This is a genomic window from Micromonospora sp. M61 (genome assembly GCF_018070245.1).
In the GTDB taxonomy this organism is placed as follows: domain Bacteria; phylum Actinomycetota; class Actinomycetes; order Mycobacteriales; family Micromonosporaceae; genus Micromonospora; species Micromonospora zamorensis.
The window spans coordinates 1-113,261 of record NZ_JAGPYA010000006.1 but is presented as its reverse complement, the minus strand read 5'-3'; the positions used below and the strand labels follow the sequence as shown (position 1 = coordinate 113,261).

The 113,261-nt window shown below is 69.9% G+C and carries 115 protein-coding genes, 4 tRNA genes and 1 pseudogene (1 of these 120 running past the window's edge); 95 read left to right on the top strand and 25 right to left on the bottom strand.

Annotated elements, in window-relative coordinates; all coding sequences use genetic code 11:
- Positions 1-1,012, top strand: the 3' portion of a protein-coding gene (locus tag KBX34_RS05690) for a serine/threonine-protein kinase (RefSeq protein WP_210923613.1). 638 nt of this gene lie to the left of the window's left edge; the window shows 1,012 of its 1,650 coding nt (coding positions 639-1,650); the start codon falls outside the window, past its left edge; it ends in the stop codon at positions 1,010-1,012.
- Positions 1,013-1,053: 41 nt separating this feature from the next.
- Here KBX34_RS05690 and KBX34_RS05685 read toward each other — a convergent pair whose 3' ends face one another.
- Both KBX34_RS05685 and KBX34_RS05680 read right to left on the bottom strand, forming a co-directional pair.
- A complete protein-coding gene (locus KBX34_RS05685) occupies positions 1,054-1,722 on the bottom strand; it encodes a TrkA family potassium uptake protein (protein WP_099848778.1) in 669 nt (222 codons plus the stop codon).
- A gap of 17 nt (positions 1,723-1,739) precedes the next feature.
- Complete coding sequence (locus KBX34_RS05680; RefSeq protein WP_210923611.1) at positions 1,740-3,074, bottom strand: TrkH family potassium uptake protein; 1,335 nt, start codon at positions 3,072-3,074, stop codon at positions 1,740-1,742.
- A gap of 141 nt (positions 3,075-3,215) precedes the next feature.
- Between KBX34_RS05680 and KBX34_RS05675 the strand changes: the two genes are divergently transcribed.
- From KBX34_RS05675 to KBX34_RS05645, 7 genes are all read left to right on the top strand, one after another.
- Complete coding sequence (locus tag KBX34_RS05675; RefSeq protein WP_210923610.1) at positions 3,216-4,331, top strand: glycerophosphodiester phosphodiesterase; 1,116 nt, start codon at positions 3,216-3,218, stop codon at positions 4,329-4,331.
- A gap of 524 nt (positions 4,332-4,855) precedes the next feature.
- The gene (locus KBX34_RS05670) at positions 4,856-6,055 is read left to right on the top strand and encodes a substrate-binding domain-containing protein (RefSeq protein ID WP_210923608.1); all 1,200 of its coding nucleotides are present in this window, start codon (positions 4,856-4,858) and stop codon (positions 6,053-6,055) included.
- Positions 6,056-6,058: 3 nt separating this feature from the next.
- Positions 6,059-6,802 (top strand): ABC transporter ATP-binding protein, encoded by a 744-nt coding sequence (locus KBX34_RS05665; protein WP_088950298.1) that lies wholly within the window; start codon positions 6,059-6,061, stop codon positions 6,800-6,802.
- An 11-nt stretch (positions 6,803-6,813) separates the two neighbouring features.
- Positions 6,814-7,539, top strand: coding sequence for an ABC transporter ATP-binding protein (locus KBX34_RS05660; protein WP_199176979.1), 726 nt, complete (start codon positions 6,814-6,816; stop codon positions 7,537-7,539).
- On the top strand, positions 7,539-8,429 hold the full coding sequence (locus KBX34_RS05655; RefSeq protein ID WP_088950297.1) for a branched-chain amino acid ABC transporter permease: 891 nt from the start codon (positions 7,539-7,541) through the stop codon (positions 8,427-8,429). Before KBX34_RS05660 ends, KBX34_RS05655 begins: the two co-directional genes overlap by 1 nt.
- Positions 8,426-9,529 carry a branched-chain amino acid ABC transporter permease gene (locus KBX34_RS05650; RefSeq protein WP_099848772.1) on the top strand — a complete coding sequence of 368 codons (1,104 nt, stop codon included), beginning with the start codon at positions 8,426-8,428 and terminating at the stop codon, positions 9,527-9,529. Before KBX34_RS05655 ends, KBX34_RS05650 begins: the two co-directional genes overlap by 4 nt.
- Positions 9,530-9,644: 115 nt before the next feature.
- Positions 9,645-10,391 carry an SDR family NAD(P)-dependent oxidoreductase gene (locus KBX34_RS05645; protein ID WP_210923606.1) on the top strand — a complete coding sequence of 249 codons (747 nt, stop codon included), beginning with the start codon at positions 9,645-9,647 and terminating at the stop codon, positions 10,389-10,391.
- A 68-nt stretch (positions 10,392-10,459) separates the two neighbouring features.
- On the opposite strand, the gene KBX34_RS05640 is transcribed toward KBX34_RS05645, so the two are convergent.
- Positions 10,460-11,281 carry a hypothetical protein gene (locus KBX34_RS05640; protein WP_210923604.1) on the bottom strand — a complete coding sequence of 274 codons (822 nt, stop codon included), beginning with the start codon at positions 11,279-11,281 and terminating at the stop codon, positions 10,460-10,462.
- Between the two features lie 143 nt (positions 11,282-11,424).
- On the opposite strand from KBX34_RS05640, the gene KBX34_RS05635 reads away from it, so the two are divergent.
- The 3 genes from KBX34_RS05635 (at position 11,425) to KBX34_RS05625 (ending at position 16,693) form a co-directional block, all read left to right on the top strand.
- Entirely contained in the window at positions 11,425-13,236 is a 1,812-nt protein-coding gene (locus KBX34_RS05635; RefSeq protein ID WP_210923602.1) for an AfsR/SARP family transcriptional regulator, read from the top strand.
- A 39-nt stretch (positions 13,237-13,275) separates the two neighbouring features.
- The gene (locus tag KBX34_RS05630; RefSeq protein ID WP_210923600.1) at positions 13,276-15,399 is read left to right on the top strand and encodes a RecQ family ATP-dependent DNA helicase; all 2,124 of its coding nucleotides are present in this window, start codon (positions 13,276-13,278) and stop codon (positions 15,397-15,399) included.
- Positions 15,400-15,766: 367 nt separating this feature from the next.
- The gene (locus KBX34_RS05625; protein ID WP_210923599.1) at positions 15,767-16,693 is read left to right on the top strand and encodes a hypothetical protein; all 927 of its coding nucleotides are present in this window, start codon (positions 15,767-15,769) and stop codon (positions 16,691-16,693) included.
- A 29-nt stretch (positions 16,694-16,722) separates the two neighbouring features.
- Here the strand turns inward: KBX34_RS05625 and KBX34_RS05620 are convergent, their stop codons facing one another.
- A complete protein-coding gene (locus KBX34_RS05620; protein ID WP_088950292.1) occupies positions 16,723-17,139 on the bottom strand; it encodes a helix-turn-helix domain-containing protein in 417 nt (138 codons plus the stop codon).
- Positions 17,140-17,383: 244 nt separating this feature from the next.
- Here KBX34_RS05620 and KBX34_RS05615 point away from each other — a divergent pair, with 244 nt between their 5' ends.
- Positions 17,384-17,842: a hypothetical protein gene (locus KBX34_RS05615; RefSeq protein ID WP_210923597.1), complete on the top strand. Its 459-nt coding sequence runs from the start codon at positions 17,384-17,386 to the stop codon at positions 17,840-17,842.
- Here KBX34_RS05615 and KBX34_RS05610 read toward each other — a convergent pair.
- From KBX34_RS05610 to KBX34_RS05595, 4 genes are all read right to left on the bottom strand, one after another.
- A complete protein-coding gene (locus KBX34_RS05610) occupies positions 17,839-18,999 on the bottom strand; it encodes an SAM-dependent methyltransferase (protein WP_210923596.1) in 1,161 nt (386 codons plus the stop codon). The genes KBX34_RS05615 and KBX34_RS05610 overlap by 4 nt on opposite strands.
- A gap of 86 nt (positions 19,000-19,085) precedes the next feature.
- Positions 19,086-20,798, bottom strand: a complete 1,713-nt coding sequence (locus KBX34_RS05605; protein WP_210923595.1) for a DEAD/DEAH box helicase — start codon at positions 20,796-20,798, stop codon at positions 19,086-19,088.
- A gap of 596 nt (positions 20,799-21,394) precedes the next feature.
- Entirely contained in the window at positions 21,395-21,622 is a 228-nt protein-coding gene (locus KBX34_RS05600) for a DUF3107 domain-containing protein (protein WP_088950288.1), read from the bottom strand.
- 64 nt (positions 21,623-21,686) lie between these two features.
- The gene (locus KBX34_RS05595) at positions 21,687-22,325 is read right to left on the bottom strand and encodes a TetR/AcrR family transcriptional regulator (RefSeq protein ID WP_088950287.1); all 639 of its coding nucleotides are present in this window, start codon (positions 22,323-22,325) and stop codon (positions 21,687-21,689) included.
- A gap of 1,382 nt (positions 22,326-23,707) precedes the next feature.
- Here KBX34_RS05595 and KBX34_RS34370 point away from each other — a divergent pair.
- The 6 genes from KBX34_RS34370 to KBX34_RS05565 all read left to right on the top strand — a co-directional run bounded on the left by KBX34_RS34370 (position 23,708) and on the right by KBX34_RS05565 (position 30,970).
- Positions 23,708-25,882 carry a hypothetical protein gene (locus KBX34_RS34370; protein WP_374223658.1) on the top strand — a complete coding sequence of 725 codons (2,175 nt, stop codon included), beginning with the start codon at positions 23,708-23,710 and terminating at the stop codon, positions 25,880-25,882.
- A 23-nt stretch (positions 25,883-25,905) separates the two neighbouring features.
- Complete coding sequence (locus tag KBX34_RS05585) at positions 25,906-26,880, top strand: alpha/beta fold hydrolase (RefSeq protein ID WP_210923594.1); 975 nt, start codon at positions 25,906-25,908, stop codon at positions 26,878-26,880.
- A gap of 5 nt (positions 26,881-26,885) precedes the next feature.
- Positions 26,886-27,740: a DUF3152 domain-containing protein gene (locus KBX34_RS05580; protein ID WP_210923593.1), complete on the top strand. Its 855-nt coding sequence runs from the start codon at positions 26,886-26,888 to the stop codon at positions 27,738-27,740.
- Between the two features lie 102 nt (positions 27,741-27,842).
- A complete protein-coding gene (locus KBX34_RS05575) occupies positions 27,843-28,664 on the top strand; it encodes a DUF3152 domain-containing protein (protein ID WP_210923592.1) in 822 nt (273 codons plus the stop codon).
- 123 nt (positions 28,665-28,787) lie between these two features.
- Entirely contained in the window at positions 28,788-29,969 is a 1,182-nt protein-coding gene (gene moeZ / locus KBX34_RS05570) for an adenylyltransferase/sulfurtransferase MoeZ (protein WP_088950282.1), read from the top strand.
- 38 nt (positions 29,970-30,007) lie between these two features.
- On the top strand, positions 30,008-30,970 hold the full coding sequence (locus KBX34_RS05565) for a prenyltransferase/squalene oxidase repeat-containing protein (protein WP_374223657.1): 963 nt from the start codon (positions 30,008-30,010) through the stop codon (positions 30,968-30,970).
- 56 nt (positions 30,971-31,026) lie between these two features.
- On the opposite strand, the gene KBX34_RS05560 is transcribed toward KBX34_RS05565, so the two are convergent.
- On the bottom strand, positions 31,027-32,268 hold the full coding sequence (locus KBX34_RS05560) for a glutamate-5-semialdehyde dehydrogenase (protein WP_210790952.1): 1,242 nt from the start codon (positions 32,266-32,268) through the stop codon (positions 31,027-31,029).
- 90 nt (positions 32,269-32,358) lie between these two features.
- Positions 32,359-33,516: a glutamate 5-kinase gene (proB, locus tag KBX34_RS05555; RefSeq protein WP_088950280.1), complete on the bottom strand. Its 1,158-nt coding sequence runs from the start codon at positions 33,514-33,516 to the stop codon at positions 32,359-32,361.
- A 13-nt stretch (positions 33,517-33,529) separates the two neighbouring features.
- On the opposite strand from proB, the gene KBX34_RS05550 reads away from it, so the two are divergent.
- The 3 genes from KBX34_RS05550 to KBX34_RS05540 are packed head-to-tail and all read left to right on the top strand — an operon-like array spanning position 33,530 to position 36,789.
- On the top strand, positions 33,530-33,844 hold the full coding sequence (locus KBX34_RS05550; RefSeq protein WP_088950279.1) for an MGMT family protein: 315 nt from the start codon (positions 33,530-33,532) through the stop codon (positions 33,842-33,844).
- Between the two features lie 32 nt (positions 33,845-33,876).
- On the top strand, positions 33,877-35,289 hold the full coding sequence (locus KBX34_RS05545) for an MFS transporter (RefSeq protein ID WP_210923591.1): 1,413 nt from the start codon (positions 33,877-33,879) through the stop codon (positions 35,287-35,289).
- A 21-nt stretch (positions 35,290-35,310) separates the two neighbouring features.
- Positions 35,311-36,789 carry an aminotransferase class V-fold PLP-dependent enzyme gene (locus KBX34_RS05540; protein WP_210923590.1) on the top strand — a complete coding sequence of 493 codons (1,479 nt, stop codon included), beginning with the start codon at positions 35,311-35,313 and terminating at the stop codon, positions 36,787-36,789.
- A gap of 91 nt (positions 36,790-36,880) precedes the next feature.
- On the opposite strand, the gene KBX34_RS05535 is transcribed toward KBX34_RS05540, so the two are convergent.
- The 5 genes from KBX34_RS05535 to KBX34_RS05515 all read right to left on the bottom strand — a co-directional run bounded on the left by KBX34_RS05535 (position 36,881) and on the right by KBX34_RS05515 (position 41,651).
- Positions 36,881-38,065 (bottom strand): hypothetical protein, encoded by a 1,185-nt coding sequence (locus KBX34_RS05535; protein ID WP_088950276.1) that lies wholly within the window; start codon positions 38,063-38,065, stop codon positions 36,881-36,883.
- Complete coding sequence (locus KBX34_RS05530) at positions 38,058-38,618, bottom strand: RNA polymerase sigma factor (protein ID WP_088950275.1); 561 nt, start codon at positions 38,616-38,618, stop codon at positions 38,058-38,060. The genes KBX34_RS05535 and KBX34_RS05530 overlap by 8 nt, the downstream gene beginning before the upstream one ends.
- A 191-nt stretch (positions 38,619-38,809) precedes the next feature.
- Positions 38,810-39,754 (bottom strand): hypothetical protein, encoded by a 945-nt coding sequence (locus tag KBX34_RS05525; protein WP_210790943.1) that lies wholly within the window; start codon positions 39,752-39,754, stop codon positions 38,810-38,812.
- 138 nt (positions 39,755-39,892) lie between these two features.
- Complete coding sequence (locus KBX34_RS05520) at positions 39,893-41,089, bottom strand: hypothetical protein (protein WP_210790941.1); 1,197 nt, start codon at positions 41,087-41,089, stop codon at positions 39,893-39,895.
- Positions 41,082-41,651, bottom strand: coding sequence for a SigE family RNA polymerase sigma factor (locus tag KBX34_RS05515; RefSeq protein ID WP_210923588.1), 570 nt, complete (start codon positions 41,649-41,651; stop codon positions 41,082-41,084). The genes KBX34_RS05520 and KBX34_RS05515 overlap by 8 nt, the downstream gene beginning before the upstream one ends.
- A 135-nt stretch (positions 41,652-41,786) precedes the next feature.
- Between KBX34_RS05515 and KBX34_RS05510 the strand changes: the two genes are divergently transcribed.
- Together KBX34_RS05510 and KBX34_RS05505 are read left to right on the top strand one after the other, a co-directional pair.
- Positions 41,787-42,368, top strand: coding sequence for an NADH-quinone oxidoreductase subunit B (locus tag KBX34_RS05510; protein WP_210923587.1), 582 nt, complete (start codon positions 41,787-41,789; stop codon positions 42,366-42,368).
- A gap of 35 nt (positions 42,369-42,403) precedes the next feature.
- Entirely contained in the window at positions 42,404-43,720 is a 1,317-nt protein-coding gene (locus tag KBX34_RS05505) for a DUF2252 domain-containing protein (RefSeq protein ID WP_088950270.1), read from the top strand.
- 16 nt (positions 43,721-43,736) lie between these two features.
- Here the strand turns inward: KBX34_RS05505 and KBX34_RS05500 are convergent, their stop codons facing one another.
- Positions 43,737-44,783, bottom strand: coding sequence for a glucose 1-dehydrogenase (locus tag KBX34_RS05500; protein ID WP_210790929.1), 1,047 nt, complete (start codon positions 44,781-44,783; stop codon positions 43,737-43,739).
- A 106-nt stretch (positions 44,784-44,889) separates the two neighbouring features.
- Here KBX34_RS05500 and KBX34_RS05495 point away from each other — a divergent pair.
- Together KBX34_RS05495 and KBX34_RS05490 are read left to right on the top strand one after the other, a co-directional pair.
- Positions 44,890-45,486: pseudogene (locus tag KBX34_RS05495) on the top strand (NADH-quinone oxidoreductase subunit C); the annotation flags it as partial.
- A 242-nt stretch (positions 45,487-45,728) separates the two neighbouring features.
- Positions 45,729-46,691 (top strand): complex I subunit 1 family protein, encoded by a 963-nt coding sequence (locus KBX34_RS05490; protein ID WP_088950268.1) that lies wholly within the window; start codon positions 45,729-45,731, stop codon positions 46,689-46,691.
- 9 nt (positions 46,692-46,700) lie between these two features.
- Here KBX34_RS05490 and KBX34_RS05485 read toward each other — a convergent pair whose 3' ends face one another.
- Positions 46,701-47,720, bottom strand: a complete 1,020-nt coding sequence (locus tag KBX34_RS05485; RefSeq protein WP_210923583.1) for a glutathione S-transferase family protein — start codon at positions 47,718-47,720, stop codon at positions 46,701-46,703.
- Between the two features lie 89 nt (positions 47,721-47,809).
- Between KBX34_RS05485 and KBX34_RS05480 the strand changes: the two genes are divergently transcribed.
- Positions 47,810-48,238, top strand: coding sequence for an ester cyclase (locus tag KBX34_RS05480; RefSeq protein WP_210923582.1), 429 nt, complete (start codon positions 47,810-47,812; stop codon positions 48,236-48,238).
- On the opposite strand, the gene KBX34_RS05475 is transcribed toward KBX34_RS05480, so the two are convergent.
- Positions 48,219-48,794: a Uma2 family endonuclease gene (locus KBX34_RS05475; protein WP_210923580.1), complete on the bottom strand. Its 576-nt coding sequence runs from the start codon at positions 48,792-48,794 to the stop codon at positions 48,219-48,221. The two genes, KBX34_RS05480 and KBX34_RS05475, sit on opposite strands and share 20 nt — an antisense overlap.
- A 95-nt stretch (positions 48,795-48,889) precedes the next feature.
- Here KBX34_RS05475 and KBX34_RS05470 point away from each other — a divergent pair, with 95 nt between their 5' ends.
- From KBX34_RS05470 to KBX34_RS05425, 10 genes are all read left to right on the top strand, one after another.
- Positions 48,890-49,507: an NADH-quinone oxidoreductase subunit I gene (locus KBX34_RS05470; protein ID WP_210923578.1), complete on the top strand. Its 618-nt coding sequence runs from the start codon at positions 48,890-48,892 to the stop codon at positions 49,505-49,507.
- Between the two features lie 25 nt (positions 49,508-49,532).
- The gene (locus KBX34_RS05465) at positions 49,533-50,099 is read left to right on the top strand and encodes an NADH-quinone oxidoreductase subunit J (RefSeq protein ID WP_210923576.1); all 567 of its coding nucleotides are present in this window, start codon (positions 49,533-49,535) and stop codon (positions 50,097-50,099) included.
- Positions 50,096-50,458, top strand: a complete 363-nt coding sequence (gene nuoK / locus KBX34_RS05460) for an NADH-quinone oxidoreductase subunit NuoK (protein WP_099848708.1) — start codon at positions 50,096-50,098, stop codon at positions 50,456-50,458. Before KBX34_RS05465 ends, nuoK begins: the two co-directional genes overlap by 4 nt.
- A complete protein-coding gene (locus KBX34_RS05455) occupies positions 50,455-52,383 on the top strand; it encodes an NADH-quinone oxidoreductase subunit L (protein WP_210923574.1) in 1,929 nt (642 codons plus the stop codon). The genes nuoK and KBX34_RS05455 overlap by 4 nt, the downstream gene beginning before the upstream one ends.
- Positions 52,380-53,888, top strand: coding sequence for a NuoM family protein (locus tag KBX34_RS05450; protein ID WP_210790909.1), 1,509 nt, complete (start codon positions 52,380-52,382; stop codon positions 53,886-53,888). Before KBX34_RS05455 ends, KBX34_RS05450 begins: the two co-directional genes overlap by 4 nt.
- A gap of 55 nt (positions 53,889-53,943) precedes the next feature.
- Positions 53,944-55,446, top strand: a complete 1,503-nt coding sequence (locus KBX34_RS05445; protein ID WP_210923573.1) for an NADH-quinone oxidoreductase subunit N — start codon at positions 53,944-53,946, stop codon at positions 55,444-55,446.
- Between the two features lie 114 nt (positions 55,447-55,560).
- Entirely contained in the window at positions 55,561-56,436 is an 876-nt protein-coding gene (gene htpX, locus KBX34_RS05440; RefSeq protein WP_088950258.1) for a zinc metalloprotease HtpX, read from the top strand.
- A gap of 144 nt (positions 56,437-56,580) precedes the next feature.
- Positions 56,581-57,840, top strand: a complete 1,260-nt coding sequence (locus KBX34_RS05435) for an MFS transporter (protein ID WP_099848700.1) — start codon at positions 56,581-56,583, stop codon at positions 57,838-57,840.
- A 130-nt stretch (positions 57,841-57,970) separates the two neighbouring features.
- Positions 57,971-58,498 carry a dihydrofolate reductase family protein gene (locus KBX34_RS05430; RefSeq protein ID WP_210790906.1) on the top strand — a complete coding sequence of 176 codons (528 nt, stop codon included), beginning with the start codon at positions 57,971-57,973 and terminating at the stop codon, positions 58,496-58,498.
- Between the two features lie 228 nt (positions 58,499-58,726).
- Positions 58,727-58,996: a hypothetical protein gene (locus KBX34_RS05425; protein ID WP_210790904.1), complete on the top strand. Its 270-nt coding sequence runs from the start codon at positions 58,727-58,729 to the stop codon at positions 58,994-58,996.
- Between the two features lie 99 nt (positions 58,997-59,095).
- Here the strand turns inward: KBX34_RS05425 and KBX34_RS05420 are convergent, their stop codons facing one another.
- Entirely contained in the window at positions 59,096-59,734 is a 639-nt protein-coding gene (locus KBX34_RS05420; protein ID WP_210923571.1) for a class I SAM-dependent methyltransferase family protein, read from the bottom strand.
- Positions 59,735-59,788: 54 nt separating this feature from the next.
- On the bottom strand, positions 59,789-60,283 hold the full coding sequence (locus tag KBX34_RS05415) for a YajQ family cyclic di-GMP-binding protein (protein WP_088950253.1): 495 nt from the start codon (positions 60,281-60,283) through the stop codon (positions 59,789-59,791).
- 147 nt (positions 60,284-60,430) lie between these two features.
- Here KBX34_RS05415 and KBX34_RS05410 point away from each other — a divergent pair.
- Positions 60,431-60,514, top strand: a tRNA-Tyr gene (locus tag KBX34_RS05410).
- Positions 60,515-61,178: 664 nt separating this feature from the next.
- Here KBX34_RS05410 and KBX34_RS05405 read toward each other — a convergent pair.
- From KBX34_RS05405 to KBX34_RS05395, 3 genes are all read right to left on the bottom strand, one after another.
- Positions 61,179-62,117: a DNA adenine methylase gene (locus KBX34_RS05405; RefSeq protein WP_210923569.1), complete on the bottom strand. Its 939-nt coding sequence runs from the start codon at positions 62,115-62,117 to the stop codon at positions 61,179-61,181.
- 2 nt (positions 62,118-62,119) lie between these two features.
- Positions 62,120-63,601, bottom strand: a complete 1,482-nt coding sequence (locus KBX34_RS05400) for a hypothetical protein (protein ID WP_210923568.1) — start codon at positions 63,599-63,601, stop codon at positions 62,120-62,122.
- A gap of 219 nt (positions 63,602-63,820) precedes the next feature.
- The gene (locus KBX34_RS05395) at positions 63,821-64,240 is read right to left on the bottom strand and encodes a GntR family transcriptional regulator (protein WP_210923566.1); all 420 of its coding nucleotides are present in this window, start codon (positions 64,238-64,240) and stop codon (positions 63,821-63,823) included.
- Between the two features lie 980 nt (positions 64,241-65,220).
- On the opposite strand from KBX34_RS05395, the gene KBX34_RS05390 reads away from it, so the two are divergent.
- The 3 genes from KBX34_RS05390 to KBX34_RS05380 all read left to right on the top strand — a co-directional run bounded on the left by KBX34_RS05390 (position 65,221) and on the right by KBX34_RS05380 (position 67,201).
- Entirely contained in the window at positions 65,221-65,466 is a 246-nt protein-coding gene (locus tag KBX34_RS05390) for a precorrin-4 C11-methyltransferase (RefSeq protein WP_210923564.1), read from the top strand.
- Positions 65,467-65,615: 149 nt separating this feature from the next.
- Positions 65,616-66,437: a GntR family transcriptional regulator gene (locus KBX34_RS05385; RefSeq protein WP_210923562.1), complete on the top strand. Its 822-nt coding sequence runs from the start codon at positions 65,616-65,618 to the stop codon at positions 66,435-66,437.
- Entirely contained in the window at positions 66,425-67,201 is a 777-nt protein-coding gene (locus KBX34_RS05380; protein WP_307871332.1) for a glycosyltransferase, read from the top strand. Before KBX34_RS05385 ends, KBX34_RS05380 begins: the two co-directional genes overlap by 13 nt.
- Here the strand turns inward: KBX34_RS05380 and KBX34_RS05375 are convergent.
- Complete coding sequence (locus tag KBX34_RS05375) at positions 67,191-67,628, bottom strand: hypothetical protein (protein ID WP_210923560.1); 438 nt, start codon at positions 67,626-67,628, stop codon at positions 67,191-67,193. The two genes, KBX34_RS05380 and KBX34_RS05375, sit on opposite strands and share 11 nt — an antisense overlap.
- A gap of 1,001 nt (positions 67,629-68,629) precedes the next feature.
- On the opposite strand from KBX34_RS05375, the gene KBX34_RS05370 reads away from it, so the two are divergent.
- From KBX34_RS05370 to KBX34_RS05330, 9 genes are all read left to right on the top strand, one after another.
- Positions 68,630-69,025: a transcriptional regulator gene (locus KBX34_RS05370; RefSeq protein WP_091402451.1), complete on the top strand. Its 396-nt coding sequence runs from the start codon at positions 68,630-68,632 to the stop codon at positions 69,023-69,025.
- A 175-nt stretch (positions 69,026-69,200) separates the two neighbouring features.
- Positions 69,201-70,796, top strand: coding sequence for an FtsK/SpoIIIE domain-containing protein (locus KBX34_RS05365; RefSeq protein WP_210923558.1), 1,596 nt, complete (start codon positions 69,201-69,203; stop codon positions 70,794-70,796).
- Positions 70,793-71,059: a hypothetical protein gene (locus tag KBX34_RS05360; protein WP_210923557.1), complete on the top strand. Its 267-nt coding sequence runs from the start codon at positions 70,793-70,795 to the stop codon at positions 71,057-71,059. The genes KBX34_RS05365 and KBX34_RS05360 overlap by 4 nt, the downstream gene beginning before the upstream one ends.
- A 3-nt stretch (positions 71,060-71,062) precedes the next feature.
- Positions 71,063-71,251: a hypothetical protein gene (locus KBX34_RS05355; RefSeq protein ID WP_210923555.1), complete on the top strand. Its 189-nt coding sequence runs from the start codon at positions 71,063-71,065 to the stop codon at positions 71,249-71,251.
- Positions 71,248-71,790: a DUF2637 domain-containing protein gene (locus tag KBX34_RS05350; protein ID WP_210923553.1), complete on the top strand. Its 543-nt coding sequence runs from the start codon at positions 71,248-71,250 to the stop codon at positions 71,788-71,790. Before KBX34_RS05355 ends, KBX34_RS05350 begins: the two co-directional genes overlap by 4 nt.
- A complete protein-coding gene (locus tag KBX34_RS05345) occupies positions 71,787-73,541 on the top strand; it encodes a replication initiator (protein ID WP_210923551.1) in 1,755 nt (584 codons plus the stop codon). The genes KBX34_RS05350 and KBX34_RS05345 overlap by 4 nt, the downstream gene beginning before the upstream one ends.
- On the top strand, positions 73,538-73,723 hold the full coding sequence (locus KBX34_RS05340; protein WP_030329852.1) for an AlpA family transcriptional regulator: 186 nt from the start codon (positions 73,538-73,540) through the stop codon (positions 73,721-73,723). The genes KBX34_RS05345 and KBX34_RS05340 overlap by 4 nt, the downstream gene beginning before the upstream one ends.
- Positions 73,720-75,156: a tyrosine-type recombinase/integrase gene (locus KBX34_RS05335; protein ID WP_210923550.1), complete on the top strand. Its 1,437-nt coding sequence runs from the start codon at positions 73,720-73,722 to the stop codon at positions 75,154-75,156. Before KBX34_RS05340 ends, KBX34_RS05335 begins: the two co-directional genes overlap by 4 nt.
- 148 nt (positions 75,157-75,304) lie before the next feature.
- The gene (locus KBX34_RS05330) at positions 75,305-76,576 is read left to right on the top strand and encodes a pentapeptide repeat-containing protein (protein ID WP_210923549.1); all 1,272 of its coding nucleotides are present in this window, start codon (positions 75,305-75,307) and stop codon (positions 76,574-76,576) included.
- Positions 76,577-77,004: 428 nt separating this feature from the next.
- Here KBX34_RS05330 and KBX34_RS05325 read toward each other — a convergent pair whose 3' ends face one another.
- On the bottom strand, positions 77,005-77,358 hold the full coding sequence (locus tag KBX34_RS05325) for a hypothetical protein (RefSeq protein ID WP_088952028.1): 354 nt from the start codon (positions 77,356-77,358) through the stop codon (positions 77,005-77,007).
- 594 nt (positions 77,359-77,952) lie between these two features.
- Here KBX34_RS05325 and KBX34_RS05320 point away from each other — a divergent pair.
- The 46 genes from KBX34_RS05320 to KBX34_RS05095 all read left to right on the top strand — a co-directional run.
- Positions 77,953-78,093, top strand: a complete 141-nt coding sequence (locus KBX34_RS05320; RefSeq protein WP_157744079.1) for a hypothetical protein — start codon at positions 77,953-77,955, stop codon at positions 78,091-78,093.
- Between the two features lie 50 nt (positions 78,094-78,143).
- Positions 78,144-80,672, top strand: coding sequence for a bifunctional diguanylate cyclase/phosphodiesterase (locus tag KBX34_RS05315; protein ID WP_210790864.1), 2,529 nt, complete (start codon positions 78,144-78,146; stop codon positions 80,670-80,672).
- Positions 80,673-80,765: 93 nt separating this feature from the next.
- Positions 80,766-80,838, top strand: a tRNA-Thr gene (locus KBX34_RS05310).
- 24 nt (positions 80,839-80,862) lie between these two features.
- Positions 80,863-80,935: transfer RNA gene (locus tag KBX34_RS05305), tRNA-Met, on the top strand.
- Between the two features lie 134 nt (positions 80,936-81,069).
- Complete coding sequence (gene rpmG, locus KBX34_RS05300) at positions 81,070-81,237, top strand: 50S ribosomal protein L33 (RefSeq protein WP_007073056.1); 168 nt, start codon at positions 81,070-81,072, stop codon at positions 81,235-81,237.
- A 124-nt stretch (positions 81,238-81,361) separates the two neighbouring features.
- Positions 81,362-81,808, top strand: a complete 447-nt coding sequence (locus KBX34_RS05295; protein WP_210923547.1) for a MaoC family dehydratase N-terminal domain-containing protein — start codon at positions 81,362-81,364, stop codon at positions 81,806-81,808.
- A gap of 1 nt (position 81,809) precedes the next feature.
- A complete protein-coding gene (locus KBX34_RS05290; protein ID WP_088950250.1) occupies positions 81,810-82,202 on the top strand; it encodes a MaoC family dehydratase in 393 nt (130 codons plus the stop codon).
- 129 nt (positions 82,203-82,331) lie between these two features.
- A tRNA-Trp gene (locus KBX34_RS05285) sits at positions 82,332-82,404 on the top strand.
- Between the two features lie 214 nt (positions 82,405-82,618).
- A complete protein-coding gene (secE, locus tag KBX34_RS05280; protein WP_088950249.1) occupies positions 82,619-83,011 on the top strand; it encodes a preprotein translocase subunit SecE in 393 nt (130 codons plus the stop codon).
- A gap of 39 nt (positions 83,012-83,050) precedes the next feature.
- Positions 83,051-83,773: a transcription termination/antitermination protein NusG gene (nusG, locus tag KBX34_RS05275; protein ID WP_088950248.1), complete on the top strand. Its 723-nt coding sequence runs from the start codon at positions 83,051-83,053 to the stop codon at positions 83,771-83,773.
- A 187-nt stretch (positions 83,774-83,960) separates the two neighbouring features.
- Complete coding sequence (gene rplK, locus KBX34_RS05270; RefSeq protein ID WP_088950247.1) at positions 83,961-84,392, top strand: 50S ribosomal protein L11; 432 nt, start codon at positions 83,961-83,963, stop codon at positions 84,390-84,392.
- A 78-nt stretch (positions 84,393-84,470) separates the two neighbouring features.
- Positions 84,471-85,187 (top strand): 50S ribosomal protein L1, encoded by a 717-nt coding sequence (gene rplA / locus KBX34_RS05265; protein ID WP_088950246.1) that lies wholly within the window; start codon positions 84,471-84,473, stop codon positions 85,185-85,187.
- A gap of 79 nt (positions 85,188-85,266) precedes the next feature.
- Positions 85,267-86,133, top strand: coding sequence for an ATP-binding cassette domain-containing protein (locus KBX34_RS05260; protein ID WP_210790862.1), 867 nt, complete (start codon positions 85,267-85,269; stop codon positions 86,131-86,133).
- Positions 86,130-86,819 (top strand): hypothetical protein, encoded by a 690-nt coding sequence (locus KBX34_RS05255; RefSeq protein WP_210790860.1) that lies wholly within the window; start codon positions 86,130-86,132, stop codon positions 86,817-86,819. The genes KBX34_RS05260 and KBX34_RS05255 overlap by 4 nt, the downstream gene beginning before the upstream one ends.
- A 339-nt stretch (positions 86,820-87,158) precedes the next feature.
- On the top strand, positions 87,159-87,704 hold the full coding sequence (rplJ, locus tag KBX34_RS05250; RefSeq protein ID WP_030329872.1) for a 50S ribosomal protein L10: 546 nt from the start codon (positions 87,159-87,161) through the stop codon (positions 87,702-87,704).
- 55 nt (positions 87,705-87,759) lie between these two features.
- Positions 87,760-88,149 carry a 50S ribosomal protein L7/L12 gene (gene rplL, locus KBX34_RS05245; RefSeq protein ID WP_088950244.1) on the top strand — a complete coding sequence of 130 codons (390 nt, stop codon included), beginning with the start codon at positions 87,760-87,762 and terminating at the stop codon, positions 88,147-88,149.
- Between the two features lie 572 nt (positions 88,150-88,721).
- The gene (locus KBX34_RS05240) at positions 88,722-92,153 is read left to right on the top strand and encodes a DNA-directed RNA polymerase subunit beta (protein WP_088950243.1); all 3,432 of its coding nucleotides are present in this window, start codon (positions 88,722-88,724) and stop codon (positions 92,151-92,153) included.
- An 80-nt stretch (positions 92,154-92,233) separates the two neighbouring features.
- Positions 92,234-96,121: a DNA-directed RNA polymerase subunit beta' gene (locus KBX34_RS05235; protein ID WP_088950242.1), complete on the top strand. Its 3,888-nt coding sequence runs from the start codon at positions 92,234-92,236 to the stop codon at positions 96,119-96,121.
- A 94-nt stretch (positions 96,122-96,215) separates the two neighbouring features.
- A complete protein-coding gene (locus KBX34_RS05230; protein ID WP_088950241.1) occupies positions 96,216-96,584 on the top strand; it encodes a hypothetical protein in 369 nt (122 codons plus the stop codon).
- A gap of 577 nt (positions 96,585-97,161) precedes the next feature.
- Entirely contained in the window at positions 97,162-97,542 is a 381-nt protein-coding gene (locus tag KBX34_RS05225; RefSeq protein WP_088952026.1) for a hypothetical protein, read from the top strand.
- A 505-nt stretch (positions 97,543-98,047) separates the two neighbouring features.
- Positions 98,048-98,422, top strand: a complete 375-nt coding sequence (gene rpsL / locus KBX34_RS05220) for a 30S ribosomal protein S12 (protein ID WP_007465318.1) — start codon at positions 98,048-98,050, stop codon at positions 98,420-98,422.
- Position 98,423: 1 nt separating this feature from the next.
- Positions 98,424-98,894: a 30S ribosomal protein S7 gene (gene rpsG / locus KBX34_RS05215; protein WP_007465317.1), complete on the top strand. Its 471-nt coding sequence runs from the start codon at positions 98,424-98,426 to the stop codon at positions 98,892-98,894.
- A 75-nt stretch (positions 98,895-98,969) separates the two neighbouring features.
- Positions 98,970-101,066: an elongation factor G gene (gene fusA, locus KBX34_RS05210; protein ID WP_088950240.1), complete on the top strand. Its 2,097-nt coding sequence runs from the start codon at positions 98,970-98,972 to the stop codon at positions 101,064-101,066.
- 212 nt (positions 101,067-101,278) lie between these two features.
- On the top strand, positions 101,279-102,472 hold the full coding sequence (gene tuf / locus KBX34_RS05205; RefSeq protein WP_088950239.1) for an elongation factor Tu: 1,194 nt from the start codon (positions 101,279-101,281) through the stop codon (positions 102,470-102,472).
- A 350-nt stretch (positions 102,473-102,822) separates the two neighbouring features.
- Positions 102,823-103,131 (top strand): 30S ribosomal protein S10, encoded by a 309-nt coding sequence (gene rpsJ / locus KBX34_RS05200; protein ID WP_007073037.1) that lies wholly within the window; start codon positions 102,823-102,825, stop codon positions 103,129-103,131.
- An 11-nt stretch (positions 103,132-103,142) separates the two neighbouring features.
- The gene (gene rplC / locus KBX34_RS05195; RefSeq protein WP_099848680.1) at positions 103,143-103,808 is read left to right on the top strand and encodes a 50S ribosomal protein L3; all 666 of its coding nucleotides are present in this window, start codon (positions 103,143-103,145) and stop codon (positions 103,806-103,808) included.
- Positions 103,805-104,455: a 50S ribosomal protein L4 gene (gene rplD / locus KBX34_RS05190; RefSeq protein WP_099848678.1), complete on the top strand. Its 651-nt coding sequence runs from the start codon at positions 103,805-103,807 to the stop codon at positions 104,453-104,455. The genes rplC and rplD overlap by 4 nt, the downstream gene beginning before the upstream one ends.
- Positions 104,452-104,754: a 50S ribosomal protein L23 gene (gene rplW, locus KBX34_RS05185; RefSeq protein ID WP_007465304.1), complete on the top strand. Its 303-nt coding sequence runs from the start codon at positions 104,452-104,454 to the stop codon at positions 104,752-104,754. The genes rplD and rplW overlap by 4 nt, the downstream gene beginning before the upstream one ends.
- A gap of 12 nt (positions 104,755-104,766) precedes the next feature.
- Complete coding sequence (rplB, locus tag KBX34_RS05180) at positions 104,767-105,606, top strand: 50S ribosomal protein L2 (protein ID WP_088950237.1); 840 nt, start codon at positions 104,767-104,769, stop codon at positions 105,604-105,606.
- Between the two features lie 12 nt (positions 105,607-105,618).
- Positions 105,619-105,900: a 30S ribosomal protein S19 gene (rpsS, locus tag KBX34_RS05175; protein WP_007465299.1), complete on the top strand. Its 282-nt coding sequence runs from the start codon at positions 105,619-105,621 to the stop codon at positions 105,898-105,900.
- Between the two features lie 41 nt (positions 105,901-105,941).
- Positions 105,942-106,400 carry a 50S ribosomal protein L22 gene (gene rplV, locus KBX34_RS05170; RefSeq protein ID WP_007465297.1) on the top strand — a complete coding sequence of 153 codons (459 nt, stop codon included), beginning with the start codon at positions 105,942-105,944 and terminating at the stop codon, positions 106,398-106,400.
- Complete coding sequence (gene rpsC, locus KBX34_RS05165; protein ID WP_088950236.1) at positions 106,400-107,287, top strand: 30S ribosomal protein S3; 888 nt, start codon at positions 106,400-106,402, stop codon at positions 107,285-107,287. Before rplV ends, rpsC begins: the two co-directional genes overlap by 1 nt.
- A 3-nt stretch (positions 107,288-107,290) precedes the next feature.
- Positions 107,291-107,716 carry a 50S ribosomal protein L16 gene (gene rplP / locus KBX34_RS05160; RefSeq protein ID WP_007465292.1) on the top strand — a complete coding sequence of 142 codons (426 nt, stop codon included), beginning with the start codon at positions 107,291-107,293 and terminating at the stop codon, positions 107,714-107,716.
- A complete protein-coding gene (rpmC, locus tag KBX34_RS05155) occupies positions 107,716-107,952 on the top strand; it encodes a 50S ribosomal protein L29 (protein WP_007465283.1) in 237 nt (78 codons plus the stop codon). Before rplP ends, rpmC begins: the two co-directional genes overlap by 1 nt.
- The gene (gene rpsQ / locus KBX34_RS05150) at positions 107,949-108,227 is read left to right on the top strand and encodes a 30S ribosomal protein S17 (RefSeq protein ID WP_030489590.1); all 279 of its coding nucleotides are present in this window, start codon (positions 107,949-107,951) and stop codon (positions 108,225-108,227) included. Before rpmC ends, rpsQ begins: the two co-directional genes overlap by 4 nt.
- A gap of 97 nt (positions 108,228-108,324) precedes the next feature.
- Positions 108,325-108,693: a 50S ribosomal protein L14 gene (rplN, locus tag KBX34_RS05145; RefSeq protein ID WP_007465279.1), complete on the top strand. Its 369-nt coding sequence runs from the start codon at positions 108,325-108,327 to the stop codon at positions 108,691-108,693.
- Complete coding sequence (rplX, locus tag KBX34_RS05140; protein WP_030489591.1) at positions 108,690-109,010, top strand: 50S ribosomal protein L24; 321 nt, start codon at positions 108,690-108,692, stop codon at positions 109,008-109,010. The genes rplN and rplX overlap by 4 nt, the downstream gene beginning before the upstream one ends.
- The gene (rplE, locus tag KBX34_RS05135; protein ID WP_088950235.1) at positions 109,010-109,576 is read left to right on the top strand and encodes a 50S ribosomal protein L5; all 567 of its coding nucleotides are present in this window, start codon (positions 109,010-109,012) and stop codon (positions 109,574-109,576) included. Before rplX ends, rplE begins: the two co-directional genes overlap by 1 nt.
- A gap of 1 nt (position 109,577) precedes the next feature.
- Positions 109,578-109,763 (top strand): type Z 30S ribosomal protein S14, encoded by a 186-nt coding sequence (locus tag KBX34_RS05130; protein ID WP_007465272.1) that lies wholly within the window; start codon positions 109,578-109,580, stop codon positions 109,761-109,763.
- Between the two features lie 116 nt (positions 109,764-109,879).
- Positions 109,880-110,287 carry a 30S ribosomal protein S8 gene (rpsH, locus tag KBX34_RS05125; RefSeq protein ID WP_088950234.1) on the top strand — a complete coding sequence of 136 codons (408 nt, stop codon included), beginning with the start codon at positions 109,880-109,882 and terminating at the stop codon, positions 110,285-110,287.
- 16 nt (positions 110,288-110,303) lie between these two features.
- Positions 110,304-110,846 (top strand): 50S ribosomal protein L6, encoded by a 543-nt coding sequence (gene rplF / locus KBX34_RS05120; RefSeq protein WP_088950233.1) that lies wholly within the window; start codon positions 110,304-110,306, stop codon positions 110,844-110,846.
- Positions 110,843-111,232 carry a 50S ribosomal protein L18 gene (gene rplR, locus KBX34_RS05115; protein ID WP_088950232.1) on the top strand — a complete coding sequence of 130 codons (390 nt, stop codon included), beginning with the start codon at positions 110,843-110,845 and terminating at the stop codon, positions 111,230-111,232. The genes rplF and rplR overlap by 4 nt, the downstream gene beginning before the upstream one ends.
- A gap of 33 nt (positions 111,233-111,265) precedes the next feature.
- Entirely contained in the window at positions 111,266-111,880 is a 615-nt protein-coding gene (gene rpsE / locus KBX34_RS05110) for a 30S ribosomal protein S5 (RefSeq protein WP_088950231.1), read from the top strand.
- Positions 111,880-112,062, top strand: coding sequence for a 50S ribosomal protein L30 (gene rpmD / locus KBX34_RS05105; protein WP_007465262.1), 183 nt, complete (start codon positions 111,880-111,882; stop codon positions 112,060-112,062). The genes rpsE and rpmD overlap by 1 nt, the downstream gene beginning before the upstream one ends.
- Entirely contained in the window at positions 112,062-112,505 is a 444-nt protein-coding gene (rplO, locus tag KBX34_RS05100) for a 50S ribosomal protein L15 (protein ID WP_030329906.1), read from the top strand. Before rpmD ends, rplO begins: the two co-directional genes overlap by 1 nt.
- Positions 112,506-112,738: 233 nt before the next feature.
- The coding region (locus KBX34_RS05095) for a preprotein translocase subunit SecY (RefSeq protein WP_374223655.1) at positions 112,739-113,261 on the top strand (523 nt) is incomplete at its 3' end.

The window sequence follows — 113,261 nt, the reverse complement described above, 5'->3', positions numbered from 1 at the left end:
CGGCCGGCTGCCGTGGCAGGCCAACACCACGACCCAGATGTTGCGGGCGCACATGTACACCGACCCGGATCCGATGCCGGAGGTGCCGGGGCTGCCCGACGAGGTGACCGACCTGGTGCGGCGCTGCCTGGCCAAGCAACCCGCGGACCGGCCGGCGACCGCCGAGGTGGCCCGGACCCTCGCCGACGCGGCCGGGATGCTGGCGGCGGTGCCGGTCTCCCCGGCCGGAGGGCCGCTGGACCCGTCCGCGCTCGCCAGCGCGGGCACCACGATCCTGCCCTGGTCGGCGGAGACCGACGCGTTGCCGATCTCCCGTACCCGCCAACGGGACCAGAGGGTCCGCCAGCGGGTGAGCCGTCGTCGGCGGGTGGAAGCCGGGGTGGCCGCTGTCGGGCTGATCGCGGTCACCGGCGTGATGTGGGGGTTCACCTCGCGTACCCCGGCCAGCGGCGAGGGCCGGCCGACCACCGAGGCCCGGATGGGCCTGCCGGAGAAGGTGCCGTGCGAGGTGGCGTACGCGCTGCGCACGGACTCCGGCACCGACTTCGCCGCCGAGCTGACGTTGACCAACACCGGTGAGAGTGAGCTGCGGGACTGGGCGATGAGTTTCACCTTCCCCGGTCAGCAGACCGTCACGAAGGCGGAGCCCGCGCCGGTGCAGCAGCAGGGGAACACAGTGCTGGTCCGGCCGGTGGCCGAGCGCACCACGCTGGCGCCCGGCGCGGCCGAGAAGCTCACCCTCAGCGGCACGTACAGCGGGGCGAACCAGCTGCCTGTCGAGTTCCGGCTCGGCGACGTGGCCTGCGGCGTACGTGTCTCCGGGGTGGCCGGCAGCACGCCGTCCACCGCCCCGGCGCGCACAGCCGCCACCACGACGAAGACCCAACCCAAGGCCCCGCCGAAGGCGGCGACAGCTGGCGGCGGCCCGGGTTCGGGTGGCCCCAAGGCCAAGCCTGAGAAGCCCGGCAAGGGCAAAGGGCCGGGTGGTGGCCCGGGAAAAGCGGGAAAGTGACAAAGGGCAAGGGGAAGGGGCCTGGCGGTAAGAAGTGACGGTCAGCGTCGCCCCGCGAACCGTTGCACCTGGTCGATCCCACCCTCCACGACCAACAGCCCACCCTGCGCCAGCGCTGTGTCGTCCGAGGCGTACCGGAAACGCTCACCGGGTGCCTTTGCGCCGATCACCCGGACCCCGGAACGCTCCTCCGGACGCAGGTCGAGCAGGGTGCGCCCGACGAGCGACTCCGGCACCCGGACGGTGGCGATCGCGAAGTCGTCGTCGAACTCGATGAAGTCGAGCAGCCGGCTGACGATCAGGTGCGCCACCCGCTCGCCGGTCTCCGCCTCCGGGAAGATCACGTGGTGCGCGCCGACCGACGACAGGATCTTGGCGTGTTTCTGCGAGGTGGCACGCGCCCAGATCTGCGGCACACCCAGCTCGACCAACGCCAGCACGGTGAGGACGCTCGCCTCCACCGACGCCCCGATGGCCACCACCGCCCGGCCGAAGCTGGTGACGCCGAGCTGCCGTAGCGCACCGTCCTCCGTCGCGTCGGCCTGGACCACCCGGTCGAGCTGCGCCGAGAAGCGCTGCACCTGATCCGGGTTGCGGTCGACGGCCAGCACCTCGCGGTCCATCCGGTTGAGCGACGCGGCCAGATGGCAGCCGAAGCGACCCAACCCGATCACCACGATGCCGCCGCCGTCCGATCGTCTCGCCGACACCTCGACCCTCCTCGCTCCTAGCCGACAATGGGTTGTTCCTGGGGGTAGCGGTAGAGCCTGCGCCGGGTGTTCAGGGCGATCGCCGACCCGAGGGTGAGCGGCCCGACCCGGCCGATGAACATCAGCACAGTCAGCACCAGCTGGCCGCTGGCCGGCAGCTCGCTGGCCAGACCGACGGTGAGCCCGGTGGTGCTGAACGCCGAGGTGACCTCGAACAGGGCCGCGACGAACCGCACGCCCTCGGTGAGCAGCAGCAGGAGCATGGTCCCGGCCGTCACCAGCGCGACGCTGAGCAGGGCCACCGTCACGGCCTGCCGCTGACTCGCGGTGGCCACCCGGCGGTGCCCGACCGTCACGTCGGGCTCGCCGCGCAACTCGGCCCAGATGGTGAACGCGAGCAGGAAGAACGTGGACACCTTGATGCCGCCGGCCGTGCTGGCGCTGCCACCGCCGATGAACATCAGCACGATCAGCAGCGGGTAGCTCTCCTCCTGGAGGTCCGCGATGTTCAGCACGTTGAAGCCACCGGTGCGGCTCAACGCGATCTGGGTGAACGACGCGAGCACCTTGCCCCCGACGTCGTACGAGCCGATGGTGCTGGCGTTGGTCCACTCGGCGGCGAGCAGGCCGACGAAGCCGAGCAGCAGCAGGACCACGCTGCCCCAGATGGTCAACTTGGTGGCCACCGCCCAGCCAGCCGGCTTGCGCCATTCCCGGGCGGCCTCGAACAGGGCCGGAAACCCCAGCCCACCGACGATGGCCCCGAACGCCAGCGGCAACGACACCCACGGATCACGGTCGAAGGCCAGCAGACCCTCGGTGTAGAGCGCGAAACCACCGTTGTTGAACGCCTGGACGGCGTGGAACACGCCAGACCACAGGGCCCGTCCGGGCGGATAGTCGTACGCCCACCAGAGGCGGCCGGCGACAACAGCGGTCATCACGGCCTCGCAGGCGAAGACGGTGAGCGCGATCCGGCGCAGCAGCCGGCCCACGTCACCGATGCCGAACTCCGCCGTCTCGGCCTGCACCAGCAGCCGGTTACGCAGGCCGAGCTGGCGTGAGACCACCAGGATGACCAGCGCCGCCGCGGTGAGGATGCCGAGACCACCGAGCTGGGTGAGCAGGGTGATCACCACAAGGCCGGCGCCGGACCAGTAGTTGGGGGTGTCGTTGATCGCCATCCCCGTCACCGACACCGCCGACGTGGCGGTGAACAACGCGGTGACCAGGGGTGGGCGCTGATGCTCGATGGTCGACCAGCGGGTCATCAGCAGGCCGGTGCCCAGCAGGATCGGCACCAGGAACCCCAGCGGCACCAGCCGCACGGGGTTGCGGAAAAACCGGCGCACCAGACAATCTTCCTTTCCCGCCCGTCGCCCGGAGCGGGAACGCTCATTCCGGAGATTCACCTCCCGGCCAACCCTCGACCAACTGCCGGCCAACCCGGGGCGGTCTCCTGAAGCGGCTCACCCCCACGACAGGAGACGGCGTTGCGACGTACCCTTTCGACCCTCGGCCTGGCCGGCGTGCTGCTCGCAGCCGCCGCCATGGCCGTGCCCACCATCGCCGCCGCCGAGCCCTCGACCGGCGCGGACCGCACCCGGGCGAACGACCGGCCGATCGTGATCGGTCACCGAGGCGCCAGCGGCTACCGGCCGGAACACACCCTGGAGGCGTACCGGCTGGCGATCCGGATGGGCGCCGACTACATCGAGCCGGACCTGGTGTCCACCTCCGACGGCGTCCTGGTCGCCCGGCACGAGAACGAGATCTCCGGCACCACCGACGTGTCGACGCACCCGGAGTTCGCGGCCCGCAAGGCGACCAGGACCATCGACGGTGTCGCCGTGACCGGCTGGTTCACCGAGGACTTCACACTGGCCGAGCTGAAGACGCTGCGGGCCAAGGAACGACTGCCGCAGGTCCGCGTGGCGAACACCGCGTTCGACGGCCGCTTCGAGGTGCCCACCCTCCAGGAGGTCATCGACCTGGCCCGGACCGAAGGGCGGACACGGGGCCGCACCATCGGCATCTACCCGGAGACCAAGCACCCGACCTACTTCACGTCGATCGGCCTGCCGTTGGAGGAGCCGCTGCTGCGGGTGCTGCGGCAGAACAAGCTGGACCGCAGGAACTCGCCGGTCTTCATCCAGTCGTTCGAGACGGCCAACCTGCGACGGCTGAGCCGGGTCACCGACGTGAAGCTGGTCCAACTGCTCGATGCCGCCGGCCGCCCGTACGACTTCACCGTCGCCGGTGACACCCGCGGCTACCAGGACCTCGTCACGGCGGCCGGGCTGAAGTGGATCGCCGGGTACGCCGACGGCATCGGGGCGAACAAGAACCTGCTCGTGCCCCGGGACGCCACCGGCGCCCTGCTCGCCCCGACCAACGTGGTGCGCGACGCGCACCGTGAGCGGCTGCTCGTGCACTCCTGGACGTTCCGCGCGGAGAACCAGTTCCTCCCGGTGGACTTCCGGATCGGCACCGACCCCAACGCGCGCGGCGACATCACCGCCGAGTACGAACTCTTCCTCGGCCTGGGCCTGGACGGCGTCTTCAGCGACCATCCGGACACCGCCGTCGCCGCCCTAGCCGGGAACTGACCTCTCTGCGGCTCGGCGGGGAACCTGCCCCCACCGAGCCGACCTCGGCCCGGAGCTGATCCGCTCCGAGCCGACCGCCGGGCCGATCACGCCCGGCCCACCCGCTGGCCCGCCGTCCGCCACCCGGACGGCGGGCCGACGACACATCCGGGGTCCGGACGAGGCAGCAACTTCACCGATGTTGCTGCCTTGCGGCGGGTTGAGACAGCAACAACAGGGAAGTTGACGCGATCTTCGCCCGCTCGACGGTCATCGGCGCCGCCCGCGCCCGGCGGCCCACGCCGGTCCCTGTGGTTGACCGATCGGGGCAGATGGGGCGAGGCGACACAGACCTCGGGTGGTCCGTGGAGGTTCAGGCCACCGGGAGCGCCGGCTCTCCGGTGACCGTGCGGCCCGTTGTAACCCCCGGCCACCTCATTCCTGTTACTTGTGTGTTTCCGCCACATAGCTCGTGGGTGACGTCACTTCTAGCGTGAGCCGTCACGAAGAAGTTCTCTCCCTCCGAGTCCTCATGTGGAGTCGCAATGACGGTCCGGACGACGCGGCGGGTGTTCCTCTCCGCCGCCACGATGATGGCCGCGGCGCTGGCCGCCACGGCCTGTGGTAGCCCGCAGGACACCGCCACCGGCGGCGGCGACAACGCCGCGCCGGTCAAGGTCGGCCTGGTGTACTCCCAGTCGGGTGCCCTGGCCAGCTATGGAAAGCAGTACATCGAGGGTTTCAAGGCGGGGCTGGACTTCGCCACCAAGGGCACCGGCAAGGTCGGTGACCGGAAGATCGAGTTGACCGAGGTCGACGACGCGGGCGACCCGGCCAAGGCGGTCTCCGCCGCGAAGGACCTGATCGGCAAGGGCGCGAAGATCATTGCCGGTTCCACCGCCTCGGGCGTGGCGCTCCAGGTCGCGCCGATCGCCGCGCAGAACAAGGTGCTGTTCGTCTCCGGCCCGGCCGCCACCGACGCGGTGACCGGCGCGAACAAGTACACGTTCCGCTCCGGCCGGCAGTCCTACCAGGACGTGGTGACCGCCAAGTCGTTCATCGGCGACCCGGCCGGCAAGAAGGTCGTGGTCTTCGCCCAGGACGGCGCGTTCGGTGACGCCAACGAGGCAGCCGTGAAGGCCGTCATCGGCAGCGCGGGCGCCACCGTGAGCAGTGTCCGGGCGCCGGCCAGCGCCACCGAGTTCACCCCGTTCGCCAGCCAGATCAAGGCGGCGAAGCCGGACCTGCTGTTCGTGGCCTGGGCGGGCACCACCGCCCCGGCGATGTGGCAGACCCTCGACCAGCAGGGCGTGCTCTCGTCCACCACTGTCGTCACGGGCCTGGACATCCGCGCCTCGTGGCAGACCTTTGGCACCGCCGGCGCCAAGATCTCCTTCCTGTCGCACTACTTCGACGGTGCGAGCGACACCGAGGCCAGCAAGGCCCTGAAGGCGAAGGTCACCACCATCGACCTGTTCCACCCGGACGGCTTCGCCGCCGCCCAGATGGTGGTCCGCGCGGCGCAGGAGGGCGGGGACGACGTCGACAAGATGGTCACCGCCCTGGAGGGCTGGAGCTTCGACGGGGTCAAGGGCAAGATGACCATCCGGGCCGCCGACCACGCGCTGCTCCAGCCGATGTTCCAGGCCAAGCTGACCGGCAGCGGCACCGAGTTCACGGCCACCGCGCAGAAGAGCCTCACCGGTGACGAGTCCGCGCCACCGGCCGTGGCGATGAAGGGCTGACCCATGCTCGCCACCCGCGGTCTGACCTGGCGGATCGGTGAGGTCGCCATCGTCGACAGCGTCTACCTCGACCTCGCGCCCGGGGAGTTCCTGGGCGTGATCGGGCCGAACGGCGCCGGCAAGACCTCACTGTTCAACCTGATCACTGGCCTGCGCCGGGCCACGGAGGGCCGGATAGTTCTGGACGGTCAGGACATCGGGGCGCTCCCGCCGCACCGGCGGGCCCGCCTCGGACTGGGCCGTACCTTCCAGGCGTCCTCGGTCTTCGGCTCGCTCAGCGTGCGGGAGAACGTCCGGCTCGCCGTGCAGGCGCACCGCGGGGGCTCGATGGCACTGTGGCGGCGGGCGGCGGCCGACCGGGAGGTCGCCGCCGCCGCCGACGCGGCGCTCGACCGGGTCGGTCTCGCCCACCGGGGTACGGCACTCGCCGGCACCCTGGCCCACGGCGAGAAGCGCAAGTTGGAGATCGCCCTGCTGCTCGCCGGTGAACCGCGGGTGATGCTGCTGGACGAACCGATGGCCGGCGTCAGCGCCGAGGACATCCCCGAACTGGTGGCCGTCATCAAGTCGCTGACCGGCGACAGCGGCCGGGCGGTGCTGATGGTCGAGCACCACATGGACGTCATCCTGGAGCTGGCCGACCGGATCGCCGTCATGCACCACGGCGCGCTGCTTGCCTGCGACACGCCGGAGACGGTGATGGCGAACCCCACGGTGCAAGAGGCCTACCTGGGGGAGTCGCTGTGAGCGCGGGCCTGATGGAACCAGTTCTCACTGTGGAGGACCTGTCGGTCCGGATCTCCGGGCTGCACATCCTGCAGGGGGTGTCCTTCGCGGTGGCCCCGACCGGCGTGACCGTCCTGCTCGGTCGCAACGGCGTCGGCAAGACCACCACGTTGCGCGCGATCGTCGGCCTCACCCCGCCCGCCGGGGAGGTCCGCGGCACCATCCGGATGGGTGCGCAGAACCTGCTGGCCCAGCGCACGCACCGGCTGGTCCGCGGTGGGCTCGGCTACGTGCCCGAGGACCGCTGCGTGTTCGCCGGCCTCACCGTCGCCGAGAACCTGCGGCTCGCCGAGCGGCGCGGCACCAGCCCGGCGTACGACAAGGTTTTCGCGCTCTTCCCGGAGCTGGACCGGCGCGGACGGCAACGGGCGGGTTCGCTGTCCGGCGGGCAGCAGCAGATGCTCGCGATCGGGCGGGTGCTGCTCAACGACAACCGGCTGCTGCTGGTCGACGAGCCGACCAAGGGGTTGGCGCCGAAGGTGGTGACCGAGGTGGCCGAGGTGTTGGAACGGGTCGCGGAGTCGGTGCCGGTGCTGCTCGTCGAGCAGAACCTGGCCGTCGTACGCCGACTGGCCCGCGATGCGGTGGTGCTGGCCGCCGGCAAGGTGGCCTGGACCGGCGACGCCCGTGAACTGTTGTTGGAGACGGCGCTGACCAGGTCGTTGCTGGGTGTGGGCTCGGCGGAGGTGTCCCACTGATGGGGACCGTGATTCTGTTGGCGTTGACCGGGCTGGGCCTGGCGGCGCTGTACTTCCTGGTCGCGTCGGGCCTGTCCCTGGTCTTCGGTCTGGCCGACGTGCTCAACTTCGCGCACGGGCTGTTCCTCGGCGTGGGCGCGTACGGCACCTGGTGGGCGGCGGGCAACCTGCCGGGCGCGGGCTCCGACGGGTTCGGCTTCGTGCTCGCTGTCGCCTTCGGGGTGGCCGCCGGCACGCTGGTCGCGATCCTGGTCGAGCTGGTGCTGATCCGCCCGCTCTACTCCCGCACCATCGAGCAGGTGCTGGTGACCGTCGGCCTGTCCCTGGCCGGGGTGGCGTTGTTGCAGGCCACCTGGGGTGCGGACGCACGCCCGTTCCCGCGTCCCGACTGGACTCGGCAGGTGACCGGGATCCTCGGCGCGCAGGTGCCCAACGGCGGCCTGCTGCTGATCATCGCGGCGGTGCTGGTGCTCGGCGCGATCCTGGCGTTCCTGCGCTGGACAAGGTACGGCCTGGTGATCCGGGCCGGGGTGGAGAACCGGGAGATGGTGACCGCCCTCGGCATCGACGTCCGCAAGGCGTTCACGCTGGTCTTCGCGATCGGTGGGGCGGCCGCCGCGCTCGCCGGTGCGCTCGGCGGGGTCTACTTCGGCACCGTCTCGCCCGGTCAGGGCAGCTCGCTGCTGATCTTCGCGTTCATCGTGGTGGTGATCGGCGGGATGGGCTCGGTGGTCGGCTCCGCGTACGCGGCGGTCGTGGTCGGTCTGGTGCAGCAGTTCGTCAACTACTACGGCACGTCCGGGCTGGGCGACATCTGCGTGGTCGGGCTGCTGGCCGTGGTGCTGCTGCTGCGCCCGCAGGGCATCGCCGGAAAGGTGGCAACGGCATGACGGTGATCGACGCGCCTCCCGCGCAGGTGCCCGACGAGTTGACCCCGCAGCGGGGGCGGTGGCACCGGGTCCGCCCGTTCCTGCCGCTGGTCGCGCTGGTCGTGCTGGCGATCCTGCCGTACTCGACGATCTCCCTGCCGGGGATCTTCGAGGGACCGGTCAACTCGCCCGGCACCCTGCAACTGCTCGCCATCTGCCTGATCTTCGGCGGTCTGGCGGCCGGGTACGACCTGCTCTTCGGCCGGACCGGCATGCTCTCCTTCGGGCACGCGCTGTACTTCGCGGCCGGTGTGTACGGCACCGACATCCTCATCACTCGGGCCGGTCTGCCGCTGTGGCAGGCGGCGTTGCTGACCATCACCGGCGGGACGATCCTCGCCGCGCTGCTCGGCGCGGTGGCGCTGCGCACCGTGGGCATCGCGTTCGCCATGGTCACGTTGGCCTTCGCCCAGGTCGGCGCGATCCTGGTGGCCCGGGACTTCGGTGGGCTCACCGGCGGCGAGGAAGGTCTGCCGCTGGACGTGTCCGGGCTGCCCGCCGGGCTGGTGGGGGTGACGAACACCGTCAACCTGTACTGGCTGGCGCTCGCGTACCTGACGCTGGTGGTCTTCGTGGTGCACCGGGTGAGCGGTTCCCCGACCGGTCGGGTGCTCGCCGGGCTGCGTGACGACGAGCGGCGGATCGGTGTGCTCGGGCTGGACCCGTACCGCTACAAGCTGGTGGCGTTCACCCTCGCCGGCGGGCTGGCGTCGGCGGGCGGGGTGGTCTACGTCCTCATCGTCGGCGGCGCGTCGCCGCACATCACGTCCTCCGAGCTGACCCTGTCGCTGCTGGTCATGGTGGTGCTCGGCGGACCGGGCACCAGGTGGGGGCCGGTGCTCGGCGGTGTCCTCTACATGTACCTGGACCACCGGCTCACCGCGTTCGGCACGAGCGACGCGGTGGACAACCTGCCGGCCGTCCTCAGCCACCCGCTGAGCCAGCCGCTGTTCGTCCTGGGCACTGTCTTCATCCTGGCCGTCTACTTCTTCCCAGGAGGCCTGACGAGCCTGGCCCCCCGCCTGTCCCACCTAACCCGCACCCTCCGCCCCCCACGCTGACCCCAACCCCCCTTCTGCCCCCGTCGATCATGAAGTTATAGCCACGACACGCCGCGGCGGATGGCGATAACTTCATGATCGACGGGGTGTTGTTGCGGAGGGGGAGGCTGGGGAGATGGACTCTCGGGTTGCTGTTGTCAGTGGGGGTGGGACCGGGATCGGGGCCGCCGTTGCGGAGGCGCTCGTTCGGGACGGGTACGACGTTCTGATCGTCGGCCGGCGGTCGGATGTGCTGTCGGCCGCCGCCGAACGGATCTCCGCCGAGTGTGGTCGGGCCAACGCTGTCAACGCGGTCACCGCCGACCTGACCGACCCGGAGCAGCTCGACCGGGTGCTCGCGGCGGTCGACGGTCGGCCGGTCGACGTGGTGGTCAACAACGCGGGCGGCTACCTGGGCGGGGACACCGGCACCCTGGCCGGGACCGCCGCACACTGGCGGGCCAACCTGGACGCCAACGTGCTCACCGCCGTACTGCTGACCGAGGCGTTGCGGCCGGCACTGCGTCGCCCCGGCGGGCGGGTGATCCTGGTCAGCTCGATCGCCGCTCAGCGCGGCGGCGGCGGGGCGTACTCGGCGGCGAAGGCGGCCCTGCACGGCTGGGCGTACGACCTGGCGGCTCAGCTCGGCCCGGACCAGATCACGGTCAACGTGGTGAGCCCCGGCTATGTCGCAGAGACCGAGTTCTTCGGCGACCGGATGACCGCCGAGGGGCACGCGAAGCGGGTAGCGGCGACCCTGGTCGGGCGGGCCGGCCTGCCGGACGACATCGCCGAGGCCGTCCGCTATCTCGCCAGCCCGGCCGCCGGCTACGTCACCGGTCAGGTCCTCGGCGTCAACGGGGGCTCGGTCCTCGGCCGCTGATGCACGCCCCCATGAACGACTGAAGGGCGGCGGCCCCCCGTGTGGCCGCCGCCCTCCTGCGTCGTGGGTCAGCCGTTCAGCATCTCGTAGGCCATCGCCGGAGCCTTCGTCGCGGCGGAACCGGTCGGCACGCTGATCTTCGGCGAGGTGCCGTAGTCGGCGTAGGTGACGACGTAGTCGTACGCCTTCGCCTTGCCGGCGGCCGGGATCTTCAGCGTCAGTGAGGTCAGGTGCTTGTCCGCGTCGACAACTGCGGTGAACGGCACCGACTTGGCAGCTTCGCCGAGCGCTGCCGCCTCGCCCTCCTCCAGCACCTGGGCCGCGTTGCCAGTGCTCACGTCGACGACCCCGGCGTACTGCCCGGGGCTCTGCTCCTTGACGGAGGTGGCCGCCTCGATGAGCGGGCCGGCGTTGCCCTGGTCCGCACCGTCGTAGGCCGGGATGGTGTCGCTCTCGGCCAGCTTCGTGCGGTCCAGCTTCATCCACTTGTCCGGGAACTTCGGCAGGCCCGGCTGGCCGCTGAACTTCGCCTTCAGCCAGACCTCCTCACCGATGAGCAGGAACGACATCTTCGTGGTGATGCCGTCGGAGCCCGGTGCGCCAGTGGTGTTGATCTCGACAGCCTTCGAAGCCGGGTCGACCCGCCCGCTGTGCGTGCTGGAGGAGTCCTTGCCGCTGAACTTGAACGTCCCCTCGGTGCCGTCCGGGACGGCGTCGAGGAGCGCCTGCTTCGGGTCGACGGTCGGGCTGGCGCTCGGGCCGCTCTGCGGTGCCGAGGTCGGTTCGCTCTTGGGCCCGCACCCAACCACCAGGGTGGTCGTGGCCAGCATGGCGGTGACCGCGCCCACCGTCCGTCGGATGGTGCTCGCGCTGCCCGTTGCCTGTGTCATCACATTTCTCTTTCTCGCTGCGTGGCTTGTGCCGATGACCATGTTGCCGCCGGGCACGGCGGTACGGCTGCCGATATGCTGCCGTCCGGCTGCCGGGCACTGCCGTCCGGCGATCGTCGGGGGTGTCAGGAGCGGAAATTCGCATGTCGGGAGCGCTGCGTTTCGAGATCCTCGGGCCTCAGCGGGCCTGGTTCGCCGACCGTGAAATCGACCTCGGTCCCGGCAAGCAGCGGGCGGTGCTGGCCGTGCTGCTGCTCTCCACGGGTCGTCCGGTGGCCACCGGGCAGATCGTCGAGGCGGTCTGGCCGGACGATCCGCCCGCGAACGGCCCCAACGTGGTGCAGAAGTACGTCGCCGGGCTGCGCCGGGTGCTGGAGCCGGACCGGTCGCCGCGTACACCGGGGCAGGTGCTCAGCCTGACCGACGCCGGCTATCTGCTGCGGGTGGATCCCGAGGCGGTGGACGCGGTCCGTTTCGAGCGGGGCGTCCAGGCCGCCCGGCGCCGGCACGAGTCCGGCGTCACGGAGCAGGCGCTCGCCGAGCTGACCGCCGCTCTGGACCTGTGGCACGGGGAGCCGTTCACCGGCTTCTCCGGTGCGGTGTTCGAGGCTGCCCGGCACCGCCTGGTGGAGTTGCGGGCCGTCGCCCTGGAGACCCGCGCGGAGCTGAAACTGGACAGCGGGCGGCACCGCGAGCTGGTCGGCGAGTTGGTCGAGTTGGTGGCCGAGTTCCCGGTCCGGGAGCGGCTGCGCCACCAGTACATGCTGGCGCTGTACCGCAGCGGACGGCAGGCCGAGGCGTTGGCCGCTTACCGGGATATCGACAGCCTGCTCCGGGAGGAATACGGCATCGGGCCCGGCGAGGCGTTACGCGAGTTGCACGGTCGGATCCTGCGCGCCGACCCGACCCTCACCGCCGGCGTCCCGGAAACAGGGTGGCCAGCTTCGGCTTCCGCCGCGCGGCAGGCGGAGAACAGGGTGCCGGCGCACCCGTCCGCCGACTCACATCCGGCTGCCCCGGCCGCACCGCCCTCCGCACCACCGCCCGCCCAGGCCGTCCCGGCCCAGGCGACCACACCGCCCCGGGCCTCGGGCCCATCGCCCCAAGCGTCGGGCCCGCTGCCCCAGGCGGCCGTCCCGCCGTACGCGGACCTGCCCTCGCCTCTGTACCCCGCTCTGGCCGGCCTGCCCGCCGGGCCGCCGTCCCCGTTCGCGGTCGACCAGCCGCGCCGGGAGCGGCACCCGCTGCCGACATGGGTGAGCACCACGGCCACCGTCGCCGGCACCCTCCTGCCACTGCTCTCGTTCGGCACCGGGACCTGGCTGGTGATGCTGGCGTACGCGGTGCGGCGCCGCAGTCGACGGCTCGGCCTCGCGGCCGTCGGCTATCTCCTCACCGCGGTGCTGCTGGTCTTCATGATCGCCACCGACGACCTGGAGAAGGAGGACTCGGCGGCCGAGGCGTTCCTCGGGCTCGGCGTGCTCGGCCTCTGCTGGCTGGTGGGCGCCCTGCACGTGGTCCTGCTCAACCGGTGGGTCTGGGGGCGGATCACCGGTCGGCCGCAGATGGCGCAGGCACGCGACGAGGAGCGCCGGCTGCGCCGCGAGCAGGCGCGCAACCTGCTGCACCGCTATCCCTCGGCGCGTCTGGAGTTCGCGATCGGCCGCCCCGACCTGCCCCGCGCCTTCGACGACGGCGGGCTCGTGGACATCAACGCCGTACCCGACCACGTGCTCGCCACACTGCCCGGGCTCACCGACGCGCAACGCCAGCAGGTGGCGATGGACCGGTGGGTACGCGGCCCGTACGCGTCGATGGAGGAGTTGGCCGCGCGCTGCGCGCTGCCCCTCGCGGTTGTCGACGGTCTCCGCGGCGTCCTGCTGTTCCTGCCGCCGCCCGTCCTGCCGACGGACACGCCGGCGGTGGTGGAGGCGGCGCCCACTGTGCCCCGCTGATCGTGGGGGTTATCCGACTTGGGCTGGTAGAAATGCCGGGTGGAGACAGCAGAGCGGGCGGCAATCCGGGAGCGGGCCGAGGCGGTGCTGCGCCGGCTGGCCGGTGACCACGCCCGTCTGCGTGAGGACCAGTGGCGGGCCATCGAGGCACTGGTCGTCGACCGGCGACGGGTGCTCTGTGTGCAGCGGACCGGTTGGGGCAAGTCGGCGGTCTACTTCGTGGCCACCGCCCTGCTGCGCGAGCGCGGGGAGCACGGCCCGACCGTCATCGTCTCGCCGCTGCTGGCGCTGATGCGTAACCAGGTCGAGGCGGCGGCCCGGGCGGGCATCAAGGCCCGCACGATCAACTCGGCGAACCTCGACGAGTGGGACGAGATCACCGCGGAGATCCAGACCGGTGCCGTGGACGTGCTGCTGATCAGCCCGGAACGGCTCAACAACCCGGACTTCCGCGACGGGGTGCTGCCGAAGCTGGCCGCCACCACCGGGCTGCTGGTGGTCGACGAGGCACACTGCGTCTCCGACTGGGGGCACGACTTCCGGCCGGACTACCGGCGGCTGCGCACCTTCCTCGCCGAGCTGCCCGAGCGCACCCCGGTGCTGGCGACCACCGCCACCGCCAACTCGCGGGTCACCCAGGACGTGGCCGAGCAGTTGGGAGACGCCCTCATCCTGCGCGGCACCCTGGATCGCGAGTCGTTGCGCCTCGGGGTCCTCGACCTGCCCAGCCCGGCACACCGGCTGGCCTGGCTCGCCGACCACCTCGATCAGCTCCCCGGCTCGGGCATCGTCTACACGCTGACCGTCGCGGCAGCGGGGGAGACGGCCGAGTTCCTGCGGTCCCGGGGCTACCCGGTGGCGTCGTACACCGGGCAGGCCGACGACGCCGACCGGCGCGCCGCCGAGCAGGACCTGCTCGACAACAAGATCAAGGCGTTGGTCGCGACGAGCGCCCTCGGCATGGGCTTCGACAAGCCTGACCTGGGCTTCGTCGTCCACCTCGGCGCGCCGCCCTCGCCGATCGCGTACTACCAGCAGGTCGGCCGCGCCGGCCGCGCCGTCGAGCACGCCGAGGTGCTGCTGCTGCCCGGCGTCGAGGACGCCGCCATCTGGCGATACTTCGCCTCGCTGGCGTTCCCACCGGAGCAGCAGGTGCGCGCCGTGCTGGCCGCCCTGCACCCCGACCGCCCTCTCTCCACCCAGGCCCTCGAACCGCTCGTCGACCTGCGCCGCACCCGGCTGGAGCTGATGCTCAAGGTGCTCGACGTGGACGGCGCGGTCCGCCGGGTGCGCGGTGGATGGCTCGCCACCGGCGAGCCCTGGGTCTACGACGAGGCCCGGTTGCGCCGCGTCGCCGAGGCGCGCACCGTCGAGCAGCAGGCCATGCGGGAGTACGCGACCACGTCCGACTGCCGGATGCGGTATCTACGGGAACGCCTCGACGACACCGGGGCGACCGACTGCGGCCGGTGCGACAGGTGCGCCGACCCGCTCTTCTCTGCCGACGTGTCGACAGCCGCGCTCGCCGCCGCGCAGACCTTCCTGGGCCGCCCCGGCGTGGAGATCGCCCCGAAGAAGCTCTGGCCGACCGGGTTGGACGCGGTGGGCGTACCCCTCAAGGGCCGGATCGCCCCCGCGGAGCAGGCGTTGCCGGGCCGTGCCGTCGGGCGCCTGTCGGACCTCGGTTGGGGTGGCCGGTTGCGTGATCTCGTCGGCCCGGAGGCGCTGGACGCGCCGGTGCCCGACGACGTCGTCGGCGCGGTGGTGGAGGTGTTGAAGGCATGGGCGCACGGCGACGACCCGTGGCCCCGCCGGCCGGTGGGGGTGGTCGCGGTCGGTTCGCGGCGACGGCCCCGACTGGTCGGGTCGCTCGCCGAGCGGATCGCCGCCGTGGGCCGGCTGCCGCTGCTCGGCGAGGTCATCCCGGCCGGTCCGGGCGGTCCGGCCGGGCCGCGCGGCAACAGCGCCCAACGGGTACGCGCGCTGCACGACACCTTCACCGTGCCGACCGACCTGGCGGACGCCCTGACGGGCCTGGACGGCCCGGTGCTGCTCGTCGACGACCTGATCGACTCGGGTTGGACGATGACGTTGGTCGCTCGGGCCCTGCGCCGGGCCGGTGCGCCCGACGTGCTCCCGCTCGCCCTCGCCGTCGCCGGCTGACCCGCCGCCCCTCCCGTCGGTCGCCGGGCGGTCGTCGGCGCTGCTCGGGTTCGGGGCGCGGTCCGTGCCCGGGTCGAGGCGCTGCAGGGAGGTCTGCGCCAATCCTCGGCTGCACGGGGTTCGGGGCGTCGTCCATGCCTGGTCGAGGGCGTTGACCGGCGCTGCGGCGCGGTCTGCGCAGGTCGGGTGGGAAAGTTCCCGGGCGGCGTCGAATGCGACCGTCGCCACGCCGTCCGGGCGTCGGCCTGGGCCGCCCCGACGCGGCGGTACCGTGGGGGTATGACCGACCAGCAGCCCGTCACCCGCGCGCACGACGTCACGGGTAGGACCGCCGTCGCCGAGGCGGGCCACGTGCTGGGCGTCGGCGGTGCCTGACCAGGTCTCCGCCGCGCCGGACCGGAGCACGCTCCGGCTGGCGCTGGTGGTCGGTGGGCTGGTGCTGGCGGTGCTGCTCGGTTTCGGCCTCGGCCGGATGAACACGACAGGCACCGCCACCGGCAGCCCGTCGTTGGCCGCCGATCACACCGACCCGCCGGGGACCGGGCCGCACAACCACGGCAGCGCCGCGAGCACCGATCAGGGCACGGCCACCGAACCGGGCGGTCTGGCGGTCAGCTCAGCCGGGTTCACCCTGGCGCCCCTGACGACCGAGTTCGCGGCCGGCAGGCCCGGTCAGCTCCGCTTCCAGGTGCGCGACGTGCAGCGCCGGCCCGTCACCCGCTTCGCCGTCGTGCACGACAAGCCGATGCACCTCATCGTCGTCCGTCGGGACCTGACCGGTTACCAGCACCTGCACCCGACCATGGCGGCGGACGGCACCTGGTCGGTGCCGTTGACCCTCGCGCAGTCCGGGGTCTGGCGCGCGTACGCCGATTTCACCGTCGTCGCCGACAACGGCGCGCAGACCGCGGTGACCCTCGGCGCGGACCTGGTCGTGCCCGGTGACTACCAGCCTCGTTCGCTGCCGGGTCCGGCCACCTCGACGACGGTGGGCCGGTTCACGGTCGGCTACCAGGGCACCCCGCAGGCGGGGGCGACAGTGCCGCTGACGTTCCGGGTCGACGGTGCTGGCGGCGCCGCCCCGCTGGAGCGGTACCTCGGGGCGTACGGGCATCTGGTGGCGTTGCGCGAGGGCGACCTCGGCTACCTGCACGTGCACCCGGAACCAGAGCTGGTGGACGGCCAGATCAAGTTCTGGCTGACCACCCCCGGCCCCGGCCGCTACCGCCTGTACCTGGACTTCCAGGTAGGGACCGAAGTCCACACCGCCGAGTTCACCCTCACGGTCCCCTAATCCCACCCGGGCCCCTCCGCCCCGGGGGGTTAGCCGGCTCGGCGGATGGGGCGGCGGGCCAGGTAGCGGAGCAGGTCGCGGATGTGGTGCTTCTCCTCGGCGGGGACCGTCGGGTCGGCCAGCCGGTCCAGGATGGCGCGGACGTCGGCTTCGACGGGGCCGTCGTCGTGGCGTCGCCGGGGGGTGGGGCCGGCGTCGGGCAGCCCGAGCGCGCGGAACGCGGCAGCGACCGGTAGATCCAGTGCGGCGCAGAAGCCGCGCACCTTGGCCAGCTCGGGATAATCCTGCCAGTCACCCGCCAACCAGCGGAACACGGTGGAGCGTCCCACGCCCGTGTGCGAGGCAAGATCGGTCACGGTCCAGCCACGTTCGTCACGAGCGTCATCGATGGCGCGCCGGACGAAGCGGGCGAAGGCCATCTGCGGTGATACCTCGGCTGATCCCATCCCTGTATGTCTTTCCCCCTGCCGCAGCACCGGGACGATGCGCCTTTCCGAGGGTAGTACGCCCACAGCCGGAAACAATTGACTGACCGCACAATCTGTCCCGTGGACGAGACTTTTCCGCGACAGCATGATGCCGACCGGAAATTGCATCAAGCGATCACTATCGTTCTTCCACTAAGCTCGGTGCCCGTCCCGGCATGGTCCCGTCTGCCGCGTCCGACCGCACCACCGCCCGAGGAGCACCATGGCCGAACCGAGCCGCCCCCAGCCGTACCAGCCCGGTGCGGTGAGCCTGTTCTTCGTTGCCAAGGCCGGCGTCTTCGCCGCCGCGTTCTGGATCTGGCTGCTGGTTCTGGTGCTCCGCACCAGTTCCGCGACCGGTCTCCAGGTGCTGGCTGCCACCGGCGCGATCACCACCACGCTGGTCGCGGTCGTGCTGGGTGCCCGGATGGCGTTGCAGCACAGCGCTGCCATTCGGCACGCCGAGACCAAGAAGCTGCTGGTGGACATCTCCTGGAACGCCTTCGCCGCCGCCGGCAACGCCGAGAGCGCGGGCAAGGTCGTGCCCTTCCCGACCGCCCTGGGCGACGGTGAGCGGGCCACCCAGCGCAACGGCGGCGACCGGATATCGGTCCTCGACCGTGGCGCCGGCGAGCGCAACGGTGCCCGGGGCCGCAGTGGCGGCAGCGATCGCCGTCGCTAGGCGGCGGGCTCCTCGGCGGCGGAGAGCAGGGTCTCCAGTCGGGGTGTGACCTGCCACTGGTCCACCAGTTCGCGGTACTCCGCGTCTTGCTGTGCGCTGGCCTCGCTGCCGGTGCGGCGGGCACGGATCAGCAGGTTGCGTGGCGTGTGCTGGGAGTCGACGAACTCCACCACCTCGGCCCGGTACCCGTGCACCCGCAACAACCCGGCGCGCAGTGCGTCGGTGAGCACGTCGGCGAAGCGCTCGCGCAGGATGCCCTGCCGGGTCAGCAGCTCGTACGGTGCCGGGGTGGGGTGGGCGCGGAGCTGCTTCGCCAGGTCGTGGTGGCAGCACGGCGCGGCCAGCACCCAGCGGGCCTCCCAGCGCACTGCGCGGGCCAACGCCTCGTCCGTGGCGGTGTCGCAGGCGTGCAGCGCCAGCACCAGGTCGGGTGCGGGGTCGACGACGGCGTCGGCGATCGTGCCGGCGACGAAGCTGATCTGGTCGGCCCAGCCCAGCCGCTGCGCCAGCTCGGTGTTGCGTCGCCGCTGGTCCTCCCGGACGTCCACGCCGATCAGTTGGACGTCGAGCCCTCGACTTGCCAGGTAGCGGTACGCGGCGAACGTGAGGTACGCGTTGCCGCAGCCCAGATCGACCACCCGCAGCGAACCGGTCAGATCGTCGGGAAGGGTCGCGGCCAGGGCACGCAGGAACGCGTCCACCTGGCGGCGTTTGGCCGCCGAGCCACCGATCTCGGCGAAGATCGGGTCACCGGGGTCGAGCAGGTATTCCTTCGTCCGGTCGTTCCCGCTCGGTGTGGCCGCCGGGCGGGACGTCGCGGCGCGGTGCACCTGCGCCTCGCCGGACTTGGTCACCCGGAGTTGGAGCGTCGCGTCGGCTGTCTCCACGTGCCAGTTGCCGAACGGTTCGGCCAGCAGCTCGTCGATCGCCTGGATCGCCTCCGGACCGGGGGCGACGTTGCGGGTGTACGGGCGGGTGCCGTCGGAGGTGGCGATCTGCAGTCGCGGGCCGGCCTTGAGCCGCACCGGCCGCAGTTCGGCCCGAGCCACCACGGGATGGCGCCCACGGCGTCGTCCGGCGGCGACCGCCCGGGTCAGCGCGGGGTCGAGCAGCAGCGCCCGAACCTCGGTCAGGGCAACATCCAGTGGTTCCGGCATCGTTCCATCTTCGGCAGGTGGGGTGGGAAGGGAACATCCCCCGTACCGCGCGAGGCGGTGCGGGGGATGTCAGGTGTGGCTGTGGGTCAGTCCGCGGTCGCCTCGGCCGGCGTACCCGCACCGGAACCGCCACCACGGCGGCGCCGGCGGCGGCGCGGCTTCGACGGTTCGCCGTCGGACGCGGCGGCCGGCTCGGCGTCACTGCCAGGATCGGCGGAGATCACCGCGGTCGGCTCGCCCACGACCGTCTCGCCGGCCCGGCGGCGACGCCGGCGGCGCGGGGTACGGGTGCCTTCGTCGGCGGTGTCGCCAGCCTCGGCGATCGCCGGTGCCTCGGCCTCGGCCGCTGCCGGCGAGCCGGCGTCGGAGCGGTCGCGGCGGCTGTCGCCCCGACCACGGCGCTCGCCTCGCCCCTCGCCACGGCTCTCACCGCGTCGGGGGCTCCGGCCGCCACCGCTGTCGCCCCGACGGGAGCGCGTCGTCCCGCCCAGGTCCTCTTCGATCTCGGCGGACAGCCCGGCGCGGGTGCGCTCGGCCGTCGGCAGGGTGCCGCTGACCTCAGTCGGGATGTGCAGGTCGGTGTAGAGGTGCGGCGACGTGTGGTACGTCTCCGGCGGCTCCGGCATCTCCAGACCCAGGGTCTTGTCGATGATCCGCCAGCGCGGCATGTCGTCCCAGTCGACGAAGGTCACCGCGACACCCGTCGCGCCGGCCCGGCCGGTACGACCGATCCGGTGGGTGTAGGTGTCCTGGTCTTCGGGGCAGTCGTAGTTGATGACGTGGGTGACGCCGGTGACGTCCAGCCCTCGGGCCGCCACGTCGGTGGCGACCAGAATGTCGATCTTGCCGGCCCGGAAGGCCCGCAGCGCCCGCTCGCGGGCACCCTGGCCGAGGTCACCGTGCACCGCGGCGACCGCGAACCCGCGGAAGTCGAGGTCCTCTGCGACGCGGTCGGCGGCCCGCTTGGTGCGGGTGAAGATCATGGTCAGCCCACGCCCCTCCGCCTGGAGGATGCGCGCCACCACCTCGACCTTGTTCATCGAGTGGGTGCGGTAGACCAGCTGCTGGGTCTGCGGCGACGGACCGGTCTCGGCGGTGTGCCCGGCGTGGATCGTCATCGGCTGGCGCAGGAAGCGCCGGGACAGGGTGACGATCGGGTCCGGCATGGTGGCCGAGAAGAGCATCGTCTGCCGGTCTTCCGGAAGCATCGCGAGGATCTTCTCGACGTCGTCGAGGAAGCCCAGGTCGAGCATCCGGTCGGCCTCGTCGAGGACGAGCGCGTGCACCCGGTCCAGACGGAGGTGCTTCTGCTTCTGCAGGTCCATCAGCCGGCCCGGGGTGCCGACCAGGATCTCGACGCCCTTGCGCAGCGCGTCGATCTGCGGCTCGTACGCGACGCCGCCGTAGATCGGCAGCACCCGGACGCCCCGCGTCCGGCCGGCGGCGGCCAGGTCCTTGGCGACCTGGATGCCCAGCTCACGGGTGGGGACGACGACCAGCGCCTGGGGGACGCCGTCGCTGCCCTCGCCCGGCGCGAAGACGCGATCCAGCAGGGGCACGCCGAAGCCGAGGGTCTTGCCGGTGCCGGTGGGCGCCTGACCGATCAGGTCGACGCCGCGCAGCGCGATCGGGATCGCGTATTCCTGGATGGCGAAGGCGCGGGTGATGCCCGCCGAGGCCAGGGCCTCGACGGTCTCGGCGCGGGCGCCGAGTGCGGCGAACGTGGGGGCCTCCGGTCGAACCGGGGCAGTGGGGGCCAGTTCCTGGCCGTCCATCAAATCTTGAGTCAGGTCGCTCATGTGGATGTGGGGGTGCCCTCTCGTGGGTGCGCCCGTCATGTCCTCAGGGCGCGTTCGGTATGACGCGGGCCACACGGTCGGCGGCAGATTGCCGAGCCGGACCGGGCCGCACGCGCGCCGCGGGCTGAGCTTCGATCAGATCGGCGCCCACGGCAACTGCTCCATGCTACCTGAACAGGGATGCGCCCGTCCCGATTCCCACCCGGCCACTCGTCACGCGGGGCAAGTAATTGTGACCTACGTCACGTCAATCCGGCTCGTGGGATGCCGTTGGCCTGCGCTCGTGTCCACGCCGAGCATCCCCGGTCCCGCGCTGGAAGAACCGGACCGGGCGGTTGGCCGGCTCTCCGTGTGGGCGCGGCGGCTGGTCGGCGAGGCGTTGTCCCAGGCGAGCCGGTTCCGCCGCCGAGCGGGTCGCAATCACCGCGCTGATCGCGCGGGGCGACCGGGTCGACGTGCCGGGGCTGTTCGGCAGGCTCACCGCCGCGCACACAGCGCGGATGGCCGCCGCCGGGCTGAACAACTGACCGCCCGGGAAGCCGGTGCCGGCCTGCGGCAGGTGGGCCGATGCCGACCTGCCGCGATGGCCGGACCGGTCAGCGGACGGTGAAACCGACCGCCCGGGACGACGCCTCGGCGATCTCGACGTAGGCGACCTTCTCGACCGGCACGATGACCCGTCGGCCCTTCTCGTCGGTCAGGGAGAGCGTGCCGCCGTTACCGGCGAAGGCGTCGGTCACGATCTGCTCGATCTCGGCCGGCGACTGCGCGCTGTCTACTACCAGCTCACGCGGCGCGTACTGCACGCCGATCTTGACCTCCACTGTGCCTCCTCAACTGGGGCGAAAGAACCGCCCTGCGAAGGCTATCCGATCACGGGGTCGGCGGTCAGGCTGACTCACCTTGCAGCGGGAAGCTCGCGATGCCCCGCCACGACAGCGCGGCCACCAGCGCCTCGGCCTCGGCCTTCGGCACCTGCCGGCCACCGGCCAGCCAGAACTGCGCGGCCGTCTCCGCGGCACCGACCAGCCCGGAGGCGAGCAGCTCGGCGTGCGACCGGCTCACGCCGGTGTCCGAGATGATGGTGTCGGTGATCGCCGCGATGCAACCCTGCTCGACCCGCTCCACCCGTTGCCGCACCGCCGGGTCGTTGCGCAGGTCCGATTCGAAGACGAGCCGGAACGCCTCGCTCTCGTGGTCGACGAAGTCGAAGTACGCCCGTACCGACGCGCTGACCCGTTCCTTGTTGTCGCTGGTGCCGTGCATCGCGTCCTGCACCTGAGCGACGATGGCGTCACAGTGCGTGTCGAGCAGCGCCAGGTAGAGATCCATCTTTCCGGGAAAGTGTTGGTAGAGCACGGGCTTCGAAACCCCGGCCCGCTCGGCGATGTCGTCCATCGCGGCGGCGTGGTAACCCTGTGCGACGAACACCTCCTGCGCCGCAGCGAGAAGCTGCTTACGACGCGCGGAGCGGGGCAGACGGGTGGGTCGTCCAGCGGTCTGTGCACCGTTGCCCGCAGCGGTCATGGGTTCCTCCGAGTTCTCCGTACGAGCCGGCATTTTCCCCCCAGACCGGGCGAGGCCCGCGACCACCGTCGTGGAAATGGCCCGCCGCTGTAACTTATCGCCACTCTCGGCACACGGTAGCCTCAGCGGGGGCGACCAAGGAGCGCGCGGTGAGTGAAACAGGTCAACCCGGAGCCGCTACCCCGGGAGAGCACGGTGACGGCGCGGGTCAGCACGACGACCCGAGCCGTTCCGTCAGCGGGTGGGCACCCCCGGCGGGTGGGTGGCCGCGAGCCGCCGATCACGAGGATGCCCGGGAACAGGCGCCGCGTTGGCAGCCGGACCCCGCGTCCGGCTGGCGCACCTCCTCCACCAGGCATGGCGACCTGCCGTCGCCGCTGGCCGGGCTGCCGGGTGACCTCGATCCGCCGACCCGGGTCAACGGCCACAACGCCAACGGTGTGCACCATCCCGATGACGCCAACGGCGTCCGTCGCCCCGGCCTCGAACCGACAGTGGGACGTCCCACGCCGGTGAGCGCACCCCCCGGGCTGCCCGTCGAGGGCCGCCCCGAGCCGGCCAGCGACCGACTGGTGGTGCCTGCCCAACGTCCCGCCCCGCGTGTGGAGCAGGGGGTCGACGAGCCCGACCGCTCCGCCGCCGACCCGGCCGCCGCCCACCGCGCCCGCTGGGCCGAGCCCGGCCTGCCCACCTCCGCGCCGCCTGCGGTCCAGGTGCCGCCCGTCGGCACCGCCGCGTCGGGTTTCGAGGTGCCGCCCGGCTTCCACGCGCCCAACGCCGAGCGGCTGGCCGCCGAGGACCCACCGGCCGCCGGGTCACGCGACCGGCGGGACCCGCTCGCTCCGGAGCACCAGGCAGCACCGGGACGCACCTCGGGGCCCGCCGGGCCCGCCGACGCGACCGAGCCGGCTCGCGCCGCCGAAGGCCCCCGCCCGGGTGACGCGCACCGGGCCGGGGAATCGTCGGCCATCGAGCCGGACTGGTCGGGGCCGAGCTGGAACCGCCCGAGTTGGGGCGGTGGCTGGGCGCCGCCCTGGTCCCGTCCGGACGACGAGCCGGCTGGTCCGCCGACCACCGACGAGTCCGCGCCGGGTTGGGTCGCCGAGCCCATCCAGCCGTACGAGCCGGTGCGGGCCGAGTCACCCCGCCCGTACGAGCCGGTCCGCGCCGAGCCGCCCCGCGGGTACGACCCCGTCCGGAGCGACGTCGCGTCCGAGGCGGCGCCGGAGCGCCCGGCCGAACCGACCAGCGGGCCGCCGACCAACCGGCCGACCTGGGCAGCCCCGCCCGCTGTCCCGCCCACCGATCGCCCGCTCCGGGCTGTCGACCCGGACCAGCCCCCGACCGGCGAGCCGGGCGTGCCGTCGTCAGGCACGCCGCCGCTGGTCCCGCCGGGCACGCCGCCACCGGCCGTGGAGCGCCCGGCCTGGGCAGGCGGCCCGACGCCGACCAGCGGTCCGCCGGCCAACCGGCCGTCCTGGGCCGGGTCCGGAGCCAGCCGTACGCCCCGGATCGACCGGCCGTCCTGGGCTGGCGGTGCTGCCGAGTCCGAGCCGACCAGTGGCCCGCCGGCGCGGCCGTCCTGGGCCGGGGGTTCCGACCCGGCATCGACCGGTACGCCGTCGGTCCGCCCGTCGTGGGCTGGCGGTGCCGCCGACTCCGAGCCCACCAGTGCGCCACCGGCGCGGCCCTCCTGGGCCGGGGGTTCCGACCCCGCGCCGACCGGTACGCCGTCGGCCCGTCCGTCCTGGGCTGGCGGTGCGGCCGAGTCCGAGCCGATCAGTGCGCCGCCGGCTCGGCCCTCCTGGGCTGCCAGCCCGGCATCGGCCGACGTGCCACCGCTGGCGCCAGCCGGGCCACCTCCCGCACTGGCCGAGGCGCCACCGGCTCCGGCGGGCCCGCCCCTGGTCGCCGAGCGCCCCACCTGGGCTGGCGGGCCGCCCACCAGCCCGGCGAGCGCCGCGCGGGAAGAACGGCCGGACTGGTCCGAGGGCCGCATCCCCGCCACTCCCGTCGACCGTCCCTCGTGGGGGGCGATCCAGTCGTCCATGCCCCGTGGCGGTGACGACGGCGAGACCCCGGGCATGCCACGGCCCGAGATCCGACCAGCCACCGCGCCATTCCGGCTCCGCCCGGCGACGCCAGACCTGCCCGGCCCGTCTCCCGTCGACTCGCACCGCCCGGCCGCGCCGACCAACGCCCCGTCACCCGGTGACCTCACGTCGTCCTCGACGGGATCGACTCCGCCCCCTGCCACGAACGGGTCCGAGCCCCACGACCGGCCAGGACCCGTGTCCGCCTCTCCCTATGCGGCTCGCCGATCCGCACCCGACCCGACGTCGTCGTCCGAACCGGCCGACGACGCCCGGCAGTCGGACCCGAAAGCGGTGGTGCTGCCGCAGCGCGTCCCCGCAGAACCGGACGTGCCCGTCGTGCCGGAGCCGCCAGCTGTGGAGCCACCCGCCGAAACTCCGGAACTCGCCCGCATCGCCACCCACCTTCGTCGGGACGACGAGCCAGCCCCGTTGCGGGAGCGCCCCGAGGGGTTCGACGTCAACGCGATCCTGGACGCCGTCCGCGAGGTGGCCGGTGTCCGCGACGCTGCGCTGCGTCGTACCCCGGCGGGAGCGCACAGTCTCCGGCTCGACCTGGCTGACGGCGCCGACCCGGCCGAGGTGAGCCGACAGGTGGCCCGGCTGCTTCAGGATCGGATGGGGCTGGCCGCCGCCCCGCAGAACGTGCCCGGTCTGCCCAGCACGCCGCCCCCGCCGGTTCGCCGTCGCGTTGCCGAACCCCGGGCCGCCGAACGGCGTACCCCGGAGCAGAGCGTGACCGCACGCGATGCCGGCGCCGAAGCGCGTACCGGTGAGGTGCGGGCGGTCGAGACGCCGACGAGCGGTCGTCCGCCGGGTGCTCGGGTGGAGGCCATGCCTGCAGGCATTGAACAGAGGCCCGCCACCGACATCTCGCGCCGCCGCCGGTCGAACGCCCCGCACCGGGGTCGCGCCACGGTCGAGGAGCCGGGATCGGTCTCGGCCGCGCCGGCCGGTGGCGCGACCGGGAGCCCGGCGACGCTCGGCACGTCGTACTCCGGTGGTCAGGTGACCACGACGGAGTCGGCGCCGTCCCGACCGCTGGACACCGGCGGCACGCCGGGGCCCCGGGTGGTGATCGACCACGTGCAGGTCAGCACCTTCGGCCTGGACGCGAACGTGGAGGTCCGGCTGCTGGCCGGGGGCGACAGCGCCTCCGGGTACGCGACCGGGCCGGCGGTGGACGGCTACGTGCTGCGGCTCTGCGCGGTCGCGGCCGCCGCCGCGGTGGACGAGTTGCTACGCGGCGCCGAGAACGCCGAGCGGGGGCGCTGCTTCGTCGAGCACGCGGCGGTGGTGCCGTTCGGCAACTGCGAGGTGGCCACCGTGGTGGCACTGCTCGTCTGTGAGGGCTGGGTCGAGCAGCTCGCCGGCTCGGCTCTGGTCGCCGGTGATCCCCGGCAGGCGGTGGTGCGGGCGACCCTCGCGGCGGTGAACCGTCGGCTGGAGGCGCTGCTGTCCTGAGTGGTCCGAGGCAGACTGGAACGATGAGACGCGCCACCCTCTGGCCGGACCACCTGCTTCCCGACCACCATGTCCCGCCACCGTGGCCGGGCAGGGAGGTCCGCCTCGACGGCCGGGTCACCTACGTACGGGACACCCCGGCCACCGCCGCCGGCGCGGAGCCGGCACTGTACGTGCACGGGCTGGGCGGGTCGTCGCAGAACTGGACCGACCTGGCCGGGTTGCTCGCCGACCGGCTCGATGGTCAGGCCATCGACCTGCCCGGCTTCGGCCGTAGCGAGCCGGGCCCCCGCTACACGATTCCGGCGTTCGCTGATCTGGTGGTCCGCTGGATCGAGCACTCCGGTCGGGGCCCGGTTCACCTGTTCGGCAACTCGCTGGGCGGCACGGTCGCGGTCCAGGTGGCCGGGCTCCGGCCCGACCTGGTCCGTACGCTCACCCTGATCTCCCCGGCGCTGCCGTTCCTCGACTTCCGTCGCTCGTTGCAGGGGCGGATGCTGCCGGTGCTCGCCATCCCGCGCGGCGAACGGCTGGTCGCCCGGCACCTCACCCAGCTCGCTCCCGAGGTGATGGCCCAGCAGGTGCTGGAGGCGTGCGTCGCCGATCTGAGCCGCATCTGCGACCAGCGCCGGGCCGAGGCGCTGGAGGAGATCCGGGTCCGGTACGAGGCGGAGCACTACGCCGCCGCGTACGTCCGGACGTTCCGCGGTCTGGTCTCCAGCTTTCTGCGGGCGTACCTGCCCGGGCCGGGTTCGCTGTGGCGCCTCGCCGAGGCGGTGCGCGCACCGACCCTGGTGGTGGGCGGCCGAGCGGATCGCCTGGTCGACGTGCGGGTCGCGCCGCAGACCGCCCGGGTCATCCCGGACAGTCGACTGATGATGCTCGACGGTGTCGGTCATGTGGCGCAGTTGGAGGTGCCCCGGCTGGTTGCCCGGGCGGTGGTCGGCCTCCTCGCCGAAACGGGGGACACCGCCAGGCGGCCTGATCTGGCAGGCTGACGTGGATGCCCAGCTCAGCCCCCCTCCCCGGTCGCCGTCAGCGACGCTTCGCGCTGTTCGCCCAACTGGTGGCGGTGGTGTTGGCGGTCGGCGCGGTGGTGACAGTGATCGCCGAGGGGCCGGGTGGGCATCCCGCTGCCGACCGGTTGGCCGCCGACGAGATCGCCTCGCTGCCGCCGCTGGTGGCCGCGCCACTGCCGCCGTCGGTCAGCCCGCCGCCCTCCGAGGCGGTTGCGTCCAGCCCGTCTCCGGTGCTGCGGGCGCCCGGTGCTGTTCCGAGTGCCGGCACGGGGGGTTTCGGCTACGACACCCGCTCCGGCCCGGTGCTGGGCCGTGCGGGTGAGCTGCGGCGTTACCGGGTCGCTGTGGAGTCGGGCAGCAACGAGGACGCCGCCGAGTTCGCGCTGGCGGTGCAGACGGCGCTCGCCGGGCCGGGCAGTTGGGTCGACAGCGGCAGGTTGCGGCTTCAGCAGGTGCCCGGGGCCGCGCCTCGCGACTTCACCGTCTACCTGGCCACCGCCCGTACGGCGGGTCGGATGTGCGCCGACGGTGGGGTGGACATCCGGGTCGGGGGTCGGCCGTACACGTCCTGCCGCGCGCCCGGCCAGGTGATCATCAATCTGGATCGGTGGCGGCTGTCCGTGCCGCACTTCGTCTCGGTCGGCGTGCCGCTGGCGGTCTACCGGACGTACGTGGTGAACCACGAGGTGGGTCACCAGCTCGGGCATCGGCACGAGCGCTGCCCGGGGGCGGGCAGGCCGGCGCCGGTGATGATGCAGCAGACGCTCTTCCTCAACGGGTGCCGGGTCAACCAGTGGCCGTACCTCGACGGGCGTCGTTACGCCGGTCCTGCCCTCTGACCGACGGGCCGACGCGCCGACCTTCCAGCCCTCCATCAGGCGTCTTGCGGCAAAAGCGGCAAATTCGGAGATATGCCCGAATAATCTGGCAGGCTCGACGTCATGACGCCGTCGTCCCGTTACGGCCCGCCCCAGCCGCCCGACCCGTCGGGCCGTCCGGTGTACGTGCGTCCCACGCTCGTCCGGATGCACCGGCGCCGCCGCCGCAGCCTGCTGCTCGGCCTGCTCGTCCTCGCCACCGCGATCGGCGTGACGCTCTACCGCACCGGCGAGCCGCCAGCCGAGACTCCCGCCACGACCCAGGGCGGCATGGGTCACGGGGGCGGGGTGGTCGCGCACCCGGTGCCCACCAGCTACCCGTCGGTCGGAGCGGGACGATTCACCGCAGCCGACGGCGAGACACCCGAGCACGGTGCGGACGGTCCGCTGCGCCGTTACCGGGTCGCTGTCGAACGTGGCACCGGCCAGGACGCCGACGCGTTCGCCGCCACTGTCGACGAGGTGCTGGGCGACCCACGCAGTTGGATCGCCTCCGGCGACCTGCGGGTGCAAAGGGTGGCCGACGCGGGGGCCGCCGACTTCACCATCTACCTGGCCACCCCGGTCACGTCCGAGCGGATGTGCGCCGAGGGCGGGCTGACCACCGAGCGCTACACCTCCTGCCGCCTGCCCGGTCAGGTCATCATCAACCTGGCCCGCTGGATGGAGGCGGTCCCCGACTACGGCGCCTCGCTGGACACCTACCGCACCTACGTGATCAACCACGAGGTGGGCCACGAGTTCGGCGAGGAGCACGAGGCCTGCCCCGGGCCGGGGGAGCCCGCGCCGGTGATGCAGCAGCAGACGTACGGCCTGAACGGCTGCGTCGCCAACGCCTGGCCCTACCTCGACGGCCGTCGCTACGCGGGTGACATCGTCCCCTGATCGACCGGGTCGTCGGTTATTCCCGCTCCCGCATCGCGGGCCACGTGTCGTCCCTCATGGCCGAGCAGGGCTCCGGCGAGCAACAATGGCGCGGTTCACACCGCCGATCCCGGGGAGTCCACCGTGTCGTTGCCCCCGCTCGTCGAGCCCGCCGCCGAGCTGACCGTTGACGAGATCCGCCGCTACTCGCGCCACCTGATCATCCCGGATGTCGGGGTGACCGGGCAGAAGCGGCTGAAGAACGCCCGGGTGCTCTGTGTCGGCGCCGGTGGCCTCGGGTCACCCGCCCTGATGTACCTCGCCGCGGCGGGGGTCGGCACCCTCGGCATCATCGACTTCGACACCGTCGACGAGTCCAACCTCCAGCGTCAGATCATCCACGGCGTGTCCGACATCGGCCGGTCCAAGGCCGAGTCCGCCGCCGCGTCGATCCGTGAGATCAACCCGCTGGTCAACGTGGAGATCCACAACACCGCGCTGGACCGGGAGAACGTCCGCGAGATCTTCGCGCAGTACGACCTGATCGTCGACGGCACCGACAACTTCGCCACCCGCTACATGGTCAACGACGCGGCGGTGCTGCTCGGCAAGCCGTACGTCTGGGGCTCGATCTACCGCTTCGACGGCCAGGCGTCGGTGTTCTGGGCCGAGCACGGCCCCTGCTACCGCTGCCTCTACCCGGAGCCGCCGCCGCCCGGCATGGTCCCCTCCTGCGCCGAGGGCGGCGTGCTCGGTGTGCTCTGCGCGTCGATCGGCTCGATCCAGGTGAACGAGGCGATCAAGCTGCTCACCGGCATCGGCGAGCCGCTGGTCGGCCGCCTGATGGTCTACGACGCCCTGGAGATGGAATACCGCAAGATCAAGGTCCGTAAGGACCCGAACTGCGCGCTCTGCGGCGAGAACCCGACGGTCACCGACCTGCTGGAAGACTACGAGGACTTCTGCGGCGCGGTCTCCGAGGAGGCCCAGGAAGCGACGCTCGACGCGACGATCACGGCACTCGAACTCAAGGAGTGGCAGGACGCCGGCAAGGACATCTTCCTGGTCGACGTCCGGGAGCCGGCCGAGTATGAGATCGTCCGCATCCCCGGTTCCACGCTGATCCCCAAGGGCGACATCATCTCCGGCGAGGCGCTCGCGAAGCTGCCGCAGGACCGGCAGATCGTGCTGCACTGCAAGTCCGGCGTCCGGTCCGCGGAGGCGCTCGCCGCGCTCAAGGCGGCGGGTTTCCGGGACGCCGTGCACGTGCAGGGCGGCGTGCTCTCCTGGATCAAGCAGATCGACCCGGCGCTGCCCGCGTACTGATCGATGTGCCGGGGTGGCCCACACCGCCGCCCCGGCAAATCGACGCACGTGACGCCGCCCCGCCCGGGCACCCGGAGCGACGCAGCTACTCCGGCCCAACCGATTCTCCGAGGCGGGATCGCGTCTGCGCAGGTAGCGTTCCCGCCGTGGTCGACTTGGAAGCGGCGATCGGGTTCGTCGTGGCGCATGGGGACGCGGTGGAACGAGCCCGCCTCTCCTGGCTTCGCAACGGCACCGCCGTGCCCCCCGAGCTGCTGGAGACGGCCGAGATCGGCCAGTCACCCGACGGCGGTTGGCCGGCCACCTGGGGCGGTGCGATGGCCTCGATCGACGCCACCTGTTTCCGGCTCGCCGAGTTGGACGACCTGGGTGCGCTCGGCCGCCCCGCCGCTCGCCGGGCGCTCGACTGGCTGGCATCGCGACAGCAGGCCGACGGCAGTTGGGACGAGGACGCGTCGCTGGCCGACTCGGCCCCGGAGTGGGCCCGACCCGGCGATCCGGAGGCCGGGTTCCTCCAGACGGCCAACGCCGGTTTCTGGCTCACCGTCGCCGGCCTGGACGCCCGCGCGTCGGGCCCGCTCGACCATCGGGTCGGTGGGGCGTACGCCGGGGTGGTGCAGGCGGCGGCCCACTCGCTCGCCGCGCGGCTGCGCCCGGACGGTAGCTGGCCCTCGTACCTCGCCGCCGGCTGGCTGAGCGCGGCCGTGCTGCACCGGCAGGAGATGTTCCAGGAGTCGGCGCGGATCCAGGTGGTGCTCGCCGAACGGATGCCGAAGATGTCCCCGGGGGACGTGGCGTGGTTGGCATCCACGCTGCGCCGGGCCGGCATCGACCCGCAGGACTGGATCATGGTGCGGGCGTTGCGCCGGCTGACCGAGACGCAGCGCAGCGACGGCGGCTGGGAGAGCGACGACGGCCACCAGTTCGACGTGCACGCCACGTTGTCCGCGATCCGGGCCGCCCGGCCCGCGACGGCCGGAGCCGCCTCGCAGTCGGGCTGAGGCCGGCCTACAGCCTGTCCAGGTCCTCGGTCGGGCCGAGGACCTGGACGCAGGCCTCAGCGCAGGTGCCCGTCCCCGGTGACGACGTACTTGGTGCTGGTCAGCTCGGGCAGACCCATCGGGCCGCGGGCGTGCAGCTTCTGGGTGGAGATGCCGATCTCCGCGCCGAACCCGAACTCGCCCCCGTCGGTGAACCGGGTGGAGGCGTTCACCATCACCGCCGCCGCGTCCACCCGGGCGACGAAGTCGCGGGCCGCGCTCGCCGAGTCGGTGAGGATCGCCTCGGTGTGCCCGGTGCCGAAGCGGCGGATGTGCGCGACCGCCGCGTCCAGCGAATCGACCACGGCGACCGAGATGTCGGCCGACAGGTATTCGGTGGCGAAGTCCTCCTCGGTGGCCGGGACCACGGCGGCGGAGTAGGCAGCCACCTCGGGGGAGCCGTGCACTGTCACCCCGGCCTCGGCGAGAGCGGCCAGCATCGGCGGCAGGAACGCGTCGGCGACGCTCGCGTGCACCAGCAGTGACTCGGCGGTGTTGCAGGTGGAGAGGCGTTGCGTCTTGGCGTTCAGCGTCACCGCGACGGCCTTGGCCACATCGGCGGCGGCGTCGACGTAGACGTGACAGTTGCCCACCCCGGTCTCGATCACCGGAACGGTCGACTCCTCGACCACCGTGCGGATCAGCGACGCGCCCCCGCGCGGAATCAGCACGTCGACGAGCCCCCGGGCGCGCATCAGCTCCTTGACCGAGTCGCGGGAGCTGGCGTCGAGCAGTTGCACCGCGTCGGCCGGCAGCCCGGCGTCGGCGACCGCGTCCCGCAGCACCGCGACCAGCGCGGCGTTGGAGTGCGCCGCCGAGGACGACCCGCGCAGCAGCGCCGCGTTGCCGGACTTGAGGCAGATCCCGGCGGCGTCCACTGTCACGTTCGGTCGCGCCTCGTAGATGATGCCGACCACCCCGAACGGCACCCGGATCTGGCGCAGCTCCAGCCCGTTGGGAAGGGTCGAGCCGCGGACGACCTCGCCGACCGGATCGGGCAGCGCGGCCATCTGGCGCAGCGCGTCGGCGATGCCGGCCACCCGGCCCGCGTCGAGGGCGAGCCGGTCCAGCACGGCCGCGCTCAGCCCGGCCTCCCGGCCGGCCGCCAGGTCCGTCTCGTTGGCGGTCAGGATCTCCGGGGTACGCGCCACCAGCGCGTCGGCCATCGCCACCAGCGCGGCGTCCTTGACCGTACGCGTGGCCACGGCCAACGTCTCCGCCGCCACCCGCGCCCGTCGGGCCTGCTCGCTGACGCTCATGCCGGCACTCCGCTGCGCTCCGTGCCGCCCTGAGGCACCACCGCCCTGAGCCGATGATTCGTTCGCTGACGCTCACTCACTGTTGACTCCTTAGAGCAGCACCAGGTCATCGCGGTGGACGACCTCTCGTTCGTACGCCGGGCCGAGCGCCGCGGCGAGTTCGGAGGTGGAGCGGCCGAGCAGCCCGGGCAGCTCCACCGCGTCGTAGTTGACCAGCCCTCGGGCGACCGGCGCGCCGGCGGTGTCCACCAGATCCACCGGGTCACCAGCGGTGAACGTGCCGTCCACGGCGGTGATGCCGGCGGGCAGCAGCGACTTGCGCCGCCCGACGACGGCGGCCACCGCACCCGGGTCGAGGTGCAGCCGCCCTCGGGGCGAGGTGGCGTGGGCCAGCCAGAACAGCCGGGCCGTCGGGCGCTGCCGCTGCGGGTGGAACAGGGTGCCGACCGGCTCGCCGGCCAACGCCGCACCGGCCAGGTCGGCGGCGGTGAGCACCACCGGGATGCCGAAACCGGTGGCGATCCGGGCGGCCTCGACCTTGGTCACCATGCCGCCGGTGCCGACACCGGACCGGCCGGCCCCGCCGATGGTGATTCCGGCGAGATCCGCGTCGCCGTGGACCTCGGTGATCCGGGTCGACTGCGGCTTGGCGGGGTCGCCGGTCCAGAGCGCGTCCACGTCGGAGAGGAGCACCAGCAGGTCGGCGTGCACCAGGGCGGCCACCAGCGCGGCCAGCCGGTCGTTGTCGCCGAACCGGATCTCCTGGGTGGCCACCGTGTCGTTCTCGTTGACGATCGGCACCGCCCGCAGGTCGAGCAGCTTGCGCAGGGTCCGGTACGCGTTGCGGTAGTGCGCGCGCCGGGTCACGTCGTCGACGGTGAGCAGCACCTGCCCGACAGTGCGGCCGTGCCGGGCGAAGCTGGCCGCGTACCGGCCGATCAGCAGGCCCTGCCCGACGCTGGCGGCGGCCTGCTGGGTGGCCAGGTCGCGCGGGCGTCGGATCAGGCCGAGTGGGGCGAGGCCGGCGGCGATCGCGCCGGAGGACACCAGCACCACCTCGCGGCCTTCGGCGGTGAGCCGACCGAGGGTGTCGACCAGCGTGTCGACGCGCTCGTCGGCCAGGCCGCCGGTGGCGGTGGTCAACGAGGAGGATCCGATCTTGACGACGACCCGCCGGGCCGTCGTGACTGCGTCGCGCACCCGCCCATTCTGCGTGGTCACGGCCGCATCGCCCGGCGGCGTTCCCATATGGTGGCCGATTGTGACACCTGACGAGTACGTCGAGGCGGTGCTCGACCTGGTCGAGCGGATCCCGGAAGGTCGGGTGATGTCGTACGGCGGGGTCGCCGACGCCTTGGCCGAGCGCTCGGGCCGTGCCTCGGCTCGGCTGGTGGGCAACATCATGGCCCGCCACGGCGGTTCGGTGCCCTGGCACCGGGTGGTGACCTCCGCCGGCCGGCTGCCGCCGGGCCACGAGCGGGAGGCGCGGGCCCGGCTGCGCGCCGAGGGGGTGCCGTTGCGCGGCGAGGGCGTGGACATCAGGGCAGCCCGTTGGTCGCCTGATGAGGGGATGTGACCGCCGTCCCAACGTGAGTAACATTCGGCCCCATGAAAACGCAGCCGGGGGCCGGCTCGTCAGCCAACGGCCCGCTGCCCCGTGGCGTGCACGCCGGGTACGCGCTCGGCTCGCTGGCCACCGGCGCGTTCGGCACCGTGCCCGGACTGCTGCTGCTGCCGTACCTGACCGACACGCTGGGCGTGGCCGCCGGCCTGGCCGCCCTGCTGGTGCTGCTGCCCAAGGCATGGGACGTGCTGGTCAACCCGGTCGCCGGGCGGATCTCCGACCGCACCCGGTCACGCTGGGGCGCTCGCCGGCCGTACCTGCTCGTCGCCGGTCTCGGGCTCGCCGTGCTGTTCGCGGCCATCTTCGCCGCGCCCTTCGGCAACGGTCCGGCCGCCGTGGCGTACGTGGCGCTCGCCTTCCTGGCCACCGCCACCGCGTTCGCGTTCTTCCAGGTGCCGTACGTGGCCATGCCGGCCGAGATGACCGACGACTACGCCGAGCGCACCCGGCTGATGACCTGGCGGATCGCCGTGCTGGCGCTGGCCATCCTGGTCTCCGGCGCGGTTGCCCCGCTGGTGGTGACAGCCGGCGGCGACGGCGTGCCCGGGCACCGCTGGATGGGGCTGTTCGTGGCGGCGCTCATCGTCCTCGGCGCCCTCGGCGCGTTTCTCGGCACCCGGTCCGCGCCGAGGGGTGTGGTGGGCGGCAGCGAGCCGACACTGCGCGCCCAACTCGCCGTGGCCGGCGCCAACCGGCCGTTCCGGGCGCTGCTGATCTGCTTCGTGGTGCAGTCCGCGGGCGTGGCGACCATCCTCGCCGGGGTCAATTACTTCGCCGGGCAGGTCCTGCGCGACGAGCAGAGCGGCCCGACTCTGCTCTTCGTCTGCTTCGTCGGGCCGGCACTGCTGGTGATGCCGCTCTGGTCCCGGGTCGGCGCCCGGTTGGGCAAGCGGGTCGCACTTGTCGTCGCCGCGCTGATCCTCACTGCCGGGGCGCTCGCCCTGGTCGCCGCCCCGGTGCTGCCACCGGTCGCCGTCTACCTGGTGGTCGCGGTGCTCGGCGTCGGGTACGCCGGGCAGCAGGTGTTCGCGCTGGCCATGCTGCCGGACTGCATCGCGTACGACACGGCGCGCACCGGACGGCGGCAGGCTGGCGTCTTCACCGGCCTCTGGACCGCCGGGGAGACCCTCGGTCTGGCCCTCGGCCCGGGCATCTACGGCCTGGTGCTCCAGCTCTCCGGGTACGTCTCCTCCGACACGGGCACGGCCGCCACCCAGTCCGACACGGCACGGCTGGGCGTCCTCCTCGGGTTCACGGTCCTCCCGGCCCTGCTGATCGGCCCTCCGATCCTCCTCCTCCGCCGCTACACCCTGACCCCCGCCGTGCTGGCAGTCGCCACTAGCAACGGACGCGTCGATCATGGAGTTGTGGTGGGGGATGAAAGCGGCAAAACCTAAAAAGAAAGGCACCACGACTCCATGATCGACGAGAGCAGGGTTGCGGGCGGGGCACTGTCGTCCGACGGGGTGGCCGCGGATGTCGCGCTGGCGGAGGTTCGCCAACTGCGTGCCGCCGACCGGCCCACGCACGGCGGGCGTCTGTTCGCGTACGTCTATGACCCGGCGGTGCCTGGGCTGGACGACCTGGCTGCCGCCGCGCACCGGGAGAGCGCCCACGTCAACGGGCTCGACCCGACCGCGTTCCCGTCCCTGCTGGCCATGGAGAACGCGCTCGTCGGCGCCGCCGGTCGGGTGCTCGGCGGTGGGCCGGGCACGACCGCGCCCGACGTGGTCGGCAGCGTCACCAGCGGCGGCACCGAGTCGCTGATCCTCGCGGTCAAGGCGGCCCGGGACGCCCACCCGGAGATCACCGCGCCCCGGATCGTCGTGCCGTCGAGCGCGCACGCCGCGTTCGCCAAGGCGGCGCACTACCTGCGGGTGGCGATGGACGTCGTGCCCGTCTCCCTGGACACACTGCGTCCCGACCCGGCCGCGATGGCCGCCGCCATCCGCCCGGAGACGGTGCTGGTGGCCTGCTCCGCGCCGTCCTACGCGCACGGGGTGGTGGATCCCGTCGCGGAGATCGCAGGCGCGGCCGCCGAGGCCGGGGTGCGCTGCCACGTGGACGCCTGCTTCGGCGGCTGGACCCTGCCGTACCTGCGTCGCCTCGGTGAACCGGTGCCGGCGTTCGACTTCGCGGTGCCCGGCGTCACCTCCATGTCGGTGGACCTGCACAAGTACGCATACGCGCCGAAGGGCGTGTCGGTGCTGCTGCACCGCGACGCCGCGCTCCGTGCGCCGCAGTACTTCGCGTACGCCGACTGGCCCGGCTACACGATGATCAACCCGGTGATCGCGTCCACCCGTTCGGGAGGGCCGATCGCGGCCGCGTACGCCACCCTGCGACACCTCGGCGACGCCGGCTACCTGCGGCTGGCCGGCGTCACCCGGGACGCGGTCGCCGGCCTGGCCGACGCGGTCCGCGCCGTTGACGGGCTGCGGCTGATGGCCGAGCCGGAGTCCACGGTGGTCTGCTTCACCGCGACTGACGACGGCCCCGACCTGTTCGTCCTGGTCGACGAGCTGACCGCACGCGGCTGGCACACCCAACCCCAGCTGTCGTACGCCGGCCTGCCGGCAAGCGTGCACCTCACGGTGACCGCCTCGGTCGCGCCCCGGGTGGCCGAGTTCGGCCCGGACCTGGCCGACGCGGTGACGGCGGCTCGGGCGACCGGCCCGGTCGCCCTCCCGCCCGAACTGCGGGCGCTGGCGACGTCGCTGACCCCGGACGCGCTCACCCCGGAACTGGTTGCCGGCCTGGCCGCCGGGCTGGGCCTCGGCACCGGGGCCCTGGATCGGATGGCGGCCGTGAACACCCTGCTCGACGCGGCCCCGGCGCGGTTGCGGGAACGACTGCTTGTGGAGTTCGTGGGCTTGCTTCAACGTCCCGCCTGGTGACGCGGCGACGACCGTGTGCCCGTCGTCCGGAGCAGCCACGGACGGTGGTACGGCACGCCGGGAATTCGGGCGTGCCGTACCACTGGATGGTTCATCGGTAGCGGTAGCGGTCCTCGTTGTCCTCCTGCGCCGACTCGAACAGCGGGTTGTCAGCGGCACCGATCGGCCTGACCCGGGCGATGCCGCTGCCGCTCATCGTGCTCTTGTCCCGCAGCCCGAGCTGGAGGGTGCGCGTAGCACCGGGAGCGAGGGGTCCGATGCGGCAGGTGAGTGGCGACTTCGACGGGGGTCCGCCCGCGCAGACGGACCAGCCTCCGCCCTCGGCGACGGCACCGGGCTGCAAGCCCAGGTTCAACTCGACGAGGGCGGCGGGCGTCGTACCGACGTTGCGGACAACGACCTCCATCGTGCCGGTTCGGGTCCCGTCGGGCTCCTTCGGACCCCAGGAGAAGTCGGCGGCCGTCACCGAGAGGTTCACGAGGTGTGGATTCGGACCGAAGGTCGTCGGCCCGGAGGTCTGCGCGAAGGCGTCACCCGTCCAGCGATAGCTCCGCCACTGCCGCTGCGACCACCTGGCGTCCCAGCCGCCCCCGGGCGCGAGGTCGCCGACCTGCACCCTAACCGTGCCGCCGTCCACCACATCAAGTGCGAACAGCCACTGTGGCTTGTCGCGGGTGCTCGCCACCACGCGGCCGAGCGTGATCACCTCGTTGTCCTCGTTCCGGTCGAAGGCGACCACCTGCATCGGTCCGCCCGTGCCGAGCACGCACTGCACGAGCGCCACGGTTTCCACCGCACCATCCCCGTCCACGTCCCCGTGGTCGAGCACCATGAGCCAGTTCGTGCCCTCACGAGCGTCAGCGGTGAGCCGGATCTGTGACGTCGGGCAGCCCGGACCGGCCCGCCACGCCGGCAGGGTCACCGGAGTCTCCAACAGCTTGGCTCGACTGATGCGACCGTCGGGCACTGTCGAGGTCGGGCTGGCGCTGGTCACGGAGGGACTGGGGATGTCGCTCGGCGTCGGCGACGCCGACACGCTCGGCGTCGGCTCGACCGGGCCCGGCTGAGGGTCCGGGCCGTTCGTCGCCGCGTACCCGATGGCGGAACCGCTGAGCAGCGCGAGCGCCGCCGTGGTCGTCGCGGCCAGCCGGCGCCGGCCGCGCTGCCGTGCGGCCCGACGGACGGCGGCGGGCCCGGGCGCCTCGACCTCCGCCAGCACGGTACGGCGGTAGCGGGCGAATTCCTCGGCGATGCCGAGGGGCTCCTGCTCAGACATCCCGCACCTCCTCGTTGGGGTCGTGCAGGTGGGTCGCGAGTGCCGCCCGGCCCCGGTGCAGCCAGGACTTGACGGTCCCTTCCGCGACCCGCTCCTGGTCGGCGATCTCGGCGACCGTCAGGTCGGCGAGGTAGTGCAGGATGACGGCCCGCCGCTGCTTCGGCGGCAACTTCGCCAGTGCGGCGTCGACCGCGACCCGGTCGGGGCTCGGCCCCGCGACGTGTGTCTCCCGCTGCCGCAGCAGCCACGACTGGGCGGTCCGCAGTCGCCGCCACCGGTTGTGGCCGAGGTTCCAGGCGACCCGACGAACCCAGGCCAGCGGATCCTCGTACCCGGCGAGCCGGTCCCAGCGGGTGTAGGCCCGGCAGAACGCCTCCTGGACGAGGTCCTGCGCCTGCCCACGGTCGCCCGTGTATGCGGTCAGCTGCACCACCAGCCCGCGAAAGTGCGCGTGGTAGAAGTCGTCGAAGACCAGCTTCGTCGGTGGTAGGACGGCGGTTCCCGGCCAGTCCGGTGGACGCCCGCCCACACCTTCGTCTCTCGTCACAACCACCCGTCCTCCCCCGCGGTAGCCACGGGCGTACGTCCGCCCGCATCGATCACACAGCCGGACGCGCCAGCCGGTTGCGGGGTACCGGCGGAACTGTCTGTCGGGTCCCGGACAGCTGCTCGGGTGCGACCCCGGCGACGACGAGGGCCCGGGACCGCAGTGGTCCCGGGCCCTGGTCGGGCGGTGCCTCGTGATCAGGCGGCTGCCACGGTGAACGAGGCGGTGTTGTCGGCCGGGTTGGCGTCCGCCACCACGATGCTGTCCCACTGGGTGTCGAGCTGGAAGGTGGCGGCACCGAGATCACCCGGGACGGTGCCGGGCTCCGCCCGGAGCAGCACATCGAAGCTCCGCTCCTCGCCGGCCATGAAGCGCCCACCCGGGACGACGAAGTTGGTGAAGAAGCTCGGCATGTCCTGCGGGTCGGTGCCCCAGATCTGCACGCCGGCCGGCAACGTGGTCGCTTCGCCGAAGAGGAGATCGTGCGCGGCGTCACCGGCCCACCGGACGGTCACCGGCAGTCGGCCCTGGTAACTGCCGTCCTCCTGCCGCACCAGCGTGGCCGCGGCGGCCGTGCTGATCGACGCTCGTGCCTGGCTGTCCTGCACGTACGGCACGGGGTTGCGCAGAGAGCCCGAGGTGGAGCGGAAGCGCGCGGCGAAGCTCTCCGTGTCCCCGATCGCCTCGCTGCCGTCGCCGACGTTCACCTCGACCCTGCCTCCCCTCGCGATCATCGCGACGCCGCGTGGCGTGGTGAGCGCCTGGAAGGCGACAGTGAACGACCGCCGCTCGCCCGGCTTGAGGTTGTCGCCGGGCACCGAGCAGTTGACGACCCGGCGGTTGTCCTGCAGGCCCTGGAACCCGCACGCGCTGTCCGGCGACAGGTTGCCGATGGAGCCGGCGACCGGCTCGACGATCGTGACGCTGAAGTAGGTGTCGGCTCGACCGCGGTTCGTCACCGTGATCGGCAGGTTGCCCTGGTAACCGCGCTCGGTCGGGTTGAGCACCAGCTGGCCCACCGAGACGTCAGCGTCGAGGCCGTGGCCGGCAGGTGCCGCCGCCGCGGGTGCGCTGAACGCCAGCAGCGCCGCTGCCGGGCCGAGCACAAGGGCGGCCAGCCGCCGTACGGTGCGTGTGGTCATGTCGAAGTCCTCCCGTGGATCCCCGTTGCTGGGCGGCGGCATCTCCGTCGCCCGATGGTGTGCACACGTCCTATGTGGATGGTTGGTTGCGGCTGCGCCTGTCGCCAATCTGACACCGCGGCCCGGGTCGTCGCGCGGCTAGCCGGCCGTCTTCAGCTCGACCTCGTTGTCAGTCCATTTCAGGTCGCTCCACCACCGCTCCTGGGAGTCGTAGTGGATGACCTGCAGGTTCGGCGGATTGTCGATGCTCGGCGGCGCGTAGCGGAACGTGAAGGTGTACGTCTTCCGATCCCCGGCCGGCAGGCCGTCCAGGACGCAGGCGTCCGGCCCATCGGAGCGCACCTCCCGGCACCGGGCCAGGTCCCCGCCGGCGGGCTCCCCAACTGTGTAGAAGTTGCTGAACCCGAGCAGGGGCACGTCTACGGGTCCCTTGTTCACCACCGTGACGGTCACCGTGGCGGCCCGCTTGCCCTTCGCGTCCGGTGCCCCGACGATCAGGTCACCGGCCGTCAGGGTGAGGTCGGTCAGCCGGGGGTCGACCCCGAACTTCGTCGGCCCGGCGGTCTGGTCGAACCGCTCGCCGGTCCAGGCGTACGTCCGCCACTGCCGCTGCGGCGCCCACTCCGGGGTGCTGCAGCAGGGCTGGATGTCCGCCACGTGCACCCGGATCTCTCCGTCGGCCTGCACGGCGAAGTCCGTGACGTCGTCCATCCCCTCCCGGGTGCCGACCACTCGGCCCATCGTGACCACGCGGCCGGCCCCGTCCCGGTCGAAGGCGATCACCTGCTTGGCCGAGGCCTCGCCTTGGCGGCAGGCGACCAGGGCGACCGTCTCAGTGGCACCGTCGCCGTCGAGGTCGGCGTAGCGGGGGTCGCCCAGCAGCGTCGGCACCGAGTCCTGCTGCGACCCGGACCGGAGCCGGACTTCGTCGGTGAGGCAGGTCGTCGGGGCGCCCTGCGGCCAGCGCGGCAGGGCGAGTCGGGCGGCGAGCAGCTGCGACCGGGTGATCCGGCCGTCCGGCGCGGCCGAGGTGGGGCTGGCCGTGCTCGGTGCGGGCGAGGTGGGCGGGGTGGGCGAGGCGCTCGTCCCCGACGGGGTCGGAGTCACGGTCTGAGCCGGTCCGGGCTCGGGCGGCCGGTGCAGGGCTGCGTTCGCGCCCACCGGGATCGCCACGGCGAGCACAACGGCCGCCGCGGTGACCATCGAGGTACGCCGGCGCCGACGGCGGATTGTCTCCCGCACCGCAGCCGTCCCGGCCGGGTGCACCGCCGGGGCGTACGCCTCGCGGAACGCGGCGAACTCGCCGCCGACCAGGATATCGTCGAGCTCAGTCATTGTCGTTCACCTCGTTCGCGGTGGCCAGGCTGACCGCTAGGGCTGCCCGTCCTCGGTGCAGCCAGGACTTGACAGTGCCTTCCGGCACTCCCTCCTGCGCCGCGATCTGCATGACGCTGAGATCGGCCAGGTAGTGCAGCACCACGGCGCGGCGCTGGTTGGTCGGCAACTGGGCCAGGGCGGCGGTGAGCGCGACCCGGTCCGGCCCCGGCCCCGGCATGTGCTCCTCGCGCTGCCGGTGCAGCCACGACTGGGCTGTCCGCAGCCGCCGCCAGCGGCTGGTGGCCAGGTTCCAGGCGACCCGACGCACCCAGGCCACCGGATCGTCGTAGCGGGACACCCGCGACCAGCGGGCGAACGCCCGGCAGAACGCCTCCTGCACCAGGTCCTGTGCCTGCGACAGGTCACCGCAGTAGGCGGCGAGCTGCAGCGTCAACGACCGGAAGTGCGCATGGTAGAGCCCGTCGAAGTCGATCACCTCGCGCTCCTGCGAGCGCGCCGACCGCTCCGCGGTCCCCTCGGGTGGCGGCTCGTCGAGCCGTGGCTCCCTCATCACCGTCATCTGGTCCTCCCCGTACGCGTGCCGCCAACGCGGTCACGTCGGTCACACGCCTTGACGCGGGTATCGGTTGCGCGGGTTGCCGCCGTGGTGCCTGTGGTTGACTGTCGACTCGGAGACAGCTGAGGGAGGCCCGAGGTGCAGCTACCGGCAGTGCTCGGTGAGCCGATCCGGTTCGTGCTGAACTGGGGGCGCCGCTACTCGCTCTGGGTCTTCAACTTCGGGCTGGCCTGCTGCGCGATCGAGTTCATCGCCACCAGCATGGGTCGACACGACTTCATCAGGCTAGGCGTGATCCCGTTCGCGCACGGCCCCCGGCAGGCCGACCTCATGGTCGTCTCCGGCACCGTGACCGACAAGATGGCCCCGGCCATCAAGCGGCTCTACGACCAGATGCCCGAGCCGAAGTACGTCATCTCGTTCGGCGCGTGCTCCAACTGCGGCGGCCCCTACTGGGACTCGTACTCGGTGACCAAGGGCGTCGACCAGCTCATCCCCGTCGACGTGTACGTGCCCGGCTGCCCGCCGCGCCCGGAGGCGCTGCTGCACGGCATCCTGCGCCTACAGGAGAAGATCGCCGCCGAGCAGTCCGGAATCGGCGGAGTGCCCCAGCGCGATGTGCTCGCCGCGCCGCTGGACGCCCCGCCCCGCGAGGCCGCCGCGCCACGCTCGGTCGACTCGCTCACGGCCCCGCCGGTCCGCCCACCTGCCACGAACTGACGGCGGGCTCGCCGGGCCCGGCTAGCCTGCGCACTATGAGCAATTCCGTGGACCAGCGGTCCGCCCACATCATCGACGTGCTCACCGAGGAGTTCGGCGCGTCGATGGCTGTCGACCCGGCCGCCTTCCGCCGCAAGTTTCGCAAGATGGCCGCGTCGCCGTTCGCCTTCTACCGGGGCAGCGCGGCGTTGTTCTACGCCGACCAGCTCGGCGACTTCGCCGACGACCGGTTCCTGGACGGGCGGACCAGCCGGGTGTGGATCCACGGTGACCTGCACGCGGAGAACTTCGGCACCTACATGAACGCCTCCGGGCAGCTGGTGTTCAACGTCAACGACTTCGACGAGGCGTACGTCGGGCCGTTCACCTGGGATCTGCGGCGGCTCGCGGCCAGCGTGGCGCTGCTCGGCTACGGCAAGGCGCTCTCCGACACGGCGATCGGCGATCTGGTGGCCGGCTTCGCCCGGTCGTACCTGACCGAGCTGCGGGCGATCGCCGCCGGAGGGGACGACGCGATCGGCTCGATCACCCTGGAGAATGCCGACGGTGTGCTGCGCCGGGTGCTTCAGCAGGCCCGGCTCAACACCCGCGTCGACCTGCTGGCCGCGCAGACCACCATCGACAACTACGAGCGACGGTTCTCCATCGGTGACGGGGTCTTCGAGATCGACGACGCCACCCGGGACCGGGTGCGTGCCGCCTTCCAGGACTACCTGGGCACCCTGCCGAACGCTTCGACGCAGCTTCGGCCGGTGGCGGCGCGGATCAAGGACGTGGTGCTGCGCAAGGGGGTGGGCATCGGCTCGGCCGGGCTGCCGTCGTACAACCTGCTGTTGGAGGGGCACACCCAGGCCCTGGAGAACGACGTCGTCATCTACATGAAGCAGGCGCAGGTGCCGGCGGTGGCGCGGTACGTCACCGACGAGTCGGTCCGCGGCTACTTCCAGCACCAGGGTCACCGGACAGCCGAGTCGCAGCGGGCGTTGCAGGCGCACGCCGACCCGTGGCTGGGCTTCACCGAGCTGGACGGAGCGGGGCAGCTCGTCGCGGAGGTCTCCCCGTACGCCGCGGACCTGGACTGGTCGGACGTCAACGAGCCGGAGGAGCTGACCGGGGTGCTCGTCGACCTCGGTCGGGCGGTGGCCCGGATGCACTCGGTCGCCGACGACGAGTCCAGTCACGACCTGGTGGACTATTCCACCGAGGAGGCGATCGTCGCGGCGGTGGACGCCGACGAGCCGGGCTTCGTGGCCCACCTGGTGGACTTCGCCCACGCGTACGGGGTGCGCGCCCGGCAGGACCACCAGCTCTTCGTCGACCTGTTCCGCAATGGCCGGCTGCCGGGCATCTGATCGGGCGTGGCGTCGCTCAGGACGCAAACTCCAGCACCACCTTGATGTCGTCCGGCCCCGGGGTGTACGCGTCGGCGTACCTGTTCACCGGCACCCGACGGGTGATCAGCGACTCGAGCCAGACCTGGTCGGCGCCGGCCAGCGCCTGCGCGGCCATGTCCCAGTGCCGCCGGTTGGCGTTCACCGAGCCGAACACCACGTTGTTCTCCAGCACCAGCTCCCGGTTGAGTGCGCCGGCGTCGAAGTTGATGGTCCGGCCGCCGCTGGACACCCCTGCCAGGCAGACGATCCCGGTGGGGCCCGCCTTGCACATGACGTCAAGGACCACGGTGGGCGCACCGGTGCACTCGATCACCACGTCCGGCTCGAAGGGCAGGTCGTTGACCGGCACCGTGTGGTAGGTGGCGCCGAGCCCGGCGACCAGCTCCGGCTTCGGCCCGTCGGTGTTCCGGTCCAGCACGTGGACGGTGAGCCCGCGCTGGGTGGCGAGCAACGCGGCCAGCAGCCCGATCGGCCCGGCCCCGGTCACCAGGACGGTCTGCGGCTGCCACTCGGCCCGGTGCCCGATCCGCTCGATGTGGTCCCAGGCCTTCGCCACCACACTGGTCGGTTCCAACAGCACGCCGACCTGGGCCAGCGCCGGGTCGAGCGCGACAGCGAACTGGGGCTCGATCCGCCAGCGGTCACGGGCGAACCCGGGTAGTGCCTTGATGCCGTGTTCGGTGTACTGGCCGTTGCGGCACATGTCCCACTCGCCGACCGCGCAGTTGGGGCAGGGGACCGGGTCGGGATGCCGGACGATGCCGGCCACCAGGTCGCCGGGTTGCATGGTGCCGCTCGGGTCCTCGATCACCCGGCCCAGTGACTCGTGCCCGATGACCAGGCGGTCCCGCCCCGGTGGCGCCTCGCCGTACTCTCCGGCGATGATCTCGTGGTCGGTGCCGCAGATCCCCACCGCCAGCGCCTCGACCAGGACCGAGCCTTCCTCGGCAGCCGGCTCCGGCTGATCCTCGACGAGGTTCAGCGAGTTGGCGACCCCGGGTTTCACAGTCACAGCGCGCACGCCCTCATCTTTCCCCGCCGGGGGCTGCGCCGCGCCCAAAGCCGGCAGATCATCTGGCATCGGCGGCGGCCCGGGCCCGGGCCCGGTCGGCACTAGGATCAGCGGCATGACTCCCGAAGCCATCGGTGCTCGCCTGGTGGCGCTGCTCGCGCCGGTCGAGGCGACCCCGTCGGTCTCCGGCGGGCAGCGGTTCGCCCGGGCCACCGTCGACGTGCCGCCGGAGAGCTGGCTGGTCGCCGTTCGCGCGGCCCGCGACGACACCGAGCTGGCCTGCGACTTCTTCGACTGGCTCTCCGCCGTCGACGAGTTGGCCGAGGGTTTCGACGTGGTGGCGCATCTCTGGTCGACGCGGCTGCGGCACGGTGTGCTGCTGCGTACCCGGTTGCCGCGTGCCGAGGCCACTGTCGCGTCTGTGGTGGACGTCTACCCGGGTGCCGCCTGGCACGAGCGGGAGACGCATGAGATGTTCGGCATCGACTTCGCCGGCCACGGCGAGCTGCGTCCGCTGCTGCTGCCCCCGGAGTTCGAGGGTCACCCGCTGCGCAAGGAGTTCGTGCTCGCTTCCCGGGTGGCCAAGCCCTGGCCGGGCGCGAAGGAACCGGGCGAGTCGGAGGCCGGCGGTGGGCGTCGACCGATCCGCCCGCCGGGTGTTCCGGCTCCGGGTGAGTGGGGCCCCACGCCCACCCCGGCCGGCGCGGGTGGTGTGGGGGAGGGGCCGCGTGGCGGCACCCCGGCCAGACCCGCCGGTGACCGTCCGGCGCGGCCCGCTCCGGGGGCCCGTCCGGCGCGTACTCCCCGGTCTGCCGCGGCCGACGACGGCCCGGCCGTGCCCGAGCAGCCTGCGCCCGCTGCCAGCCCGGGCTCACCCGACCAATCGGCGCCCGGCCCGGTCGCGGACCCGCCGGCCCGCGCCGAGCGCACCGACGACGACGGGGGTACGACCTGATGCCGCTCTGGGTGGAGCTGGTGCTGCGGGTGGGTGGCGTGCTGGTCGCGTTCCTCACCCTGCCGTTGCTGGTGGGCCAGGCCGAGCACAAGGTGATGGCGCACATGCAGGGCCGGCTCGGCCCGATGTACGCGGGCGGCTTCCACGGTTGGGCCCAGTTGGTCGCGGACGGGGTCAAGTTCGTGCAGAAGGAGGACGTGACCCCGCGCGAGGCGGACCGGGCGGTGTTCCGGCTGGCCCCGGTGGTGGCCCTGGTGCCCTACCTGCTGGTGCTGCTGGTCATCCCGCTCGGCCCGAACGACCTGGTCGGGCAACCTCTGGACATCGGCTTGTTCTTCGTGCTGGCCGTGGTCGGTGTCGGGGTGGTGGCGGTGCTGATGTCGGCGTGGGCGTCGGCCAACAAGTACAGCCTGCTCGGTGGGCTGCGCGGTGCCGCACAGCTGCTCGGTTACGAGCTGCCGCTGGTGCTGGCCGCTGCGTCGGTGGCGATGGCGGCGGGCACGCTCAGCCTGTCGGGCATCGTCGAGGCGTGGCAACCGTGGTGGCTGCTCTGGCAGGCGCCCGCGATGATCATCTTCTTCGTCGCCGGGGTGGCCGAGATCCGCCGGCCGCCGTTCGACATGCCGGTGGCCGACTCGGAGCTGGTCTTCGGTTACATGACCGAATACACCGGGCTGCGTTTCGCGTTCTTCCTGCTCGCCGAGTACGTCGGCATCGTGGTGATCGCCGCGCTGACCACTGTGCTGTTCCTCGGCGGATGGCAGGGTCCGTTCGCGGACGACCAGTTGGGTTGGCTCTGGACGCTGCTGAAGGTCTTCGCCGTGTCCTTCGTGATCATCTGGCTCCGGGTGTCCTACCCCCGGCTGCGTGAGGACCAGCTCCAGCGGCTCTGCTGGCTGGTGCTGGTGCCAGCGTCCCTCGCCCAACTGGTCCTCACGGCAGCCGTCCGCGTCGCCCTATAGGAGCGCCGCTCAGCGCAGCGGGGTGTGTGCCGGGTTTACCGGCTCGGCTGGTGGTGGGGGCGGGGTGCCGTCGCCGAACGGACGGCCACCCAGCGTTTCCCGGCCGTGCGGGGTGAGCCAGTTCGACAGGTCGGGGCCGAGCGGCACGATCCCGGTCGGGTTGATGTCGCGGTGCACCTCGTAGTAGTGCCGCTTGATGTGGTCGAAGTCGATGGTGTCGCCGAAACCGGGGGTCTGGAACAGGTCCCGGGCGTACGCCCACAGCACCGGCATCTCGCTCAGCTTCTGCCTGTTGCACTTGAAGTGACCGTGGTAGACGGGGTCGAAGCGGACCAGGGTGGTGAACAGCCGCACGTCGGCCTCGGTGATGGTGTCACCGACCAGGTAACGCTGGTCGGTCAGCCGCTCGGTCAACCAGTCCAGCCGGTCGAAGAGCTGGTGGTACGCCTTGTCGTACGCCTCCTGGTTGCCGGCGAAGCCGCACCGGTAGACGCCGTTGTTGACGTCCCGGAACACCACCGCGTTGACCTCGTCGATCTGCGCCCGCAGGTGCTCCGGGTAGAGCTGCGGAGCGCCGTCGCGGTGGTACGCGCCCCACTGCGTCGACAGGTCGAGGCTCATCTGCGCGTAGTCGTTGGTCACCACCTGCCCGGTCGGCACGTCCACCATCGCCGGCACGGTGATGCCGCGCTCGTAGCCGGGGAAGCGCTTGAAGTACACCTCCTGGATGCGCTCGATGCCGAGCACCGGGTCCCGCCCGTCCGGGTCGAGGTCGAAGGTCCAGCTCCGGGCGTCGTGGGTCGGGCCGGCCACCGCCATCGAGATGGCGTCCTCCAGGCCGAGCAGCCGTCGCACGATGATCAGGCGGTTGGCCCACGGGCAGGCCCGACTGACCGCCAGCCGGTACCGGCCCGGCTCCACCGGGTACCCGTCCCGCCCGTCCTCGGTGATCCGAGTGGCGATGTACCGCTGGTCGCGGGTGAACTCGCCACCCGGCTCGACGTACTTCCCGCCTGTTTCCTCGCCCACGTCACCCTCCCGGTCCGGTCAGTGTCTCTACCCCATCCTTACGGATCTACCGCTCAGCGACGCGGAGTGGACCCCGTTACCCTGCCGGCATGACGGATGTGGAGGCCGCGGCCCGCCGGTTCATCGCCGAAGTGTGGAACGCGCGCCGGGAGGAGTCCGCGTACGAGTTGATCGCCGACGACTGCCCGGGGCTGGGCGGCACCGGGCCGGAGGCGACGCTGGCCTGGCACCGGGAGCGGCGGGCGGCCTTCCCGGACCTGCGCTACAAGATCGTGGACGTGGTGGCGGCCGGCGAGCGGGTGGCCGTGCACTGGCGGGCGGCCGGCACGCACGCCGGGCAGTTCGGGCCGGTGCCGCCGACCGGGCAGGTGGTGAGTTACTCCGGTGCGACGTTCCTGCGCTTCGACGCGGCGGGCCGGATCGTCGAGGTGTGGAGCTGCAACGAGCTGTTCCAGCTCCTCCAGCAGCTCGGCGTCGAGATGCTCCCACCGACCGTCGTCAGCGGACCCGGGGCGTGATCCGGCTGATCGGCAGATTGATCGGAAAGGGCTCGCCGGTGTCGACGAACTTCGTCCACCGCCCCGTCTCGCTGTAGACCTCGTTCACCGCGTCGATCCGGTAGGTGACGACCTCCAGCGCGCCACCCTGCGTCTCGATCCGCCAGTAGAACGGGATGCCCGCCTGGGCGTACAGCGCCGGCTTCAACACCCGGTCGATGGAGCGGGTGTTCGGTGAGACGATCTCGACGGCAAGGACCACCTCGTGTGGCTCGTACTTCGACGGCTCCCGCGCCGCCGCGGTGGCCGTGGTGATCAGCACGTCGGGGATGAAGGACCGCGTGCGGTTGATCCGCACCTCGACGCCCTGGGTCACGTCATAGCCCTCGGGGCAGTCAGCGTGCAGCTCGGCCATCAGTAGCCCAGCGATGATTTGGTGCGTGCGGGTGGGGGAGGGGGACATCAGCAGCACTCCATCGAGCAGTTCCCGGCGGCGGCCATCCTCGGGCAGCGCATCCAGATCGTCAGTCGTCCACCCGCCCTCGGGCGGGTAGTCGCTCTGCAGCGCGGCGGTCATGGCAGGTCCTTCCAGGTGCGTTCGTTCTCCCCGCGACCACGGTATCGCCCTGGACCTGTGGGTGGTGGTCGCGCGCGCCGGGGCCACAGGGCAGGATGGTCGGCATGAGCGACCCCAGCGAGCACGGCGACCCGGCCAGCGCCACCGGTGCGCGTGGCCTGCCCGGCGCGGGCCTGGTAAAGGGGTTGGCGGTCACCCTCAAGACGATGACCAGCCGGACGACCACCCAGCAGTACCCGGACGTCGCCCCTGAGCTGCCGCCCCGCTCGCGTGGCGTGATCGCGTTGTCCGAGGAGAACTGCACGGTCTGCATGCTCTGCGCCCGTGAGTGTCCGGACTGGTGCATCTACATCGACTCGCACAAGGAGGAGGTGGCGGTGCCCGGCGCCGCCCGCCCCCGCCAGCGCAACGTGCTCGACAAGTTCGACATCGACTTCTCGCTCTGCATGTACTGCGGCATCTGCATCGAGGTCTGCCCGTTCGACGCGCTCTACTGGTCGCCGGAATTCGAGTACGCCGAGTACGACATCAAGGACCTGCTGCACGACAAGGACCACCTGGGTCAGTGGATGGCCACGGTTCCGCCGCCGCCGGCGCACGACCCGAACGGTGAGCCGGCCAAGGAGGAGACCGCCGCCGCGCGCAAGGCGGCCGCCGCCCGTCCGGCCCCTCCATCGGTATTGTCCGACGCCGACCAGGACCCGGCGTCGTGACCGCCCGAGCCGGAGAGGCGGCCCGGTGACCGGAGCGGATGTGCTGCTGCTCGCCCTCGGCGCGGTGGCGGTTGGCGCCGGCGTGCTGGTGGTGACCACGAAACACCTGGTCCGGGCCGGGCTCTACCTGGTGGTGTGCCTGGGCGCGCTGGCCGGTGATTTCCTGGTGCTCAGCGCCGAGCTGGTGGCCTGGGTGCAGGTGTTGATCTACGTGGGCGCGGTGGTGGTCCTGTTGCTGTTCGCGGTGATGCTGACCCGGGCCCCGATCGGTGCCTCCGACGACCTGGACCGGCCTGGTTGGCCGGCCGCCCTGATCGGTGGCGGCGCCGGGCTGGGGCTGACCGTCCTGCTCGTCGACGCGTACCGCTGGAGCAGCGTCGCGCTTCCCGCTGCGGGCACCGCGGAGCGGCTGGGGGAGCAGATCTTCCAGTCCTGGGTGCTGCCGTTCGAGGTGCTGTCCGTGCTGCTGCTCTCCGCGCTGGTGGGCGCGATCGTGCTGTCCCGGCCGGACATCGGCCGACCCGCCCCGCAACACGAATCCACGGCAGCACCGGATGCCCGGGTCGGCGTCGAGCCCGGGGGGCGCCGGTGAGGCCGGTCATCCCGTACGTCACCGCCGCGCTGCTGTTCGGCCTCGGCGTCTACGGCGTGTTGCGCCGCCGCAACGCGGTGCTGGTGCTGATGTCGGTCGAGTTGATGCTCAACGCGGTCAACCTGATCCTGGTCACCGCGGACACCACCGCCCGCGCCGTGCTGCCGCACTCGGGGCAGGTCTTCGCGTTGTTCGTCATCGTCCTCGCCGCCGCCGAGATCGGTGTGGGGCTGGCGATCGTCCTCCAGCTCTACCGGTTGCGGGCCACCGTCGCGGTGGATGACGTGCCGCTGACCGAGCCGGCGCAGCCCTTCGACGGGCGAGAGCCGGCCGTCCTGGACACGGAGGCTCGCCGGTGACCGGGCTGATCGGGGCGCTGCTGCCCGCCGTACCGCTGGCCGCCGGCCTGCTCGGCCTGCTGCTGCCACCGGCCCCACGGGGCAACAGCGCGACCGGCGGCGATCGGGCCCGCAACGCGGCCGTCGCGCTCGGCGTCAGCGGTGCGGCCGTCGCGCTGGCGTTGGCCGTCGCGCTGCTGCTGACTGTCGACGGGCCGACGGAGACGTCGACCACCTGGGTCGACGTCGGCGGGCTGATGGTGACCCTCGGCGTACGGCTGGACGGCGCCGCCGCACTGGTCGCGGTGGCGGTCACCGCGGTCGCCCTGGCGGTGCAGGTCTACTCGATCGGCTATCTGCGACGCGGCCCGCACGACGACATCGACGTCGACCACCGCTACCCGCCGTACGCGGCCCAGATCAGCCTCTTCACCGGTGCGATGCTGCTGGTGGTGGTCGCCGGCGACCTGATCATGCTGCTGGTCGGCTGGGAGGTGATGGGCCTCTGTTCGTACCTGCTCATCGCCCACGACCGTCGACTGCCCGGCGCGCCGGCCGCCGCGATGAAGGCGTTCCTGGTGACCCGGGTGGGTGACGTCGGCTTCCTGCTCGGCATCGCGCTGCTGGGCGTGTCGACGGGCAGCTTCCGGATCGCCGACGTGCTCGCCCACGACCACTCCGGCGTGACCTTGACCGCTGCCGGCCTGCTGCTGCTCGCCGGTGTCGCCGGCAAGAGCGCGCAGTTCCCGCTGCACACGTGGCTGCCGGACGCGATGGCCGGTCCGACGCCGATCTCGGCGCTGATCCACGCCGCCACGATGGTCGCCGCCGGCGTGTATGCCGTGGCCCGCCTCTACCCGCTGTTCACGGCCGCGCCGGTGACGCTGACCGTGCTCGGGGTGGTCGGCGCGATCACCCTGCTGCTCGGCGCGCTCGCCGCCACCGCCCAGGACGACATCAAGCGCGTGCTGGCCTGGTCGACGGTGTCCCAGTTGGGTTACATGACCGGCGCGCTGGCGGTCGGCTCCCCGTCTGCGGCGCTGTTCCACCTGCTCACCCACGCCGCGTTCAAGGCGCTGCTGTTCCTCGCCGCCGGCGTGGTCATCCACGCGGTCGGCACGACCCTGATGTCGGAGATGGGCGGGCTGCGGCGCAGCATGCCGGTGACGTTCTGGTGCACAGTGGTGGGCCTGGGTGCGCTGGCCGGGGTGCCGCCGCTCGCCGGTTTCTGGAGCAAGGACGGCGTGTTGACGGTCGCCGAGTCCGCCGCGTTGGAGGGCACCGGCCCGGCACCGTCGTGGGTGGGCTGGCTGGTGTGGATGGCCGGGCTGCTCGGCGTGGCGATCACCGCCTGGTACGCCGGCCGGCTGCTGCTGCGCGCCTTCTTCGGCACACCACGCCTGCCGCTGGTCCGCCCGCACGACCCGCCGGCGGTGCTGCGCTGGCCGGTGCTGCTGCTGGCCGTGCCGGCCGCGCTGCTCGGTCTGGCCGGGTTCGTCGGGGCGTTCGCCGATCGCCTGCGGTTCCCGACCGTGCCGGTGGCGGGCTCCGAGGACGGCCTGGTCCACGTGGGGCCCGGGATGCTGTTGCCGCTCGCGTTGCTGCTGGTCGGCGCCGGGCTGGTCACGCTGGGCTGGCGTCGGGACCCGACCGCCGACCCGGCGGTCGCGCTGGGCCCGCTGCGGCCGGTCTTCGCCCGCGCGTTCCGGCTCGACGACGTCCAGCACACCCTTGTCGTACGTCCCGTCCGCGCGCTGGCCCGCGTAGCGCGCACCGGCGACGAGGTGGTGGTGGACGGCGCGGTCGAGGGCAGCGGCCGGGCCGCGTCCGGTCTGGGCGCAGGGCTGGCCACGCTGCACCGAGCGGCGTTGCCCCGGGCCGCCGCCGGTGTGCTGGCCGGCGCGCTGCTGATCGGGCTGGCCGCCGTAATAGGGGTGAACCTATGACGTTTGGGCAGGTGTTGCTGGTCGCCGTCCTGGCGGTGCCGGCGCTCGGCGCGGTCGCAGTGGCGGCGACTCCCCGGGACCGGGCGGCCCGGCTGGTCGGCACTGTCGCGGCGGCCCTGACCCTGCTGGCCGCGGTGCCGCTGGTGTTCGGCGGTCGGGGTTGGGTCGCCTGGTCGGCCGGTGCGCCGGCGGTGCGCCCGTGGCACCAACTGGACCTGCCCTGGGTGCCCGGCCTGGAGTTGCGCTTCCACCTCGGCGTGGACGGCATCTCGTGGCCGCTGGTGGTGTTGACCGCGCTGCTCACGTTGCTCTGCTGCGCGTACACGATGTGGCGGGTTCCGGACGGCGGCAGTGGCCGGGCGTTGGTCGCGTTGCTGCTGGTGGTCGAGGTGGGCATCCTGGGCACCTTCCTCGCCCTGGACCTGGTGCTGTTCTTCCTGTTCTTCGAGGTCGTCCTGCTGCCGATGTACGCGATCATCGCCGGCTGGGGTGGCGCGGACCGGCGTCGGGCGGCCCGCAAGTTCGCGCTCTACACCCTGTTCGGCTCGGTGTTGCTGCTGGTCGGCGTGTACGTGGTGGTCGCCGCCGCCGGCACCGCCGACGTGGTGGCCCTGACCGGCGGTGCGGGGATGTCCAGGGGCACCCAGCTGGCCGCGTTCACCCTGCTGGCGTTGGCCTTCGCGGTGAAGAGCCCGCTGTGGCCGTTGCACTCCTGGCTGCCCGACGCGCACACCCAGGCGCCAACGGTGGGCAGTGTGGTGCTGGCCGGCGTGCTGCTGAAGATGGGCACCTACGGTCTGATCCGGGTGGCGGTGGGGGTGGCGCCGGAAGGCGCCCGCTGGGCGGCGCCGGTGCTCGGCGTGCTGGCCGTGGCCGCGATCCTGGTCGGCTCACTGGTCTGCCTGGCCCAGTCCGACGTCAAGCGGCTGATCGCGTACTCCAGCGTGGGGCACATGGGCTTCGTGCTGCTGGGCGTCGCCACGCTGACCACCATCGGCATCCAGGCGGCGTTGATCGGCAACATCGCGCACGGGGTGATCACCGGTCTGCTGTTCTTCCTGGCCGGGGCTGTGAAGGACCGTACCGGCACGGGCACCCTCGCCGAGTTGTCCGGGCTGCGGGAGACCGCGCCCCGGTTGGCCGGTCTGCTGGCGTTCGCGGCTGTCGCGTCGCTCGGTCTGCCCGGGCTGGCCGGTTTCTGGGGTGAGGCGTTCGCGGTGATCGCGGCCGTCCAGGTGGGCGGCCCGCTCTGGACCACCCTCGGGGTGCTGGCCGCGATCGGCGGCGCGCTCACCGCGGCGTACTTCCTGCGGTTGCTGCGCCAGGTCACCCACAACCGTCCGAGCCCCGCCGTGGGGCGGGTCGGCCCCGGCCTGGCCGGTGCGGAGCTGACCGCGTGGGTGCCGCTGGTGCTGCTCGCGTTGGCCATCGGGCTGGCCCCGGCGCTGGTCCTCGGCGTCGCCGAGGCTCCCGTCGACGCCCTGATCGGGGTGGTCTCCCGGTGAGCGCCAGGCGTACGGCGAAGCGGAGCCCCGCAGTCGCGAACAGAGGCAGGCTCACATGAACGTGGTGCAGAGCGTGGACAGCGTCGCGCTGCTGCCGGCCTACCTGGCCGCCGGCACCGCAGTGCTCGTGCTCCTCACCGACCTGCTGCTGGCCCGGCCGCGGGCCACCATCGTGGTGGCCGCGCTGGGCGCGCTCGGCACCGCCGTCGGCGCCGCCCTGGTCGGCGCGGCTGGGGAGCGGCGGACGTTCTGTGTGGGCGCGGACTGCTCCTGGATCTTCGGCGGTAGGGCCGCCCTGGTCGGCGCGGTGGTGGCCCTGCTCACCCTGGGCGTGCTCGGGCTCTCCGCACCCGCGTTGCGGGCGGGGCGGTCGCCGGTGGGGGAATACTGCTTCCTGCTGGCCTGCTCGATGACCGGCGGCGTGGTGCTCGGCGCGGCCGGCGACCTGATCACCCTGATCGTCGCCCTGGAGACGCTGACCCTTCCGCTGTACGTGCTGGTGGGCCTGCGTCGAGGGAGCCTCGCCAGCGCCGAGGCGGCGGTGACGTTCTTCGTGGTCAGCGTGGTGGCGACCACGCTGACCCTGCTCGGCGCGGCGCTGCTGTACGCGGTGACCGGTGGGCTGCACCTGGACCGGCTCAGCGCGTTGCTCGCCGAACGGCCGGAGTTGCGGGACCTGCCGCTGACCACGGCCGCGGTGGCGGTGCTGCTGGTCGGGCTGGCCTTCAAGGTGGCGGCGGTGCCGTTCCACGCGTGGGCGCCGGCCACCTACGACGGCGCGCCGCTGCCGGTGGCCGCGTACCTGTCGACGGCGTCGAAGCTGGGCGGCCTGGTCGCACTGCTCGCCGTCGTGCAGCGGGCACTCCCGCCGGATCAGACCGGCCCGGTGCTCGCCCTGCTCGCGGTGCTCACCATGACCGTCGGCAACCTGGTCGCGCTGCGCCAGCGGCGTACCGTCCGGCTGCTGGCCTGGTCGTCCGTCGCGCAGGCCGGCTACATCCTCGCCCCGCTGGGGGCTTTGGCGCTGGCCGCCGGCCGCACCGACGAGGCACGCTCCGCCGCGTACGCCGCCGCGATGGCGTACGCCGTCTTCTTCGTGGTGTTGGAGTTGGCCGCGTTCGCCGCTGTGACCGCGCTGCGCCCGGCCGGTGCGGACGGCGGCACGCTGGACGACCTCCGTGGGGCGGCCCGCAGGCACCCCTGGCGGGCTGCGGCGCTCGGTCTCGCGCTGGTGGGCCTGGCGGGCCTGCCGCCGGGGCTCGCCGGCCTGTTCGCGAAGGTGACAGTGGTCCGGGCGCTGCTCGACGGTGGGGCGGCCTGGCTGGCGCTCGTGGTGGCGCTGAACGCGGTGATCGGGCTCGCCTACTACCTGCGGGTGACCGCCGCGCTCTGGGCGCCGGCGACGACGACGCCCGGCCCGGCCGCGGCGCAAGCCGGTGGCGGTGCGGCTGCCGTACCCGTGGTGGGTGTGGTGGCCGTGGTGCTGGCGGTGGCGACGGTGGCCGCCGTGGTGCTCGGCGTCGCCCCTCAGCTGGTGCTCGATCTGGCCCGCCACTGACCTGACCTGCGCCTCGTCTCAGTGAACTCTCAGCGTTGAGACGGATGGTTGGTGGGTACCGGGTTGTTACACCGGTCAGCGGATCCCGGCGATCCGTGCACCGAAGGAGACATCGTGCACCACAACCGTCTGAAGACCGCAGCGCTGCTTGGCCTGCTCAGCGCCCTGATCCTCGCGGTGGGCTACTGGTTCGGCGGCAGTGGCGGTCTGGTCATCGCTGTCGTCGTCTCACTGGTCATGAACGGCGTCACCTACTTCTACTCCGACAAGCTCGCACTGCGCTCGATGAGGGCGCAACCAGTCACCGAGGCACAGTTCCCCGAGCTGTACCGGATGGTGCGGGAGCTGGCTACCGACGCCCAGCAGCCGATGCCGCGCCTCTACGTGAGCCCGACCTCGCAGCCCAACGCGTTCGCCACGGGTCGTAACCCGCAGCACGCGGCGGTGTGCGTGACCCAGGGGATCACCGAGATCCTCGACTACCGCGAGCTGCGCGGTGTGATCGGGCACGAGCTGTCACACGTCTACAACCGGGACATCCTGATCTCCAGCGTGGCGGCGGGTCTGGCCAGCATCATCACCCTGCTGGCGAACCTCGCCTTCTTCATCCCGCTGGGCGGCGGGGACGACGAGGACCGGCCGAACCCGGCCGTGCTGCTGCTCACCCTGATCCTCGGCCCAATCGCGGCCACGGTGATCCAGTTGGCGATCAGCCGGAGCCGTGAGTTCCAGGCGGACGCCTCGGGTGCCGAGTTGAGCCGCGACCCGCTGGCCCTGGCCAGCGCGCTCCGCAAGATCGACGCGGTGGCCCGCCGTCGGCCGTTGCCGGCCCAGGGCCAGCTCACCAGCACCGCCCACCTCATGATCGCCAACCCGTTCCGGGGCGGCGGCATGGCGGCGCTCTTCTCCACCCACCCCAAGATGGAGGACCGGGTCGCCCGGCTGGAGCAGATGGCCGCCAACGCGGGGCCAGTGCAGTTCCAGCGCTGACCCACTGATTTACGCCTCCGCCCGTACCCGGTCACGCCGGGTACGGGCGGAGCGCTGTGTCGAGGCTGATATCAGGTGTCGTCCCGTCAGGCGGCGGCGTTAGGGTCGTAACGGCTCACGCTCATTACATTTTCGGAGGTTTCGGTGGCCGCGCTGCGTCAGTACCTGGGTGTGTGGCGGATCCCCGGCGCACCGATGCTGCTGATCACCGGCATCATCGGGCGACTCGGGATCGGCATGACCCCACTGGCGCTGCTCCTGGTGGTCGAGCAGGTGACCGGGCGGTACGCGCTGGCCGCCATCGCGGGCGGGATCTACGCCGTCGCCGGTGCCGCGCTCAGCCCCGTGGCCGGCCGGGTCGCCGACCGGGTCGGGCCCACCCCCGTCCTGCTGGTCACCGCCGTGGCCCACCCGGTGGCGCTCATCGCGCTGCTGCTGGCCAGCCGCTCGGGTGACGACGCCCTACCCACCATCTACCTCGCCAGTGCCGTGGCCGGCGCCACGTACCCGCCGCTCACCGCCGCCATCCGTAACGCCTGGAACGACCTGACCAGCCCCAGCTCCGGCCGGTACGCCCTGCGCAACACCGCGCTGGCCGCCGAGACGTCGCTGTTCGAGATCGTCTTCGTGCTCGGCCCGCTGCTCGTCGCCGGCTTCGTGCTGTTCGCCGACGCGGCAGCCGCGCTGATCGGCGCGGCAGTGGTCACCCTGGTCGGCACGACCGCCGTGGCCCTCGGCGAGGTGATGCGCGGCTGGCGCCCGCACGCGAAGGAGCACCACGCCAGAGGGCTCGGGCCGCTGCGGGTCGGTGGATTCCCGGCCCTGCTGGTCTGCGTGGCCAGCCTCGGCATCGCGTTCGGCGCCGCCGGGGTGATCGTCCCGGCGTACGCGAGCGGCCACACCACCGACGACCCGGAGAGCCTGGCCGGCATTCTGCTCGCCGTCTGGGGGGTCGGCAGCGCCATCGGCGGGTTCTGGTTCGGCGTCCGCAAGCCGGCACCCAACATGACCCGCCAGTTCGCCCTGCTGCTCTCCGCCGTGGCCGGCACCTTCGTGGTGTTCGCGGTGATGCCCACCCCGCTGGCGCTGGGCGTCGCGTTGGTCGTCGGCGGGGCCGCCATCGCGCCCGCGCTGACCCTGGAGAACACCCTGGTCGGCCGGATCGCCCCGGCCGGAATGCTGAACGAGGCGTACACCTGGGTGGTCACCGTGGCGGTCGCGTCGAGCGCGGCCGGCGGCTCCGTGGCCGGCCTGATCGTGGACCACACCGGCGGCGTCAGCTGGGCGTTCCTCTTCGCCGGAGCGGCCGTCGCAGTCGGGGCCGCGGTCGCCGCGCTGCCCGCCGGACCCATCGCCCGTGCGGAAAACACGGCGGTACGCGCCGAACAGCCCGTGACGGTCTGACCCCGCCGTCTTCCGCGGGCGTGCGTTCCGTGCGGGCTTGATTCACTCGGGTTCCTTGAAGTCGGGGTGTTCCTGCGCGGCGGATACCCCGACTTCAAGGAGTCCGAGTTCCGCCGCCTACCCTGGGCGCATGGCCAAGGTTCTATATTCGGCGACGGCGTCACTCGACGGCTACATCGCCGGCCCCGGCGGCGACATGTCCTGGCTGACCGACCACCTCGGCGGCGAAAACCCGACGGCGGAGCGCCTGCTGCACAGCGTCGGCGCGATCCTGGCCGGCAACGGCACCTTCGGCGGCGACGACCCCAACCGCGGCACCGACAGCGAAGGCGCGTTCGGCGGCCAGTACCACGGGCCGGTGTTCGTCCTCACCCACCAACCACCGGCCGAGCCACCCGCCGACGTCACGTTCGTCGGTGACCTGCACACCGCCGTCGCCCAGGCCAAGGAGGCCGCCGGGGACCGGTACGTCAACATCCTCGGCGCGAATGTCGCCAAGCAATGCATCGAGGCTGGTCTGCTCGACGAGATCCTGATGTTCTTCGCCCCGGTGCTGCTCGGCGACGGGGTGCGCATGTTCGACCACCCGGGTGGCACCAAGGTGCGGTTGGTGCCACTGCCCGGCGAGACCGAGCACTGGTACAGCCTCGTCTACTGAACCCGACTGTCCATGCCTTGTCGTCGATGGACTCCCGCCTGACGAGCGGAGCGAGCCGCCGCCGGGCTGGGGCGGTCGACGCCGACCCGGTGGTTGACGACGGCCTTGGTTGGTCCATGCCGACCCGGAGGTTCATGCCTGCCTGGGTGTTTCGACGGCCGACCGCTGAACCCCGCCGCTCGGCAACTGAATCCGTTTCAGGTCGCGTATCCCGGGAACGACGCTGCCATGCCCGACCCCGACCCTGATCCCATGGAAGAGCGTGCGAAGAGCGCGGTGCGCAAGGTCCATCGGGCCGCTACCCGGCATCAGGACGACGACCTGCATCAGGCGGCGGTGGAAATCAGCCGCATGGCTGCTGAACTGGGGCACGATCCGGGCTCGATCGAGGATTGGCGGCGCTGCCCGGTGTGCGGGGCAGAGCCGGGGGCGCTCTGCATCCAGGTGCCGGGGCACGACATGGTCGACGGTGTGCATCCGGAGCGCATCAGGCAGTAGGACACGGCCCTCTCCCGCTGGTGAACGGATCGCGGCGCCGTCGGCTGCGTATCGGTTGCCTGGCCAGAGAGCTAGATATAGGGCAGCGACCAGTTGGCGTCAGTGCCGGAACGTGAAGATGGTTCCCGCAGGGTCCAAAAGCTGTGGAGACCCTTCGAACCGGTTAACGCCCACCGAGAATTGCACATCGTCTGGAGCGTGGAATGCCTGCTCCACGAAGCCGGTATCCCGGAGCCACTCCCGTACAGCTGGCGTCAGGTCCGGGTCTCGCCGGGTCCTGGTCCAGATCACGGTGGCACCCTCAGCACACAGCCGGGGCAGGGCAGCAACGGTTCGCTTCACGTCTGCGTCCGAGATGTTGCCGAAGACCCCGACCATGAGCACCAGGTCGGCCGGAACGATCCCCGCATACGCGGAGAGTTGGCCCGCGTCGGCCTGCCTGATCACGATGTTGGAGATCCCGGCCTGATTGGCGGCGGCCTGAGCGGCAGTCACATTGCCCGAGTCGAACTCAAGCAGGGTTCCGCGTACACGCTGAGCATCAGCCCTTGAGGCGAGGACGCCGATGAGGTCATGACCCTGCCCCGCGCACACGCTTATCGCAGTCAGCCGTTCGTCGAAGCGCTGATCAAGCCACGAGGCAATGTGCTGCTGGACCAGCCGCAGCCGACGAGACAGCGGGGAGTTTTCGTCGGCGTACGGCTCATGCCACGCCTGCCAGTGACTCTGGGCGGTCATCTGGGTCAGCTTTGCAGCATGATCGACCCGCCTACCAGGCCGGGGGTCGCCGCCTTACCTGTAGTTGTTGAACTGGAGGGCGACGCCGAAGTCCTCACCCTTGAGCAGCGAGATGACCGCCTGGAGGTCGTCCCTCTTCTTGCCGGTGACCCGTAGCTGGTCGCCCTGGATCTGCGCCTGCACGCCCTTGGGGCCCTCGTCGCGGATCTTCTTGCTGATCGCCTTGGCCTTGTCCGTCTCGATGCCCTGGATCACCTTGCAGTCGATCTTGAAAATCTTGCCGGACGGGCGCGGCTCGCCAGCGTCCAACGACTTCAGTGAAATGTTCCGCTTGACCAGCTTCTCCTTGAACACGTCCAGTGCGGCGAGGACCCGCTCCTCGGTCTCCGCCTGAAGACCGATCGCCTCCTCGCCGGACCAGGAGATCTCCGCACCGGTGCCGCGGAAGTCGAACCGCGTCGCGAGCTCCTTTTCCGCCTGCCGAAGGGCGTTGTCGACCTCCTGGCGGTCAACCTTGCTCACGATGTCGAACGACGGGTTCGCTGCCATGTTTCTGCTCCTGCTGTCCGGCGGTCTGGGCTTGCCGTCGGCCGCCGACCAGCGGCACGACCCCCTGACCGTACCCGGTTGCGGAGGTCCCGGGGGAAGCCGCTATCCTTGCTTCCGCCGCCGCGTTACGACGCGGTGGGGTGCCCTGGCGGGTTGCCCGAGCGGCCAATGGGAGCGGACTGTAAATCCGTCGCGAAAGCTTCAGAGGTTCGAATCCTCTACCCGCCACCAGGTGCAGACGAGGCCCCTGACCAGCAGAGATGCTGATCAGGGGTCGTTGTCGTTGATCTAGCTGAGTCTGGCTGAGTCCAGTCGTTGCCGACTGGTTGTGGGCAGATGGTGGGCAGGTCGATCTTGCCCCTCAGGGCTCTCCTGGGGCTGCGGACGCTCATGCTCTAGTGATTTGCCGGCCTGACATGGGCCGTGCCTGGAGCGACCGGCTGAGGGCTGCTTGTCGGGCTCTGCCGCTGCGGGAGTTGGGCCGGGGGCAAGTCAGTCCCGGGGTTGGACTGGCGCGGCAGTCGGAAGCCTTGGCCCTCGATCAGGTCGACCTGCCGGCTTCCGTACCGCCTGGCCGTGGTCGTGCTGCTTCTAGGTCGGAGAAGTTCGGGGCGGCGGTCCGGCGGCAGTCGGTGGCTCTCCGCCCCGGCGCCGGAGGCGACCGGGGCGGCTTGCCGCCGGCCGGCTCACCGCCCGCGCCGCGCGGAGCGCGGTGCCTTGATCCAGAATAGAGCTATTCGGCAGTCGATTGCCCGGAGCAGCCCTGCAACGACTTCCGCCCGAGTGGGCATCGGTGCAGCCCTGCCGGCCGCTACCGCTCTGCGGTTGGACGTGTCGGCAGTCCCGCGATGCGGGCCTGGAATTCCAGCGAATCCCAAAGCCGACTACTCAGGCTTCAAGCACCGGGAATGTCAGCGAACAATGGCTGTTGCAGGGAATCTGTGCGCGTTGACATTGCTTGGGCATCGGGCTCCACCCATGAGCCAACCCGACTGGAAGCAACCGATACGTCGTCGACTCTCAAGCCTCTACTGAACAGCATAAACTCCCGACCAACTTTCTGTGTCTGTGCTGTGTGGGAGATGCTGTATCTTAGGCACCTATTGGAGGGGTATAAGCTGCGGACTCGATCGTCGACGTCGTAGGTTAGGATCCACGGGTGCCGCGACTTGGAGAGCGCTTCCGCCAGTTTTTCGTGATCACTCCAAGAGTGAGAGCTCATATAGAGCTCTTCGCCTTTTACCAGATATGGCGGGTCAACGTAAAGTAAAACAGGTTTCACTCGCCGTGACACCGCTGCTAAGAAGTCGAGGGCAGGCTTCTCCGAAACAGAAATACTTCCCGGAAGTGATCCAATCTTTCGGATTCGGGCGGCGAGTTCTGCTCGGTTGAATCGGGCATCAATCTTCCATTTACCGGACTGGTCGAGTCCGCCAATGGGCCGGGCCGTGAGAATGCCTGAGCGGTTGCATCTATTTAAAAAAAATGTAGAGAATCCTAAATCGAGGTCGCTTTTATCTGCTGGGTTCAGGTAAACGTCTCGATGCCGGTGCCAAGCATCGAGGCTGACGTCCTCAGACTGAATTCGTTCGATGATTTCATCGGGCTGCTGGATTATGCAGCGCCATAGCGCGGCGATCCCGGGATTCAGGTCGTTAACCATCAGGTGACTGATATGGCCCTCCGCCAGAAGGTGCAGGCCGGCACCGACTCCTCCAGCATATGGCTCGGCGTACGTCTCGATGGTTGCGGGCTGGCTGGCCAGAATGCGGGCAAAGTACGGGCCTAGCTTGGCTTTGCCGCCCGGATAGCGGAGGGGGGAGATGAAGCGCATACTTAGAGCGCCTCGTCTACTCGTTCGAGGAAGGGTCGGAAGGCGTCACTATACCTCCTGGCCAGGTGATGATCAGGCCGGACGTTGGGATTATGCACAAAGCCATTCAGGTACTGCATTCCAATTTCCGACGCTTCGAAGAACGCTTGCGCAAGTCCTTGGTCTCGCTTTCGCTTCTCGATATCCGGATCGAGATATTTTAGCATCTTTATGATCTTGTCTTTCAGGGGCTCCCCTTCGCTCGCCCCAGATAGCTTCAAAACTTCTTCGCTTGAGACGGAGAGTTCGACGATAACTCTCGCCATGACACATGCGACTCCGGGGTACAGCTCCACATCAACAGTCCTGCATTCCTTGATGAGATCCTGTACTCGGCGCGGGTGATTGGGTAGCCGCAGCCCTTGAAGCAGAAACCGGTCCGGTTTCGCCTCGGCCCGTCTTCTGGCCCGGGTTTCCGGTGCATTAGAATTGTCCACACCTTCGGACGGCGTGTTCTCCTGCGGAGAACCAGAGTCTTCGGTAGCCTGCCGATCCTCTTGGTTCCCGGGGCCGCTGTGTGACGCGGCGGTGTGCTCAGCGCCGGCGGCTGACGCTTTTGTCGGCGGCCTGGAGGTGGGGCCGGTCGCTAGGCGGAAGGGCCTGTCGGCTGCATCTGAATTGCTGGGAGTCACGTGGCCGGCAGAGATAAGAAGATCCTTGCGTATGTCAGGATTCTTATAGGCGTCCACAGTATGATTGAGGATGTAGCCAAAGGACCACATGAAGAAGTCACGTAGCTGGCCGGCATCGTGACGGACCCATAGCGTCTTTTCTCGTATGTTGGACGACTTGTCCGTCTCGATCGTGAAATGCAACGTTAGAAGTACATCTTTAGAGAAAAACCGGCCGATATTCGTCAGTTTGTCGCGCCGCACTCTCCGTACGAGTTCAACAACCTCCGGATCGGCAGCGTAAGCTTCCGCTAACTCATCTGCGATGGTTATCGAACGATCTGTTCCTGCGTCTACAACCTTTTTGGCTCGGCGGCGGTACGTTGCTGCTTGCTCCGCGCTCCAACGCTTGGTGCCCCGCCCACCATTCTCGCCAGTATGGCGGTAGACGATCCAGCGGTCTGCCTCTTCTTTGCTCTTGCAGACGAGTGTATAGATTGCGGACGGTGGTGTCCCAAGAGCGGCCGCTCGGCGGAAAGCTCGCTCGTGCTCATTGTCGTAGGCCAAGGCGGGATCTCGTAGCAACTTAAGCGCGGCGAAACGCCTGTTGCCTTCGAGGATCAGATACTTATTGCCTTGCTTCACCGCGATCGGAAGCTCCGCCGGGTTTGACTCCCCGGTCTGCGCCAAATCCCGCGCAAGGTTAATGAGGCTCTCAAGGCCTTCGTCTAGGAGTCGGTTAATTGCCTCACGGTCGCTCGTGGTTCCGTCTGGCAGGCGAGGATTGTCCGGATCAAGGTTGACCTGCGAAGGGCGAACGTTGATATAGCGCACAGGCGGCTCCTCGTAATGTTTCGAGGGAGCATATCTTTGTCATCAACCAGGTGTAAGGGGTGGCAAATTCCCTTAAAATCGTACTAAAAGGGTGAACTGCTCATCTCGAAGTGTCGTGTTTCCGACTCGGCCATGCTGTGCGAGTGGCGGCTTCTCTGGCCTTGGAGGAGGTCGCCAGCAAGAGAGTCTTCCGCTCGTCGAACAGCGGAATGCCGCCCGTCAGTCTGCTAGTCGATAGGTGCGGACGACTGCCCTAACGACTCCTCCGTCATTTCGCATGACAGTCTCTTGTTCGATAAGTGCCGCTCCGACCCGTACTTCAAAAAGCATCGCTAAGTCAGCCTCGGCCGGGATCTGACGCTGCCTTGTTTCAGGTTCAGTAGTGTCGGCCGGCCGGGTTTGCTCAAGGGGGCGCGGCCGCGCGTAAGTGCCGCGGCCATGCTCAGTGACAACGAGGCCCGCCTGCCGAAGCGCAGCAATCGCTTGGCGGATCGTGCCGCGACTTGCCCTGTAGTCGGCCGAGAGAGTGCTCTCAGGAGGCAGGAGGGCTCCAGGTGGGATCAAGCCGGCCTCGATATTTGCTCTTAGTTTGTCGGCGATGACTCGATACCGCGGTTGGCCGTAGTGCGGGGTGGGCACCTGCTCACCGTACCTGGCACTTGTCTTACCAAGTGCCAACCAAGTGACCCGTTTCGACGTCTAGACAACTCGTCTACTTGTAGATACGTTTCCTGGTGTGCGGCTGCGGTGACGGTCCGTGCCAGGGGTTTCGCGCCGGCCTGGCCGCACCTGATGCGCGGCGTCCTGTCGGGCCGGTTGCGGTAGCCGCGCGTACAAGTTGGCTCGGCGATACCCGACCCGTCCGGCGTCGGACGGTGCGCCGTGCCTTCATCCGGGCCGGTGGCCGGCTGCATTCCCCCGTAGCTGGCCACCGGTCCCCGCCTACCTGTGGAGGTGCGATGTCCGGCTCTCACCGTCGGCACCATTGGCTCTCGTCCCGGTGGTCTCGGAGGCGCCCATGCCCATCTGCCCCGGATATCAGCAGCATCGGTCAGTCGAGTCCGCGCGCGGCTTCTACGACCTCCTCGCCGCGGTGGTCGACAGGCGCCACCCGTCCATTGCCTGTGCTCCGGTATGCGCCCCTCATGACACAAGCCCAAGTTTTCCGAGGCAACGGCGGGCGGTGGCCGCGATGAGTCGTACGAACAAGCCGGCTCCAATCACGAGCCATCCGGACTGGTGCGCCCCGGATCGCTGCGGCTACCTGGTGCCGCCGGTGATGACGCACATGGCCCGCCGCCATCGCGGCCCCATGCAGCGGGCCGGCGACAGTCGAGCGGGCGGCCTTGTCGTCACGTACCTCATCAGCAGTGAGGCTCTGGGTGGTCCCATGGTCGGCGTTCACGTGACGTGTCGGGCCGGGAACGCCTGGGCGGAGCTGTCCTTGCCGCAGGCGGCCCAGCTAGTCGAGCACCTTCGTGGGTCGCTGGCGCAGGCCACCGGGGAGCAGGGGGCCGGCGATGAGTGAGGGCGCTGCCATTCCAGAGGGTCGGTCGCCGTCGTCGATCGCGCCGGTCGTGTGCCCGGTCTGGTGTCGAGGCTGCGGACCGAACGACCCGATGCACCGTGGGCTTCTCTCCACCATTGGGCGGGAGCGGACCGGCTGGGTCACCGTCCAACTGGTCGTCGATCGGTTCGCCCGCCGGGACCTGGCCGTGAAGCTCGACGCGACCCGATACGGCGCGACGCAGACCGTGCTCCTGTCGTCCGCGCAGGTAGACCGGCTCATTGACGAGCTGGTGTACGCCCAGCTGGAGATGCTGACACCGGCAGAAGGCGGCGAGCGGGCCGGAGAGACGCGGTGAATGCCAATACCCGTCGGGGCTCAGCCGTTCCTCGTACTCCTGGCCTGCGCCCTGCGCGGCCACCGCGCGCAGCGGTAGCCGTACCGGCGGTTCCTGAGCGGCCCGCCGGCGGCACCACCTGGCAGACGTTGGAACGTCTAGGGGGTACGGTGACCGGTGTGCAAGGCCGGGACTGGCGCCCTCGCTACCTGCAACTCGCAGAAGAGTTGCGGGCGAAGATCGTGAGCGGCGAACTTGCCCCCGGCACTCTGATGCCCAGCGAGACCGAGTTGGCCGACACCTCGGGCCTGTCGCGAACGAGCGTCCGCAACGCCATCCGACAGCTCCGGGAATGGGGCCTGGTCCGCGCGGAGCAGGGGCGCGGCACCTACGTCCGGGCACCCCGCCAACGGGTACGCCGTCGCAACACCGAGCGGTACCAGTGGGAGAAGGATCGCGTCCTGCTCGATGAGGACGAAAGGCTGAAGACCGGTGCCACCGAGCATGACACCGGCCTGACCGTCGACGACCTGAAGTTTCACGCCGAGTATTCGCGGGTGGAGGCGAACGCGGAGATGGCGGCGGCCTTACAGGTCGAGGCGGGCACTTCGCTGCTGCGCCGGGTCTACTGGACGTCCTCCCGGCACGAGAACGCGCCACTGACCGTGTCGTACTCCTACCTGCCTTATGACATGGTGGCCGCGAACCCGGACCTGCTCGACGCAGGCAAGGAGCCGTGGCCGGGCGGCACGCAGCACCAGCTCTACACGCTGGGCATCGAGCTGGACCGGATCGACGACGAGATCCGGGCGCGTCCGCCGTCGCCGGATGAGGCCGAGCTGTTGGACATCGACCCGGGCGTTTCCGTGCTCACCGTGCGGAAGACCTCGGTCGACATCACTGGCCGAGTCGTCGAGGTCGCCGACGTGGTGATGCCGGGCGACCGCACCGAGCTTGTCTACTCCCACAAACTCCAGCGGTGGAGAACTTGACGCAGCTTGTCTCGGTCATCACCCCGGTTCACGCGCCCAGCATCGAGCACCTGCCTGGCGCCTACGAGTCGTTGGCCAAGCAGGAGATGCCAGCCGGCTGGGACTGGGAATGGCTCGTCCAGGAGGACGGGCAGACCGGCGCCCTGGCCGACGCTCTGCCCGACGATCCCCGGATCAGTCTGGGCACCGGCCGTCCCGGTGGGCCTGGCGTTGCCCGTACCCTCGCTCTTTCCCGGGTCTCCGGGCAACTCATCAAGGTGCTGGACGCTGACGACCAGTTGACCCCTGGCGCGCTCGGCCGGGACATTGCCGCGTTCGACGCCCACCCGCAGATCGGCTGGACCACCTCGCGGGTACTCGACCTGCTGCCCGACGGCTCGACCGCCGGATGGGACAAGGACCCGGCCGGCGGGGTCATCGACCGCGGTGGGGTCCTGGCGTTCTGGAAGGCCAACGACTACCGAGCATCGGTGCACCCGGCGACCCTGTGCCTGCGGCGAGATCTCGTCTTCGCTCTGGGCGGCTGGATGGCCCTGCCGGCCTCCGAGGACACCGGCCTCCTGCTTGCCGCCAACGCGGTCACCGCGGGCTGCTTCACCAGGGAGTACGGCCTGCTTTACCGCAAGTGGCCCGGCCAGGTCACCAGCCAGGCCGCGCACCGGGAACCGGCCGAGTACCTGGCGCGAATGAGGATCATCGAGGCCCGAGCCAACGCCCTGGCCTCGATGATCCCGAACGGCTTCGGCGGCAGCGCTACGGCGTAGCTTCGTGCCCTGGCATCCCGTGGGTGCGGCGCCGCTCCTTCATCTCCGCCTCGAAGATGTGTCGCCGGCCGCCGGCTAGCTTCTCCCGCGCGTCCCGCTCGATCTCCTGGAACGCGGCGTAGTAGCCGTCGTCGAACTCCTCCACGATCTGGAAAGTCCACCGACCAGGTAGCAGGTTCCGCCCCAACAGCTCGTGCTCAACCCGGTCGGCCATCTCGTCGTGTCCGGCCTCGCGAAGTAGCTTCACCACCCGGTCGAGGGTCAGATCCGCGCCGCCGACGAGCTGGTGCGCCGAGTAGAGGTGCCCTCGCACTCGATGGATCGTCTCCAGCGCCTTGCTCAACTCGCCGAGCGCTTCGACAGTCGTGTCGTCTACGCCCGCCGGACGTGAGTGCTTCTCATCCACGGATTGGCTGCCGTTGTTCATGGGATCACTGGTTCCCTGCCGTTCTTCGCTCTACACGCATCGGTTCGGTGAGTCAGTCGCTTCACAAGTCTCGACAGTCGCGCGCGCGTCGCACCATCAATTACGGATAGGCCGCTAGCATCACGATGGCACTTCACTGATCACCAAACTGGCCGGGCGGTCGTCTTCCTTACCCCGCAGTAGGCGACCAGCGCCTCTCCGATCAATTGGAGATCATTGTTTATGCCAAGTAGAAGAAGCCTGGGCCGCAAAAGACGCGCTCCTGGCAGGCGGCGGAGTTCCCGAACGGCTGGAGTTGGCACGTTGATTGAGCTGGTAGCTCTGATCATCAGGCTGTTGACGCTGGTGGCAGTCGGGACCGATGCCAAGGGTGAGGGGGATGAGCCCTCCGTTTAGGAAGGCCCATCCCTTCTCGGGCGGAGCCTCCGCTTCTCGTCTTCACGGGCCGGGAGCGGGGGCTTCCTCCGTGCCGGGCCTCGACGGCCGGCAGCAGCGGGTGGGTTCAGAACGTTTCGCGTTGCGTTCAACGTTCAACGAACCTAACGTTCCAAACCTTACCTTCGGTGCGAACCTCAACTTACCCACCGGGTTTCCTAGCAACTTGCAACACGCCGAAATTGGTAGCTGTTATATCTACCGAGTATTCGAACCTAGTAGGCGGCGGATGGCGGCTACGAGCCGAATTGAACCATAGATCGTGAGTCTGACCAGCAAAACGATGGTGGCAGGCGCGGCGCTCCGGCTGTGCCTGGCCCTTGCCGCACTGGCTACCCGCAACATAGGTCGGCCTGAAGACATGGTCGGCGTCATCCCGAGAGCACCGCGCGTAGGACTCGGCTGTCAGTGCCCTCGCGGCCTTGGTGATCCCCGGGGGCGCTCAGTTAGTAGCGGAGGCCGCCGTGCGGCGCAGTCGCACCGGTGAAACTTGTTGACTTGTCTGCCAAGTGCCATCTACCTTGGACTCAACTTGGCAGACAAGTTAACAAGTTGGAGGTTGAGCGATGGCTCTGCGTGGCGGCACGAGGTTCGCGGTGCGGTGTGAGGACGTGTTCCCGGCGGGGTGCGCGTTGGTGCCCGAGTCTCTGGGCGAGGTCGAGGACTACGACGAGAAGACCGGCCGGCGTAGCCCGGCGAAGGACAAGCTGACCGGCCAGCGGGTGTGGCAGGTCCGGGTGATGGACCTGGACCCGGAGCTTGGCAAGCGCTCCCGAGAGACGACGGTGAAGATCTCGGCGGACTATCAGCCGGTGCCGCCGACGGGTGGCCTGTTCGAGGCGGTGGAGTTCGACGGCATGACCGTCACGCCGTACGTGGGCAACAACGGTCGGATGGCGTATTCGCTGCGGGCGACCGGGATGCGTGCCCCGGCGGGCGTGGCGACGAAGGCGGCGCAGTAGCCGCATCTGGTGGGGGCGGGGCTGTCAGGTCTTGGCGGACGGCAGCCCCGCCCTCTGTCTCTTTCCCCTGCTCTGTCGAGAGAGGTAGTGACATGTCCAAGCGTATCCCTGCCGTCCTGCGGCGGCCCACAGTGGCGGGTGCCCGATGATCCGCCGGCCGCGTGGCGAGGTCGTGATGACCACCGCCGGGGACCTGATGGTGATCCGCCCGCGCAGGCTGGAGCTGCCGGTCTGGCTGATTGCGATCGGCCTGGTGCTGCGGTGGCTGTGGCGGGGCCTGTGGTGGTGTCTTCGCCACCCGGTCGCCGTCGGCCTGGTCGTGGCCGGGGTGAGCCTCTACCGGGAATTCGGTCGGGTCGGCGTGATCGTGCCCGTGGTCCTGGCCGCTGCCGCGTCGGCGCTGTGGCGGTGGCGGCACGAATCGTCCTGGTGGACCTGGTGCGCCGGTCCGATCCTCGGCCGGTTCCGCCAACTCTTCGTCTACCAGCGGGCCTGGCGCGAGGCAATGACGCTCTGCGGCCTGGCTAAGGTGTACGACCATCGCACGGTCCTGCCGGAGCTGCTGCGGGTCCGCTCGGATCAGGCGCTAGACGTGCTGACCATCCGCATGGTCCGCGGCCAGACACCGGAGGAATTTCAAAGGGCAACGGCGAACCTGGCGTACGCCTTCGGCCGGCGGCACGCCCGGGTCTACTCCGAGCGCCCCGATGACCCGCCGATCCGGTCGGGCTATTGGGCGCTGGTCCTGGGCGCGGTGGACCGGCTGCGGTTCCGGGACCGACCGTCGGTGGTCTACCTGGTGGTTGTCCGCACGGATGCGCTGCGCACCCTGGTCGACCCGTTCGACGTCCCGTCGGTGCCCGACTTCACCGCGCTGCCCCTGGCGCGACGGGAAGACCTGCGGCACTGGTGCCTGCACTTGCTCGCCACTCACGTCCTCATCGGCGGCGCCACCCGCTCCGGGAAGGGCTCGGTGCTGTGGTCGTTGGTCCGGGTCCTGGCCGGTGGGATCTCCTCCGGGCTGGTCCGGCTCTGGGTGATCGATCCCAAGGGCGGCATGGAGTTCGCCATGGGTCGGCCGCTGTTCGCTCGCTTCGCCTGCAAGTCGTTCGAGGCCATGGCCGATCTGCTCGACGAGGCCGTGACGGTGATGCGGGAGCGGCAGACCCGGCTTGCCGGCGCGGTGCGGGTTCACACGCCGACCCTGGATGACCCCCTAGTCGTGGTCGTCATCGATGAGATGGCGGCACTGACCGCGTACCTCCAGGACGTCGACCTGCGCAAGCGCATCGCCGGCTCACTCGGGCTGCTGCTGTCGCAGGGTGCCGGCGTCGGCGTCCTGGTGGTGGCCGCCTTGCAGGACCCCCGCAAGGAGGTGCTGCCCTTCCGGGACCTGTTCCCGACCCGCATCGCGCTCGGCATGACCGAGGCCGCCCAGGTCGACCTCGTGTTGGGCGACGGTGCCCGCAACCGGGGCGCCCTCGCCGACCAGATGCCCCGCTGGGCGAAGGGCGTCGGCTACGTGATCCTCGACGGCACCCCCGAGCCAGCCCGAGTCCGCTTCTCCTACATCTCCGACGATCACATCCGGGAGCTGGCCGCCGAGTACCCGGCACCGGCCGACGCGGCGGACATCCTCGCCCAGGTCGGCCGGGAAACCGCCACCGAACCGACCCGGCCGCCTCTGCCCCGGCAGCGTCGCGGACCACTGCTGCCCGACTCGCTGCTGAACATCCTCGACCGGGACACCGACGGGGGTGAGCCGCGGTGACCGCCCCGACCGACGGCCGAACCTTCTACCGGCTACGCGCGCCCGGCATCGACGGTGCCACCAGCACGGCCGTGTCCGTGCGCGTCGACCCCGCCCGGCCCGACGCATACCCGGTCTATCTCGCAGTCGGTGGCGGCCGGCGCCGCATGTACCTGACCCCCGACGAGGCGTGGGCGCTGTGGCGCTGCCTCTCCGAAGCGGTGGCCTCCCTCGGCGAGCCACCAGACCACATCCGTACCCGCGTCGCCCCGGCCCGGAGGTAACCGATGTCCCTCAAGAGCTTCTTCCTCGGCACCCACCGCCTCAAGCCGCTGCACATCGAACTCAACGGCTCCCCGGACCGGCTCGCCGGTGCCCTGCACGGCCTGGCGCACATGGTCAACCGCCGCCGCGACCTCAACGGCCAACAGATCAGCATCACCCTGACCATCCGCGACAACGGCAGCGGCCGATGATCCGCGAACGCGCCGAGTCCGGCGTCCGGGTGCTGATCCTGCTCGCCATCGGCACCATGGCCGGCGCCGCCGCCTTCACCCACGTCCACGACCTGACCGTCGCCCACGGTCAGCCCGACTGGATCGGCTGGGCCAACGCCGTAGCGGTCGAGCTGATGGCCATCTACCTCGGCCTGGAAATCCGCGCCCGCCGTCGCACTGGTCGACCTGTTGGCCTGGTCGGTGTGCTCCTGATCGCGTTCGCGCTGCTGTCCCTCGCCGCTCAGGTCGCCGAAGCAGAACCCTCCGTCTGGGGCTGGATCGTCGCGGCCGTGCCCTCGCTGGCCTTCCTCGCCCTGGTCAAGGTCGTTCTGTCCAGTGAACCCGCTACCCCGCCGGCATCGGAGCCCGATCAGCCGCAGGGCGATTGGTACGACGAGCCGCAGCCGGTTGAACTCGCGCCGCCGGGTCCGGTGATGCCGCCGGCATCAGCCGCGGTGCTGCCTCCGGTCGGCGTCGTCCAGCACAACCGGCCCCAGGTCGTCGGGATCATCCGATGACGGCTCCAACCCTGCCCGGCCTCGAACCCGCCCCGACCCCGGTTGCTCCTCGCCCGGGGTCGCGGGCGGCCCGCATGGCGCTGCCCCGCTCAATCGACGTCCTTAAGGACATCGCCATCGAGTACGGCGTCTGCGTCCGCCCGCTCGCCATGCGCCGGACCGACCTCGACACCGGCCTGACCGAAGTCATCGACCTGCCCTGCGGCGCGACCCGCGAGGACAAGTGCCCGCCGTGCGCCAAGAAGAACCGCCGGCTACGGCAAGCCCAGATCCGCGAGGGCTGGCACCGCGACGACGAGCCCCTACCCGGTCCGGAACCCGCAACCGAAGCACAGAAGTCCCTGATCCTGTTCCGCGCACATTTGGAGTTCTCCCGCGACGAGGCCGTACGCGCCGCCCAGTGGGACCAGGTGACCGACCTCGACGAGGCAATCCGCGAGGTAGAGGAAGCCATCACCGCTGAGGGCCTGCGCGGGCGCGTCGGACCACCTCACGCCACCGACGACGAGGACCAGGACGACGAGCCCGGCCCACGGCGCAAGCGCTCCACCAAACGGCGTCAAGATGCCCCCGAACTGCCCCGGCGCAAGGTCGAGCGGCGCACCGTCGGCAAGACCTACACCGCCCCGGACGGCTCCACCTACCAACCGTCGATGTGGCTGACCCTCACCCTCGACTCGTACGGCCCGGTCCGCCCCGACGGCACCCCCGTCAACCCGGCCAGGTACGACTACCGCCGTGCCGCCTGGGACGCCGTGCACTTCCCTCGGCTGCTCGATCGGTTCTGGCAGAACCTCCGACGGTGCGAGGGCTGGAACGTCCAGTACGCCGGCTGCGTCGAGCCGCAACGCCGACTCGCCCCACACGCTCACTTCGCTATCCGGGGCACCATCCCGCGCGATGTGCTCCGCACCGCGGCGGCGGCGACCTACCACCAGGTGTGGTGGCCCTCGGTCGACGTCCAGCGCTACACCCTCGACCGGCTACCGATCTGGGACGAGCAGGCAGCGGCATGGGTCGACCCCGACTCCCGGGAGCAACTGGCCACCTGGACGGAAGCCCTCGACGCCATCGACGACGACCCGGACGCCGAACCCGTGCATGTCGTGCGCTTCGGCGCCCAGGTCGACGCCCGCGGCGTCATGCCCGGCACCGAGGACGCCGAACGGACCATCCGGTACGTCACGAAATACATCACCAAGCACACCGGCGACTGCCACAAGGCGACCACCGACCGGCAACGCAAGCACCTCGACCGGCTCTGGCAGCAACTCCGATTGACCCCCTGCACCGACCGGTGCGCCAACTGGCTGCTCTACGGCGTCCAGCCGAAGAAGGCACACGCCAAGCTCAAGCCCGGCCGCTGCAAGGGCAAGGTCCACCAGCGCGACACCCTCGGCATCGGCGGCCGGCGCATCCTCATCTCCCGCGACTGGTCCGGCAAGACCCTCGCCGACCACAAGCACGACGCGCGGGCCTGGGTCCGGGCACTGCTCGGCGTCACCACCGACGGCACGCAGCTCGTCGACGACCAGGGCGACACCACCGAACGAGTCCGGCACGCCTGGGAGTTGGCCCGACCCGATGACCCGGACGTCGGCCCAATGACCCACCGGCTCATGCGGTCGATCAGCGAACGCGCCCGCTGGCGATCCGAACTGCTCGCCGCCAAGGACCGGGCCGCGCAGGGGTCTTCAGATCTTTCGGCAACTCAGCACAGCGCACAGCACGACGGGGAGGAGACGCAGTGAACGAGGAGTTGTTGACCGTGCCGGAAGTGCTCGCCGAGCTGCGCGTACCGCGCTCGACCTGGTTCTACTGGCGGCAGACCGGCAAGGGACCACGGGTGATCAAGCTCCCGAACGGGCAGCTTCGAGTCCGCCGGTCGGCGCTCGGTCGGTGGCTCGGCGACCTGGAGCAGGACGCCGCATGAAGAGCTACGAGGTCCAGATCTGGGAGATCGCCAAGCGCGCCGACCGGAAGGCTCGTCCCTGGCGGGTCCGCTGGGCGGTGAGCGGCCAACGCTTCGAGGACATGTTCCGTACCAAAGCCCTGGCGCACTCGTTCCGCGCCGAGCTGGTCCAGGCGGCCAACGCGGGGGAGCCCTTCGACCCCGCCACCGGCCGCCCGGTCTCCGAGGCCAGAACCAAGAACCCCACCACCTGGTACGCGCACAGCCGCGCGTACGTCGAGATGAAGTGGCCCCGGGCGGCCGCGAAGACTCGGCGCTCGATCGTCGAAGCGCTGACGTCCATCACGGTCACCCTGACCCGGCCGACAAAGCGGGGCCGACCGACTGACGCCCTCCTCCGTGAGGCGCTGTACCTCTACGGCCTCAACCCCCGCCGCTGGTCCGACGAGATCCCCACCGAGCACGCGGCGGCGCTGGCTTGGCTGGAGACCGCGTCGCTCCCGGTAGTCGAGCTGGACTCGCCCGCGATGGCCCGCCGGGTCCTCGACAGCCTGTGCGTACGCCTTGACGGCAAGCCCGCGGCAGCCTCCAGCGTCCAGCGGAAGCGAGCGACCTTCTACAACGTCCTCGGGTACGCCGTCGAGCTGGAGCTGATCGCCTCCAACCCAGTCGACCGGGTCCAGTGGACCGCCCCCGAGGTCGCGCAATCCATCGACCGCCGGGTGGTGGCGAACCCGGCCCAGGTCGCCACGCTGCTGGAGGCGGTGAAATCTCTCGGCAAACGAGCCGACAAGGTCACCGCGTTCTTCGGCTGCCTCTACTACGCGGGGATGCGTCCCTCGGAAGCCGCGGACCTACGGCGAGAGGACTGCGACCTTGCCGGCCGGTGCGCCGACTGCGGGGCCGACTTCGACGACCTGGCGGCGGTCAAGCCTTCCCGGTCCTGCGAACACGAGAAGATTGAATATCGCTGGGGCCGCCTGGTGCTCGCCGGCACCTCGCCGCGGGCCGGGTCGCACTGGACCGATGACGGCGGCTCCCACGAGCGGCGGGGACTCAAGCACCGGGGGAGAGCGGAGACTCGGACGGTCCCGATCCCGCCCCGGCTCGTCGAGCTGCTGTGCGCGCACGTCGAGAATCACGGGGTCGGTCCGGACGGTCGGTTCTTCCGGGGCCTGCACGGCGGGCCGCTCTCCGAGTCGGTCTACGACCGGTGGTGGAAGCTCGCCCGCGAGAAGGCGCTGACCGAATCGCAGGTCGCCTCGCCGCTCGTCCGCCGGCCCTACGACCTGCGGCACGCGGCGGCCTCGCTCTGGCTGAATGCGGGCGTTCCACCGACCGAGGTCGCCCGGCGCCTGGGCCACGGCGTGGCCGTCCTGCTCCGCGTCTACGCCAACTGCATCGACGGCGGCGACGACACCATGAATGACAAGATCGGTGACGCTCTCGGATGACGTTGCTGCTGGTCTGGGCAGTGCCCTGCTGAGCGCTGGTGTTGACGGGGTGCGCTAAAAGGAGGGGGTGGAGTTGCCCGCACCGCACGTTCCGACCCGGTCCGAGGTCCGTGTCACGGTTGGTTCGATTCGAACCAATGATAGTCGCGTGCCGAAGCTGCGCCTCTGGGGTATCCGCCGGTCAATCGCTCTGACTGTCGCAACTGCCTTGCTGCTAGTCGGAGGGCTGATTGTTGCGGCGCTCGGCTTCGCCGGTTGGCCTGGCCTTGAACGGGGTGCAACCGTCACAGCGGCCACGTTGTTCGACCTCTTGAAGCTCGTCTTTGCCGTTGTGGCGGGCGTCGGTGGTGTCGCCGCCCTGGTGGTCGCTTACCGTCGGCAGCGGGTGGCGGAGCACACGAACGAGCTGGCGGAATTCGCTCACCAACTGGCGTACGCTGCGGATCTGCGTGCTGAAGTGACCAAGGCTCTCGCTGAGGCGGCCGACGATCGGGCAAAGATCGAGACTGACCGCAACGGTGTCCGCCTGTTCAACGAACGCTTCGCCAAGGCGTCCGAGCAGCTCGGGTCGGAAAAAGCGGCCGTACGCCTGGCGGGCGTCTACGCCATGGCCGGTCTCGCAGATGACTGGCGCGAGGGGCGACAGACCTGCATTGACGTCCTCTGCGCCTACCTCCGCATGCCCTATACACCGCCGCAGGCAACGAGCGAGGCGCCGACGAAGGCCGACAGCCAATCGTCAATCATTCAATCCGACCAGGCCGCTCGTGAGGAGCGGGAGGTGCGTCATACCGTCATCCGCCTCATCGGCAGGCACCTACGTCTTGCGGAGGATGTTCCGGTTTCATGGCGCGACTTCGACTTCGACTTCACCGGCGCAGTTCTGGACGGGGGGGACTTTACGAACGCGGCGTTTAGCGGTGGACGAGTGTCCTTCGATGGGGCGGCGTTCAGTGGCGGACAGGTGTCCTTCGATGGGGCGACGTTTGGTGGCGGACAGGTGTCCTTCGATGGGGCGACGTTCGATGGAGGGGAAGTCTCCTTCGGCGGAGCGAAGTTCAGCGGCGGGTTGGTGAGCTTCGGCAAAACGACATTCAGTAGTGGACGAGTGTCCTTCGTTGGGGCGGAGTTCAGTGAGGGCCGGGTGCTCTTCGACAGGGCGAGGTTCTGTGGCGGGCGGGTGCTCTTCGACAGGGCGAAGTTCAGTGGCGGACGTGTGTTCTTCGGCTGGGCGAGGTTTAGCGGCGGGGTGGTGTCCTTTACCTTTGCGAGGTTCGTTGGCGGAGGGGTGCACTTCGAGAGCGCAGCGTTCACTGGTGGGCAAGTGCAGCTTGAGGAGGCGATCTTTGATGTGCCGCCCAGCTTCGACGTTTGGCCTGACGGGATGCCTCCCGACGGGTTGTTCCTGCCGGAATCGTGAGTGTGGGCAGATGGTGGGCGGCTGGTTGCTTGGCCAGGTTGGGGGGAGAGGAATAGCAGGTCAGTGGCAATGCACGAGCAAGATCGTTGACGCCCTGTAAATCCGTCGCGAAAGCTTCAGAGGTTCGAATCCTCTACCCGCCACCAGGTGCAGACACGGCCCCTGACCAGCAGAGATGCTGATCAGGGGCCGTTGTCGTTGATCTAGCGGAGTCCGGCTGAGTCCAGTCGTCGACAACTGGTTGTGGCAGATAGTGGGCGGGCAGATCGGTCTGGGCGCTCGACGAGCCGCGGCGGTCGACCTGCGCCGCCCGGCTCCGGTGATGCCGCCGGCATCAGCCACGGTGCTGCCTCTCGTCGGCGTCGTCCAGCACAACAGGCCCCAGGCCGTCGGGATCATCCGATGACGCCCCCGCCGCCGGCTGGCGGCTACCGGAACTCGTGTACGACCTCGATCAGCCCGACGATGTGAGCGTTGAACTCGTCCAGTTCCTCGGCCGGCACCCACAGCTCCAGAATGGTCTTTCCGCCTGCCTGGCGGACCGGGTAGCGGCTCAGGAAGTCCGACTCCACCCGGAAGCGGGTCACGTAGCCGACGCCCGACGCGGGCACGTTCCAGTCCCGGGCGATCATCACCGCGTAGTCCTCGTTCAGGACCGGGTAGAAGATCGGCTGATCCGGCAGGCGCGGCGGCCATGCCCGCCATCCGGACTCGCGGACGAGAGCCAGCTCGTTCGGCCCGGTTGGGCGCCACAGCACCGTCGTACCGTCATCGCTGTTCATGTCGACCTCGCCGTTCGGATTCTTGGTGAGCCCGGACAGTATCGGCGGGCCGGCACCCGAGACCACCGCATTCGACTCGCGCTCGGGGTGGGCCAATGACGGCTCCGACCCTGGCTGGCCTCCACCGGATCGCCCGGACTCGGCCGGGGCTCTGGGCGTAGTCCATCGATGCCTGTCGTGGTGAGTCATCCCGCCGACAGCTCTCCGAGGGGCTGCTATCGCCCTCGGCGTCGGCGTGTGGCTTGTCCGTCTAGGCCACTTGTGTCCAAGGCGTAAACGGGTATGGTGGTCGATGTATTTGGCTGCCCGGGGTGCGAGGCGGTCGGTCACGGGGAGTGATCACAAGCAACGAGCCAGGTGGTGCGCCGCAGCATGGGTGAAATGTGCTGATGGTCGTATCAAGCGCCGACCGAATTGCCTGACGCGCGGAACGGGCCCTGATCTGGCACTGCACGACACAGCGGGCTGTCCGAAGGGCGCGACCTAGTCAACGCTCGGACCGGTCCCGCACCGAGCGCTTCTCCGCATACGGGCCGTGTGGCACGATCGTGGAACCTCCACCATCCCTGTGACACTTCCCCGACAGGAGCAAAAATGTCTGGTCGAACGCTGGGCCGGCTGCTTGGCTCGTTCTTGGTGCTTTCCGCCCTCGCGGCCGGCGTCTTCGTCGGTGGCCCTTGGGACGGGTACATGCACACGGCGGACTTCATCTGGAACATGCCGGCACCCCACTGAGGAACACAATCTCGACGATGTAGACCAGCGGGGCGGTGAGGGGGCTTTGCATGGCGGGTAGCGGCCGCGCGGGCCCCCGCTCCACCGAGCGTGCCTGGCTCATCACCGGGCCAATGGCGCTGCTGGCCGTCGTCTGCTCCACAGTCGTCGGCCTGGTTGCTCCTGAGCCGTTCGGGGAATGGCCGCTCGCAGCCGCCCTGCTGGTCGGCATGGTGGCCGCAGGCCTTCCGGTGCTCAACTTCACCGTTCGCCGTCAGTCGATCGGGGTGACCCTCACCGAGATTCCGTTGGTGATGGCGTTCTACCTCGTCCGGCCACTGACGGTGGTCACCATCTACACCCTCGCGGCCGTCATCACGCACCTGCGGCATCGCTTCGGTGCGACGAAGTTCTGGTTCAACGTCGCTCGAGCCGCTGCCGGCTCGTCACTGGCGGTCCTGGTGCTGCAGGTCCTGCCGTCCGTGCAGGGTATCGGCCCCGGCACCTGGCTGATACTTTTCGTCGCGGCCAGCATGGTCAACGTGGTGAGCCTGCTCTCCGTGGCCGGAGTGCACACGCTCCTGCAGGGATGGCAGGTGGGCTGGGAGGCCATCCGACGGTGTCCGCCGGCACTGCTCACCGCTGCCATCAACATCGCCAGCGGTCTGGTCGTCCTCATTCTCATCGCGGTCACCTGGTGGTCGCTGCTGCTGTTGGCGGCCCTCGTCGTCGCCCTCTCCATCGTCTATCGCGCGTACGCGCAGTTCTTCCGACAGCACCGCACCCTCGCCGACATGTACGAGCTGAGTCGGGCGGTGGTCGAGAGCGGCCAGGACGGCACCCTGGCGGACGCGCTCCTGCTGCGGGTGCGCGCGCTGATGCAGGCGGAGTACGCCACGCTCTGGTTACCCGCTCAGGGCCGGCATCCGGAGGTGCTGCTGACTGCGCGCAATGACGATCCCGGTCTGCTCGACCTCGCCAAGACCCCGGCGGTCCTGCGGAAGCGGGCTCGCGACGAAGGTCGCGTCGTCGCGGTCGGGCGTGGCATGACCACCGACGCCGACCTGCGTGGCGAGTTGGCCGGGCAGAGGGTCAAGGACGTGATCGTGCTGCCACTGCGGTCTGGTCAGGTCATCATCGGCACCCTTGAGGTGGCCAACCGGCTCGGCGACAGCAACTACTTCGTTCGCAAGGACGTGCCGTTGTTCGAGACGGTGGCTGCGCACGCGGCCGTCGCCCTGGAAAACTCCCGGCTGGTAGACCGACTGCGACACGACGCGTACCACGATGCCTTGACGCGGCTGCCCAACCGGCGCCGAATCACCGGCGCGCTGGAAGAAGCGGTCAAGATCCGTGCGCCCGGTGAGGTGGTGGCGCTGCTGCTGTTCGACGTGGACGGGCTGCGGCAGGTCAACGAGTCGTTGGGCCACGCCGCGGGGGACAAGGTCCTGGCCGAGGTCGCCAACCGGTTGCGCGCCAATGCTCCGTCGTCGGCGCTGGTCGGCCGTGCGAGCGGCGACGAGTTCCTGGTGACGTTGCGGTTGGAGAGCGCCGAGGCGGCACTTGAGCTGGCCGGCCAGTTGCGTGAGCAGATCCGCGACGAGATGGTCTTCAACGCGCTCACCCTCGACGTCAACACCGCTGTCGGGGTGGCCGTACACCCGGATCACGGCAGCGACGCGGCGACCCTGCTGCTGCGGGTCGACCTCGCCGCCACCGCGGCCAAGTCGGTGCCGGGCAGCGTGCAGCTGTTCAATCCCGCGCTGGAGTCCCGTTCACTGCGCCGGTTGGGTCTGGCCGGCGATCTGCGCCGAGCACTGGACCAGAACGAGCTGGAGGTCTACTTCCAGCCCAAGGTGACTCTGCGGGACCGCCGCCTGGTGGGTGTGGAGTGTCTGGCCCGCTGGGAGCACCCGGCGCACGGCACCGTCGCGCCCGAGGACTTCGTGGCGGTGGCCGAGCACACCGGCCAGTTGAGCCGGCTCACCGAGGTGGTGCTCCGGGAGGGCCTTCGGCGCAGCCGGGACTGGGCGCTGGCCGACCAGCCGCTGCCCATCGCGGTCAACCTCTCGGCTCGTACGCTCATCGACCAGCACTTCCCGGACCGGGTCCAGGAGTTGTTGACCGAGTACGGGGTGCCGGCGCAGCGGCTCACCCTGGAGATCACCGAGTCGGGGGTGCTGGACGGCACGGACCGGCCGATCCCCACCCTGCAACGGCTGCGGGATCTCGGCGTACGGCTGTCGGTGGACGACTTCGGCACGGGTGACTCGTCCCTGGCGCACCTGCGCCGGCTGCCGGTGCACGAGGTGAAGGTGGACCGTTCCTTCGTGCAGGGCATGGCGACCGACCCGGGGGACCTGGCGATCGTCAACGCCGTGGTGACCCTTTCGCAGCAGTTCGGCCTGGCGGTGGTGGCCGAGGGCGTGGAGAGCGAGTTGACCCTGGAGCTTCTCCAGGACATCGGCTGTGAGATCGGGCAGGGCTTCCTGTTCAGCAGGCCACTGCCGTACGAGCGGTTGGCTGCCTGGTTCGGTGCCCAGGTCGAGCCGGAGACGGTCGCCAGCGGGGAGCTTCCGCGCCTGCGTGTCGTGCCCTGAGCAGGGCGCAAACGATCACCGGGGATCCGATTTCACCTGTCGAGCCGGGCCGTGTACTCTTACTCCTGCGCGCCCCACGGGGAGATCGCGCAGGCCCCCTTAGCTCAGTCGGCAGAGCGTCTCCATGGTAAGGAGAAGGTCTACGGTTCGATTCCGTAAGGGGGCTCGAGGGTTCAGCTGGACCCATCGCAGCGGTGTAGCTCAGATGGTAGAGCAAGCGGCTCATAATCGCTGTGTCGCCGGTTCAAGTCCGGCCACCGCTACTCTCGTCTTCCGGGCTCGTTGCCGGTGGTCGTAAGAAAATGGGCGCTTCTGGCGCCCACTTTGCATGTCCGCGCTGTCAGCGTCTAGGCTGGCGCGTCGTAGTTGTTTCCGTTAGCGAGGAAGGCACTCCGCCGTGGCGAAGGCTACCGATGTCCGGCCGAAGATCACTTTGGCGTGTGTGGAGTGCAAGGAGCGCAACTACATCACGCGCAAGAACCGGCGTAACGACCCCGACCGCATCGAGCTGAAGAAGTTCTGCCCGCGCGACGGTCGGCACACGGTCCACCGCGAGACCCGCTGACCCGGGGCCGGTTTCGCGCCGGCCGCTGTCGAAGCTTTCAATCGCCGATCTGACCGGTTTGGCGCGGCTCCGCCGCCGCCTGCCGACCAGATCGGCGATTGGGCTTTCCGTGTAGGTTCGCGGCATGTCTCTGGACCCTTCCTTCGTCGGCCGGACCTATCCGCCGACCGCCCCCTATCAGGTGGGCCGAGAAAAGATCCGTGAGTTCGCCAGCGCCATCGGCGCCACCGACCCGGCTCATCACGACCCGGACGCCGCTCGGGCGCTGGGCCACTCCGACGTGGTGGCCCCGCCGACCTTCCCGGTGATCATCACGATGGCTGCGAGCAGCCAGATCATCGAGGACCCGGCCCTGGGCGTGGACTACAGCCGGGTGGTGCACGGCGACCAGCGGTTCGCGTACACCCGGCCGGTGGTCGCCGGCGACGAGCTGGTCTGCACCAACACCATCGAGGACGTCAGCACCCGGGGTGGGCACGGTTTCCTGACCACCCGCACCGACGTGAGCACCGTCGGCGGGGACCCGGTCGTGTCCGTCTGGGCCAAGTACGTCGTACGCGGGGAGGCCTGAGATGGAGTTGGCAGCACAGACGTTCCGGGTGACCCGCGCGGACCTGGTCCGCTACGCCGGCGCCTCGGGCGACTTCAACCCGATCCACTGGAGCGACCGGGTCGCCACCAAGGTGGGTCTGCCCGGGGTGATCGCCCATGGCATGTTCACCATGGCGCTGGTCGGCCGGGCCATCACCGAGTGGGCCGGGGCACCCGACGCGGTGGTCGAGTACAACGTCCGTTTCACCCGGCCCGTGGTCGTCCCCGACGACGACCAGGGGACCGAGATCGAGGTCACCGCGCGGGTCCGTGAGGTGACCGAGGACGGCCTGACCCGAATCGATGTGACGGCGGTCTGCGGGGGCGAGAAGGTGCTCTCACAGGCACGGGCGACCATCCGTTCGACCCGCTGAACTCTCCCCGCCACGCGTGGCGGGGAGACCGGTTGGGAAAGTCGGGTGGCTACCCGTACACTGGTCCGCCGTGGGGCAAGTGACCCCTGCTCGGTCGTCTGTGGCCGCGTGGGGCGAGTGTTGCCACATAGGGGTGTAGCTCAATTGGCAGAGCAGCGGTCTCCAAAACCGCAGGCTGCAGGTTCAAGTCCTGTCACCCCTGCGCCTCAGGCCTGACCGTTCCCGTGGGTCGCGCCGCCAGCTTGGCGGCGTCCGGCCCGTGGTGGTGGCATCGGCGGGGTGGTTCCGAGGCAATCGGGGCCCTCCGGATGATCCACCGGCCGCGGCCCGTCGCGGGACGGTTAGGCCCGGCCGGCGTGACCAGCGCCGCGTACGCCACTCGGCGTGCGACCCGAGATTCCGCGACGGAGGGCGAAGTGGCCGACAACAAGCGGCACGGCGAGGACGCCGGCGACGATCGTCTGGACGACGAGGTCGTCGACGACGTAGCCGACGACGACGCCTCCAGCGCGGACGAGCCGGTATCCCGGGGAGGCACCGCCACGCGGTCCCGCGCCCGGGCAGAGTCGGCAGACAGCCGGCCGACCACCCGGTCGGAAACGGGTCGGGTGGGCGTGTTCGGCCGCATCGCCCGGTTCTTCCGCGAGGTCGTAGCCGAACTGCGTAAGGTCATCTGGCCGACCCGCAAGGAGTTGCTGACCTACACCGCCGTGGTGGTGACGTTCGTCGCGGTCATGCTGACGATCGTCGGTGTGCTGGACTACGGCTTCGCCAAGGTCGTGCTGTTTGTCTTTGGCAACTCGGACTGACCGGCTGCCTCCAGCCGATAGTGACGGAAGTGAGCGAGCGTGCCTGAGTACGACGAGACCGCCGGACAGGTGGACGAGCAGTCCACGGTCGCGACGGCGGCTGGTGACGAGTCGGTTGAGGCCGCCAGCGAGCCGGAGTTCCCAACGACCGAGCCCGCACCGGACGAGGAGTTCGACGCAGTTGCCGAGCTGAGGCAGAAGCTGCGCTACGCGCCGGGTGACTGGTATGTGGTGCACTCTTACGCCGGCTACGAGAACAAGGTCAAGACCAACCTCGAGACCCGGATCACGAGCCTCGACATGGAGGACTTCATCTACCAGGTCGAGGTGCCGACCCGGGAAGAGGTCGAGGTCAAGAACGGTAAGCGTTCCCAGATCCAGGCCAAGGTCTTCCCGGGCTACATCCTGGTCCGGATGGAGCTGACCGCCGAGTCGTACTCCTGTGTCCGTAACACCCCGGGCGTGACCGGCTTCGTCGGCGCGACCGACCGGGCCGACCGGCCCGCCCCGCTCTCCCTCGACGAGGTGCTGAAGTGGCTGGCACCGGCCGTCGAGACCGAGCAGAAGAAGTCGAAGCCGGAGATCAAGGTCCTCGACTTCGAGGTGGGCGACTCCGTCACCGTCACCGACGGCGCGTTCGCATCGCTGCCGGCCACCATCAGCGAGATCAACGCCGACCAGCAGAAGCTCAAGGTGCTGGTGTCGATCTTCGGTCGCGAGACCCCGGTGGAGCTCAACTTCAACCAGGTCGCCAAGATCTGACTGGTCGTCGGCGGCGGGCCTGGCCCGCCGCCGACGTCGGCGTATGCCCTCCCGCTCGACCTCGGCGGACGAGTGGGCTGCGGCCTGCGCTACTCTTGAATGTCGCCGCTGTCGCACCGCGCTGACCGTGCGCGCTCCGAGGGCGGCGACAGCCGCATTTTCCCAGCTCCAAGCCCCAGGAAGTGACATGCCTCCGAAGAAGAAGCTCGTCAAGACGTTCACGCTTCAGCTGCCGGCGGGCCAGGCCACGCCGGCGCCGCCGGTCGGCCCCGCGCTCGGCCAGCACGGCGTGAACATCATGGAGTTCTGCAAGTCCTACAACTCGCAGACCGAGTCCCAGCGGGGCGACATCGTCCCCGCCGAGATCAGCGTCTACGAGGACCGGTCCTTCACCTTCGTGCTGAAGACCCCGCCCGCTGCCCGGCTGCTGATCAAGGCCGCCGGTGTGCAGAAGGGCTCGGGTGTTCCGCAGTCCGAGAAGGTCGGGTCGGTCAGCCGCGCCCAGCTGCGTGAGATCGCCGAGAAGAAGATGGCCGACCTCAACGCCAACGACCTGGCCCAGGCCGAGAAGATCATCGCCGGCACCGCCCGGTCGATGGGCATCACCGTCAACGACTGACGTCGGCCAAAGCCTTCGACCCGACCGTGGGAGGGCTCGCGCCGAGCGGCCCGCCAGAGACCACAGGAGTAATCAGCAATGCAGCGCAGCAAGAGCTACCGCAAGGCCGCCGATGTCATCGACCGGTCGAAGCTCTACACCCCCTCCGAGGCCGTGAAGCTGGCCAAGGAGACCACCAACGTCAAGTTCGACGCCACGGTTGAGGTCGCCATGCGCCTCGGCGTCGACCCCCGTAAGGCGGACCAGATGGTCCGCGGCGTGGTCAACCTGCCGCACGGCACCGGTAAGACCGCCCGCGTGATCGTGTTCGCCAGCGGCGCGAAGGCCGAAGAGGCCGCCGCCGCGGGTGCCGACGAGGTGGGCACCGACGAGCTGGTCGCCCGGATCCAGGGTGGTTGGCTGGACTTCGACGCGGCGATCGCCACGCCGGACCAGATGGCCAAGATCGGCCGGATCGCGCGGATCCTGGGCCCGCGCGGTCTCATGCCGAACCCGAAGACCGGCACTGTGACCATGGACGTCACCAAGGCGGTGCAGGACATCAAGGGTGGCAAGATCACCTTCCGGGTGGACAAGCACTCCAACCTGCACCTGATCATCGGCAAGGCCTCCTTCACGGAGAGCCAGCTGGTGGACAACTACGCTGCGGTGCTCGACGAGGTGCTGCGTGCCAAGCCGTCCGCGTCCAAGGGCAAGTACCTCCGCAAGGTCATCCTGACCACCACGATGGGCCCGGGTGTCCCGGTCGACCCGAACCTGGTGAAGAACCTCCGGGAGGACCAGGCCGAGGCCTGAGCCGACAGTTCGCTCCGCCGGGGCGCCGCCACGACTGTGGCGGCGCCCCCGCGCGTTTGAGATGTGGCAGGCTCGGCCCATGCGGCTGGAAGACGTCTGGTTGCGGTACCACCGGCGCGGGCCGTGGGTGCTGCGAGGCATTGACGTGCACATCGGTCCGGGCGAGGCGGCGGTCGTGCTGGGCCGCAACGGGGTGGGCAAGTCGACGCTGCTCCAGGTGGCCGCCGGCGTGCTCCGGCCGGGCCGGGGCCGGGTCACCGGCCGCCCGACGCGGGTGGGCTGGGTGCCGGAGCGTTTCCCGGCCGACCAGCCGTTCACCGTGGTCCGCTATCTCACCGGGATGGCCCGGGTGGCGGGGTTGCGCGGAGCGGCGGCCGACGAGGCGGTGACATCCTGGACCGACCGGCTCGGGTTGTCCGCCTTCCGCTCGGTCCGACTGCCCGAGCTGTCCAAGGGCACCGCGCAGAAGGTGGGCCTGGCCCAGGCGATGCTGCGCCCGCCGGGCCTGCTGGTGCTCGACGAGCCGTGGGAGGGGCTGGACGCCGCCACCCGCGAGCTGGTTCCCGAGCTGATCGCCGAGGTGCTCGCCGCCGACGGCGCCGTTCTGGTCAGCGACCACCGTGGCGAGACGATCCGGCTGCCGGCCGCGCGCCGCTGGCTGGTGGCCGACGGTTCGCTGACCGAGGAGACGTCGTCGGCGGACGAGACGTTCGCCGTGGTCGAGGTCGCGGTGCCGGCCGCGCGGGTCGCCGGCACCGTCGCCCGGTTGCGCGCCGAGGGCCACCACGTCCTGGGAGTACGCGCCGACGCCTCCACCGCCGCCGCACAGGCGCGACCCGCCGCACCGTCGATCCGATCGGCGACCGGTGAGCCGACACCCGCGCAGTCCGGGGCCGACCAGGGCGTCGACCCGATGATCGAGCCAGCAGCGGGGGAGGCCCGGTGATCCCCCTGGTGCGGATGCGGTTGGCCGGTTTCCTGCGGACCGGGCGTGCGGTGGCCCCGTTGCTCGCCGGCCTGGTCGTTCTCGGCACCCTCTACGGCGGTGGCCGCGCACAACCGGCGGAGGCGTACGGCGTCTCGGCCGTGGTCCTCTTCCCGGTCGTCGCCTGGCAGACCAAGATCCTTCTGGACGTGGAGCCGGACGTGCAGCGCCGCCTGGCGCAGGTGGCGGTCGGGGTGGCCCGCGAGCGGCTTGCCGGGCTCCTCGCCGCCGGTGTGGTGGCTCTGGTGACGGTGGCCGTGGCGCTGCTCTTTCCGTGGCTGGTCGGCGGGGTCTCCGGCCCGGTCGACCCGGGGGACCGGTCGATCCCGGTCGGGCTCGCGCTGGGAGTGTGGGCGCACCTGCTCGCCGTACCCGCTGCGGTTGCCCTCGGCGCGCTGGCCAGCCGGGCGTCGGTGGGCGGTGCCGGGTACGGCGTCGCGGTGCTGGCCCTCGGCGGGGTCGGCGCGGTGGTGCTCGGCCTGAGTGGGTCGGTGGCCCCCTGGCTGGCGCCGCCGATCATGGCCGCCGCACGCACCACCGGTGGCGACGCGGCCGCGCTGACCCTGCTGGGGTTGAGCGGGTGGGCGCTGGCCTGGAGCGCTGCGGTGCTCGGCGGCTATCTGTGGCGGCGGCGGGCCCAGGGCTGACCGCTGCCAGCGTCCGTGGCGCGGCTCACCCACCGCGATTTGGCGCTGGTGGCCGGGGCGCGTACTCTTCAACCGTCATCCGTGTTCTCACGGATGAGGAACCACCCAGAGACCGCTGGTCACCGTGCTTCGGCACGGTCGAAGGCCCCGCGACATCGGGCGACCCGCGTAGGGCGGCAAGCGTAACTCGGCAGTGTTCATGGTCCGCCGACCGTGATGATCTTCCGGCCCTCGCCCCGTGCGCCCTGCGCCGGGGCTTTTCGTTGTCGTGCTGCCTCCGCCCCCGTTCCCGCCTCGGCGGTGACGGGGACCAGCCTCGAGTAACGAGAGAGGAGGGACATGGCGGACAAGCCGATCCGGGCCGACAAGGCCACGGCCGTTGCTGAGCTGACCGAGAGTTTCCGCAGCTCGGGCGCCACCGTGCTGACCGAGTACCGCGGTCTGACGGTTTCCCAGCTCACCCAGCTTCGGCGCTCGCTCGGCGCCGACACCAGCTACACGGTCGCGAAGAACACGCTCGCGAAGCGTGCTGCGACGGACGCGGGCATCACCGGCCTCGACGAGCTGTTCACCGGTCCTACCGCGCTGACTTTCGTTTCGGGCGACGTCGTCGAGGCGGCGAAGGGGCTTCGCGACTTCGCGAAGGCCAACCCGAAGCTCGTCATCAAGGGCGGTGTCTTCGAGGGCAAGGCCATTTCTGCGGCCGAGGTCACGAAGCTTGCCGACCTGGAGTCCCGCGAGGTGCTGCTGGCCAAGCTGGCCGGCGCGATGAAGGGCAACCTGAGCAAGGCTGCGGCCCTGTTCCAGGCCCCGCTGTCGAAGACCGCCCGCCTGGCGGCAGCTCTGCAGGACAAGCGCGAGAAGGAGGGCGCCGAGGCGGCCTGATGGTCCCCACGGCGCACCAGTTCTTACTTAACAGAATCAGGAAAGGACGCCAGATATGGCGAAGCTCAGCACTGTCGAGCTGCTCGACGCGTTCAAGGAGATGACGCTGATCGAGCTCTCTGAGTTCGTGAAGCAGTTCGAGGAGACCTTCGAGGTCACCGCCGCGGCTCCGGTCGCCATGGCGGGCCCGGGTGGCGGCGGCGGCGCTGCTGCTGCTCCGGTCGAGGAGGAGAAGGACGAGTTCGACGTCATCCTCGAGGCTGACGGCGGCAAGAAGATCCAGGTCATCAAGGTCGTGCGTGAGCTGACCGGCCTGGGCCTCAAGGAGGCCAAGGACGCGGTCGAGTCCGCGCCGAAGGCCATCCTTGAGAAGGTCAACAAGGAGACCGCCGACAAGGCGAAGGCCAAGCTCGAGGGCGAAGGCGCCAAGGTCACCCTCAAGTGACCTGAGCTCCACCAGCGCGCGTGTCCCGGCTCGTGAGCCGGGACACGATCGCATCGCGGCGGGCGGTGATCCGACACGGATCGCCGCCCGCCGTGTTGGTGGATCCGGCGCCGACCGGCTCTGAGCTGGGCCAGGACCACCGGCGCCAGCGGCCCGAACGAGCGCGGAGGGTCGCCCGCCAGGAGGAAAGAAGCGGCGACCCGGATACCGGCCCTTGACGCGGCCCCAGGCTGCCAGGCACGCTGACACCAGCAAGACACCGCGCTTGCGACGGCCACGACGTGGGTATGACAGCGGCGGCACCATCGGCCGCTTCGACCTGAGCGGCCCAGTGGGGACGTTGCGTTCTGAGCGGCCCGGCAGACCCCGGTTGACGGGGGCCGAGGCACGTTCCGCAAACTACCTGCGGGGTGGGCTGGACAGCGGTTAGCCTCTCGGCTACACTGCTAGTTTGCGCTGCCTTCCGACTTGACCCCTGCTCGGAAATGTCCGTTTACGGATATTTCTGGTGGGGTCATTGGAGTGCACGCGTACCAGCCGTTCTGCAGCACCGGTCCTCGGAAGGACGCATCTTGGCAGCTTCCCGCCCTGCGAAGACCAGTCGTACGTCGAGCGCATTCGCTCCCCGCCGAGTTTCATTCGGCAGGATCACCGAACACCTCGAGGTCCCCAACCTCCTTGCCATTCAAAACGAGTCCTTCGACTGGCTCGTCGGCAACGAGGCTTGGCAGGGCCGGTCGGCGGACGACCCGCACGCACGCTCGGGTCTCGCGGAGATCCTTGAAGAGATCAGTCCCATTGAGGACTTCTCCGGCACCATGTCGCTCTCCTTCTCGGCGCCACGCTTCGACGAGGTCAAGGCCTCGATCGAGGAGTGCAAGGAGAAGGACCTGACCTACTGCGCTCCGCTCTTCGTGACCGCGGAGTTCACCAACAACACCACTGGCGAGATCAAGAGCCAGACGGTGTTCATGGGTGACTTCCCGATGATGACGCCCAAGGGCACCTTCGTCATCAACGGCACCGAGCGCGTCGTGGTGAGCCAGCTCGTCCGGTCCCCGGGCGTGTACTTCTCCAAGGAGCCGGACAAGACCTCCGACCGCGACCTCTCCAGCGTCAAGGTCATCCCGAGTCGGGGTGCCTGGCTGGAGTTTGACATTGACAAGCGCGACACGGTCGGCGTTCGTATCGACCGTAAGCGTCGGCAGGCCGTCACGGTCCTGCTCAAGGCCGTCGGATGGTCGGCTGAGCGGATCCGCGAGCGGTTCGGCTGGTCCGAGCTGATGATGACCACGCTCGAGAAGGACCACATCGCCGGAGCCGACGAGGCCCTGCTCGACATCTACCGCAAGCTGCGCCCTGGCGAGCCGCCGACGCGCGAGAACGCCCAGACCCTGCTCGACAACCTCTTCTTCAACCCGAAGAGGTACGACGTCGCCAAGGTCGGGCGCTACAAGTTCAACAAGAAGCTCGAAGTTGGCGTGCCGATCACCACTGGCACGCTGACCGAGGACGACATCGTCGCCACCGTGGAATACCTGTGCCGGCTGCACGCCGGTGAGGACGGCTACGAGGCCGACGACATCGACCACTTCGGCAACCGTCGCCTGCGCACCGTGGGTGAGCTGATCCAGAACCAGGTTCGGGTCGGCCTGTCCCGCATGGAGCGGGTCGTCCGCGAGCGGATGACCACGCAGGACGTCGAGGCGATCACGCCGCAGACCCTGATCAACATCCGCCCGGTGGTGGCGGCGATCAAGGAGTTCTTCGGTACGTCGCAGCTGTCCCAGTTCATGGACCAGACCAACCCGCTGGCGGGCTTGACCCACCGGCGCCGGCTGAGCGCGCTCGGCCCGGGTGGTCTGTCCCGTGAGCGGGCCGGCTTCGAGGTCCGCGACGTGCACCCGTCCCACTACGGCCGGATGTGCCCGATCGAGACGCCGGAAGGCCCGAACATCGGCCTGATCGGCGCCCTGTCCACCTTCGCCCGGGTCAACCCGTTCGGCTTCATCGAGACGCCGTACCGGAAGGTCGTCGAGGGTCGGGTCACCGACCAGATCGACTACCTGACCGCGGACGAGGAGGACCGGTTCGTCAAGGCCCAGGCCAACGCGCGCCTGAAGGCTGACGGCACGTTCGCCGAGGAGCGGGTGCTCTGCCGTCGTAAGGGCGGCGAGACCGAGGACGTCGTCCCCGGTGCCGTCGACTACATGGACGTCTCGCCCCGGCAGATGACCTCGGTCGCGACCGCCATGATCCCGTTCCTCGAGCACGACGACGCCAACCGGGCACTGATGGGCGCGAACATGCAGCGCCAGGCGGTGCCGCTGGTCAAGGCCGAGGCGCCGCTCGTGGGCACGGGCATGGAATACCGGGCCGCGGTCGACGCTGGCGACGTGGTTGTCGCCGAGGTCGGCGGTGTGATCGAGGATCTCTGCGCCGACTACGTCACCATCCACCAGGATGACGGCCACCGCCGGACGTACCTGCTGCACAAGTTCCGCCGCTCCAACGCCGGCTCCTGCGTCAACCAGAAGCCGGTGGTCTTCGAGGGCGACCGCGTCGAGGCCGGTCAGGTCATCGCCGACGGTCCGTGCACCGACGAAGGCGAGATGGCACTCGGACGCAACCTGCTGGTGGCGTTCATGTGCTGGGAGGGTCACAACTACGAGGACGCGATCATCCTGTCGCAGCGCCTCGTGCAGCAGGACGTGCTCACCTCGATCCACATCGAGGAGCACGAGGTCGACGCCCGGGACACCAAGCTCGGTCCGGAGGAGATCACCCGCGACATCCCGAACGTCAGCGAGGAAATGCTCGCTGACCTCGACGAGCGCGGCATCATCCGGATCGGTGCCGAGGTCGTCCCCGGTGACATCCTGGTCGGCAAGGTCACGCCCAAGGGTGAGACCGAGCTGACCCCGGAGGAGCGACTGCTCCGCGCGATCTTCGGTGAGAAGGCGCGTGAGGTTCGGGACACCTCGCTGAAGGTGCCGCACGGCGAGACCGGCACGGTCATCGGTGTGCGCACGTTCTCCCGCGAGGACGGCGACGAGTTGCCGCCGGGTGTCAACGAGCTGGTCCGGGTCTACGTCGCCCAGAAGCGCAAGATCCAGGACGGCGACAAGCTCGCCGGCCGGCACGGCAACAAGGGCGTCATCTCGAAGATCCTTCCGATCGAGGACATGCCGTTCCTTGAGGACGGCACCCCGGTCGACATCGTGCTCAACCCGCTCGGTGTGCCGAGCCGGATGAACATCGGCCAGGTTCTGGAGACCCACCTCGGTTGGGTCGCCAAGACCGGTTGGAAGGTCGAGGGTGACGACGCCGACTGGAAGCGCCAGCTCCGCTCGATCGACGCGCACGAGTCCGAGGGGGACACCAACGTGGCCACCCCGGTCTTCGACGGTGCCCGCGAGGAGGAGATCTCCGGTCTGCTCGAGTCGAGCCTGCCCAACCGGGACGGCAAGCAGCTGATCGGGCGTACCGGCAAGGCGCAGCTGTTCGACGGTCGTTCCGGCGAGCCGCTGCCCGACCCGATCGCGGTCGGCTACGTCTACATCCTGAAGCTCAACCACCTGGTCGACGACAAGATCCACGCTCGTTCGACCGGGCCGTACTCGATGATCACGCAGCAGCCGCTGGGTGGTAAGGCGCAGTTCGGTGGTCAGCGTTTCGGTGAGATGGAGTGCTGGGCGATGCAGGCGTACGGCGCCGCGTACGCCCTGCAGGAGCTGCTCACGATCAAGTCCGACGACGTGCTCGGCCGGGTGAAGGTCTACGAGGCCATCGTCAAGGGCGAGAACATCCCGGAGCCGGGCATCCCGGAGTCGTTCAAGGTGCTGCTCAAGGAGCTGCAGTCGCTGTGCCTCAACGTTGAGGTGCTCTCCAGCGACGGTGTGGCCCTGGAAATGCGCGAGACCGACGACGAGGTGTTCCGGGCCGCTGAGGAGCTGGGCATCGACCTGTCCCGGCGCGAGCCGAGCTCGGTCGAAGAGGTCTGAGGTGAGCGGTCGGGGGGCGGTTCGCCCGCCCCCCACCCCCCCCCAGAATTAGCAGTACAGACGACGACATAGGGGACATAGTGCTCGACGTCAACTTCTTCGACGAGCTGCGCATTGGTCTCGCCACCGCCGACGACATCCGTCAGTGGTCGCACGGCGAGGTCAAGAAGCCTGAGACGATCAACTACCGCACCCTGAAGCCGGAGAAGGACGGGCTCTTCTGCGAGAAGATCTTCGGTCCGCAGCGCGACTGGGAGTGCTACTGCGGTAAGTACAAGCGCGTTCGGTTCAAGGGCATCATCTGTGAGCGCTGCGGCGTCGAGGTGACTCGCTCCAAGGTCCGTCGTGAGCGGATGGGGCACATCGAGCTCGCTGCTCCGGTGACCCACATCTGGTACTTCAAGGGCGTTCCGAGCCGGCTGGGCTACCTGCTGGACCTCGCCCCCAAGGACCTCGAAAAGATCATCTACTTCGCCTCGTACGTCGTGACGAGCGTGGACGCGGAGTCGCGTCACCGTGACCTCTCGACGATCGAGAACGAGATCCTGGCCGAGAAGCGGCAGTCCGAGAACAGCCGCGACTCGGAGATCGAGAAGCGCGCCGCCAAGCTCGAGGCCGACCTGGCCGAGCTGGAGGCCGAGGGCGCGAAGGCGGACGTCCGGCGCAAGGTCAAGGAGGGCGGAGAGCGCGAAATGCGCCAGATCCGCGACCGGGCCCAGCGCGAGATCGACCGCCTGGACGAGGTGCTGGACACCTTCCGCAAGCTGGAGCCGAAGCAGCTGGTCACCGACGAGCTGCTCTACCGCGAGCTGCGCGACCGGTTCGGTGAGTACTTCACCGGTTCCATGGGCGCGGAGGCGATCAAGGCGCTGGTCCAGAACATGGACCTCGACGCCGAGGCCGAGAGCCTGCGGGAGACCATCCGGTCCGGCAAGGGCCAGCGGAAGATCCGGGCGCTCAAGCGGCTCAAGGTCGTGGCGGCGTTCCTGAACACCCGCAACTCGCCGCTCGGCATGGTGCTGGACTGCGTCCCGGTCATCCCGCCGGACCTGCGCCCGATGGTGCAGCTCGACGGTGGCCGGTTCGCGACCTCGGACCTGAACGACCTGTACCGCCGCGTGATCAACCGGAACAACCGCCTCAAGCGGCTGATCGACCTCGGTGCTCCCGAGATCATCGTCAACAACGAGAAGCGGATGCTCCAGGAGGCCGTCGACGCGCTGTTCGACAACGGCCGTCGCGGCCGGCCGGTCACCGGCCCGGGTAACCGCCCGCTCAAGTCGCTGTCCGACATGCTCAAGGGCAAGCAGGGCCGGTTCCGCCAGAACCTGCTGGGCAAGCGCGTCGACTACTCCGGCCGTTCGGTCATCGTGGTCGGCCCGAAGCTCAAGCTGCACCAGTGTGGTCTGCCCAAGCAGATGGCCCTGGAGCTGTTCAAGCCGTTCGTCATGAAGCGGCTGGTGGACCTCAACCACGCGCAGAACATCAAGTCCGCCAAGCGGATGGTCGAGCGTCAGCGCCCGGTCGTGTGGGACGTGCTGGAAGAGGTCATCGGCGAGCACCCGGTGCTGCTCAACCGGGCGCCGACCCTGCACCGCCTGGGCATCCAGGCCTTCGAGCCGCAGCTGGTCGAGGGCAAGGCCATCCAGATCCACCCGCTGGTTTGCACGGCGTTCAACGCCGACTTCGACGGTGACCAGATGGCGGTGCACGTGCCGCTGTCCGCCGAGGCTCAGGCCGAGGCGCGGATCCTGATGCTGTCGTCGAACAACATCCTCAAGCCGGCCGACGGTAAGCCGGTCACCATGCCCACCCAGGACATGGTCATCGGTCTCTACCACCTCACCCACCTCACCGCCGGTGAGAAGGGCGAGGGCCGGGCGTTCAGCTCGGACGCCGAGGCGCGGATGGCCTTCGACAACGGTGAGCTGCACCTGCAGGCGCCCGTCAAGATCCGCCTTCGTGGTGTGGTCGAGGTCGACAACGGTGCCGGCGCCGAGGCGTGGTCCGCTCCGGAGGGCTTCGTCGAGGGTGACGCGCTGACCGTGGAGACCACCCTGGGTCGGGTGCTGTTCAACGAGACGCTGCCGCAGGGCTACCGCTTCGTGAACTACGAGATCCGCAAGGGTCAGCTCTCCGCGATCGTCAACGACCTCGCCGAGCGCTTCCCCAAGGTGGCGCTGGCCGCCACCCTGGACGGGCTCAAGGAGGCCGGTTTCCACTGGGCCACCTGGTCCGGCGTGACGATCGGCATGGAGGACGTCATCGCTCCGCCGCGCAAGGCGGAGATCCTGGCGAAGTACGAGAAGGAAGCCGACCGGATCGACAAGCAGTACCAGCGTGGTCTGATGACCGCCGAGGAGCGTCGCGGCGAGCTCATCGAGATCTGGACCAAGGCGACCAACGAGGTCGCCAAGGAGATGGACACCGCGCTGCCGCAGGAGAACCCACTGTGGAAGATGATCCACTCGGGTGCCCGCGGTAACCTGCTCCAGCTCCGGCAGATCGCGGCGATCCGTGGTCTGGTGGCCAACCCGAAGGGCGAGATCATCCCGCGGCCGATCAAGGCCAGCTACCGGGAGGGTCTGTCCGTGCTGGAGTACTTCATCTCCACGCACGGTGCTCGTAAGGGTCTCGCCGACACCGCGCTGCGGACCGCCGACTCGGGTTACCTGACCCGTCGTCTGGTGGACGTCTCGCAGGACGTCATCATCCGTGAAGAGGACTGCGGCACCGACCGGGCGATCCCGATGCAGATCGGCGAGAAGCTGGACGGCAAGCTCGTCGTCCACACCCACGCCGAGACCAGCGTGCACGCCCGGACGCTGGCCGACGACATCAAGGGGCCGGACGGCACCGTGGTGGCCGAGCGCGGCCAGGACATCAACTCCATCGGGGTCGACAAGATCGTCGCCGCCGGCGTGGAGACGGTCCGGGTGCGCAGCGTGCTCACCTGCGAGTCCAAGCTGGGTGTCTGCGCGGCCTGCTACGGCCGGTCGCTGCCGACCGGTAAGTCGGTCGACATCGGCGAGGCGGTCGGCATCATCGCCGCCCAGTCCATCGGTGAGCCCGGTACGCAGCTGACGATGCGTACCTTCCACACCGGTGGTGTCGCTGGTGAGGACATCACCCAGGGTCTGCCGCGTGTTCAGGAAATCTTCGAGGCTCGGGTCCCGAAGGGTAAGGCGCCCATTGCCGACACCCCCGGCCGGATCCGGATCGAGGACGGCGAGCGCTCGCGCAAGATCATCGTGGTGCCGGACGACGGCAGCGAAGAGATCGTCTACGACAAGATCTCGAAGCGCGTCAAGCTCCGGACCCACGACGGCGGTCACGTCGCGGTCGGCGAGAAGCTGACCGAGGGCACCATCGACCCGCACGAGCTTCTGCGGATCATGGGTCCGCGGGCGGTCCAGGTCCACCTGACCAGTGAGGTCCAGGAGGTCTACCGCTCGCAGGGTGTGCTCATCCACGACAAGCACATCGAGATCATCATCCGCCAGATGCTCAAGCGGGTGACGGTCATCGACTCCGGCTCGACCGAGTTCCTGCCGGGTGTGCTGGTCGACCGGGCGCTGTTCGAGTCGGAGAACCGCCGACTCGTCTCGGAGGGCGGCGAGCCCGCCGCTGGTCGTCCGGTGCTGATGGGTATCACCAAGGCCTCGCTGGCCACGGACTCCTGGCTCTCGGCGGCCTCCTTCCAGGAGACCACCCGGGTGCTGACCGACGCTGCGATCAACTCGCGCAGCGACTCGCTGGTCGGCCTCAAGGAGAACGTGATCATCGGAAAGCTCATCCCGGCCGGTACGGGCATCAGCAAGTACCGCAACGTCCGGGTGGAGCCGACCGAGGAGGCCAAGGCCAAGGTCTACTCGATGACCGGGTACCCGGAAACCGACTACGGCTTCGGGCCGGCCGGCGGGCAGGCTGTGCCGCTGGACGACTTCGACTTCGGGTCGTACCGCTAAGCACCAATCGCACGACGAGGCCCCCGGTTTCCGCCGGGGGCCTCGTCGTGTCCGGACCCACCCACCCCCGGGCCGAGTTCGGCATGATGGGGGTATGACGACCGCACCCGGGCAGGTGCCCGTCGCGCAGCAGGGCCTGCGCCACCCGCTGGACCCGGATCCGGCCCGTGCCACGAAGGCGCGGGCGGTCTTCGCGCTGGGGTTGCTCGGCATGCTGACCGGGCTCTTCATCGGCGGGGTGGTGCCGGCGACGGTGGCGCTGCAACTGGCCCGGCAGGCGCGCCGTGAGGCGTACGCCTCGGGGGGTTTCCTGACCGGCGGCGCCTGGCTGCGACGGGGGGAGCGGATGGCCTGGACCGGCCTCGTGCTGGTCGCGGTCACCGTGGTGGCCGCGGTGGTGATCGGGGTGGTGCGGTTGGCCGGCGCGCCGTTCGGCCATGACTACCCGGCGAACATGGACTGAGCCGCCCGTGGCCGCGCCGGGCGCGGACGGCGGTGCCCTCGGCGGTAGCCTGGCCGGTGTCCGCCGTGCGGCGGCGGTGCCCTTTCGACAGGAGGACCTCGTGACGGAACCGGCGCGGCCCCCTGCGGACGAACCGGCCGGTCATCCGGACGCGCCGACCCCGCCCGAGCCGAGTGACTGGGCGCGACCGGACCCGAACAGCGAGCCGCACCCGCCCGCGGCCACGCCGAGCGCGCCGTCATCGCCGGCGCCGTCATCTCCCGCGCCGTCATCTCCCGCGCCGCACCCCGGCTGGGGCGCGACCACCCCGACCGGCCCCAGCCAGCCGTACCCGGTCTCCGGTGCGCCTACCCCGCCGGGTTGGGGTCCGCCGTCGTCTGGGCCTGGCGCACCTCCCGGATGGGGTCCGCCCTCGTCTGGGCCTGGCGCACCTTCCGGTTGGGGTCCGCCCTCGTCCACGCCTGGCGTGCCTGCGGGTTGGGGGCCGCCGCCACCGGGTCACGCGCCCGGTTGGGGTGGCATGACCGGGCATCCGGTGCCGCCGCCCACCGATGACCAACGCCGACCGCCGAAGCGGGTGGAGATGGTGCCCGGCACGCCGTTCGGTGTCGTGCACCTGGACGTGGCGCCGGTCACCTCCGGGTTGGCCGTCGGGGCGCTGGTGGCCGGGGTGGCCTCGGTCCTGGTCTCGCTGCTGGTGATCTGCTTCGGGGTGAGCTTCAAGGACGACGGCGGGGCCTGGGCCTCCGGAGCGTTCACCGTGCTCGGGGTGCTGGCCGGCGTGGCGGCGATCGTCACCGGTCTGCTCGGCCAGCGGCAGATCCGTCGGCCGGTGGCGCCTCCCGCGGTCCGGTTCACCGGCCGTGGGCTTGCCGTGGCCGGAATCAGCTGTGGCGTGGCGGGAGGAGTGCTCAGCCTCCTGGGCCTGGGCCTGGCACTGCTTCTCACCCTGGCCTGAGGCCCGTCACCGTCCGGTCCGCGATGCGGAGGCCCCCGCGGTGACTGCCCGGTGCCGGCCTGGGGCCGACGGGTGGCCGCGCGGGGAAGCCGGTACACTTGTGTCTGCAGGTGCCCATCGCGGGCGACGGGGCAGGACGAGATCCGGCCGGCGGATGTGAGACAGTCGCCGGGCCATTCCGTTTTGACCTGGGCGGTTGTGGTAGGTACTCTTTCCCCTTGTGCCCGGGCATGCCCGGGCAACTCGTGCGTGCGCTGTCCCCGGAGTTCGGGCGGCGGCACGACAAGCCAAAGATCCGGGGCGGGGCGACCCGCGCACCGGTGAACAAACCCGGTACGCACGCGAAAGCGTCGCAACGGGGCCGTGACGAGGGCGACACGCCCGACCGCGGGTGCCGGGGTCTCCGCAAGGTGACCCTGGTCGGAATGTAGGAGAGCCGGTCATCAGGCCGGCTAACGAGCGACGGCGCGGCCGCGAATGCGGCCGAAGGGAGCGGAGAAACCCGGTGCCCACGATCCAGCAGCTGGTCCGAAAGGGCCGCCAGGCGAAGACGACCAAGACCAAGACCCCGGCGCTGAAGGGTTCCCCTCAGCGGCGCGGCGTGTGCACCCGCGTGTACACCACCACTCCCAAGAAGCCGAACTCGGCGCTGCGCAAGGTCGCTCGCGTGAAGCTCAGCAGCCAGATCGAGGTGACCGCCTACATCCCGGGCGTCGGTCACAACCTCCAGGAGCACTCGATCGTGCTCGTGCGCGGTGGCCGGGTGAAGGACCTCCCCGGCGTGCGTTACAAGATCGTTCGCGGCTCGCTGGACACCCAGGGTGTCCGCAACCGCAAGCAGGCGCGCAGCCGTTACGGCGCGAAGAAGGAGAAGAGCTGACATGCCGCGTAAGGGACCCGCTCCGCGGCGGCCACTGGTCGCTGACCCGGTGTACAACTCGCCGCTGGTCACCCAGCTGGTGAACAAGATCCTGCTCCGCGGCAAGCGTCAGCTCGCCGAGTCGATCGTGTACGCGGCCCTCGAGGGCTGCCGCGAGAAGTCCGGCACCGACCCGGTCGTCACCCTCAAGCGGGCGATGGACAACGTCAAGCCGACCCTCGAGGTACGCAGCCGTCGTGTTGGTGGCGCCACCTACCAGGTGCCGGTCGAGGTCCGCCCGACCCGGGCGACCACGCTGGGCCTGCGCTGGCTGGTCACCTACTCCCGCGCTCGTCGCGAGAAGACCATGGTCGAGCGGCTGATGAACGAGCTGCTGGACGCGAGCAACGGCCTCGGTGCCGCCGTCAAGCGGCGCGAGGACACGCACAAGATGGCCGAGTCGAACAAGGCCTTCGCGCACTACCGCTGGTAACACCCTGGTTCCGGCGCCCTCGCGGCGCCGGAACCGCCACCAGTTGAGTCGAGACGACGATAAGTAGGGATTGAAGTGGCCGCCGCAGACGCGCTCGCCAACGTACGCAACATCGGCATCATGGCGCACATCGATGCCGGTAAGACCACGACCACCGAGCGGATCCTGTTCTACACCGGCATCACGTACAAGATCGGTGAGGTCCACGAGGGCGCTGCCGTCATGGACTGGATGGAGCAGGAGCAGGAGCGTGGCATCACCATCACCTCCGCTGCTACCAAGTGTGAGTGGAAGGGCCACACGATCCAGATCATCGACACGCCGGGCCACGTCGACTTCACGGTCGAGGTCGAGCGGTCGCTGCGGGTTCTGGATGGTGCGGTCGCGGTCTACGACGGTGTCGCCGGCGTGGAGCCGCAGACGGAGAACGTCTGGCGGCAGGCCGACAAGTACAACGTCCCGCGTATGTGCTTCGTCAACAAGCTCGACCGGACCGGCGCCGACTTCTTCCGCTGCGTGCAGATGATGATCGACCGGCTGAACGCCACCCCGCTGGTGCTCCAGATCCCGATCGGGCTCGAGGGCGACCACATCGGTGTCGTCGACCTGATCGGCATGCGCGCTCTCACCTGGCGTGGGGAGACCCAGAAGGGTGACGACTACGCGATCGAGGAGATCCCGGCCGAGCTGGCCGACTCCGCGGCCGAGTGGCGCGAGAAGCTGATGGAGACCCTGGCCGACGTCGACGACTCGGTGATGGAGAAGTACCTGGAAGGCGAGGAGGTCTCCCCCGAGGAGATCAAGGCCGCCATCCGGCGTGCCACCATCGCCGGCAAGGCCAACCCGGTGCTGTGCGGCTCGGCGTTCAAGAACAAGGGCGTCCAGCCCATGCTCGACGCCGTGGTCGACTTCCTGCCGTCGCCGCTGGACGTTCCGGCCATCGAGGGCACCGCGCCGGACGGCGAGACGCCGCTGCTCCGCAAGCCTTCCAAGTCGGAGCCGTTCTCCGGTCTGGCCTTCAAGATCCAGACGGACAAGCACCTCGGCAAGCTCACCTACGTCCGGGTCTACTCCGGTCTGCTCGAATCCGGTTCCCAGGTGGTCAACTCCACCAAGGACCGCAAGGAGCGGATCGGCAAGATCTACCAGATGCACGCCAACAAGCGCGAAGAGCGTCCGACGGCGCAGGCCGGCGACATCATCGCCGTGCAGGGTCTCAAGCAGACCACCACCGGCGACACGCTCTCCGACCCGGCGAACCCGGTGATCCTGGAGTCGATGACCTTCCCGGAGCCGGTCATCTCGGTGGCGATCGAGCCGAAGACCAAGTCCGACCAGGAGAAGCTCGGCACCGCGATCCAGCGGCTGGCCGAAGAGGACCCGACCTTCCGCGTCCGCTTGGACGAGGAGACCGGTCAGACGGTCATCTCCGGCATGGGCGAGCTGCACCTGGACATCCTGGTCGACCGGATGCGGCGTGAGTTCAACGTCGAGGCCAACGTCGGCAAGCCGCAGGTGGCGTACCGCGAGACCATCCGCCGCAAGGTGGACAAGGTCGAGTACACCCACAAGAAGCAGACCGGTGGTTCCGGCCAGTACGCCCGCGTCATCGTGAGCGTCGAGCCGCTGCCGCTGGACAACGAATCGCCGACCTACGAGTTCGCCAACGCCGTCAGCGGTGGCCGCATCCCCCGGGAGTTCATCCCGTCGGTGGACGCCGGTGCGCAGGACGCGCTTCAGTACGGCATCCTGGCGGGCTTCCCGCTGGTGGGTGTGAAGCTGACGCTGCTCGACGGCCAGTACCACGAGGTCGACTCGTCGGAAATGGCATTCAAGATCGCCGGCTCGATGGTGATGAAGGACGCGGCCCGCAAGGCCGATCCCGCGCTGCTCGAGCCGATGATGGCCGTTGAAGTCACCACTCCTGAGGAGAACATGGGTGACGTCATCGGTGACCTCAACTCCCGCCGCGGCATCATCCAGGCGATGGAGGAGCGCAGCGGCGCCCGCATCGTCCGGGCTCTGGTGCCGTTGTCGGAGATGTTCGGCTACGTCGGCGACCTGCGGTCGAAGACCCAGGGCCGGGCTAGCTACAGCATGCAGTTCGACTCCTACGCCGAGGTTCCGCAGAGCGTCGCGAAGGAGATCATCGCCAAGGCAACGGGCGAGTAACGCCCTGAGCAGGTGATTCGTGGTTGGTCGCGGGAGGTTTCACCCGCCCGCGGCCACCACGATCGGATCGCGTGAGACCGGGCCTGTAGGCTTCATCGCCGCAGAACCCACAATGGCTTCCCGGCCTTCTGGCCGGAAAGGCTGTCGACAGAGTCCTAAGCGCCGACCGGCGCGCCGGGCGTACGAACCAAGAAGTCCACAGGAGGACACCAGTGGCGAAGGCTAAGTTCGAGCGGACTAAGCCGCACGTCAACATCGGCACCATTGGTCACATCGACCACGGTAAGACGACGCTGACGGCGGCCATCACCAAGGTCCTGCACGACCAGTACCCGGACCTGAACCCCTACACGCCGTTCGACGAGATCGACAAGGCGCCGGAGGAGAAGGCCCGCGGCATCACGATCTCGATCGCGCACGTCGAGTACCAGACCGAGTCGCGGCACTACGCGCACGTCGACTGCCCTGGGCACGCCGACTACATCAAGAACATGATCACCGGTGCCGCGCAGATGGACGGCGCGATCCTGGTGGTCGCGGCGACCGACGGCCCGATGCCGCAGACCCGCGAGCACGTGCTGCTGGCCCGTCAGGTTGGTGTGCCGTACATCGTCGTGGCGCTCAACAAGAGCGACATGGTCGATGACGAGGAGCTCCTGGAGCTCGTCGAGCTCGAGGTCCGTGAGCTGCTCTCGTCGCAGGAGTACCCGGGCGACGACCTGCCGGTGGTTCGGGTTTCGGCGCTGAAGGCCCTCGAGGGTGACCCCGAGTGGACCGGCAAGCTGCTGGACCTGATGACCGCGGTCGACACCTCGATCCCGCAGCCGGAGCGCGAGGTCGACATGCCGTTCCTGATGCCGGTTGAGGACGTCTTCACGATCACCGGTCGTGGCACCGTCGTCACCGGTCGCGTGGAGCGCGGCGTTCTCCTGCCGAACGAGGATGTTGAGCTCGTCGGTATCAAGGAGAAGAGCTTCAAGACCAAGGTCACCGCGATCGAGATGTTCCGGAAGACCCTGGACGACGCCCGCGCAGGCGAGAACGTCGGCCTGCTGCTGCGTGGCACCAAGCGCGACGAGGTCGAGCGCGGCATGGTCGTCGTGAAGCCGGGCTCGAACACCCCGCACACGGAGTTCGAGGCGACGGTCTACATCCTCTCCAAGGAGGAGGGCGGCCGGCACACCCCGTTCTTCCAGAACTACCGCCCGCAGTTCTACTTCCGGACCACGGACGTCACCGGTGTCGTCACCCTTCCCGAGGGCACCGAGATGGTCATGCCGGGCGACAACACCACCATGTCGGTGAAGCTGATCCAGCCCATCGCCATGGAGGAGAACCTCAAGTTCGCGATCCGCGAGGGTGGCCGCACCGTCGGCGCCGGGTTCGTCACCAAGATCATCAAGTGAACTAGGTAACCCCGATTAGACCCGCCGCCGGTCGTGCGGCATACTAGTCAGGTTGCGTAACGACAGTTCGTCGCCTGTGTTCGGCTTTCGCTGAACCTCCGGGTGGCGAGGCAGTCGAGCGTGGGGTGGTTGGCGGCCCAGTCGCCAACCACCCTCGCACGGCGTTCAGGTCGCGGTAATGCGATCGGCGCCTTGACCCACCGCGCGGTCAGCACCGCTCCGGAACCACGGGGCGGAGCCCGATCCGAGGGCGCGACACGCCCGACCGCGGGGGTCGGCGAAGTGGGCCTGTACCAGCCGGTACAGGCGCCCGCAACACAGCGGCATCGAGAGAAGGAACAGAAGCCACCATGGCGGGACAGAAGATCCGCATCCGGCTCAAGGCCTATGACCACGAGGTCGTCGACTCCTCGGCTCGGAAGATCGTCGAGACGGTGACGCGCACCGGGGCGCAGGTCGCGGGCCCGGTGCCGCTGCCCACGGAGATCAACCGTTTCTGCGTTATCCGCTCGCCGCACAAGTACAAGGACTCGCGCGAGCACTTCGAGATGCGCACGCACAAGCGGCTGATCGACATCATCGACCCGACCCCGAAGACGGTCGACTCGCTCATGCGCCTCGACCTGCCGGCTGGCGTCGACATCGAGATCAAGCTGTAGGGACCGGACAAATGGACAGGCAAGTCAAGGGGATCCTGGGCGCCAAGCTCGGCATGACCCAGGTCTGGGACAACAACCGTGTTGTTCCCGTGACCGTGGTCGAGGCCGGCCCGTGCGTCATCAGCCAGGTTCGTAGCGCCGAGAAGGACGGTTACTCAGCGGTCCAGCTGGCGTACGGCATCATCGACCCGCGCAAGGTCAAGAAGCCGATCAGCGGCCACTACGCCAAGGCGGACGTGGCGCCGCGCCGGCACATCGTCGAGCTGCGCACCACGGACGCTGGGGAATACTCGCTCGGCCAGGAAGTCACGGTCGAGGAGTTCCCGGCCGGCGTCACCATCGACGTCACCGGCAAGACCAAGGGCAAGGGCTACGCCGGCCCGATGAAGCGGCACGGCTTCCACGGTCTGGGTGCCGGTCACGGTGTCGAGCGCAAGCACCGCTCGCCCGGCTCCATCGGCGCCTGCGCCACTCCGGGTCGTGTCTTCAAGGGCACCCGGATGGCCGGCCGGATGGGTGGCGTGCGGTACACCGTGCAGAACCTCACCGTCCAGGCGGTCGACACCGAGAACAACCTGCTGCTCGTCCGGGGTGCCATTCCTGGTCCCAAGGGCGCGCTGGTTCTGGTCCGGACCGCGGCCAAGAGCAAGGTGAAGAAGGGCGGTGCGGCCAAGTGACCACCGTTGACGTGCGCACCGTCGAAGGCACCACCAGCAGCTCGGTCGAGTTGCCGGCGGACATCTTCGACGTGCAGGCCAACGTCGCGCTGATGCACCAGGTCGTGGTGGCCCAGCTCGCGGCGGCCCGACAGGGCACGCACAAGACCAAGACCCGCGGCGAGGTCGCCGGTGGCGGCAAGAAGCCGTACAAGCAGAAGGGCACCGGTCGCGCCCGCCAGGGCTCGATCCGCGCGCCGCAGTTCGCCGGCGGTGGCGTCGTGCACGGTCCCGTGCCGCGCGACTACAGCCAGCGGACCCCGAAGAAGATGAAGGCCGCCGCTCTGCGGGGTGCCCTCTCCGACCGGGCACGCGCCGGGCAGGTGCACGTCGTCGAGGCGTTCGTCTCGGGCGAGAAGCCGTCGACCAAGGCGGCCCTGGCCACGCTGACCAAGCTCACCGAGGCCCGTCGGGTCCTGGTCGTGCTGAGCAGCACCGACGAACTGAACTGGGTGTCGCTGCGCAACGAGCCGCGGGTGCACCTGATCGAGTCCGGCCAGCTGAACACGTACGACGTGCTGGTGGCCGACGACGTGGTCTTCACCAAGGACGCCCTGGACGAGTTCCTGGGCGTGCCCGCCGAGACCACCGAGGAGGGTGGCAAGTGAGCACCATCGCCGACCCGCGCGACATCATCGTCGCGCCGGTCGTCTCGGAGAAGAGCTACAGCGAGCTGAACCGGAACTGGTACACCTTCCTGGTGCACCCGGACGCGAACAAGACCGAGATCAAGATCGCTATCCAGCAGATCTTCAACGTCCGCGTCCTGACGGTCAACACGCTCAACCGCCAGGGTAAGCGCAAGCGCACCAAGACCGGCTTCGGTCAGCGCAAGGCGACCAAGCGGGCGATCGTGAAGCTGGCTGACGGTGACCGCATCGAGGCCTTCGGCGGCCCGGTCAGCTGAGGGGTGTAGACAATGGCTATCCGTAAGTACAAGCCGACGACGCCGGGCCGACGTGGCTCCAGCGTCGCTGACTTCGCCGAGATCACCCGGTCCACGCCGGAGAAGTCGCTGCTGGCTCCGTTGCCGAAGAAGGGCGGGCGTAACGCCCACGGCCGGATCACCACGCGGCACCACGGCGGCGGTCACAAGCGTCAGTACCGTCTGATCGACTTCAAGCGGGTCGACAAGGACGGCGTGCCGGCGAAGGTCGCTCACATCGAGTACGACCCGAACCGCACGGCGCGCATTGCGCTGCTGCACTACGCCGACGGCGAGAAGCGGTACATCATCGCGCCGAAGGACATGAAGCAGGGCGACCGCGTCGAGTCCGGTCCGGGCGCCGACATCAAGCCCGGCAACAACCTGCCGCTGCGCAACATCCCGGTCGGCACCACGATCCACAACGTGGAGCTGCGTCCGGGTGGCGGGGCCAAGCTGGCTCGTTCCGCCGGCGTCGGCATCCAGCTGCTCGGCCGCGAGGGCGCGTACGCGACCCTGCGTATGCCGTCCGGCGAGATCCGGCGGGTGGACGTGCGCTGCCGCGCGAGCGTCGGCGAGATCGGCAACGCCGACCAGTCGAACATCAACTGGGGCAAGGCCGGCCGGATGCGGTGGAAGGGCAAGCGCCCGACCGTCCGTGGTGTCGCCATGAACCCGGTCGACCACCCGCACGGTGGTGGTGAGGGTAAGACCTCCGGTGGTCGCCACCCGGTCAACCCGCAGGGTAAGCCCGAGGGCCGCACCCGCCGTAAGGGCCAGCCGAGTGACCGGCTGATCGTCCGCCGCCGCTACGCCACGCGTAAGCGCGGCTGAGGGAGATAAGACATGCCTCGCAGCCTGAAGAAGGGCCCGTTCGTCGACGACCACCTGCTCAAGAAGGTGGAAGTACAGAACGACAAGGGTTCCAAGAACGTGATCAAGACCTGGTCGCGGCGCTCGACGATCATCCCCGAGATGCTGGGGCACACGATCGCCGTGCACGACGGACGTAAGCACGTCCCGGTGTTCGTGACCGAGGCGATGGTCGGGCACAAGCTCGGCGAGTTCGCGCTGACCCGCACGTTCAAGGGTCACGAGAAGGACGACCGGAAGAGCCGTCGGCGCTGACGCCGCGGGCATACGGATAGAGGGAACAAGGGGTTACAGCGATGCCAGGAAAGGGCGACGCTCCGGTGCTTCCGGGCGCGCGGGCGGTTGCGCGGCACGTGCGCATCTCGCCGATGAAGGCGCGCCGGGTGGTCAACCTCGTCCGCGGCCTGCCCGCGAAGGAGGCGCTAACGGTGCTGCAGTTCGCGCCGCAGGCTGCGAGCGAGCAGGTGTACAAGGTGCTCGCTAGCGCGATCGCCAACGCGGAGAACAACGAGCGGCTGGACCCTGACGCGCTGCTCGTCAGCGAGGCCTTCGTTGACGAGGGCCCGACGATGAAGCGGTTCCAGCCGCGGGCGCAGGGTCGGGCGTACCGAATCCGCAAGCGCACCTGCCACATCACTGTGGCGGTCGAAGCGGTCGCGCCGGCAGCGCCGAGGAAGGCCGCGGCGAAGAAGGCCGCCCCGGCCACGGAGGCCGCACCGGCCGAAGCGCAGAGCAAGACGGAGGACGCCGAGTAATGGGTCAGAAGGTTCACCCCACTGGGTTCCGGCTCGGCATCTCGACCGACTGGAAGTCCCGCTGGTTCGCGGACAAGCTCTACAAGGACTACATCGGCGAGGATGTCAAGATCCGCCGCATGATGTCCAAGGGCCTCGAGCGTGCCGGGATTTCCAAGGTCGACATCGAGCGCACCCGCGACCGGGTTCGCGTCGACATCCACACCGCCCGGCCGGGCATTGTCATCGGCCGTAAGGGTGCGGAGGCCGACCGGATCCGCGGCGAGCTGGAGAAGCTCACCGGCAAGCAGGTTCAGCTGAACATCATCGAGGTGAAGAACCCCGAGTCGGACGCCCAGCTGGTTGCGCAGGGCGTGGCCGAGCAGCTGTCCAGCCGGGTCAGCTTCCGTCGGGCGATGCGCAAGGCCATGCAGTCGGCGATGAAGAACCCGGTCTGCAAGGGCATTCGGGTTCAGGTCTCGGGTCGCCTGGGCGGCGCCGAGATGAGCCGGACCGAGTTCTACCGTGAGGGCCGGGTTCCGCTGCACACGCTGCGGGCCAACATCGAGTACGGCTTCTTCGAGGCCCGTACGACGTTCGGCCGGATCGGTGTCAAGGTCTGGATCTACAAGGGCGACGCCGTTCCGGGCCGGGAGGCTCCGGCCGAGGCCGGTCCGTCCCGCCCGCGTCGTGGTGAGCGTGGCGACCGTCCCGAGCGTCCGCGCCGTGGTCGGTCGGGTTCGTCCGGCACCACGGCTGGTGGCACCGAGGCCGGCCGGGCTGCTGCGACCACCATCGCGCAGCAGGCCGAGACGCCGAGTGGCGAGCCGGTCGACAGCGCAGCTGTCGCCGCAACGGCTACCGCTCCGGCCGCGACTCAGCCGGCAGAAACGCAGCAGGAGGGCTGACAGATGCTGATGCCGCGCAAGCCCCCGAAGGGCTTCCGCAAGCCGCACCACCCGGACCGCAGTGGCGCGTCCAAGGGTGGTAACCGGGTGGTCTTCGGCGAGTTCGGGATCCAGGCTCTCGAGCCGGCGTACGTGACGAACCGGCAGATCGAGTCGGCACGTATCGCGATGACTCGCCACATCAAGCGTGGTGGCAAGGTCTGGATCACGATCTTCCCGGACCAGGCCCTCACCAAGAAGCCTGCCGAGACCCGGATGGGTTCCGGTAAGGGTTCGCCCGAGTGGTGGGTCGCCAACGTCAAGCCGGGGCGGGTTCTCTTCGAGATGTCCTTCCCCAACGAGCAGATCGCGCGAGAGGCCATGCGTCGCGCGATCCACAAGCTCCCGATGAAGTGCCGCATTGTTACGCGCGAAGTGGGTGAATCCTGATGGCAGCGGGCGTTAAGGCGACCGAGCTGCGTGAGCTCTCCGAAGAGGAGCTGGTCACGAAGCTGCGGGAGGCCAAGGCGGAGCTGTTCAACCTCCGCGTGCAGGCCGCAACCGGGCAGCTGGACAACAACCGGCGGCTGCAGGTCATCCGTCGGGAGATTGCCCGGATCTACACGATCATGCGTGAGCGTGAGCTGGGGCTCTCGGCCGCGCCGACTGAGGTGACTGCATCATGACCGAAGAGACCGCCACCGCCGCCGCGCGGTCGCGCCGCAAGGTCCGCGAGGGCCTGGTGATCAGCGACAAGATGGACAAGACCGTCGTGGTCGAGGTCGAGGACCGGGTTCGGCACGCGCTGTACGGCAAGATCATGCGCCGTACGGCCAAGCTGAAGGTGCACGACGAGCAGAACGCCGCTGGCACCGGCGACCGGGTTCTCATCATGGAGACCCGGCCGCTGAGCGCCACCAAGCGTTGGCGGATCGTGGAGATCCTGGAAAAGGCCAAGTAGCGAAGGCTCGAGCCCGGCGTTGCGTCGGGCGTAGGTTCCGCCAGGCTCCGGCCGGCCGCTACGGCGGCCGGAGAACCGGCAGACATAGGAGATAGACGTGATTCAGCAGGAGTCGCGACTGCGCGTCGCCGACAACACGGGTGCTCGGGAGATCCTGTGCATCCGGGTTCTCGGTGGCTCGGGTCGGCGCTACGCGAGCATCGGCGACGTCATTGTGGCCACGGTCAAGGACGCGATCCCGGGTGCCGGTGTGAAGAAGGGCGATGTCGTCAAGGCAGTCGTCGTTCGCACCGCCAAGGAGAGGCGTCGGCCGGACGGCTCGTACATCCGCTTCGACGAGAACGCCGCCGTCATCATCAAGGACGGCGGGGACCCGCGTGGTACCCGCATCTTCGGCCCGGTGGGCCGGGAGCTGCGGGACAAGCGGTTCATGAAGATTATCTCCCTCGCGCCGGAGGTGTTGTGACCGTGAAGGTCAAGAAGGGCGACACGGTCGTCATCATCGCCGGCAAGGACAAGGGTGCCAAGGGCAAGGTCATCGCGGCCTACCCGCGGCAGGACAAGGTCCTGGTCGAGGGCGTGAACCGGGTCAAGAAGCACACCCGTATCAGCACCACCCAGCGTGGCGCCAAGACCGGCGGCATCGTCACTCAGGAGGCCCCGATCCACGTCTCGAACGTGCAGGTCCTGGACTCCGACGGCAAGCCGACCCGCGTCGGTTACCGGTTCGACGACAACGGCCAGAAGGTCCGCATCGCGCGTAGCACCGGTAAGGACCTGTGATGACCACGGCTACCGAAAAGACCCTGCCGCGCCTCAAGGAGCGGTACCGCAACGAGATCGTGGCCCAGCTGCGTGAGCAGCACAGTTACGGCAACCCCATGCAGGTGCCGCGGCTGGTCAAGGTCGTCGTCAACATGGGTGTCGGCGAGGCTGCTCGCGACGCCAAGCTGATCGACGGCGCGGTCCGTGACCTCGCCACGATCACCGGCCAGAAGCCGCAGGTGCGGCGGGCGACCAAGTCCATCGCGCAGTTCAAGCTCCGCGAGGGCATGCCGATCGGCGCGAAGGTCACCCTTCGTGGCGACCGGATGTGGGAGTTCCTGGACCGGCTGCTCTCCATCGCGCTGCCGCGTATCCGCGACTTCCGCGGCCTGGACGGGCGCAAGCTGGACGGGCACGGCAACTACACGTTCGGTCTGACCGAGCAGTCGGTGTTCCACGAGATCGACCAGGACCGGATCGATCGCCAGCGGGGCATGGACATCACGGTGGTCACGACCGCCACGACCGACGACGAGGGCCGGGCGCTGCTCAAGCTCCTGGGCTTCCCGTTCAAGGAGAACTGAGATGGCCAAGAAGGCGCTGATCATCAAGGCGGCCGCGAAGCCGAAGTTCTCGGTTCGCGCGTACACCCGCTGCCAGCGGTGCGGGCGTCCGAAGGCGGTCTACCGCAAGTTCGGGCTCTGCCGGGTCTGCATCCGGGAGATGGCTCACCGCGGTGAGCTGCCGGGCGTGTCCAAGGCTTCCTGGTAAGGGCGACCGCGTCCCGGCCGTCGGCCGGGAACTCCTGCACCGATTAGGTATTGCTCTTCGCCGTAGGCCCGGGGCTGATGCCCGGGGAACCCCGGCGAGAAAGGCTGACGAAATCCATGACGATGACCGACCCGATCGCAGACATGCTCACGCGTCTGCGTAACGCCAACCAGGCGTACCACGATCAGGTGAAGATGCCCTACTCCAAGATCAAGGCGAACATCGCCGAGGTCTTGAAGGCCGAGGGTTACATCGCTGCCTGGTCGGTCGAGGAGCCCGAAGAGGGCGCCGTCGGCAAGCGACTGGTCGTCGAGCTGAAGTACGGCCAGAGCCGCGAGCGGAGCCTGGCCGGCATCAAGCGCGTGTCCAAGCCCGGTCTCCGGGTGTACGCCAAGTCGGACGGGCTCCCGCGGGTGCTCGGTGGGCTGGGCGTGGCGATCATTTCGACGTCCCAGGGGCTGCTGACCGACCGGCAGGCCCGCAAGCGGAGTGTTGGCGGGGAAGTCCTCGCCTTCGTCTGGTAACGGGAGACTGGTAGAAATGTCGCGAATTGGACGTAAGTCGATCCCGGTGCCAGCCGGCGTCGACATCACGATCGACGGGCAGACCGTCAAGGTCAAGGGCCCCAAGGGCCAGCTTGAGCACACCCTCGCCGAGCCGATCACGGTCGAGCGGGCCGAGGATGGGCAGCTGAGCGTCAACCGGCCGAACGACGAGCGCAAGGCCAAGGAACTCCACGGCCTGAGCCGTACGCTGGTCGCCAACATGATCGTCGGTGTCACCGAGGGCTACCGCAAGAGCCTGGAGATCGCCGGCACCGGTTACCGGGTCACCGCCAAGGGTTCGGACCTCGAGTTCGCGCTCGGGTTCTCGCACCCGGTGGTCGTCCCCGCCCCGGCGGGCATCACCTTCACGGTGGAGCGGCCGACCCTGTTCCACGTGGCTGGCATCGACAAGCAGCAGGTCGGTGAGGTCGCCGCCAACATCCGGAAGATCCGCCCGCCGGAGCCCTACAAGGGCAAGGGCGTGAAGTACCAGGGCGAGGTCATCCGCCGCAAGGCTGGAAAGGCAGGTAAGAAGTGAGCGCCACGCTGCTCAAGCGCCGCCGCGGCGTTGCCGCCAAGCGCGCCGTCGGGCGTGCGCGTCGGCACTTCCGCGTCCGCAAGAACGTCAGTGGTACGGCCGAGCGTCCGCGCCTGGTCGTCACCCGCTCGCTGCGGCACATGGTCGCCCAGGTTGTCGACGACACCAAGGGTCACACCCTGGCGTCGGCGTCGAGCCTGGACGCCTCGCTGCGTGGTACGGAGGGCGACAAGAGCGCCCTGGCCGGCAAGGTGGGCGCGCTGCTCGCCGAGCGGGCCAAGGCCGCCGGCGTCTCCAAGGTCGTCTTCGACCGCGGTGGCAACCGGTACGCGGGGCGAGTCGCCGCGCTTGCCGACGCCGCCCGCGAAGCCGGGCTCGAGTTCTAACAACCCCGTCACGAGAGATAAGGAAGGCTGCTGATGCCAGGTCAACAGCGCCGTGGCGGCGGGTCCGGTGGCAACGAGGGTGGTCGCCGCGACAACCGCCGTGAGGGCGGCCGCGGAAACGCGCCCGTCGAGAAGACCCCGCACCTTGAGCGGGTCGTCGCGATCAACCGCGTCGCCAAGGTCGTGAAGGGTGGTCGTCGCTTCAGCTTCACCGCCCTGGTGATCGTGGGCGACGGCGACGGCACGGTCGGCGTGGGCTACGGAAAGGCCAAGGAGGTGCCCGCGGCCATCGCCAAGGGTGTCGAGGAGGCCAAGAAGCACTTCTTCAAGGTTCCGCGGATCGGCCAGTCGATCCCGCACCCGATCACGGGTGAGGACGCCGCTGGCGTCGTGCTGCTCAAGCCGGCCTCGGCCGGTACGGGTGTCATCGCCGGTGGTCCGGTGCGCGCCGTGCTGGAGTGCGCCGGGATCCACGACGTGCTCTCGAAGAGCCTCGGCTCGTCGAACCCGATCAACATCGTGCACGCCACCGTGGCGGCCCTGAAGGGGCTTGAGTCCCCCGAGCAGGTCGCGGCGCGTCGTGGTCTGCCGGTGGAGGACGTCGCGCCGGCAGCCATGCTGGCGTCGCGTGCGGGGGTGGCGCGCTGATGGCACGTCTGAAGGTCACCCAGCTCCGGTCCGGTATCGGGACCAAGCACAACCAGCGTGAGTCGCTGCGTTCGCTCGGTCTCAAGCGGATCAACGACGTGGTGGTCAAGGAGGACCGGCCCGAGATCCGCGGCATGATCTTCACTGTGAGCCACCTCGTGAAGGTCGAGGAGGTCGAGTAATGACGATCAAGGTTCACCACCTGCGCCCGGCGCCCGGTTCCAAGACCGCGAAGACCCGTGTGGGTCGCGGTGAGGGTTCCAAGGGCAAGACCGCTGGTCGCGGTACCAAGGGTTCCAAGGCCCGTAAGAACATCTCGGCGGCGTTCGAGGGTGGGCAGATGCCCATCCACATGCGCCTTCCGAAGATGAAGGGCTTCAAGAACAAGTTCAAGGTCGTCTTCCAGGTGGTCAACCTGGACCGGCTCGCTGAGCTGTTCCCGAATGGTGGTCAGGTCGGCCCGCTGGAGCTCGTCGAGTCCGGCGCGGTCCGCAAGGGTCACCCGGTCAAGGTCCTCGGCACCGGGGATCTCGGCGGTGTGGCGCTCCAGGTGTCTGCGCACGCGTTCAGTGCGTCGGCCAAGGAGAAGATCGCTGCTGCCGGTGGCTCCGTCACCGAGCTGTAAGGCGTACAACCCATGGCGCCCGTCCAGTTGTGAGCAACTGGCGGGCGCCATGGTCTGCCTGGGGCCTGAGCGCCCGGTAATATCGGAATCGATTTATGTAGTCGGGCGCATCTGCCCGGACCGGGGTGGGGCTGTTAGAGTCCCATCCCAGCCATGGATTGCGGGCGCTCGCCCGTGATCCACCCCGACCCGCCAGGGATCACCGGCGGCCCGCCTCGCGCAGGAGGAAGAAGTTGCTGTCCGCCTTTCTCAGTGCGTTCCGTACGCCTGACCTGCGCAAGAAGCTGCTGTTCACAGTAGGCATCATTGCGGTCTACCGGCTGGGCGCGACGCTCCCCAGCCCGGGCGTCTCGTACGGCAACGTGCAGAAGTGCCTCGACACCATCCAGGGGGACACCACCGGGGTGGTGAACCTGCTCAACCTCTTCTCCGGCGGAGCGCTGCTACAGCTCTCGGTCTTCGCGCTGGGCATCATGCCCTACATCACCGCGTCGATCATCCTGCAGCTGCTGACCGTCGTGATCCCGCGTCTGGAGCAGCTCCGCAAGGAGGGCCAGGCCGGTCAGGCGAAGATCACGCAGTACACGCGCTACCTGACCCTCGGCCTCGGTGTGCTCCAGGCCTCGGCCTTCGTGGCCCTGGCCCGCTCCGGGCAGCTGTTCCAGAACAAGTGCGACCAGTTCCCGATCATCCCCACCGGCACCGGCATCCCGGACTGGCTGACCCTGACCATCCTGGTGATGACGATGACCGCCG

Coding starts and splice junctions, on each gene's coding strand:
- KBX34_RS05535 (WP_088950276.1), bottom strand. CDS start 38,065: ATGTCTGAGCAGGAGCCCCTCGGCATCGCCGAGGAATTCGCCCGCTAC.
- KBX34_RS05345 (WP_210923551.1), top strand. CDS start 71,787: ATGACGGCTCCAACCCTGCCCGGCCTCGAACCCGCCCCGACCCCGGTT.
- KBX34_RS05490 (WP_088950268.1), top strand. CDS start 45,729: ATGCCGCTCTGGGTGGAGCTGGTGCTGCGGGTGGGTGGCGTGCTGGTC.
- rpsH (WP_088950234.1), top strand. CDS start 109,880: ATGACGATGACCGACCCGATCGCAGACATGCTCACGCGTCTGCGTAAC.
- KBX34_RS05665 (WP_088950298.1), top strand. CDS start 6,059: ATGCTCGCCACCCGCGGTCTGACCTGGCGGATCGGTGAGGTCGCCATC.
- rplO (WP_030329906.1), top strand. CDS start 112,062: ATGACGATCAAGGTTCACCACCTGCGCCCGGCGCCCGGTTCCAAGACC.
- KBX34_RS05415 (WP_088950253.1), bottom strand. CDS start 60,283: ATGGCAGCGAACCCGTCGTTCGACATCGTGAGCAAGGTTGACCGCCAG.
- KBX34_RS05365 (WP_210923558.1), top strand. CDS start 69,201: ATGACCACCGCCGGGGACCTGATGGTGATCCGCCCGCGCAGGCTGGAG.
- KBX34_RS05390 (WP_210923564.1), top strand. CDS start 65,221: ATGCACCGTGGGCTTCTCTCCACCATTGGGCGGGAGCGGACCGGCTGG.
- rpmD (WP_007465262.1), top strand. CDS start 111,880: ATGGCACGTCTGAAGGTCACCCAGCTCCGGTCCGGTATCGGGACCAAG.
- KBX34_RS05650 (WP_099848772.1), top strand. CDS start 8,426: ATGACGGTGATCGACGCGCCTCCCGCGCAGGTGCCCGACGAGTTGACC.
- KBX34_RS05620 (WP_088950292.1), bottom strand. CDS start 17,139: ATGGGATCAGCCGAGGTATCACCGCAGATGGCCTTCGCCCGCTTCGTC.
- rpsJ (WP_007073037.1), top strand. CDS start 102,823: ATGGCGGGACAGAAGATCCGCATCCGGCTCAAGGCCTATGACCACGAG.
- KBX34_RS05635 (WP_210923602.1), top strand. CDS start 11,425: ATGTCGGGAGCGCTGCGTTTCGAGATCCTCGGGCCTCAGCGGGCCTGG.
- KBX34_RS05615 (WP_210923597.1), top strand. CDS start 17,384: ATGGCCGAACCGAGCCGCCCCCAGCCGTACCAGCCCGGTGCGGTGAGC.
- KBX34_RS05405 (WP_210923569.1), bottom strand. CDS start 62,117: ATGCGCTTCATCTCCCCCCTCCGCTATCCGGGCGGCAAAGCCAAGCTA.
- KBX34_RS05545 (WP_210923591.1), top strand. CDS start 33,877: ATGAAAACGCAGCCGGGGGCCGGCTCGTCAGCCAACGGCCCGCTGCCC.
- KBX34_RS05560 (WP_210790952.1), bottom strand. CDS start 32,268: ATGAGCGTCAGCGAGCAGGCCCGACGGGCGCGGGTGGCGGCGGAGACG.
- KBX34_RS05470 (WP_210923578.1), top strand. CDS start 48,890: ATGGTCGGCATGAGCGACCCCAGCGAGCACGGCGACCCGGCCAGCGCC.
- KBX34_RS05420 (WP_210923571.1), bottom strand. CDS start 59,734: ATGACCGCCCAGAGTCACTGGCAGGCGTGGCATGAGCCGTACGCCGAC.
- rpsE (WP_088950231.1), top strand. CDS start 111,266: ATGCCAGGTCAACAGCGCCGTGGCGGCGGGTCCGGTGGCAACGAGGGT.
- KBX34_RS05540 (WP_210923590.1), top strand. CDS start 35,311: ATGATCGACGAGAGCAGGGTTGCGGGCGGGGCACTGTCGTCCGACGGG.
- KBX34_RS05525 (WP_210790943.1), bottom strand. CDS start 39,754: ATGACCACACGCACCGTACGGCGGCTGGCCGCCCTTGTGCTCGGCCCG.
- rplF (WP_088950233.1), top strand. CDS start 110,304: ATGTCGCGAATTGGACGTAAGTCGATCCCGGTGCCAGCCGGCGTCGAC.
- rpsQ (WP_030489590.1), top strand. CDS start 107,949: ATGACCGAAGAGACCGCCACCGCCGCCGCGCGGTCGCGCCGCAAGGTC.
- rplE (WP_088950235.1), top strand. CDS start 109,010: ATGACCACGGCTACCGAAAAGACCCTGCCGCGCCTCAAGGAGCGGTAC.
- rplA (WP_088950246.1), top strand. CDS start 84,471: ATGCAGCGCAGCAAGAGCTACCGCAAGGCCGCCGATGTCATCGACCGG.
- KBX34_RS05295 (WP_210923547.1), top strand. CDS start 81,362: ATGTCTCTGGACCCTTCCTTCGTCGGCCGGACCTATCCGCCGACCGCC.
- KBX34_RS05445 (WP_210923573.1), top strand. CDS start 53,944: ATGAACGTGGTGCAGAGCGTGGACAGCGTCGCGCTGCTGCCGGCCTAC.
- KBX34_RS05130 (WP_007465272.1), top strand. CDS start 109,578: ATGGCCAAGAAGGCGCTGATCATCAAGGCGGCCGCGAAGCCGAAGTTC.
- KBX34_RS05580 (WP_210923593.1), top strand. CDS start 26,886: ATGCCCAGCTCAGCCCCCCTCCCCGGTCGCCGTCAGCGACGCTTCGCG.
- KBX34_RS05645 (WP_210923606.1), top strand. CDS start 9,645: ATGGACTCTCGGGTTGCTGTTGTCAGTGGGGGTGGGACCGGGATCGGG.
- KBX34_RS05425 (WP_210790904.1), top strand. CDS start 58,727: ATGCCCGACCCCGACCCTGATCCCATGGAAGAGCGTGCGAAGAGCGCG.
- KBX34_RS05505 (WP_088950270.1), top strand. CDS start 42,404: ATGAGCAATTCCGTGGACCAGCGGTCCGCCCACATCATCGACGTGCTC.
- KBX34_RS05355 (WP_210923555.1), top strand. CDS start 71,063: ATGTCCCTCAAGAGCTTCTTCCTCGGCACCCACCGCCTCAAGCCGCTG.
- rpsG (WP_007465317.1), top strand. CDS start 98,424: ATGCCGCGTAAGGGACCCGCTCCGCGGCGGCCACTGGTCGCTGACCCG.
- KBX34_RS05475 (WP_210923580.1), bottom strand. CDS start 48,794: ATGACCGCCGCGCTGCAGAGCGACTACCCGCCCGAGGGCGGGTGGACG.
- rplL (WP_088950244.1), top strand. CDS start 87,760: ATGGCGAAGCTCAGCACTGTCGAGCTGCTCGACGCGTTCAAGGAGATG.
- KBX34_RS05370 (WP_091402451.1), top strand. CDS start 68,630: ATGGCTCTGCGTGGCGGCACGAGGTTCGCGGTGCGGTGTGAGGACGTG.
- KBX34_RS05230 (WP_088950241.1), top strand. CDS start 96,216: ATGACGACCGCACCCGGGCAGGTGCCCGTCGCGCAGCAGGGCCTGCGC.
- KBX34_RS05480 (WP_210923582.1), top strand. CDS start 47,810: ATGACGGATGTGGAGGCCGCGGCCCGCCGGTTCATCGCCGAAGTGTGG.
- KBX34_RS05315 (WP_210790864.1), top strand. CDS start 78,144: ATGGCGGGTAGCGGCCGCGCGGGCCCCCGCTCCACCGAGCGTGCCTGG.
- KBX34_RS05260 (WP_210790862.1), top strand. CDS start 85,267: ATGCGGCTGGAAGACGTCTGGTTGCGGTACCACCGGCGCGGGCCGTGG.
- rpsC (WP_088950236.1), top strand. CDS start 106,400: ATGGGTCAGAAGGTTCACCCCACTGGGTTCCGGCTCGGCATCTCGACC.
- KBX34_RS05575 (WP_210923592.1), top strand. CDS start 27,843: ATGACGCCGTCGTCCCGTTACGGCCCGCCCCAGCCGCCCGACCCGTCG.
- KBX34_RS05610 (WP_210923596.1), bottom strand. CDS start 18,999: ATGCCGGAACCACTGGATGTTGCCCTGACCGAGGTTCGGGCGCTGCTG.
- rplJ (WP_030329872.1), top strand. CDS start 87,159: ATGGCGGACAAGCCGATCCGGGCCGACAAGGCCACGGCCGTTGCTGAG.
- KBX34_RS05325 (WP_088952028.1), bottom strand. CDS start 77,358: ATGAACAGCGATGACGGTACGACGGTGCTGTGGCGCCCAACCGGGCCG.
- rplP (WP_007465292.1), top strand. CDS start 107,291: ATGCTGATGCCGCGCAAGCCCCCGAAGGGCTTCCGCAAGCCGCACCAC.
- rplK (WP_088950247.1), top strand. CDS start 83,961: ATGCCTCCGAAGAAGAAGCTCGTCAAGACGTTCACGCTTCAGCTGCCG.
- KBX34_RS05450 (WP_210790909.1), top strand. CDS start 52,380: ATGACGTTTGGGCAGGTGTTGCTGGTCGCCGTCCTGGCGGTGCCGGCG.
- rplC (WP_099848680.1), top strand. CDS start 103,143: ATGGACAGGCAAGTCAAGGGGATCCTGGGCGCCAAGCTCGGCATGACC.
- KBX34_RS05595 (WP_088950287.1), bottom strand. CDS start 22,325: ATGACCGCTGCGGGCAACGGTGCACAGACCGCTGGACGACCCACCCGT.
- rpsS (WP_007465299.1), top strand. CDS start 105,619: ATGCCTCGCAGCCTGAAGAAGGGCCCGTTCGTCGACGACCACCTGCTC.
- rpmC (WP_007465283.1), top strand. CDS start 107,716: ATGGCAGCGGGCGTTAAGGCGACCGAGCTGCGTGAGCTCTCCGAAGAG.
- KBX34_RS05350 (WP_210923553.1), top strand. CDS start 71,248: ATGATCCGCGAACGCGCCGAGTCCGGCGTCCGGGTGCTGATCCTGCTC.
- KBX34_RS05655 (WP_088950297.1), top strand. CDS start 7,539: ATGGGGACCGTGATTCTGTTGGCGTTGACCGGGCTGGGCCTGGCGGCG.
- rplV (WP_007465297.1), top strand. CDS start 105,942: ATGCCAGGAAAGGGCGACGCTCCGGTGCTTCCGGGCGCGCGGGCGGTT.
- rplB (WP_088950237.1), top strand. CDS start 104,767: ATGGCTATCCGTAAGTACAAGCCGACGACGCCGGGCCGACGTGGCTCC.
- KBX34_RS05290 (WP_088950250.1), top strand. CDS start 81,810: ATGGAGTTGGCAGCACAGACGTTCCGGGTGACCCGCGCGGACCTGGTC.
- KBX34_RS05320 (WP_157744079.1), top strand. CDS start 77,953: ATGTCTGGTCGAACGCTGGGCCGGCTGCTTGGCTCGTTCTTGGTGCTT.
- KBX34_RS05605 (WP_210923595.1), bottom strand. CDS start 20,798: ATGAGCGACCTGACTCAAGATTTGATGGACGGCCAGGAACTGGCCCCC.
- KBX34_RS05520 (WP_210790941.1), bottom strand. CDS start 41,089: ATGACTGAGCTCGACGATATCCTGGTCGGCGGCGAGTTCGCCGCGTTC.
- KBX34_RS05640 (WP_210923604.1), bottom strand. CDS start 11,281: ATGACACAGGCAACGGGCAGCGCGAGCACCATCCGACGGACGGTGGGC.
- KBX34_RS05585 (WP_210923594.1), top strand. CDS start 25,906: ATGAGACGCGCCACCCTCTGGCCGGACCACCTGCTTCCCGACCACCAT.
- KBX34_RS05430 (WP_210790906.1), top strand. CDS start 57,971: ATGGCCAAGGTTCTATATTCGGCGACGGCGTCACTCGACGGCTACATC.
- KBX34_RS05515 (WP_210923588.1), bottom strand. CDS start 41,651: ATGACGGTGATGAGGGAGCCACGGCTCGACGAGCCGCCACCCGAGGGG.
- KBX34_RS05670 (WP_210923608.1), top strand. CDS start 4,856: ATGACGGTCCGGACGACGCGGCGGGTGTTCCTCTCCGCCGCCACGATG.
- proB (WP_088950280.1), bottom strand. CDS start 33,516: ATGGGAACGCCGCCGGGCGATGCGGCCGTGACCACGCAGAATGGGCGG.
- KBX34_RS05335 (WP_210923550.1), top strand. CDS start 73,720: ATGAAGAGCTACGAGGTCCAGATCTGGGAGATCGCCAAGCGCGCCGAC.
- KBX34_RS05660 (WP_199176979.1), top strand. CDS start 6,814: ATGGAACCAGTTCTCACTGTGGAGGACCTGTCGGTCCGGATCTCCGGG.
- KBX34_RS05375 (WP_210923560.1), bottom strand. CDS start 67,628: ATGAACAACGGCAGCCAATCCGTGGATGAGAAGCACTCACGTCCGGCG.